The sequence below is a fragment of the Algoriphagus faecimaris genome, from assembly GCF_900101705.1.
GTDB lineage: Bacteria > Bacteroidota > Bacteroidia > Cytophagales > Cyclobacteriaceae > Algoriphagus > Algoriphagus faecimaris.
On the sequence record NZ_FNAC01000001.1, the window covers coordinates 1 to 115,343 of the forward strand.

General features: G+C 42.0%; 103 protein-coding genes (1 of these 103 running past the window's edge). 56 read left to right on the plus strand and 47 right to left on the minus strand.

Annotation, left to right across the window (positions count from 1 at the left end; all coding sequences use genetic code 11):
- Together BLQ57_RS00005 and BLQ57_RS00010 are read left to right on the plus strand one after the other, a co-directional pair.
- The coding region (locus tag BLQ57_RS00005) for a transposase (protein ID WP_139162624.1) at positions 1-141 on the plus strand (141 nt) is incomplete at its 5' end.
- 410 nt (positions 142-551) lie between these two features.
- Positions 552-992, plus strand: a complete 441-nt coding sequence (locus tag BLQ57_RS00010) for a hypothetical protein (RefSeq protein ID WP_139162625.1) — start codon at positions 552-554, stop codon at positions 990-992.
- Between the two features lie 57 nt (positions 993-1,049).
- Here the strand turns inward: BLQ57_RS00010 and BLQ57_RS00015 are convergent, their stop codons facing one another.
- Together BLQ57_RS00015 and BLQ57_RS00020 are read right to left on the minus strand one after the other, a co-directional pair.
- The gene (locus BLQ57_RS00015; protein ID WP_087941435.1) at positions 1,050-1,559 is read right to left on the minus strand and encodes a type II toxin-antitoxin system VapC family toxin; all 510 of its coding nucleotides are present in this window, start codon (positions 1,557-1,559) and stop codon (positions 1,050-1,052) included.
- Entirely contained in the window at positions 1,559-2,614 is a 1,056-nt protein-coding gene (locus tag BLQ57_RS00020; RefSeq protein ID WP_087941436.1) for a helix-turn-helix domain-containing protein, read from the minus strand. The genes BLQ57_RS00015 and BLQ57_RS00020 overlap by 1 nt, the downstream gene beginning before the upstream one ends.
- 167 nt (positions 2,615-2,781) lie before the next feature.
- Between BLQ57_RS00020 and BLQ57_RS00025 the strand changes: the two genes are divergently transcribed.
- From BLQ57_RS00025 to BLQ57_RS00035, 3 genes are all read left to right on the plus strand, one after another.
- Complete coding sequence (locus tag BLQ57_RS00025) at positions 2,782-3,138, plus strand: helix-turn-helix domain-containing protein (protein ID WP_087941437.1); 357 nt, start codon at positions 2,782-2,784, stop codon at positions 3,136-3,138.
- Entirely contained in the window at positions 3,119-3,853 is a 735-nt protein-coding gene (locus BLQ57_RS00030; RefSeq protein WP_087941438.1) for an ImmA/IrrE family metallo-endopeptidase, read from the plus strand. The genes BLQ57_RS00025 and BLQ57_RS00030 overlap by 20 nt, the downstream gene beginning before the upstream one ends.
- A 127-nt stretch (positions 3,854-3,980) precedes the next feature.
- Entirely contained in the window at positions 3,981-4,364 is a 384-nt protein-coding gene (locus tag BLQ57_RS00035; protein WP_087941439.1) for a hypothetical protein, read from the plus strand.
- Positions 4,365-4,400: 36 nt separating this feature from the next.
- Here BLQ57_RS00035 and BLQ57_RS00040 read toward each other — a convergent pair whose 3' ends face one another.
- From BLQ57_RS00040 to BLQ57_RS00085, 11 genes are all read right to left on the minus strand, one after another.
- Positions 4,401-4,685 carry a helix-turn-helix domain-containing protein gene (locus BLQ57_RS00040; RefSeq protein WP_169712814.1) on the minus strand — a complete coding sequence of 95 codons (285 nt, stop codon included), beginning with the start codon at positions 4,683-4,685 and terminating at the stop codon, positions 4,401-4,403.
- Between the two features lie 23 nt (positions 4,686-4,708).
- Positions 4,709-5,389 carry an RloB family protein gene (locus tag BLQ57_RS00045; protein WP_087941441.1) on the minus strand — a complete coding sequence of 227 codons (681 nt, stop codon included), beginning with the start codon at positions 5,387-5,389 and terminating at the stop codon, positions 4,709-4,711.
- A complete protein-coding gene (locus BLQ57_RS00050; protein ID WP_087941442.1) occupies positions 5,389-6,672 on the minus strand; it encodes an AAA family ATPase in 1,284 nt (427 codons plus the stop codon). The genes BLQ57_RS00045 and BLQ57_RS00050 overlap by 1 nt, the downstream gene beginning before the upstream one ends.
- Positions 6,673-6,812: 140 nt before the next feature.
- Positions 6,813-8,201 (minus strand): P-loop NTPase fold protein, encoded by a 1,389-nt coding sequence (locus tag BLQ57_RS00055; RefSeq protein WP_240507888.1) that lies wholly within the window; start codon positions 8,199-8,201, stop codon positions 6,813-6,815.
- Positions 8,202-8,539: 338 nt separating this feature from the next.
- Entirely contained in the window at positions 8,540-9,577 is a 1,038-nt protein-coding gene (locus BLQ57_RS00060) for a tetratricopeptide repeat protein (protein WP_169712786.1), read from the minus strand.
- 31 nt (positions 9,578-9,608) lie between these two features.
- On the minus strand, positions 9,609-10,982 hold the full coding sequence (locus tag BLQ57_RS00065) for a restriction endonuclease subunit S (RefSeq protein WP_087940772.1): 1,374 nt from the start codon (positions 10,980-10,982) through the stop codon (positions 9,609-9,611).
- Positions 10,979-12,442 (minus strand): class I SAM-dependent DNA methyltransferase, encoded by a 1,464-nt coding sequence (locus tag BLQ57_RS00070; protein WP_087940773.1) that lies wholly within the window; start codon positions 12,440-12,442, stop codon positions 10,979-10,981. Before BLQ57_RS00070 ends, BLQ57_RS00065 begins: the two co-directional genes overlap by 4 nt.
- Positions 12,443-12,448: 6 nt before the next feature.
- Complete coding sequence (gene hsdR / locus BLQ57_RS00075) at positions 12,449-15,682, minus strand: type I restriction-modification system endonuclease (protein WP_087940774.1); 3,234 nt, start codon at positions 15,680-15,682, stop codon at positions 12,449-12,451.
- A 285-nt stretch (positions 15,683-15,967) separates the two neighbouring features.
- Entirely contained in the window at positions 15,968-16,165 is a 198-nt protein-coding gene (locus BLQ57_RS21625; protein WP_394331253.1) for a hypothetical protein, read from the minus strand.
- Between the two features lie 14 nt (positions 16,166-16,179).
- On the minus strand, positions 16,180-16,701 hold the full coding sequence (locus tag BLQ57_RS00080) for an N-formylglutamate amidohydrolase (protein WP_087940775.1): 522 nt from the start codon (positions 16,699-16,701) through the stop codon (positions 16,180-16,182).
- A gap of 148 nt (positions 16,702-16,849) precedes the next feature.
- A complete protein-coding gene (locus tag BLQ57_RS00085; protein WP_139162626.1) occupies positions 16,850-17,965 on the minus strand; it encodes a hypothetical protein in 1,116 nt (371 codons plus the stop codon).
- Between the two features lie 231 nt (positions 17,966-18,196).
- Here BLQ57_RS00085 and BLQ57_RS00090 point away from each other — a divergent pair, with 231 nt between their 5' ends.
- The 4 genes from BLQ57_RS00090 (at position 18,197) to BLQ57_RS00105 (ending at position 20,186) form a co-directional block, all read left to right on the plus strand.
- On the plus strand, positions 18,197-18,598 hold the full coding sequence (locus BLQ57_RS00090; protein ID WP_087940777.1) for a hypothetical protein: 402 nt from the start codon (positions 18,197-18,199) through the stop codon (positions 18,596-18,598).
- A complete protein-coding gene (locus BLQ57_RS00095) occupies positions 18,595-18,795 on the plus strand; it encodes a helix-turn-helix transcriptional regulator (RefSeq protein WP_087940778.1) in 201 nt (66 codons plus the stop codon). The genes BLQ57_RS00090 and BLQ57_RS00095 overlap by 4 nt, the downstream gene beginning before the upstream one ends.
- Before the next feature lie 254 nt (positions 18,796-19,049).
- A complete protein-coding gene (locus BLQ57_RS00100) occupies positions 19,050-19,742 on the plus strand; it encodes a DUF5995 family protein (RefSeq protein WP_087940779.1) in 693 nt (230 codons plus the stop codon).
- A gap of 27 nt (positions 19,743-19,769) precedes the next feature.
- The gene (locus BLQ57_RS00105; protein WP_087940780.1) at positions 19,770-20,186 is read left to right on the plus strand and encodes a DUF6933 domain-containing protein; all 417 of its coding nucleotides are present in this window, start codon (positions 19,770-19,772) and stop codon (positions 20,184-20,186) included.
- Between the two features lie 176 nt (positions 20,187-20,362).
- Here the strand turns inward: BLQ57_RS00105 and BLQ57_RS00110 are convergent, their stop codons facing one another.
- Complete coding sequence (locus BLQ57_RS00110) at positions 20,363-20,755, minus strand: hypothetical protein (protein ID WP_087940781.1); 393 nt, start codon at positions 20,753-20,755, stop codon at positions 20,363-20,365.
- 203 nt (positions 20,756-20,958) lie between these two features.
- On the opposite strand from BLQ57_RS00110, the gene BLQ57_RS00115 reads away from it, so the two are divergent.
- The 4 genes from BLQ57_RS00115 to BLQ57_RS00135 all read left to right on the plus strand — a co-directional run bounded on the left by BLQ57_RS00115 (position 20,959) and on the right by BLQ57_RS00135 (position 27,014).
- Positions 20,959-21,447 (plus strand): DoxX family protein, encoded by a 489-nt coding sequence (locus BLQ57_RS00115; RefSeq protein ID WP_087940782.1) that lies wholly within the window; start codon positions 20,959-20,961, stop codon positions 21,445-21,447.
- A gap of 3 nt (positions 21,448-21,450) precedes the next feature.
- Positions 21,451-23,073 carry a Gfo/Idh/MocA family protein gene (locus tag BLQ57_RS00120; RefSeq protein WP_087940783.1) on the plus strand — a complete coding sequence of 541 codons (1,623 nt, stop codon included), beginning with the start codon at positions 21,451-21,453 and terminating at the stop codon, positions 23,071-23,073.
- A 705-nt stretch (positions 23,074-23,778) separates the two neighbouring features.
- Positions 23,779-26,049, plus strand: coding sequence for a catalase/peroxidase HPI (gene katG, locus BLQ57_RS00130; protein WP_087940804.1), 2,271 nt, complete (start codon positions 23,779-23,781; stop codon positions 26,047-26,049).
- A 149-nt stretch (positions 26,050-26,198) separates the two neighbouring features.
- Complete coding sequence (locus BLQ57_RS00135) at positions 26,199-27,014, plus strand: hypothetical protein (protein ID WP_087940785.1); 816 nt, start codon at positions 26,199-26,201, stop codon at positions 27,012-27,014.
- Between the two features lie 133 nt (positions 27,015-27,147).
- Here BLQ57_RS00135 and BLQ57_RS00140 read toward each other — a convergent pair whose 3' ends face one another.
- A complete protein-coding gene (locus BLQ57_RS00140; RefSeq protein WP_087940786.1) occupies positions 27,148-27,705 on the minus strand; it encodes a plasmid pRiA4b ORF-3 family protein in 558 nt (185 codons plus the stop codon).
- A gap of 255 nt (positions 27,706-27,960) precedes the next feature.
- Here BLQ57_RS00140 and BLQ57_RS00145 point away from each other — a divergent pair, with 255 nt between their 5' ends.
- Both BLQ57_RS00145 and BLQ57_RS00150 read left to right on the plus strand, forming a co-directional pair.
- On the plus strand, positions 27,961-28,818 hold the full coding sequence (locus BLQ57_RS00145) for an N-acetylmuramoyl-L-alanine amidase-like domain-containing protein (RefSeq protein ID WP_087940787.1): 858 nt from the start codon (positions 27,961-27,963) through the stop codon (positions 28,816-28,818).
- A gap of 87 nt (positions 28,819-28,905) precedes the next feature.
- Complete coding sequence (locus BLQ57_RS00150) at positions 28,906-29,790, plus strand: PIG-L deacetylase family protein (RefSeq protein WP_087940788.1); 885 nt, start codon at positions 28,906-28,908, stop codon at positions 29,788-29,790.
- Between the two features lie 14 nt (positions 29,791-29,804).
- Here BLQ57_RS00150 and BLQ57_RS00155 read toward each other — a convergent pair whose 3' ends face one another.
- The 4 genes from BLQ57_RS00155 to BLQ57_RS00170 form a co-directional block, all read right to left on the minus strand.
- Positions 29,805-30,638, minus strand: coding sequence for a cyclase family protein (locus BLQ57_RS00155; protein ID WP_087940789.1), 834 nt, complete (start codon positions 30,636-30,638; stop codon positions 29,805-29,807).
- A 90-nt stretch (positions 30,639-30,728) separates the two neighbouring features.
- Positions 30,729-32,360 carry a M1 family metallopeptidase gene (locus BLQ57_RS00160; protein ID WP_087940790.1) on the minus strand — a complete coding sequence of 544 codons (1,632 nt, stop codon included), beginning with the start codon at positions 32,358-32,360 and terminating at the stop codon, positions 30,729-30,731.
- A gap of 61 nt (positions 32,361-32,421) precedes the next feature.
- Positions 32,422-33,624: an ATP-binding protein gene (locus BLQ57_RS00165; protein WP_087940805.1), complete on the minus strand. Its 1,203-nt coding sequence runs from the start codon at positions 33,622-33,624 to the stop codon at positions 32,422-32,424.
- 262 nt (positions 33,625-33,886) lie between these two features.
- Positions 33,887-36,079 carry a S9 family peptidase gene (locus BLQ57_RS00170; RefSeq protein WP_087940791.1) on the minus strand — a complete coding sequence of 731 codons (2,193 nt, stop codon included), beginning with the start codon at positions 36,077-36,079 and terminating at the stop codon, positions 33,887-33,889.
- Positions 36,080-36,191: 112 nt separating this feature from the next.
- Between BLQ57_RS00170 and BLQ57_RS00175 the strand changes: the two genes are divergently transcribed.
- The 4 genes from BLQ57_RS00175 (at position 36,192) to BLQ57_RS00190 (ending at position 39,733) form a co-directional block, all read left to right on the plus strand.
- Positions 36,192-37,517: an aminotransferase class I/II-fold pyridoxal phosphate-dependent enzyme gene (locus BLQ57_RS00175; protein ID WP_087940792.1), complete on the plus strand. Its 1,326-nt coding sequence runs from the start codon at positions 36,192-36,194 to the stop codon at positions 37,515-37,517.
- Between the two features lie 3 nt (positions 37,518-37,520).
- Entirely contained in the window at positions 37,521-38,105 is a 585-nt protein-coding gene (locus BLQ57_RS00180) for a Crp/Fnr family transcriptional regulator (RefSeq protein WP_087940793.1), read from the plus strand.
- A gap of 85 nt (positions 38,106-38,190) precedes the next feature.
- Entirely contained in the window at positions 38,191-39,408 is a 1,218-nt protein-coding gene (locus BLQ57_RS00185; RefSeq protein ID WP_087940794.1) for an MFS transporter, read from the plus strand.
- Between the two features lie 88 nt (positions 39,409-39,496).
- The gene (locus BLQ57_RS00190; protein ID WP_240507856.1) at positions 39,497-39,733 is read left to right on the plus strand and encodes a hypothetical protein; all 237 of its coding nucleotides are present in this window, start codon (positions 39,497-39,499) and stop codon (positions 39,731-39,733) included.
- An 83-nt stretch (positions 39,734-39,816) separates the two neighbouring features.
- Here the strand turns inward: BLQ57_RS00190 and BLQ57_RS00195 are convergent, their stop codons facing one another.
- Complete coding sequence (locus tag BLQ57_RS00195) at positions 39,817-41,175, minus strand: transglutaminase-like domain-containing protein (RefSeq protein WP_087940795.1); 1,359 nt, start codon at positions 41,173-41,175, stop codon at positions 39,817-39,819.
- Between the two features lie 222 nt (positions 41,176-41,397).
- Here BLQ57_RS00195 and BLQ57_RS00200 point away from each other — a divergent pair, with 222 nt between their 5' ends.
- Positions 41,398-41,589, plus strand: a complete 192-nt coding sequence (locus tag BLQ57_RS00200) for a hypothetical protein (RefSeq protein WP_087940796.1) — start codon at positions 41,398-41,400, stop codon at positions 41,587-41,589.
- 31 nt (positions 41,590-41,620) lie between these two features.
- On the opposite strand, the gene BLQ57_RS00205 is transcribed toward BLQ57_RS00200, so the two are convergent.
- Together BLQ57_RS00205 and BLQ57_RS00210 are read right to left on the minus strand one after the other, a co-directional pair.
- Entirely contained in the window at positions 41,621-43,306 is a 1,686-nt protein-coding gene (locus tag BLQ57_RS00205) for a sulfatase family protein (protein ID WP_087940797.1), read from the minus strand.
- 36 nt (positions 43,307-43,342) lie between these two features.
- Positions 43,343-45,031, minus strand: coding sequence for a sulfatase family protein (locus tag BLQ57_RS00210; RefSeq protein ID WP_087940807.1), 1,689 nt, complete (start codon positions 45,029-45,031; stop codon positions 43,343-43,345).
- A 206-nt stretch (positions 45,032-45,237) separates the two neighbouring features.
- On the opposite strand from BLQ57_RS00210, the gene BLQ57_RS00215 reads away from it, so the two are divergent.
- Positions 45,238-46,398, plus strand: coding sequence for a sialidase family protein (locus BLQ57_RS00215; protein WP_087940798.1), 1,161 nt, complete (start codon positions 45,238-45,240; stop codon positions 46,396-46,398).
- A gap of 170 nt (positions 46,399-46,568) precedes the next feature.
- On the opposite strand, the gene BLQ57_RS00220 is transcribed toward BLQ57_RS00215, so the two are convergent.
- Complete coding sequence (locus tag BLQ57_RS00220; protein ID WP_087940799.1) at positions 46,569-48,704, minus strand: glycoside hydrolase family 97 protein; 2,136 nt, start codon at positions 48,702-48,704, stop codon at positions 46,569-46,571.
- A gap of 98 nt (positions 48,705-48,802) precedes the next feature.
- Here BLQ57_RS00220 and BLQ57_RS00225 point away from each other — a divergent pair, with 98 nt between their 5' ends.
- The 12 genes from BLQ57_RS00225 (at position 48,803) to BLQ57_RS00280 (ending at position 63,456) form a co-directional block, all read left to right on the plus strand.
- Positions 48,803-50,260 (plus strand): PhoPQ-activated protein PqaA family protein, encoded by a 1,458-nt coding sequence (locus tag BLQ57_RS00225; protein ID WP_087940800.1) that lies wholly within the window; start codon positions 48,803-48,805, stop codon positions 50,258-50,260.
- 76 nt (positions 50,261-50,336) lie between these two features.
- The gene (locus tag BLQ57_RS00230; RefSeq protein WP_087940801.1) at positions 50,337-51,803 is read left to right on the plus strand and encodes a Gfo/Idh/MocA family protein; all 1,467 of its coding nucleotides are present in this window, start codon (positions 50,337-50,339) and stop codon (positions 51,801-51,803) included.
- Between the two features lie 65 nt (positions 51,804-51,868).
- Positions 51,869-52,066, plus strand: a complete 198-nt coding sequence (locus BLQ57_RS00235; protein ID WP_087940802.1) for a hypothetical protein — start codon at positions 51,869-51,871, stop codon at positions 52,064-52,066.
- Positions 52,066-53,070: a Gfo/Idh/MocA family protein gene (locus tag BLQ57_RS00240; RefSeq protein ID WP_087940803.1), complete on the plus strand. Its 1,005-nt coding sequence runs from the start codon at positions 52,066-52,068 to the stop codon at positions 53,068-53,070. The genes BLQ57_RS00235 and BLQ57_RS00240 overlap by 1 nt, the downstream gene beginning before the upstream one ends.
- Positions 53,071-53,439: 369 nt before the next feature.
- Positions 53,440-54,828: a DUF6600 domain-containing protein gene (locus BLQ57_RS00245; protein WP_087937689.1), complete on the plus strand. Its 1,389-nt coding sequence runs from the start codon at positions 53,440-53,442 to the stop codon at positions 54,826-54,828.
- Positions 54,829-54,955: 127 nt separating this feature from the next.
- Positions 54,956-58,096, plus strand: a complete 3,141-nt coding sequence (locus tag BLQ57_RS00250; RefSeq protein WP_087937688.1) for a WD40/YVTN/BNR-like repeat-containing protein — start codon at positions 54,956-54,958, stop codon at positions 58,094-58,096.
- Between the two features lie 197 nt (positions 58,097-58,293).
- Positions 58,294-58,734, plus strand: a complete 441-nt coding sequence (locus BLQ57_RS00255; RefSeq protein ID WP_087937687.1) for a nucleoside deaminase — start codon at positions 58,294-58,296, stop codon at positions 58,732-58,734.
- A gap of 250 nt (positions 58,735-58,984) precedes the next feature.
- Positions 58,985-59,872: a sugar phosphate isomerase/epimerase family protein gene (locus tag BLQ57_RS00260; RefSeq protein ID WP_087937686.1), complete on the plus strand. Its 888-nt coding sequence runs from the start codon at positions 58,985-58,987 to the stop codon at positions 59,870-59,872.
- Entirely contained in the window at positions 59,869-61,032 is a 1,164-nt protein-coding gene (locus tag BLQ57_RS00265; protein ID WP_087937685.1) for a mandelate racemase/muconate lactonizing enzyme family protein, read from the plus strand. The genes BLQ57_RS00260 and BLQ57_RS00265 overlap by 4 nt, the downstream gene beginning before the upstream one ends.
- Before the next feature lie 5 nt (positions 61,033-61,037).
- Positions 61,038-61,529 (plus strand): VOC family protein, encoded by a 492-nt coding sequence (locus BLQ57_RS00270; RefSeq protein WP_087937684.1) that lies wholly within the window; start codon positions 61,038-61,040, stop codon positions 61,527-61,529.
- Positions 61,526-62,485, plus strand: coding sequence for a 2-hydroxyacid dehydrogenase (locus BLQ57_RS00275; protein ID WP_087937683.1), 960 nt, complete (start codon positions 61,526-61,528; stop codon positions 62,483-62,485). Before BLQ57_RS00270 ends, BLQ57_RS00275 begins: the two co-directional genes overlap by 4 nt.
- Positions 62,486-62,526: 41 nt before the next feature.
- Positions 62,527-63,456, plus strand: coding sequence for a tetratricopeptide repeat protein (locus BLQ57_RS00280; protein WP_087937682.1), 930 nt, complete (start codon positions 62,527-62,529; stop codon positions 63,454-63,456).
- Positions 63,457-63,485: 29 nt separating this feature from the next.
- Here the strand turns inward: BLQ57_RS00280 and BLQ57_RS00285 are convergent, their stop codons facing one another.
- Positions 63,486-64,568: a glycoside hydrolase family protein gene (locus BLQ57_RS00285; RefSeq protein ID WP_139162627.1), complete on the minus strand. Its 1,083-nt coding sequence runs from the start codon at positions 64,566-64,568 to the stop codon at positions 63,486-63,488.
- 521 nt (positions 64,569-65,089) lie between these two features.
- On the opposite strand from BLQ57_RS00285, the gene BLQ57_RS00290 reads away from it, so the two are divergent.
- The 3 genes from BLQ57_RS00290 to BLQ57_RS00300 all read left to right on the plus strand — a co-directional run bounded on the left by BLQ57_RS00290 (position 65,090) and on the right by BLQ57_RS00300 (position 68,726).
- Positions 65,090-65,998, plus strand: coding sequence for a glycosyltransferase family 61 protein (locus tag BLQ57_RS00290; protein ID WP_087937680.1), 909 nt, complete (start codon positions 65,090-65,092; stop codon positions 65,996-65,998).
- A complete protein-coding gene (locus tag BLQ57_RS00295; RefSeq protein WP_087937679.1) occupies positions 65,967-67,232 on the plus strand; it encodes an NDP-hexose 2,3-dehydratase family protein in 1,266 nt (421 codons plus the stop codon). Before BLQ57_RS00290 ends, BLQ57_RS00295 begins: the two co-directional genes overlap by 32 nt.
- Positions 67,233-67,322: 90 nt before the next feature.
- Entirely contained in the window at positions 67,323-68,726 is a 1,404-nt protein-coding gene (locus tag BLQ57_RS00300) for an MFS transporter (protein ID WP_087937678.1), read from the plus strand.
- A 171-nt stretch (positions 68,727-68,897) separates the two neighbouring features.
- Here BLQ57_RS00300 and BLQ57_RS00305 read toward each other — a convergent pair whose 3' ends face one another.
- The 8 genes from BLQ57_RS00305 to BLQ57_RS00340 form a co-directional block, all read right to left on the minus strand.
- Complete coding sequence (locus tag BLQ57_RS00305; protein WP_087937677.1) at positions 68,898-70,175, minus strand: serine hydrolase domain-containing protein; 1,278 nt, start codon at positions 70,173-70,175, stop codon at positions 68,898-68,900.
- A 79-nt stretch (positions 70,176-70,254) separates the two neighbouring features.
- Positions 70,255-71,367 (minus strand): lipid-A-disaccharide synthase, encoded by a 1,113-nt coding sequence (gene lpxB, locus BLQ57_RS00310; RefSeq protein ID WP_087937676.1) that lies wholly within the window; start codon positions 71,365-71,367, stop codon positions 70,255-70,257.
- Positions 71,368-71,862: 495 nt separating this feature from the next.
- On the minus strand, positions 71,863-72,282 hold the full coding sequence (locus tag BLQ57_RS00315; protein ID WP_087937675.1) for a 6-pyruvoyl trahydropterin synthase family protein: 420 nt from the start codon (positions 72,280-72,282) through the stop codon (positions 71,863-71,865).
- Positions 72,283-72,352: 70 nt separating this feature from the next.
- Positions 72,353-73,000 (minus strand): hypothetical protein, encoded by a 648-nt coding sequence (locus BLQ57_RS00320; protein WP_087937674.1) that lies wholly within the window; start codon positions 72,998-73,000, stop codon positions 72,353-72,355.
- Positions 73,001-73,063: 63 nt separating this feature from the next.
- Positions 73,064-73,609, minus strand: coding sequence for a DUF4843 domain-containing protein (locus BLQ57_RS00325; RefSeq protein ID WP_169712691.1), 546 nt, complete (start codon positions 73,607-73,609; stop codon positions 73,064-73,066).
- Positions 73,596-75,110 (minus strand): RagB/SusD family nutrient uptake outer membrane protein, encoded by a 1,515-nt coding sequence (locus tag BLQ57_RS00330; protein ID WP_087937672.1) that lies wholly within the window; start codon positions 75,108-75,110, stop codon positions 73,596-73,598. The genes BLQ57_RS00325 and BLQ57_RS00330 overlap by 14 nt, the downstream gene beginning before the upstream one ends.
- Positions 75,111-75,121: 11 nt before the next feature.
- The gene (locus tag BLQ57_RS00335) at positions 75,122-78,148 is read right to left on the minus strand and encodes a SusC/RagA family TonB-linked outer membrane protein (protein ID WP_087937671.1); all 3,027 of its coding nucleotides are present in this window, start codon (positions 78,146-78,148) and stop codon (positions 75,122-75,124) included.
- Positions 78,149-78,585: 437 nt separating this feature from the next.
- Complete coding sequence (locus BLQ57_RS00340; RefSeq protein ID WP_087937697.1) at positions 78,586-80,505, minus strand: OmpA family protein; 1,920 nt, start codon at positions 80,503-80,505, stop codon at positions 78,586-78,588.
- Between the two features lie 634 nt (positions 80,506-81,139).
- On the opposite strand from BLQ57_RS00340, the gene BLQ57_RS00345 reads away from it, so the two are divergent.
- The gene (locus tag BLQ57_RS00345; RefSeq protein ID WP_087937670.1) at positions 81,140-81,793 is read left to right on the plus strand and encodes a DUF6266 family protein; all 654 of its coding nucleotides are present in this window, start codon (positions 81,140-81,142) and stop codon (positions 81,791-81,793) included.
- Between the two features lie 245 nt (positions 81,794-82,038).
- On the opposite strand, the gene BLQ57_RS00350 is transcribed toward BLQ57_RS00345, so the two are convergent.
- The 3 genes from BLQ57_RS00350 to BLQ57_RS00360 all read right to left on the minus strand — a co-directional run bounded on the left by BLQ57_RS00350 (position 82,039) and on the right by BLQ57_RS00360 (position 85,063).
- A complete protein-coding gene (locus BLQ57_RS00350) occupies positions 82,039-82,689 on the minus strand; it encodes a 7-carboxy-7-deazaguanine synthase QueE (protein ID WP_087937669.1) in 651 nt (216 codons plus the stop codon).
- Between the two features lie 138 nt (positions 82,690-82,827).
- Positions 82,828-83,301, minus strand: a complete 474-nt coding sequence (locus BLQ57_RS00355) for a GNAT family N-acetyltransferase (RefSeq protein WP_087937668.1) — start codon at positions 83,299-83,301, stop codon at positions 82,828-82,830.
- 172 nt (positions 83,302-83,473) lie between these two features.
- Positions 83,474-85,063: a peptidase dimerization domain-containing protein gene (locus BLQ57_RS00360; RefSeq protein WP_087937667.1), complete on the minus strand. Its 1,590-nt coding sequence runs from the start codon at positions 85,061-85,063 to the stop codon at positions 83,474-83,476.
- A 172-nt stretch (positions 85,064-85,235) separates the two neighbouring features.
- Between BLQ57_RS00360 and leuS the strand changes: the two genes are divergently transcribed.
- The 3 genes from leuS (at position 85,236) to BLQ57_RS00375 (ending at position 89,947) form a co-directional block, all read left to right on the plus strand.
- The gene (gene leuS / locus BLQ57_RS00365; RefSeq protein ID WP_087937666.1) at positions 85,236-88,010 is read left to right on the plus strand and encodes a leucine--tRNA ligase; all 2,775 of its coding nucleotides are present in this window, start codon (positions 85,236-85,238) and stop codon (positions 88,008-88,010) included.
- A 46-nt stretch (positions 88,011-88,056) separates the two neighbouring features.
- Positions 88,057-89,103: a glycosyltransferase family 4 protein gene (locus tag BLQ57_RS00370; protein WP_087937665.1), complete on the plus strand. Its 1,047-nt coding sequence runs from the start codon at positions 88,057-88,059 to the stop codon at positions 89,101-89,103.
- Positions 89,104-89,248: 145 nt separating this feature from the next.
- On the plus strand, positions 89,249-89,947 hold the full coding sequence (locus tag BLQ57_RS00375; protein WP_240507725.1) for an FkbM family methyltransferase: 699 nt from the start codon (positions 89,249-89,251) through the stop codon (positions 89,945-89,947).
- A 1-nt stretch (position 89,948) separates the two neighbouring features.
- Here the strand turns inward: BLQ57_RS00375 and BLQ57_RS00380 are convergent, their stop codons facing one another.
- The gene (locus BLQ57_RS00380) at positions 89,949-92,780 is read right to left on the minus strand and encodes a T9SS type B sorting domain-containing protein (protein WP_169712690.1); all 2,832 of its coding nucleotides are present in this window, start codon (positions 92,778-92,780) and stop codon (positions 89,949-89,951) included.
- Positions 92,781-93,012: 232 nt separating this feature from the next.
- Positions 93,013-93,663, minus strand: a complete 651-nt coding sequence (locus tag BLQ57_RS00385; RefSeq protein WP_087937662.1) for a Crp/Fnr family transcriptional regulator — start codon at positions 93,661-93,663, stop codon at positions 93,013-93,015.
- A gap of 287 nt (positions 93,664-93,950) precedes the next feature.
- On the opposite strand from BLQ57_RS00385, the gene BLQ57_RS00395 reads away from it, so the two are divergent.
- The 5 genes from BLQ57_RS00395 (at position 93,951) to BLQ57_RS00415 (ending at position 98,572) form a co-directional block, all read left to right on the plus strand.
- Positions 93,951-95,342, plus strand: coding sequence for a cytochrome ubiquinol oxidase subunit I (locus BLQ57_RS00395; RefSeq protein ID WP_087937660.1), 1,392 nt, complete (start codon positions 93,951-93,953; stop codon positions 95,340-95,342).
- 2 nt (positions 95,343-95,344) lie between these two features.
- Positions 95,345-96,421: a cytochrome d ubiquinol oxidase subunit II gene (gene cydB, locus BLQ57_RS00400; protein WP_087937659.1), complete on the plus strand. Its 1,077-nt coding sequence runs from the start codon at positions 95,345-95,347 to the stop codon at positions 96,419-96,421.
- Between the two features lie 330 nt (positions 96,422-96,751).
- Entirely contained in the window at positions 96,752-97,366 is a 615-nt protein-coding gene (locus tag BLQ57_RS00405) for a DUF2202 domain-containing protein (protein WP_087937658.1), read from the plus strand.
- 3 nt (positions 97,367-97,369) lie between these two features.
- A complete protein-coding gene (locus tag BLQ57_RS00410; RefSeq protein ID WP_087937657.1) occupies positions 97,370-97,861 on the plus strand; it encodes a c-type cytochrome in 492 nt (163 codons plus the stop codon).
- A gap of 57 nt (positions 97,862-97,918) precedes the next feature.
- Complete coding sequence (locus BLQ57_RS00415) at positions 97,919-98,572, plus strand: peroxiredoxin (RefSeq protein WP_087937656.1); 654 nt, start codon at positions 97,919-97,921, stop codon at positions 98,570-98,572.
- A 448-nt stretch (positions 98,573-99,020) separates the two neighbouring features.
- Here the strand turns inward: BLQ57_RS00415 and BLQ57_RS00420 are convergent, their stop codons facing one another.
- Entirely contained in the window at positions 99,021-99,947 is a 927-nt protein-coding gene (locus BLQ57_RS00420) for an AraC family transcriptional regulator (protein ID WP_087937655.1), read from the minus strand.
- A gap of 173 nt (positions 99,948-100,120) precedes the next feature.
- On the opposite strand from BLQ57_RS00420, the gene BLQ57_RS00425 reads away from it, so the two are divergent.
- The 5 genes from BLQ57_RS00425 (at position 100,121) to BLQ57_RS00445 (ending at position 104,872) form a co-directional block, all read left to right on the plus strand.
- A complete protein-coding gene (locus tag BLQ57_RS00425; RefSeq protein WP_087937654.1) occupies positions 100,121-101,647 on the plus strand; it encodes an aldehyde dehydrogenase family protein in 1,527 nt (508 codons plus the stop codon).
- Between the two features lie 79 nt (positions 101,648-101,726).
- Complete coding sequence (locus BLQ57_RS00430; RefSeq protein ID WP_087937653.1) at positions 101,727-102,131, plus strand: DUF779 domain-containing protein; 405 nt, start codon at positions 101,727-101,729, stop codon at positions 102,129-102,131.
- Positions 102,132-102,213: 82 nt separating this feature from the next.
- Positions 102,214-103,377 (plus strand): dipeptidase, encoded by a 1,164-nt coding sequence (locus BLQ57_RS00435; protein ID WP_087937652.1) that lies wholly within the window; start codon positions 102,214-102,216, stop codon positions 103,375-103,377.
- A 1-nt stretch (position 103,378) separates the two neighbouring features.
- Positions 103,379-104,104 (plus strand): VIT1/CCC1 transporter family protein, encoded by a 726-nt coding sequence (locus BLQ57_RS00440; protein WP_087937651.1) that lies wholly within the window; start codon positions 103,379-103,381, stop codon positions 104,102-104,104.
- A 3-nt stretch (positions 104,105-104,107) separates the two neighbouring features.
- Positions 104,108-104,872 (plus strand): DUF5995 family protein, encoded by a 765-nt coding sequence (locus tag BLQ57_RS00445; protein ID WP_087937650.1) that lies wholly within the window; start codon positions 104,108-104,110, stop codon positions 104,870-104,872.
- A 12-nt stretch (positions 104,873-104,884) separates the two neighbouring features.
- Here BLQ57_RS00445 and BLQ57_RS00450 read toward each other — a convergent pair whose 3' ends face one another.
- The 3 genes from BLQ57_RS00450 to BLQ57_RS00460 are packed head-to-tail and all read right to left on the minus strand — an operon-like array spanning position 104,885 to position 106,736.
- The gene (locus tag BLQ57_RS00450; RefSeq protein WP_087937649.1) at positions 104,885-105,301 is read right to left on the minus strand and encodes a type II toxin-antitoxin system VapC family toxin; all 417 of its coding nucleotides are present in this window, start codon (positions 105,299-105,301) and stop codon (positions 104,885-104,887) included.
- Positions 105,298-105,555 (minus strand): DUF6364 family protein, encoded by a 258-nt coding sequence (locus BLQ57_RS00455; protein WP_087937648.1) that lies wholly within the window; start codon positions 105,553-105,555, stop codon positions 105,298-105,300. The genes BLQ57_RS00450 and BLQ57_RS00455 overlap by 4 nt, the downstream gene beginning before the upstream one ends.
- 50 nt (positions 105,556-105,605) lie before the next feature.
- Complete coding sequence (locus BLQ57_RS00460) at positions 105,606-106,736, minus strand: DUF4407 domain-containing protein (protein WP_087937647.1); 1,131 nt, start codon at positions 106,734-106,736, stop codon at positions 105,606-105,608.
- 228 nt (positions 106,737-106,964) lie between these two features.
- Here BLQ57_RS00460 and BLQ57_RS00465 point away from each other — a divergent pair, with 228 nt between their 5' ends.
- Entirely contained in the window at positions 106,965-107,618 is a 654-nt protein-coding gene (locus BLQ57_RS00465; RefSeq protein WP_087937646.1) for a GDSL-type esterase/lipase family protein, read from the plus strand.
- Here BLQ57_RS00465 and BLQ57_RS00470 read toward each other — a convergent pair whose 3' ends face one another.
- Positions 107,619-108,215 carry an outer membrane beta-barrel protein gene (locus tag BLQ57_RS00470; RefSeq protein ID WP_139162629.1) on the minus strand — a complete coding sequence of 199 codons (597 nt, stop codon included), beginning with the start codon at positions 108,213-108,215 and terminating at the stop codon, positions 107,619-107,621. It lies immediately after the preceding gene.
- A 211-nt stretch (positions 108,216-108,426) separates the two neighbouring features.
- On the opposite strand from BLQ57_RS00470, the gene msrA reads away from it, so the two are divergent.
- Both msrA and BLQ57_RS00480 read left to right on the plus strand, forming a co-directional pair.
- Positions 108,427-109,500: a peptide-methionine (S)-S-oxide reductase MsrA gene (msrA, locus tag BLQ57_RS00475; RefSeq protein WP_175444637.1), complete on the plus strand. Its 1,074-nt coding sequence runs from the start codon at positions 108,427-108,429 to the stop codon at positions 109,498-109,500.
- A 310-nt stretch (positions 109,501-109,810) separates the two neighbouring features.
- Complete coding sequence (locus BLQ57_RS00480; protein WP_087937643.1) at positions 109,811-110,203, plus strand: response regulator; 393 nt, start codon at positions 109,811-109,813, stop codon at positions 110,201-110,203.
- On the opposite strand, the gene BLQ57_RS00485 is transcribed toward BLQ57_RS00480, so the two are convergent.
- Positions 110,200-110,805, minus strand: a complete 606-nt coding sequence (locus BLQ57_RS00485) for an alpha-ketoglutarate-dependent dioxygenase AlkB family protein (protein WP_087937642.1) — start codon at positions 110,803-110,805, stop codon at positions 110,200-110,202. The two genes, BLQ57_RS00480 and BLQ57_RS00485, sit on opposite strands and share 4 nt — an antisense overlap.
- A gap of 101 nt (positions 110,806-110,906) precedes the next feature.
- Here BLQ57_RS00485 and BLQ57_RS00490 point away from each other — a divergent pair, with 101 nt between their 5' ends.
- The gene (locus tag BLQ57_RS00490; RefSeq protein WP_087937641.1) at positions 110,907-111,308 is read left to right on the plus strand and encodes a hypothetical protein; all 402 of its coding nucleotides are present in this window, start codon (positions 110,907-110,909) and stop codon (positions 111,306-111,308) included.
- 2 nt (positions 111,309-111,310) lie between these two features.
- Here BLQ57_RS00490 and BLQ57_RS00495 read toward each other — a convergent pair whose 3' ends face one another.
- Positions 111,311-111,736, minus strand: a complete 426-nt coding sequence (locus BLQ57_RS00495; RefSeq protein ID WP_087937640.1) for a Dabb family protein — start codon at positions 111,734-111,736, stop codon at positions 111,311-111,313.
- Between the two features lie 130 nt (positions 111,737-111,866).
- Here BLQ57_RS00495 and BLQ57_RS00500 point away from each other — a divergent pair, with 130 nt between their 5' ends.
- Together BLQ57_RS00500 and BLQ57_RS00505 are read left to right on the plus strand one after the other, a co-directional pair.
- On the plus strand, positions 111,867-113,051 hold the full coding sequence (locus BLQ57_RS00500; protein WP_087937639.1) for a hypothetical protein: 1,185 nt from the start codon (positions 111,867-111,869) through the stop codon (positions 113,049-113,051).
- A 4-nt stretch (positions 113,052-113,055) separates the two neighbouring features.
- A complete protein-coding gene (locus tag BLQ57_RS00505; RefSeq protein ID WP_087937638.1) occupies positions 113,056-114,045 on the plus strand; it encodes a 2-hydroxyacid dehydrogenase in 990 nt (329 codons plus the stop codon).
- A 61-nt stretch (positions 114,046-114,106) separates the two neighbouring features.
- Here BLQ57_RS00505 and BLQ57_RS00510 read toward each other — a convergent pair whose 3' ends face one another.
- The 3 genes in view from BLQ57_RS00510 to BLQ57_RS00520 are tightly spaced (at most 9 nt apart) and all read right to left on the minus strand, a layout consistent with a single transcriptional unit that may run on beyond the window.
- The gene (locus BLQ57_RS00510) at positions 114,107-114,301 is read right to left on the minus strand and encodes a cold-shock protein (protein ID WP_087937637.1); all 195 of its coding nucleotides are present in this window, start codon (positions 114,299-114,301) and stop codon (positions 114,107-114,109) included.
- Between the two features lie 5 nt (positions 114,302-114,306).
- Positions 114,307-114,555 carry a cold-shock protein gene (locus BLQ57_RS00515; RefSeq protein ID WP_087937636.1) on the minus strand — a complete coding sequence of 83 codons (249 nt, stop codon included), beginning with the start codon at positions 114,553-114,555 and terminating at the stop codon, positions 114,307-114,309.
- Positions 114,556-114,564: 9 nt separating this feature from the next.
- Positions 114,565-115,343 carry the 3' portion of a DEAD/DEAH box helicase gene (locus BLQ57_RS00520; RefSeq protein WP_087937635.1) on the minus strand. It continues 418 nt past the right edge of the window, so the window shows 779 of its 1,197 coding nt (coding positions 419-1,197); the start codon falls outside the window, past its right edge; it ends in the stop codon at positions 114,565-114,567.

Sequence of the window (115,343 nt, forward strand, 5' to 3'; positions counted from 1 at the left end):
GCAACAGATGTAGAACCTGTTTTCGGAAACCTCAAGTTCAACAAAGGCAGAGGCAGATTCATGCTCAGAGGTAAGGAAAAAGTAGCTATCGAAACTGGTCTGCTGGTCATCGCACACAACTTGGCCAAGATGGTCCGATGAGCCATTTTAAAGCCCGGTTTTTGTCCATTAAGCCGTGGAAATACTGCATAGTAACTCCTTTACCAAAAATCAACACCGAAACCCGAAGTTGAACAGAGGTCAAAAAAATAAAGGCCGAAAATCAGTAAATCGGCCTCTACGCTCTAAAAAAGGCTGCCTTAAACTTTTTAACCAGTTTTGAGACAGCCTCTTTGCATTTATACATTTCTGGGCGAGAAGCCTGTCCCGATGAATGAGCGAAGCGATTGATATCGGGAAGCCCAAGAGGGGGAGCGAAAGCCACTCAGAAATGGGTGGCTTTTTTTTTATTCTTATCCGATTAAATTTCTTTACCCGCTCCTTTCTTTTCCTACAAAAGCTTTACTTTTAATCATTCAGTCCGATTGGAAAATCCTGTAAATGTCTCAATTATGAAAATTGCTCTAGGTTGTATTTTTGCCTTTGCCTTCACCTTTCTTTCCTCTGAAATAAGTATAGCTCAGACTATCCTTGAAACAGAAACAATTTCCGATCTCAACAAAACACCAAATTACGTCTTCGGAGTCAAAGACGAGGATGGCCTCAAAAGCGCCTTGTCGGTATATGATACCTTCATAGAAAACGGAGTAAACATCGAAAATTTTGAAATTGTAGTGAAAGGACCTGTCGTCAGAACGATGGTAGAAGGCTCCGCGCTCGAAAAGTATTTTGATAAATACAATGGGAAAGTCCGGGTTAGCATCTGCAATATAGCCTTGAAAAGACTTGGCGTTTCCCAAGAGCAGCTTTTTTCGGGATTGGATGTAGTAGAGACCTATACGATTCGCATCCTTCAGCTTCAGGCTTTGGGTTATAATTCGATTTCGTATTGAGGGAAAAGCTTAAAAATAGATAGAACTTAACTTAGGGTCGTTTTGGCTGGTACTTTATCAGGAGTTTAATGATTTAACCCTTTTCTCGATTTCCTTTTTCATCAAAGTGCCTTGGTACATGGAGTTGATCTTAGGCATCATTTGTAAAATATCCAGTGCTTCAGGTTTTGGTATTAATCCTGCAGTAACCAATTGATCCCAAATCCAAAAAATACCATGATAAGGGAGGTTCAGTTTGCCTGCAAAGTCACGCACTAGCTTATCGCTGCTAATGACCATGACGCCTCCAAGTTTTTGGGCTAAATATAGAACGGAGCGGTCCTCTTGGGAAAGCCCTCGGGGAAAGGCAATCTTTCCCATTTCCTGAAAGTCATCCTCATGGAGATTGTGTATATGCAGTTTGCCGACGGATTCGCAGGCCTCCAGAATTTGCTGTTGTTCCGGGTAAAGTTCATTGATTACCGCCACAGTCGTATGCAGTTCGAGATCAAGCTGGAAAAATGAAGTGATCATGTCCAACTCTATCAGGTCGATGAAAATACAGGCATCCGTAACCGCTACTCGCATCAGACCACCATATTTTCCTTTCTAAATTCCGCCAGTTTCTGATTCTTCAGTGAGGCTGCTTTGCTCATGGAGATGAAGTCTTCTGCCAAAGCCCGGAAAAGCAATTGGGAAAAGCGATTGGAATGTTCTGCACCTTCATAAGCTACGGGCTCGTTTTTCCGATAACCCAATTGATTAAACATAGCATAAAACTGTCTGAAGTAATTGTCGGAGATCAAGCCAAGATCTTTTGCCCGATAAACCAAGGCCTGCATGGAAATTCCATACTGCTGCTTGATGGCGGCCAATTCATGGAAAGAAAGCCTGCTACGCTTGCCTCCCAACTCGATCCGAAGGCGCTCTTCGGGAATCAGCATCGCAGTGGCAAAGGCATGGCAAAACTTCTCCTTCTCTTTTTCAGGATGATGATTCACCTCCAAAATCAAATGCGCCAGCTCATGCAAAGCGGTAAACCGCTTACGATCAGGGGCATCATTCAGCTTGGCCTTGTTAAGGACGATCAAAGGAATATTTTTCCCATTCACCCAAGTACAAAAGCCATCAAATTCCTCGGTGGACTCTATCTCCAAAACCTTCACATGATGGTCTTCCAACAGCTCGATTACATTGGAAAGTGGACCAGTTCCCAGATCCCAAAATTCACGTAACTTTTCTGCTGCCTTATCAATATCTTCAAAAGACTGAATGAGAACACCACTAAGCGGATTGTCAAAACGAGTTTCAATCCCCAGAATCTGTTCCAATTCCAGATACCTCCCCAATTCGTCCTTGGCAATCTCCACGATTCGGTTTCGCTCCTTTGCAGTAAATAGGCTCAATTTGCCATTTTCCGGAATATCGATTTCCAAAACCTGATCGGAGAAAAAGTAATCCGGTCGTACTACCAAGGCTTCGGACAGAATTCCGATCATCTCGCTGTCGGGAATGACCTTTCCCAACTCGTACTTACTTAGGGACTGCTTGGTGATCCGATTATCGATTTTATCAGCCAAGCCCTGAAGGGAAAGTCCATTCATCAGGCGGGCTGATTTAAGCCGGGAGGCGAGGTAGTTCATGCGAGTTTGAGTTTGATTAGGTCAAATTTTGGTTGACAAAATTACATAATTATATAAAATGTGTCAACTTAATTCAAGGCTAACTTTAACTTAAATTTTGTTACATTTATTTTTATTATTTCTGTAACTCTGTAACTTTGTAACATCATTTTTTAACCAAAGCCATTATGAATCAGGATCAACTCATCGGAAAGAACCTTCAAGCCCTTCGCAAAAAGCTTGGCTTTACACAGGATCAAATTGCAGTGTACTTAGGAATATTGAGAGAAGAAGTCAGCTATTACGAAAATGGTAGCCGTACCATTCCATCCCCTTTGCTAAGTAAGCTGGCCAACCTGTATGGGGTGGATGAGTATGACTTTTTTGAAGAAGATTTGGAGGTGGCAAGTGTCAATCTCGCCTTGGCATTTCGGGCAGATAGTCTGAAGGCCTCCGATCTGGAGCAAATCGCCAAATTCAAAAAGATAGTCCGAAATTACCTAAAAATGAAAACCCTTCTCGCCGATGAGTCCGCTGGTTCTTGAGAAATATGCAGCTCAGTTCCGGGCTGAGAATGGATTCAGCAACAAGGAAAGCATCCATCTCAAAAGCCTGCTACACAAACTTGGAGTCCTCGCAGTATTCAGACCCTTGGAAATGGATGTTTCAGGGATGGCCATCAAGGTAGGTGAGAATAATCGCTTTATGCTGGTGAATACGGCCCGAACGCTTGGTCATCAGCACTTCACGGTTTGTCACGAACTCTATCACCTGTTTATTCAAAAGAATTTTTCATACCATGTCTGCCAGGTAGGCGCCTTTAACAAAAAGGATAAAGAGGAGTACAATGCCGATTCTTTTGCGTCCAAATTTCTTATACCGGAAGACGGAATCAGGGATTTGGCTCCTGATGAGGAATTGGAAAAATCAAAACTAAGCCTCGCAACTGTATTGAAAATCGAGCAATACTTTTCCTGTTCCCGAAGAGCTCTATTGAATAGGCTATATGAGCTGAAATTGATTGATAAATCACAGTCTGAGGAATACAGTCATGGGGTACGGGCCAGTGCCATGAATCACGGGTATTCACAGAAGCTGTATGAGAAAGACAATCAAAGTGAAGTAATCGGGGATTACGGAGACCTAGCGCGAAAACTCTACGAGCGGGACCGTATTTCCGAGTCTCACTATTATGAACTTTTGGAGGATTTAGGTTTGGATTTTTCTAACTTGGGAAGCAATAGGGACGAAAAAGAATGAGAGGCTTATCCTGATCGACGCAGATGTCCTTTCCCACTTTATCTCCGGTGGACAAATCACCCTGCTTCCACATATTTTCCCCTATCCCATCAAGATTCTCGATAAAGTATATGCCGAAATCTCACGCATGCCGGGCAGGAAAACCGAAGTGGACAATTTGCTTAACTTCAAACTGATTGAACAAATCCCTTTTCCGGAAGACCAGCCTGAAATCAAAAAAGAATATCTCCATATTAAAAAGCTTATGTTCAAAGGGGATGGAGAATCCGCCTGTTTGGCTGTAGTCAGGTATTCCAAAGACATCCTAGCCAGCAGCAACCTGAAAGATATTGCCAGCTACTGCAAAATGCATCATATCACTTACCTGACTACGATGGACTTTCTCTGCCAAGCAGTCAAGAACGGCCAACTGACCAAATCAGCTTGCGATAACTTTATTCAGCGGGTACTGAAAGCAGGAAGCAGGCTTCCTGTGAAGAAGTGGGAAGAGTATGAGTGTAGGGAAATTTGAAAAAGTTGGCTTTTTAGGGTAGAAGTATTGAAGAGTTTATTGACCTAAAGTCACCCTAAACTCTAATCCTAAGACTATAGACATCTTCGCCAAAACTTCCCAAGAAGGTTTTTGATCACCTCTGAAAAGCTGGGTTAAGTAGGATACAGAGGTACCAATTTGGTCAGCCAACTCTTTTTTCTTCATTCCTGTCTCCTTCATTTTTTCATCCACTAATCCTAAGAATTGCAGGGCCAAAACACTGGCTTTGATTTCGATGGAATCTTCTTCAGTCATATCCTGAAAGAGATTTCTATATTGGGTTTGAAGTGAGTTTTCCATATCTGTTTTTTTAAAATCCCCCATTACCTCCTCAAATTCCGATTAAGTTCCTCCACCAATCCAAACACTTTGGTAACCGGATTCTGCTGATGGTAAGGGAGGTCTGATCTTTCTTCAAAAAGTATTCGAGCTCGTTCTATGGCTTTCTCTTGTGAAGATTGCTCATGACTTTTCAAAATACCATAAACTTTCTTGCAAAAATCAAAGCGCTTTCCATCTTTCTCATAGTTCAAGTCGAGGCGCTTTCCTAGCTCTTGGTAATAGAAAGTCCGGTGATTTTCAGCATCAGTATACTCGAAATGGAGGTAAAACCACAACTCAAAGGCATCATTAGAATAAGCAACTCGGTATCCCAAACTATTTGCACGCTCAATTGCATTATCAAAATCACTGAATTCAGCTTCTCCTCTCCTGACATCCATATCGAATACGCACCAGACCTCATCTCGAGCTTCATCAGATTGGATCATTTCTGTTGTCTCCACCAATTTAAGTTTGGACTGACCACCTAGATTGACTGCATCGACTCTAACTCCGAGGACTTGAAAGGATTTAAAGTACAATTCCTCGGTTTGGCCTTCGCAGACGATCAGGATGGTCTTATTTATAGGAATTTCCTCCACTCTATAGGCGGTGGGACTGGATTTTCGATTCCATGCTTTATCCTGATCGGTAACCTTGATTGCTCTTGTTTTCTTTGGCATTATTCAAAGTCAGTTAGGGATGAAAAATCTCCCAAAAACGGGATCGCACCATATTTTCCTTGGATATAATTCTTTTCAAAGGATGCATCATTTCGGACACCTTTGATTTCCACTAAGGTATATAAATGGCTCGCGCCATATCGGTCCTTTTCCACAAAGTCGATTTGATCTCGCCTTAATAGATCCGCAGAAAGTAAATTGGTGTCATGTGTTGTGAAAATTAATTGAGCACCCTTGTTTGCGTCGGAATTAAAAAGCTCGATAATTTTCTGAGTCAATAATGGATGGAATCTGGCGTCAAATTCATCAATTACTAAAGTAGTCTTGTTTTTAAGAGCTCGGTAAATAAATGGACTTAACTCAAACATCTTTCTTGTTCCTTCTGACTCCTGAAACCCAAATGAGAAATCACTTTTTCCTCTAGGCATTAAATTTTCGTCAAATTGGGTCCTGCTTGAAATGATCATTTTCCCTTTTTTCAAATCCTCCTTCGACTTTTCATCAACTTCATCTGGAAAATCTTCTCCCTTCAAATCAATTGTAAAAATATCTTCGATACCCAGATCAGCATTTTTCAGGAATTCTAGAATAAACTTCTTTTTGACATTATCACTCAAAGAATCTCCTGCTACGCCATACATCCCACGATGACCTAAACCACTTATCACAGAAATTGAAGAAATCTCATCAATAATTCGTTTAGAAATCTTTCCAAAACCAAAGGAAGCCAGAGAGGATAGAAATAAGGAATTATCTCGGAAAATTTGGCCTTCTCCTCCAGAAAGTTCAATAGACATTTGTCCTTCCTGAAAATGTTTCTGATTGATCTCGATAATTTGATCGTTTTCTCTGATAAAAAGTAGCTGCTCTCTCAAATTTGGAGTTGAAAATAACCACTCACTCTTTACTGAATTTTCATCTGCCTCAAAACCATATCGATAGCGAATACCTTCAAATCTGAAAAGCATTTGAAAGAATGTAGGCTTATTTACCGTTTCTATAGAAAGCTGAAATGAATGGATCATTTCTAAAACCTCTTCATCTTTTACAGATTCTTTGATAATTCTGATAAAGGTGACCAAAGCCTTAATTACATTGCTTTTCCCACTGGCATTAGCCCCGTAAATGGCTTTAGACTTTAGTAAGCTAAGGTCTTTATCTACTGGAATCAGGTTTACGGTATCGAGACGTGGATTTTTAGACTTAATTTTAGCCGCAGTCATATTCAAGGTCTGCATATCCTTGAAAGACCAAAAGTTCCCAAAGCTGAATTCCTCGATCATATTGTAAAATATTTATTTGTGAATTTTTCACAAATATGCAAATAAGAATTGAAGTTGTGGTATTTTTACCAGTTTTATTTTGTGGGGATAAACACAAAAAGTAGACCTCAAGCGATTCAAAATTTCTATAACCGTCGGCTCTAGATTATTTCAAATTTTGTATTCAGAAGCGATTGGAAATCATTTCGCTCTAATAGTGCGGCCAACAATGAAAAGAAATTTATTTTTTCAAAGTCAACCGCTGTCCCATTTTCATAAGAGATAGTGCTGACTAGACAAGTAAATGTATCGCTTAAATTTTGGGGGTTAAATCCTCTTTCTATTTTATATTTTATGGTAAGCTTATTTAACTGTGTTTCAAACTCTAATTCCTGACCTGATTCTTTTGATTGCTTATTTATGTTTTTCGAAAGATCTTTATAGGTAGCGGCTTTTAATATTTGATTTATAAAAAATCTATTAGAAACCTCATCCAATATTTTCACATCTTTATCACCCAAAAACTTACATTTTTCAGTAAATAGCTCGTAATCTTGAAACAAGAACAATAAAAAATCTATTGCTTTAACGATTTCAATGTCATTATTGGTAAGAGAGTCATAGTAGCCCTTTCTCCAAATATTCCTTTCTTTTAAAACTTGACCTCCTAAAAAAATCCGCTTTAATACTCTAATAGAGACTAAGTTGTATTGAATAAAAGAGTGGAGTATTTGCTTGATTAATGCTCCTGCTACATCTTTTCTTACATCACCAAGGGAAGCCCTTTTATCTCCGAAATCAATTACTACTTTATGAAACAGCATTATCACACTCTTTACCATTTCTGGTGACAAGTCATAATAAAAAATCGACCTAGAGTAAAATTTATCTATGTATCCAGAAAAATCAACATCTGCTCCATAACGATTGGCAAAGATCTTTCGAATATTTTCTATATCGCAGACAAGGATGATTTTGTTGAAGTCAAACTTGTTTTGATCAGTGTCCTTTTTCAAATCAACATGAGCCGAAAGGATGTTCATTATCCTGAAAATATGCTCTGGATCAATACGGTCTAGGTCATCAACAATAAGCACTATTTCTTTCCCAGTTTCTTTGAGTTGGTTGACAAGGCTACAAATCAATTGGGTATAAAAATCTTCTTCATTGATCCCCTTTTTATCTTTAAATCCAGATAAGTATGAAATAATCTTGTCTTGCTCTGTGATGTTCGCCTCCTTAAATTCTTTCTCAAATTTTTTGTTAAGCTCGATCAACCCGTTGGCGATATCCTTTAGAGAGGCTCCAACTTTGGGAATTATCCCCAAAAGAAAAGGAATGATTTCTGTTGCGTGGTTATTCAGGAAAAATGGAAGAAAGGTTCCTTTTTCAATCTCTACTTTATCAAAGTTCAATCCTTTTTCCAGAAGCTTGAAAAAAATATCATACTTGATTAACTCAAATATATCCTCATTGGAAGCTACAGAGTAATTAACCGGATAGATATGGATTGCCTCGTATTTCGAGTGATCCTTGAAAAACTTATCCAAAAAATAAGTTTTACCAGTTCCGAATCCTCCTGAGAAAATGATTCTATGGTTATTGGTCAAGTCCAAATGGGCTGAAAACTGCTTTTTGGGAATCTCAAGTTCAAACTCCATATTTATTTTAAATATAATTTGATGCAACTATTTTATTTACCTAAAATAATTTCTTAATACTCATCTTTTTTTCTGAAACAACAATCCTACCCCACCTATTATAAAAGTTATAATAAATATAATTACAATAATCTTAGTTCGAAAATTTTCAAATCGAATATATGCTTCACAGCTTGTAAGTATTAAACTTAACAAAAGAAAGTATAATATATTTAAGAATTTATTTTTCATAAACAAAATTTATCTATAGCTTTTTTAATATCATTATATCCAAGATCAAGAGCTTTTCTAAAATCAACACAACTATCGTCATTTCTACCAATTGTTAACTTCACTTGTCCTCTCAACACATAGTATTCTGCAATTTCATCATTTAATTGAATTGCTCGATTTAGATCATCAATAGAATCTTGAAATTTGTTTAAGTCAAAATATGACAAAGCTCTATTGAAATAGGTTTTATGATCATTACTCTCAGCACTTATAGAATTTGTAAAGTAGGAAATCGCTTTAGAATGATTACCTTCTTTGGCAAATATAATTCCCAAGTGAAAATTGATATTATTATCTTTTGGAAATTGAGTAAAAGCATTTAGCAAAAATTCTTTTGCTTCCTTTAGTTTATCCTGGTTAAAATATAGCAACCCTAAGTTTTTATTTATATTGCCCCTCAAAGGGAGCTCACTTTCCAAAGTCAGCGCTTGTTTAAAGAGATCCTCTGCTAATTCAAACTTTCCATTTCGCAAGTAATAAACCCCCAAATTATTTAACGCGAATGGACTTTCGGGTTCTCGTTCAACTGCAAGTTGGAAGTAATACAATGCCTTTTTTTCGTCCTTACTTAAACTATAAAAATTTGCAAATTGAAATAAAATATTGATGTTATCAGGATCAAGCGAGTTAGCTTTTTCAATGAATGGTAATACCATATTAATTTCATTACGAGCCAAATAAACCTCAGAAAGCCTTAAATAAGGCTCATACCTACTACTGTCCAAAGAAATTGCCTTCTTTAAATTATTTTCGGCTGAATCCAATTTATTTAAATTTTTAAATGCTATTCCATAATAGTAAAAGTGTTTATATTCAATTTTATCCGGAAAGCCTTTTTTTAAAATGGTCATAGCTTCTTGATACTCAAAACTCTCTGTAGCTTGATTAAAATCCTTGATAACTCTATCAGGATCTTGATCACACGAAGAAATAAAGAGAATCAAAACTATAATCGAAATAATTTGGATCATATTTGAATTGATCATTCTCATACTTTTTGATTTCATTTAAATTCATTATATCCTAATTGGCCTTTCCCTCCTCCGCCACCATCCCCAACTCTCCTACCTCCCTCACATACTCCTTCACTTCCTGTCCGACCAACTCCCCACTAAACGCCTTCGCCAATACCGCCTGGGGCATTTGATCAATCTTCGCTTTTAGGCTTTGGTATTGGGTTTCGATTTTGTCGGCGAGGTCAAATAGTGCATCGACTCTTTTCACAATTTCTAGTTGTTCTTCAATTGGTGGTGAAAGAAATTCAAATGAAAGTATTTGCTTTCCACTTATATGGGGTATTTGTGTCCCAGTCTGTTCTCCGAAAAGATGATAAATGTAGGAATCTGAAGAAATTAAATAAAAAAGAAATTTGCTATCTAAATCTTTTGAAGGTCTGAATCTTGCGACACGCTGAACCAGAACACAAGGCAAATCCTCTTTCTTTGCTAGTGCAACTTTTAAACCTGAAGAAATGATTGGTCGATCCATCGCGAGGATTACCTCACCTTCCTTAATGTATAAATGATTGAATTTACTAAGTTTCGATTCAGGAAAATATACTGTATCATTCCATCTTAGACTACCTGGCTCAATGTTCTGACCTCTCAATAATCTAACCCCCTCAGATTCAAATTCAGCACTTTTAAAAGCTTGCCCAACATCAATGTCTGTCAACGATTTCAAAGTACTATTCTCCCACTCCCCAAAATCCTTCCCCTCTCTCCACTCCTTCGTCAAGTCCCCTTTTACAGCTTGGGTAAGCACCTGCTGACGGAAGTTTTTGAGTAATTCTGGAATCCGATCTAGCTTCTCCCTCAACACATCCAAATGCCCAAAAATCGCATCCAAACGGGCTACAATGCGCCGTTGTTCGGGGAAGGGAGCTAAAGGAATATCTATTTTAGAATATTCTTTGTATTTGAGGTTTCTTAGATTATTACTTCCTCCTTGGTATTTAACAACTTCACCGGAATGATAAAAGTATTGCAAATAATAATTGACATATGAGTTATCAACATTATCCACTATGCGAAGTAATCTCAAAAAATTTGTTCCTACTTTAGGCAGATTAGGGTGATGTGATAGTGCTTCTTCATCAATTCTAATAACTCTCCCAACTGGCTGGTCTGGTCCTCCACCACTAATTTCAATTAACAAATCACCTACAATTAGTTCTCGCTTTTCAAGACTACTTTCTTTAATCAGCCTAATTGAAGCTGTTTTCCCTTTTTCCTTACCCCAGTTTTTTATCTCACTTCCTCGAATACAGGCTACTTCCACAAAGTCTTCACCCCAAAACTTATCTGGATCTTTTCCCCAATCGCCGCCAATCACGAACTTGGAGATTTCATCTAAAGAAATCGTTTTCCAACCCTTCGGTAATTTCCCCTCACTCATCCCAATAGTCCGATTATTTGATCCAACTCTTTTTTAATCGCTTCCAATTCCTGCGCAGCCGCTTTGGCAATATCGATGGGGTCTCCCAAGTCCGCATTTTTGGAAATACTCTCATCCTCGATCAGCCCGATATCCAGGGAATCGTTTTTTGCTGCGATCTGCTCTCTAGTGAAAACTTGCCACCTCGGGTCTTGGATGGCTTTTCGCTTTTCCTCATTGATTTCTCCTTCATACGCGTCTTTTACCTGATCGAGTACTATCCCTCCGGTATAGGCCTTTACAAAGTCGGCAAAGGCTTCCCGTGTAAAGGGAGTTCGCTTCCCATAGCTAGGGGCATTGGTTCGCATGTCGTAAAACCATACCCGCTTCGTATTTTCAGTTTCCTTTTTCCCTCGTGTAAAGAAGAGCACATTGGTCTTCACTCCCGCTGCATAGAAGATTCCCGTAGGAAGTCGTAGGATGGTATGCAGGTCGCATTTATCCATCAAGTCCCGACGGATTTTTTGTCCGTCACCATCTTCGAAAAGAACATTATCCGGAAGCACCACTGCCGCCCGTGCCGTACCCGTATCCTTACGCAAGGATCGATAGATATGCATCAGGAAGTTCAGCTGCTTATTGGAAGTCTTGATGGTGAAATCATCCCGGGTCGGTCGCTCTCCACCCTGTTTGGTTCCAAAAGGTGGATTCGCCAGTACCCCATCGAAATTTTTGAAACTCTTTCCCAAGTCGGTTAGGGTATCTCCTATTGCAATTCTACTTTCCAAGCCATGGAGCTTTGCATTCATCAAGGCAAGTCTATGTGCATCCTGTACCAGTTCGCAACCGGAAAAAGCCTCATTGACCTGGAAAGCTCTTTCTTTACTGTCTAGGGCAAAATAATCTGTCGTCTTTCGCCTGAGATATTCGTCCGCTGCGATCATAAAGCCAAAGGTTCCTGCAGCAGGATCATTCCATCGCTCTCCAACTTTAGGTGCTAGAAGTTCCACCATTATATTAATCAGCGGTCGGGGCGTGAAATATTGGCCAGCGCCGCTTTTCTTCTCTCCAGCATTTTTCTCCAAGAGTTCCTCATAGATACTGGCTATTTTATCCTGCTCCTCGTCTTCAAACCAATCAATCTGGTCGATATTGGTAATTAAGGTTCGCAGATTGACCGGCTTGCGAAGCGTAGTTGAGGCATTGGTGTAGATTTCCGTGATGGACTCATTGGTAGACATCGTACCCAAATTTGCCAGCAAATCCCGGTAGGTATCAAAGAGCTCCTTGTTATCTTTGATTTCTTTGAGCTTGGTCCAGCGGTACTGCTCCGGGATATCCTGATCAAACTTTTTGATTTCGGATAATCTCAAGAATAAAATATAAGTTAACTCATTCAGGTACTGGTGATAGGTCACCCCATCATCTCGCAGGACATTACACAGTTCCCAAAGCTTCTTGGCTATTTGCTCGGCACTCATAATTTATTAGGCATATAGATTTTGGTTGAGTTGGTTGATTAGCTCCTCCAACTCGTCTTCAAATAATTTATTCAATCGCTCAAAACCACCATTCTCACTAAAAGGTGGCTGATCCAAATCTTCTTTTCTTAGGATGGTCTCTCTCAACAATTGCAATTCAAAGCGCTCTATCCATTTCAGTTGGATTTTATTCCAATCCTTGAGCTTACGGATGGAGTCCACCGCCCGCTTGATTCGTTCCTCATGACTGACCAAGGAACTTCCTAAGGAAAGCGTGCGGATAAAAGAAATAATGTCCGCGGCAATATCCTCGTTTTTGGTTTCTTTCCAGGCGGATTTCAGCATTGGGGCATTGAAACCTGCTTGATCCAAAGCCAAAAGCAATTCTTTCAGTGACTTTCGGTCCAGTTCCGCAGGACGGCTCGTCACAATCTTCAGTGCCTCGATGCGGTTTTGATTTTCTTGGATGAACTTGGCGAAGTTATCCAAATAATCTGCTGGTTTTTGACCTTTTCCATAGCCACGTTCTATTCCAAGAAGCCTGTCTTCATGTTCTGAAACCAAAGTGCCAACAGGCGAAGGTTTTAGCTCATCCAAAAATTTCCATAAAGTTGGAACGGATTTAACTTTTGCTACCGCATCGGAAGGTTTTTTTGATTTTAAATCTTCCAGAAAACTATCGGCACTTTCTCCTTTGGAATTGTAGAGAAAGGCATCCTCTTTGTCTTTTTCCAGGTATTTTCTTTTTCGCTGGAGTTTGGCAATCAAGGCCTCAATCTGACGTTTGGTCCGATCCTCCTTTTCGATTTGATCCAGTTCATCGACCAATTGCTGAAAACTGGCCTTGGGATTGGAGACCACGGGTTTCATTTGAGTGAAATCCTCCAAAGTCTCATAAATCTTCACCGCATCATAAATCTGAAAGACCTCCTTTCCGATTTCATCGCATCTGCGGGTAGCCCTACCAAGCATCTGTTCATAGAGAATTCTGGATTTGATTCTTCTCAGAAAAACGAGGTTACAAATAGCAGGTACATCAACCCCTGTTGTTAAAAGATCTACCGTGACGACGATATTGGGGTATTTCTCATTTTTGAATCGGGCCACCTGCTCTTCGGGATCATAGGATTTTCCGGTGATTTTCTGAATGGAATCGTCGGGCACATCTACTCCGATTGCCTCAAATTCCTCTTTGAGGTATTGCACCACCCGGTCTGCATGCTCGTCTGTGGCGGCAAAAATCAGCGTCTTATCATCTCCGTCAGGATCTAGCCTATTGACCAATTCCTTGATGACTGTCCGGTTAAAACTTTCTGTAATTACCTGCTTATTGAACCCGGCAATGTCAATCTTCAACTCATCCTCCAATTGCTCCAATTCCACAATGGAGTTGCTTTCCTTATCATAAACCTTGGGCTTTTCTCCCTTTTCCCACTTGATTCCTTCTTCCCCCAATTGAGTTTTGATCAAAATAGGCGGTTCATGGTCAATTAAAAATCCATCGATTACTGCCTCCCGATAGGAATAAGTATACACAGCATTCCCAAAGATTTCTGTAGTATGCAAGGCAGGAGTAGCAGTCAGTCCAATCGCATGAGCATCAAAATAATCCAGAACCATACGGTACTTGCTCACATAGTCCCGCTGATCCCGAAACTCCAAATCATCCTCATCCAGCTCTCTATCCAGAAGGTATCCTCGATGGGCTTCGTCTACGATAATGCAATCGTACTGATCGATCGCCGGAATATCCTCTCCCTCATTGTAAAAAAGTCTTTTGACCATGCCCTGCACCGTAGCAAAATGTAGACGTGTATCCAACTCAGGAGCCAAATGCTTTAATTCCTTGACATCGTAGATCTCTGCGAAAGTATTGAGTCCGACAATCTTATTATCCTTGAATGCATTGATAGCCTGTCGAGCCAATAACCTCCTATCCACCAAAAAGAGAATTCGTTGAAATCTATTGGATTGAATCAGGCGATAGGCAAGTCCGATGATCGTTCGGGTTTTCCCTGTCCCCGTTGCCATGGTGATGAGGGTTCTCCGATCTTCTGGTTTGGCGATCAACTTCTTTTCTACGGCCCGAATCGCTTCAATCTGATATTTCCGAAGGCCTAAGCCTGTTTCTGCTTCTAAAAAATCAATGGGCTCACTTTGAAGCTTGAGTTCAGACTCTTTTCGGTCCTTTTCGAATAATTTGACCAAACCTTCTGGGCTATACCAGCCTTGAAGGACTCTCGATCGATTAAAGGGATTGCGCACATCCAAAAACCATACCCCTGACTTGGTTTTGATTTGCTCGAGAAAGGGTCTCCCGTTGGTTGAAAAAAGAAAGGGTACATGATACTTTTCCCAGTTCCCCAGCAAGGCAGCCTCATGCTTAGCTTCTACCTTTTCAGCATAGATTTTTGATTGATGAAGGTCTGTGGAAATATCGGAAGCATAGCGTTTTGCTTCTACAATTCCGTATAAGTCAAACCCGATAAACAAGGCATAGTCTGCCCACTTTTCTCCACAAGGCCACTCGGCAATCGCTAGATTTCTGCCTCTTTGGGGAAGGGTTTTATATTTTTTGAAATTTAGAGTTTTGGTATCTACTTCCCATCCAGCCAGTTTGAGTTGTTCATCAATCAGCGTTCTCGTCTCAGCCTCAGACATCTCTATTTTGCTGGCAGCCTTTTCAGAACGAACCCGGATTTCTTCTTGCTTTTTAGCGGGTAGAGCTGATTTATCCCGCTCTTGGAGCAGCTTTTCAAACTGTTTTTGCAATTCAGCATGCTCCTTTTCCAATTCATTTAAGGCATGCCTTGCATCGAGTTTTGGAGGGAGCTGAAATTGAACAGTAGATAAGCTTTGATTCTCGTCAGAATAGGACTGATAAAACCATCGGGCTATTTTAAAGCTGGTAAAAAGCAATTCCTCTGCATCTTTCTGACTTGCCTTATTTTGATGCACAGCAATGTTGCCCTTGTGCTTGATGGAGTTCAAAAGGTCTTTGACCTGCGATGGAATTACCCCCTCCAGCTCTAGATTTTTTATCCGATTATGGAACGTGTTGTCATAAGGAAAGTCCAAATGATGCTCCTCAAAAAGGTATTCCGTCAGCCGTTCCCCAAACTGTCTGAGTTTAAAAAGACAGGTCACATGGTCTTGGTGAAGGTTAAATTCTGCCGCTTGCCCAATGTTAAAAAGGATTGGGAATTCTTTTTCTAAAAATGAAAAGTTGGAAAAGGTCATTTTATTCTGAATGAATCAGTATTGGCTTCAATTGAATTAATTCCTTAAATAATGCATAAAAATGGAAAATTAAAAGCTTTTTATAACTACCAAAGCCTGTAAGTAGGTTGAATTGCAAATATTATGTTTGGTTGCAACCTACAATCAGAATCCTATATAAAAAAGATCAAAATGTTGTGTTAAAAGGCTTTGCTTTTTTTGTGAATTCCCGAATCTATATGACTTGGTCTGTAGAGTTTAAAAATCTCGAATTCATTTTTAGTTGAAAAAAAATCAAGTCAAACCTCAATTTTCAACTTCCTCCTTCATTAAATCTAAGAAGCCAAACACCACATTTTTAATCTTGTCGAAGTCTTTATTCTTTTGCACTTTGTCCTCATGCATATACAAGCTTCGATTCACCTCCAGCATAATGGACTTTAGACGATCATCCTTTTTGTATAGATCAAGAGGGACGATGGATCCGCTGTAAGGAATATCAATCCCAACAGTATATCCTAATTGCTTGAAATAATACGAACCAAATTTTGAGGAGTGTGAAAGGAGTCTGTTCCGATATTAAAATCAGGACGAAAATCACCTTTGTAAAAGGAACAGTTAAATGGTTTCATTGGAAATGAATGACAATCTACAATTAGACATTTTCCTTCTTCAGCAAGCTTAGTTTTTGTGAAATCCAAAAGTTGGATATGATGCGGCCGGTAAAACTCTGATAAAATCTTTTCTCTCAACTCTGGGCTAATTTCTCTAAGCATCCCCCCTGAATCAGTGCGTTGGTATAACACCCCCATACCAAAGCTGGCCATTAATTCTTTATCATCATCTTCAAAACGCTCTACATCACAAAAAACCCTCGAAAAGGGCGTTATCAATTTAGGTTGCTTAGGTAAAGCAAAAAGCTCATCAGTAAACCAATCGGTTAATCTGAAAATCTCCTGTTCAATAGCTTGGCGATTGGTAATGAAACCATCAAAATAGGGTATATGGGTAGAGGAATGAGGGATATGTAAAAGCATCATTAAAAGATAAAGGTTTTTATTAAATAGTGTGAAATTCTGAGTCAAGATGCTTAGTAGAAATCTTCTTTCAGTTCCTCATTAAATACTGAAGTTCAACAATGTAAATCGAGTTATTAGTAGAGACTAGGCTTTAGGTTTGACCAAAGACCTACCTCTCCCCCAACCCAAAAGGAATTATTTCCCCTTGTTTTCTGGCTCTTTCTCGAACTTCTAAGTGGAATGAAAGCATTTGTACACTTGCCAGGGGATCGGGTACATCGGTAGTGTCTAAAAACTGAATGGTTTCAGACTCGGTTAAGGCATAGTACTTTTTGACAAGAGGCTTTTGCATTTTGAGTAACCAAGGGAAGGTCTCAGAAAAAATATCAGCATTTCCCCCTATCAACTTACTTTGATCACAATGGATTCGATAGCCCTCCTCTGCTTTTAGAACATGGTATACATAATGATGGCCATCTTCGTCAATGACTTTCTCGGCATCACATAGAACTTGGATCAATTCTTCTTCCGATAAATCCTCCTCACTCCGACTCAATTCTACCAAAGGTAGCTGAGACCATTTTTCGAATAAAGACAGGTAGCCATCGTATTCTTCAAATAGCTCAAAAAAAGGATACCAACTCAACAAGCGAAAGGAATCAACATTTAAATATTCAATAATAAAGTCAAAGGTTCGACGGTACTTATACGTCCATGTAATTAGTTCATCTATGTGAATGTACTCTCCGGTGGGCTTCATTTCCTCCAAGGCCTGCAGCGCAATTTGGATATGAATCTGTTCGTCAGGGCTCAGGTAAAAACTCTCCTTATCATCATCATAAATCTGTAAGATCAAATGATCACCGTACGCTTCTTCATTTCTTCCAAAATTGAAATAATAGCATTCAAAAATTTCCTTGATCAAGTAGGTCTTACCGTCATCTGAAACATCCAATGCGAACCTGAAATCCATATGATCCCGGGTATGATTGCCTATAAATCTATAAGCTGTACGATTGAGGTCAGGATTACAATCCAAATTGCAACAATGCCCTTTTTCCACAATAAGGAAAGCATCTCCTCTCTTTTTCATATACTCAAACCTCCACGCTAATTTGCTTACAAAAACCGGCATCAACATGTCCTGATAGGTCTGATTGGCATCTAAAAGCTCCTCGAGCAACTCGGAATCCATCTTAGAAAAAGCATGGAGCACTTGATTGAGATAAAAATCCATTCGATGGGCAGAATTGAGGTATTCAGATTGACAAAATGACTTTATCAAGGTATTATTTTTGAGATTTTGATCCAAGACCCAAAGCCTTTGAAAGGAATAAAAACCTCCTAATTATTAGATTACCAAATAGTTAATCCTGGTATTTTTCAAGCCCCTTTTCCAAGTAGCAAAAACTGCCAATCGCCTATTGAGTTCCATGGACTTTTTTTAAATGTAAATAAAACTTGACTTTTGTGAAATCTTATTTACATTTGTCAAGTAAACCTTACAAAACGAACTATGGAAACTATGAAACTGGAACGCAAAAAAAGAATCATCAAGCTAGCCGTCTGGACTTGGACTTGGGTAGCTACTATGGCTATTGCCACCTTTGGCCCTAGATTTATCTGGGATGATCACGTCTTCCTCACGGCATTTGCTATTATTGTCAATTTGGCGAATGGAGTTCTTATGATTTTAGCCAACCGGGATTTGTTTAACCACTTTGATGAGTTTGAGCGAAAAATCCACCTTGAGGCTATGGCACTAACCTTGGGTCTCAGTGTTGTTGTTGGATTGACTTACTCGCTTTTGGATACTACCAATTTGATTCCTATCGACGCCGAAATATCCTTTCTCGTGATGTTTATTGGCATTACTTACCTCATCAGTGTATTTATCAACTTAAGACGATTTCAATGAAAAACCGTATCCGAGAGCTTCGTGTGGAGCGGAAATTAACGCAAGAGGACCTGGCGGAAATCCTGGGCATTTCCCGACAATCGATCAACGCCATCGAAAAGGAAAAATTCGATCCCAGTTTGACAACCGCCTTCAAGATGGCCCAACTCTTCGAACGCCCGATCGAAGAACTTTTCATCTATCAATCGGAAGAATAAAACGGAGGCTGTCTCAAAAGTCCATTTGGTTACTATTCGATTTAAAAACACTCGTCTCGAAATCGAAATGTGTTCCAAATCGCCAGCATAGGCCTTCTATCCGGTAAAGTCGGTAGGACACTAAGGCTGACTGTACAAGGGACGGATTTTTAGGCAGCTTTTTTATGGAATACTAATTCCATCGCCCTTTACCATCAATCAAAATCCTATCTATTCCCCTGCGATTTTCAAGGCAAACCCCTATTTTTAGCCACATGAACCCCATCACTACCCTACTCCAGCGAATGAAGGAGGAATCCTGCCAATGGGAGACCGCCGGTGATCGCAGACATATTTTTTTGCAATGCTATACCCTGATGAGTCAGAATATGTACTCGGCTATCCGTGCAAATCACTTTAAGGACTGCATTTGGGTCAGCAGCCTTTTGGTCCGATTCTCCGAATACTACTTTGATGCTCTAGACCTCTATCAAGCCAATCATCCCCAAGTGCCCAGAGTATGGAAGCAGGCACATGACGCCACCAAAAACTCAGAAACTCACGTGCTTCAAAACCTCCTTTTGGGAATCAATGCACATATCAATTATGATCTCCCACTAGCCCTCTATGATTGCCTCGAAAATGAGTGGCCTACCTGTGACACCCCGCAGCGAATGCTCCGGAAAAATGATCACGAATTGGTCAATCGGATCATTTCCGCTTCGATCGATGAAGTGCAGGATACCATTATCAAACCAATAGCTCCTTCGTTGGCAATTATGGATAAAATGCTCGGTCCCATCGATGAATGGCTACTTTCCAAGATGATTAGTGCCTGGAGAAGCGATGTGTGGGAGGTGTCTGAGCTACTTCTTCATGCCGAATCCACTCATGATCGACAGGAAATCATCCGCAAGCAAGAGACTGAAGTCTTCGAGCGAGGGGAAAAATTGATCAGGATATTTTAATTAACCCACCTCTAGCCCGATAATTATATGACTAATACGCTGTCCCTTTACGCTTCCAAAAAATTAAGCCCATTCTTGGGAAAACCCTTTACTCAAGAGCTGCCTACAGTAGATCCCAATACAATTCATCCCCTGTACTGCTGGTATGCTGATGTGTATTACTACAAGCGGAAAAAATACTTGATCTTTTGCAATGAGATCTCTCGTTTTACATGGATGATGGGGCCATTTTCAGCGGACAAAAAGCAGGGTTTTATGGAAAATTTTCAAGGGCAACTTCGGATTAACCTCAAAGCCGTAATTCCCAATACCGAGCTGTATTTCGAACAATTGCAAAGCCTAGGTAAAATCTCACAAGTGCATCGGGGTGCAGTAGCACATCTCAATCAGATGAAAATTGGACTTGACTATCTCAAAGAATATCTCCCTGCTATGGAAAACTGAGAGCTCCTACTTCCCAATGAATTTTGGCAGGTGGCGGATGTAATCACATCTCGTGGAAAAGAAAAAGGCTACTTTAACCCAAAGGTTCGATTCAGAGAAATTTGGGAAAACAAGGAAGTGCTTTCCCGATATTAAAAGGCAATAAACACTTTCTTCAAAAAGACAAAAGCTTACCATTAATCCCGCCTTAGCGGACTATTGGCCAAATCCATTTCTTGCCTCTTCTTTCTCAATAAGTACTGAATTGGGCTATCCTCGCTTATATGCTCTGAATCCACATATTCATACCCCAGTCGATCAAAAAAGTTAAGTGCATCTACCATGGAATTGAAGAGTACCACATTCCCATTTTGATCAATAATTTGGGAATCATTTACCCTACCTCTTGACCTATCCTGACCAAAATCAACCTCTACTCGGACCGTATTGCTGAAGAGTCTCCCCCTTCCCGTAAGTTGAATATAAGTGGATTCGATCTCCTTTAGGGCAACGCCATCGATGGTTTGGGCCTGCAAAGAAAATACAACTGAAAAAAGAGAAGAAAAGACAAGTACCAGAATTTTTCGCATAGACTTTAAATAGAGGTTTAGAATCAAGATTATTTACGAAAGTCTAGATTTTTAGTTTTTCTACCTACGAAATTTATAACGCATTACCTTTCAATCAATCCACTCTAACGGAAAACAAAGCTCAGCTAATCAACTGATTTTCATCATGTTTTTCCTCTAAAAAAGATGCTAATATCGTAGGATTAACCAAACACAGCACAAGTATGTCCCCATCTACCCCGTTTTCCACCGCCCAAACGACCGCATTGGTACTCATGCGTCTGTTTGTGGGATGGCATTTCTTATACGAAGGTGTCATCAAATTTCACAGCCCTTCCTGGACTGCAAAAGGCTACCTCCTGAGCGCCACCTATTTCGAATCCTTCTTTGCTTGGCTAGCCGGAGAATCCATGATTTCTATCGTGGATACCTTAAATATCGCCGCACTTCTACTGGTAGGTATCGCATTGATTATGGGTTTCAAAACACGCCTGGCAAGTATCATAGGCATAGGTTTGCTCCTACTTTATTACTTTGCCCATCCTCCCTTTCCCGGCTACCCGCAGGGCATCACTGAGGGGAGCTATTGGATCATTAACAAAAACCTAATCGAAGCCGCCGCCCTACTAGTGATCTTTTTATTTCCAACTTCCAAAATCTTCGGATTGGAGAGACTTTTTGTAAAATCACCTGTACCCACCCAAACCCTCTAAATCATGGCAACTGACAAAAAATTATTCTCCGGATTTTCCCGCAGGGATGTACTCAAAAGCCTCGCCGGGATCCCCATCCTTGGGACAGTTTGGGCTGCAGGTCTAAACACCGTCAACCAAGCTCAACTTGAAAAGAAATACCTTCTCGAAAAACTCAACATCAAGGCCAGTCCTCCACCCGCTTCGGGCCCTATGAGTGGGGATCCCTTACGTGTGGGTTTAATCGGATTTGGCATTCGAGGGGAGCAACTGATGCGAGCCTTGGGTTTTGCCACGCCTGAATGGATCGAAGAAATGGCCAAGGCTAGCGAAAAAGATCCAAATGATACAAGATTAGCAGATTTTCAGGCTCAGGAAAACCTCAATGTAAAGCTTACCGCCATCTGCGACATTTTTGATGTGCGCGCGGAAAAAGCCGTAGAGGCATTCAACCGAAATGGAAACTCCTGCAAGCGCTATGAAACTCACCTGGATCTAATCAACAGCGGAGAAGTGGATGCAGTAATCATCGCCACCCCGGATCATTGGCATGCACCGATGTCCATCGCAGCGATCGAAGCTGGGGTCCATGCCTATGTGGAAAAACCCATGACACACAGCATAGCCGAAACTTACGCCCTTCGTGATGCGGTACAGCGAAATCCCAAATCTGTCTTTGCCGTAGGCCATCAGCACAGACAAACACTCAGCTTCCTGACTGCTCAGGATGCGATCGCAAAAAATACCCTCGGCCATGTTTCCTTGGTCGTCACCAATACCAATCGAAACGACGACAATGGCGCCTGGCAATATCCCATTCACCCGGATGCCTCTCCGGAAACCATAGACTGGAAGGCCTTTTTGGGAAATGCTCCCGAGGTAGATTTCAATCGCGAACATTTCTTCAGATGGAGAAAGTGGTGGGCTTATGGATCGGGATTATCGGGAGATTTGCTCACCCATGATTATGATCGGATCAACTGTGTGCTGAATATGGGCATCCCTAAATATGTAACCGCCTCGGGAGGGGTATATACACACAGGGATGGAAGAAATGTACCTGATGTGATGCAAGTCAATATGGATTTCCCTGATTTCAGTACAGGCTCCAGTCAGGAAAGCGGCAAAGAAAAAGGAATGAGTTTGGTCTACAGTGCCACTCTAGGCAATCAATTTGACCGGGGCACCGTCCTCATGGGACATGATGGGAGTATGGAACTGGGAAATGTCCTCACCATCCATGCAGACCCTCGCTCCACTCAGTACAAAGAGATGATAGCGGAGGGAAAAATCGATCCATCTGTCCCCATTTACCAATACGACCCTAGTGCGGATGGAGTGGATGCAGTCACTTCAGCCACAGCCAAATACTTTGCCAATAAAGGCTTGCTCTGGACCTACAGAGATGGAAAGCGGGTGGATTCCACTTTTCTTCACCTTCGGGAATGGCTCAGCTGTATCCGAAATGGAGGTACGCCAAGCTGCGGAATAGTAGAGGGTTTTGAAGAAGCCATCACCGCTCACATGGCAGGGCTCTCTTACAAAATCGGTCGCAGAATCGAATGGGATCCAAATACCGAAGAGATCCTTGCGCTTCCAGGCGAAGATCTCGATGCCATTTTACTGGATAACTCCATGGCCGTTTAAAAAGAAGTATCCCAAAAAAAGCAGATCCAAGCCTTTCGCGACTAAGAAGGGCTTGGATTTTTCATCTAAAACTGATTGATATGATGGGAATTTAAAACTGCTCGACTCACTCTTCCTTGTTTTTTGATTGAACTGACTTTTCTCAGGAAAAAAACAGGTTAGATACTGAAAAATTTGGAGCATCCTCACTATCAATATATTGCAATTAAGCTTTAAAAAATACAAATGACTCATAGAGACTATCGATTTCTTAAAGAATTTGATAGAGGTTATCTTTGTGTTAATGAAATCGAGCATGACGTAGCCGTCACACACGGGGATGACTATCAACCATGCGAGATTCCATAGCCTGCCCCGACTATTCGGGGTGGCCATCAAAGAAAAAAATTATATACACATGAAATCGAGCATGACGTACCCGTCACACACCGGGATGATTATAATTGCGAGATTCCATCCCGATACTCGGGACAAGTTATGACCGCTAAAAGACAATTATAAACACATGAAATCGAGCATGACGTACCCGTCACACACCGGGATGATTATAATTGCGAGATTCCATGTGACCGCTAAAAGACAATTATAGACACATGAAATCGAGCATGACGTAGCCGTCACACACTGGTATGACTATCAACCATGCGAGATTCCATGTGACCTTTAAAATTCAATTATAGACACATGAAAAAAATCACTCAAATGATGCATAAAAAAATACTAACCATCGCTTTGCTTTTTGGCACTGTGCTTTCCGCAGGTGCACAGGAAAAAAGCTATGAGGGAGCCGAGGTAGACGGCTACTCAGGCGCTACTAAAAAAAGTAGCTCAGCCATGAGAGCTACCAGTAATACGGAATGGTGGCCCAACCAATTGAATCTTCAGCTTCTTCGTCAGAATTCAGAGCTATCAAATCCTATGGGACCTGATTTCAACTATATCGAAGAATTCAAAAGCTTGGATTACCAAGCCCTTAAAAAAGACATTGAGGCTGTATTAACTGACTCTCAGGACTGGTGGCCGGCTGATTATGGCAACTATGGCGGGCTTTTCATCCGAATGGCTTGGCACAGTGCAGGTACATACCGATCCGGTGACGGAAGAGGAGGTTCTCGTTCGGGTCAACAGCGATTTGCACCACTCAATAGCTGGCCTGACAATGCCAACTTGGACAAGGCTAGAAGACTGCTTTGGCCGATCAAACAAAAGTATGGAGACAAAATCTCCTGGGCGGATTTGATGGTCTTGACAGGAAATGTAGCATTGGAGTCCATGGGATTTGAGACTTACGGATTTGCAGGAGGGCGTGAAGATGTCTACGAGCCTGAATTGGATGTGTACTGGGGAGCTGAAGGCAAATGGCTCGATGATTCTAAGCGCTACTCTGAAGGGAGAGAACTAGAAAATCCACTGGCAGCAGTTCAGATGGGATTGATCTATGTGAATCCAGAAGGACCAAACGGGAACCCAGACCCAGTCTTGGCAGCTCATGATATCCGAGAGACTTTCGGCAGAATGGGGATGAACGATGAAGAAACCGTTGCTTTGATCGCAGGTGGTCACACTCTTGGTAAAACACACGGAGCTGGTCCTGCCGAAAATGTAGGTCCAGAACCTGAAGCTGCCCCTATGGAGGAGCAAGGATTTGGATGGAAAAGCTCTTACAAATCAGGAAAAGGAGCAGATGCCATTACTTCTGGATTGGAGGTCATCTGGACAGCTACTCCAACAGAATGGAGTCAGGGGTATTTCAAGAGTTTGTTTGAAAACGAATGGGAACTCACCAAAAGTCCAGCAGGTGCTCATCAGTGGGTAGCAAAAGACCCCAAAATCCTTTACCCTGATGCTTTTGATGCAGATAAAAAGCATAAGCCTACCATGCTGACTACGGATTTGTCCATGATTTACGATCCGGTATATGAGAAGATTTCCAGAAGATTCTATGAAAATCCTGAGGAATTTAACAAAGCCTTCGCAAAAGCTTGGTTTAAACTAACTCATAGAGACATGGGTCCTACGACCACCTATTTGGGACCTGAAGCGCCTACCGAAGATTTGATCTGGCAAGATCCTATTCCTGCAGTAAACCACGAATTGGTCAATGCGACAGATATAGCAGGATTGAAAGCCGAAATTCTAAACTCTGGATTGAGCGTATCTGAATTGGTGACAACGGCATGGGCTTCTGCCTCCACCTACCGCCACTCTGACCGAAGAGGAGGAGCCAATGGTGCCCGAATCATGCTCGCTCCTCAGCGTAATTGGGAAGTGAATAACCCTGAGCAACTCAACAAGGTTTTGGCTGTATTGGAAGGCATTCAAAGCAAATTCAATGCAGGAGCCGGAAATAAGAAAATCTCCATGGCTGACTTGATCGTTTTGGCAGGAACCGCCGCAGTGGAGAAAGCAGCCATCAATGCAGGGTTTGAGGTAGAAGTACCTTTTACTGCCGGTAGAATGGATGCCTTGCAAGAGCAAACAGACGAAGAGTCGTTTGCCCTGCTTGAGCCGATGGCTGATGGATTTAGAAACTATTTGAAGACTCAGTACACGCTTTCTACCGAAGAGCTACTGGTAGACAAAGCTCAACTACTGAGATTGACTGCTCCTGAAATGACTGTATTAGTGGGTGGTATGCGTGCACTTCATGCCAATTATGACGGTTCCAAGCATGGGATTTTCACAGACAAAAAAGACCAATTGACCAATGACTTTTTTGTCAATCTTTTGGACATGAGTACGGAATGGAAAGCTGCTGATGAAAGCAAGGAGCTTTTCGAAGGTAGAGATCGAAAAACAGGAGCATTGAAATACACGGCCACCCGCGCAGACTTGGTCTTCGGCTCCAACTCAGAGCTTCGTGCCTTGGCTGAAGTCTATGGCACTCCTTCCAATAATGAAAAATTTGTCAAAGACTTTGTGTCGGCTTGGACAAAGGTGATGGAATTGGATCGATTTGACTTGATCTACAAGTAAAACGATTCATTCAACACTAAGAAAGCCACTTCCCAGTTTGAGAAGTGGCTTTTTTTATGGGTTAACTAATTGATCTTAACCAGACAAATAAATTCTATTGACAAAATACTAAATCTCTTAAGCTTCACGTTTGATGAAAAAATAATGACATGAAGCAAACCTTGATTACTCTTGCCACGGTATTTCAGCTATTTTCTTGTGATCTCCTTGCCCAGGTCAAGAACCATGCAGCCTACACGGAAAACCAATTAAGCGCTTTCGAAAAAAGAAAGCTTCGACAGGAATTAAGTCGCGAAAACGGCCCCTACATAGGAGTTCAAACCGGACTTCGTAGACATAAAACCACTCAAGGAAATAATATTTACCTCCCCATTTCTGGAGAAATGGATGGCATTATTCAAGCTATTTATGGCTATCGCTTGGGCCATGTATCGCTGGAATCCGGGCTGGGGTTTAGTTGGCACAATTCCGAAATCCCCCACCCAATAGGATCTTCAGAGCGGGTTTTAATCACACAGGCTAATCTCAATGCTTTATTTTTACCTGTTGGTATTCGATACGATATTCCTATTAATTTTAATTCCAAGAAAAACATTCGTGTAGGAGCCCATGCCTCAGGTAATCTGATCCTCCGAACCACTAATCGTCCAAGTGCAAGCGGAGATTTCCCCTATTATGGCTCCAATGACACGAATGGAGTGGACATTAACTTTCTATTAGAAGAGAAAAATTTTAAGAGTTTCTACAAAGTTGGCCTCCATGCCGAGCTCCAAGTTTTCAAATCTTCTTTCCTAATCATTCAGGCAGGCCATGTCTTATCCGCTCCCAATACCCTTCGAAAAATCACCTACAACTGGAACGATGGGACTCAATCCGGCAGCTTTTCCAATGCCATCAGAATGGAAGGATGGTTGGTAGAAATCGCCTATAAACTTCCATTAAGCATTCTTAAACTTGAAGATTAATTTATCGAATCAAGTCCAAAAGTCGATTAAAATAGGCCAAGAAAAGCAAAAATTGGGCACTCCTGCCTTAACATTTCCAAAGTTAGCCATCGGATAATTTCACGACTTTTTAATTCGATCTATATTCCATGCATCAGACAGCAGAGACAGCAGCCTGGGCAAAAGAGAGATCAAAGTCATTTTTATCCCATTTTTCACCACGCCTCATTCCCAGCCACTCTCTCATTTCTTTATATTGGGGATGCTTGGAATCATCAATTACGGACAGCAAATTTTCATACCCCCACACTCCTCCGCAGTCCTCGGGAGGACATTTGCCTTTTCCCTCTAGTAATTCGGCCCGAATAGCCTGCTGATCAATCACCTCTTCGACCAAAATCGAATGGCTCCAGTCATCTCCAAAGTCATAGATGTAATTGAATTTTTGTCCTTTTTGATTAAGATATTGCTTTATTTTCACATGCTCAGCATTTTCGAGCTCATCCTCAGCCCATTCGTCTTCAATGCCTATCTGAGGTTGAGAGCCATATCCACTCGGGGAAAATTGGAACAAGTGATAATCATACCAACCAAAAGCTTCCTGAATCACAGCATGAAGTCGCTGAAAGGTAAAATGATCCGGAACCAATACTCTCCTCCAGACCGGCGGTTTGGAGATTCCTTTAATTTGAATTTTGAGTTTCAGCAGCATATTTTTTCAATAATAGATGATCAATCCAAAGGATAATGAAATTTAAAATTAGTGACAAGAATGGACAAAAAGAAGCCAACCTACGATTCTAAAATTGATACTCTTTTATTTGCCAAAAAAGGTAAGTTTTTCCAATTTCAACGGCTGCTTTATCAAAGTCGATTTTTTTGATCTGGAAAAAGCTCTAAAATTTCTACCCCCAAATTCCCTATCTTCGCTTCCATCCCTTCACCCAAAACCGGAAATACTCAAATCATGAAGTTCCTGCTTTTTTTCTTTGCCTTTGCTCTCCACACCTTCACTTCACAAGCCCAAACGGTCTGCACCCCCGAATCTCGTGCTAGATTAGAGCAAGCCTTGACACTTCTGCCCAGTTTTGACCCTAGAACGCAAACCATAAATGAGCTCGTCGTCGAGATTGGTAAGAGCTTCATGGGCACTCCTTATGTGGAAAAAACCCTGGAACTCCCGGGGCCGGAACGGTTGGTCATTGACCTGCAGGGAGTGGATTGCACGACCTATCTCGAGACCGTGGTTACCCTAGCTCGAATGGCTCAGCGAGGTGAAAATGATTACGATATTTTCGAGAACGAACTGGAATACATCCGCTACCGAACGGGGCTTAATGAGGGCTATCCTTCACGATTGCATTACTTTTCGGATTGGATAGCCATAAATCAAAAGAAAGGTATCTTAAAAGATATTACGCAGGAAATCGGAGGCACTGCTTACGACAATAAGCCTACTTTTATGACTGAAAACCCACAGTTTTACCCTCAGCTCAGCAATCGGGAAAATGTGGAACAACTGCAAAACATCGAAGCGTCTATTCGAATCCGAGACTATTTTTTCATCCCAAAAGATCAAATCAGTGCCCATGAAAGTCAAATCCAATCAGGTGACTTGATCGCTATCACCACTTCAATTTCCAATTTGGATATGGTGCATGTGGGCTTTGCCGTAAGGCAAAATGGCCGTATTCATCTCATGCATGCCAGTTCGGCCAATAAAGAGGTGGAAATCTCCGAAAAACCCCTTCATGATTACTTGGCTGGCAATAAAAGTCAGTCGGGAATTATGGTGGCCAGGTTGGTACCGACTCAAGCCAATTAAACCACTTCGGATTTGCCATTGATACGATTTGGCTTGTTTCTTTTCATAGGCTAACTTAGGTTCATCCCTACAATCAACCCAAAACCTATGAAAACCCGATTCCTCACCCTAATTCTAAGCTGCTTTCTTTTCATACCAGGATTCACGCAAGAAAAACCACTTCGCATCCTGATGATCGGGGCGCATCCCGACGATTGCGATATCAAATCAGGAGGAACTGCGGCACTTTTCTCTCAACTCGGTCATGAGGTCAAGTTTCTCTCCATCACCAACGGAGACGCCGGGCACATGGATATGGGCGGGGGAATGCTGGCCGTTCGTAGAAATGCAGAAACTCAGGAAGTCGCCCGAAGACTAGGTGTCACCTACGAAGTGCTGGATAATCATGACGGGGAATTGATGCCCACCCTAGAAATCCGAAAAGATGTCATCCGAAAAATCCGAGAATGGGAAGCCGATGTAGTGATTTCCCACCGAACCAATGACTATCATCCCGATCATCGCTACACGGGAGTTCTGGTACAAGATGCTGCTTTTATGGTGGGTGTCCCCAATATTGCTGCAGATACTCCTCCTCTGAAGAAAAATCCCTTCTTTCTGTACTATCAAGACCATTTTCAGAAGCCCAATCCCTTTTCGCCGGATATCGCCATTGACATTTCCTCGGTGATCGATCAAAAAATCTATGCCCTAGATGCCCATGTTTCCCAGTTTTATGAGTGGTTGCCTTGGATAGCCAATGACCCGGATGAAATTCCCAAAGGGAAAGAGGAACGAATCCAATGGCTAAAATCCAAGCGGGCTTTGGCTCCAAGCCCAAGCGTCCGAGCTGGGTTGGAAAAATGGTATGGAAGCGAAGTCTCTGATAAAGCTCAATTTGCAGAAGCTTTTGAAATCTGCGAATACGGAAGTCAACCCGATGAAGCTGAAATCAAGCGATTATTTCCCATGTTGGGAAACTTGGAAAAGTAAAGATCATAAATTTACTACTCTAAAATGGTGGCGATCACCCGAAGCGGACCACCACTTCCGCCCTTAATATTCATGGGAAGCGCGACTACGTAAATGCCCTTAGCGGGCAGTTGATCCAAATGGGCGAGATTTTCAAATCCGGGAATCTGAGCCCCCATCAAAGCCTGATGCGCCGCAAAATCTTTGGATTGTCCATAGTCCAAACTTGGAGTATCCAAACCTACGGCTTTGATTTTTCTGTTTTGAACTAGCCAAACAGCCATCTCGGGAGCTATACCGGGAAAATGCAACTCGGAAATGCCTTCCTCTCCCATCTTATCTGTCCCAAAGTAAGCCTTCCGATCGGGATAAAATGCTCCATATCCTGTTCTGAAAAACACCATGGCATCATCAGGAATAAGTCCATATTCCTTTTCCCAATTCAAAATAGCAACCGTATCAATCAAATAATCTCGGTTTTCCAAAGCCTGCTCACTGACGTCTATCACCACGGCCTCACCAGTCAATTTGGAAAGCGGGAGCTCATCCACCGTCACTCCATTTTCATAAAAATGAATCGGGGCATCTAAGTGAGTACCTCCATGCTCGGGAGTCAAAAGTGTATAGGAGGAATAATAATAGCCCAAATCAGTTACCCCGGCAGCATCTTCTCTTAGCTGAAAGCCATCGGGATTATTGGGCCAATAGAGCGTAGTCGAGTCAAAGAGATAGCTTAAATCAATCCACTCAACTTCCGCTAAAGGGAATCCTTGAACCTCTTTTTTCACTTCATGAGTTTGACAAGAGATCAAAACTAGACCCGTCGCGATAAAAATATAATTCGAAAACTTCTTAGCTAAATTGCTCATTGATCTTGCTATTTTTTGATAAGGTAAAAAAGAGAAGCCTCAAAAACCAATTGGCTCGTCGCCTTCCCCTTTTTTAATGTCAATCGACTATCACCGCATCTTTAAAGTGGATACATAAAAATCAGGATCTACCTCCAAATCAGTGGCTTTTTTCACGTTCATTTCCTGCCACTCGGTGGCCGGTTGCAGTCTGACTTTTTCTTCTCCCAAGAGCACGTCTATAGGCATATCAAAAGCGGGAACGGTACCATTCCATCGAAAGTGTAAAGTATTATTTTCAGTAAAATAATACTCCAACACGGGAAGATTACTCTCCCTCAGGTACTGATCAAAAAAAGCCTTCAGATCCATCCCTGCCTGCTGTGCAATGTACTCCTCCACCTGCCGGGTATAGACTGTTTGATGGTAAAATTCCTCATTTAACCCTCGTAGAATATTCCTCCATTTTTCATCATCAGCAATCACTTCCCGGAGTGTATTAAGTAGATTTCCTCCCTTATAATACATATCTCCCGAGCCTCTTCGATTGACTCCGTAGATTCCGATAATCGGACTTTGATTGGCAATATTCATCCGAGTGCCACGCACATATTCCTGACCTGCTTCTTTGCCATAGAAATAATCCAGAAATAAGCTTTCCGAGTAATTGGTAAAGCTCTCATGAATCCACATATCCGCTACGTCCCGGTAAGTAATATTATTGGCAAACCATTCGTGTCCCGCCTCATGGATGATGATAAAGTCAAACTTCAAACCCCAACCCGTACCGCTGAGATCACGCCCTAAGTAGCCATTCTGATAACCATTGCCATAGGTCACCGCACTCTGATGCTCCATTCCCAAATAGGGCACTTCGATCAGTTTAAATCCGTCTTCATAAAAAGGATAGGGACCAAACCAATGCTCAAAGGCTTCCATCATGCGTGTGGCATCCCGAAACTGCGCTTTGGCTTTCTCCAAATTGTCCCGCAAGACATAATAATCCATTGTCAATGTGCCTTTTTCACCTTCAAACTCCTCCCCAAAATGCACATAATCCCCGATGCTGATATTGACTCCGTAATCATTGATGGGATTGGCGACAAACCAGTGATAGGTCTTTGTACGACCATTGTCATCCTCCTTGATGAGTCGGCCATTAGAGACATCCATGAGGTCCTTAGGCACGGTCACTGAGATCATCATGCTATCCACCTCGTCTGCAGGATGATCTTTTGTCGGCCACCAAATACTGGAACCGATCCCCTGATTGGCGTTGGCGATGAAATGATTCCCATTGGCATCCTTTTGCCAGGTGATTCCTCCATCCCAAGGTGGTCGAACCGCCACTTTGGGTTTTCCTTCGTAGAAAATCTCAAGCTCGTTAATAGCCCCCTTTTCCTGTTGCTTTTTTAATGAAATAAAATGAGCTGCTCCTTCCCGCTTAAAAGTAAGCTCCTCTCCATCTTGCTTGACTGCGGTGATTTCCAAGGGTTCTTGGAGATCAATTTGAAGGACTTCGGCGGGTTCTTCTACCCGGTAGCGTACCAAATTCTTTCCTTTGATGGACTGCGATTCTGGAAAAACCTCCACCGAAAGGTGATAATAATTCAAATCCCACCATTCCCGCTCTGGAGTGATACTTCCACGAAGGGTGTCGGCCCGGGTGGGGAGGTTTTGGGCTAAAACTGATTGTGACATTAGAGCCAAAATCATAATTAATACATTTTCTATCTTCCTCATTGCTAATCAAACTAAATTTTCACTACGAGATTTTGAGTTTATTAGATTTCCTGAAACAAAGTCAATACAGAAAGCCAAAAAGCCAAAGTGGAATTTTGTTTCCAAATCCAATTTCTAGGTCATCGATTGCCAAAAAGGCATTTTCAGCTTCTTTTATCTGAGAATAATCTTTGTTTCTTCCGCCCACTTCAATAATCATGCTCTCATCCACTTTAAAATCTCCCTTTTTACTTGACCCTACCAATTGTCCGGAATTACGAAGCTGATTGAGCATAAAAGTTTCTCGAATGGTACCTATTGAAGGACTATGCTGAAAGGCAAATAGAAAATTACTGTTCTCAAAATAAATTTTTGCTGGCTTTTGAAGTTGGCTGATTCCTTTAACTTTTTCAAAGAGCAGGTTAAGGATTTTGGCATCTTCCAGATTTTTTAAATAAATATTGATCGTATTTCTTCCTAGATGCATTTTTTCTGCCAATTTGGAAATATTAGGTTCAAAGGGAACAGACTCTGCAATCACTCCCAGCAGATTTTTGATTTTGGTTACATTGGCAGCACTATATCCTTCCACCATGGAAAGGTCGGATTCCAAAACTGTATTCAGGATTTGAATCAAGCGTTGCGGTATCCGGTCTTTTTTTAATTCATTCGAAAATGGAAAATACCCAGATGCTAAATAGCTTTTAAAAATGGGCAATATATGCTGTTCCAACTGATTGATAATTTCAGAAGAAATCTGCGTAGAATCCAGAGTAATAGTCTCCAGAGTCACTGGCTCGAAGTGCCCAAATCCATTTAAAGAAAGATACTCTCTAAAGGAAAGTCCATGTAAAACTTGGACATCGAGTCTTCTACTTAAATCCGCTTCTCCTTGATAGAGATCCAAGGCCGAGGAACTGGTAAAAATCACTTGTAAACCAGGAAAGCCATCGTAGATCAATTTTAGCTCTCGAGACCAATTCGGGTATTTGTGGATTTCATCAATCAACAGCAAGTTGCCGCCATAAGAAACCCACAAAGAAGCTAAATCAAAAAAACTATGCTGATAAAAATATGGGTGTTCAGCAGTCACAAAAAGCCCCTTATCACCTTTTTCCAATGCTTTGAGAAGGTATTGAAGCAAGAGCGTGGTTTTACCCACCCCTCTAAGTCCCTTGATTCCAAGAAGGCGTTCATCCGTATGTAAATCTTCAAAAAGATACCTCTTCCACTCTTTTTGGATATTCTGGAGAAGAATATTCTGATAATTGACAAGTTCTTCCACTGATTTTTGATCTGATGTCAGATCAAAATTAATCAATTTTGATTTGAGTTCAAATCAATAATTCTATTTTTTGATCTGATCTCAAAGCAATTTCAAGAACAATTGAATCTTAAACGTGTTTCTCCAAGTTACCTCCGTGGTTTAAATTTCAAGATTAGGATCTGAAAGTTTTGATCATGCCCTAAATAATATTCCTGAATACCTAGCTCTGTCTTATCTTTTGGTTCTTGGATCTAAACTCTACCTACTTCCTACTGAGCAATCATCTTCCTCCTGGAGGACAATGCTTCTTCAAAAAATCCGTGTACAATTTTTTCAGGTGAGCATTGGTTCCTTCTCCTTCAGAAATAGAATGAGAGCGATTGGGATAAGGCATAAATTGGAAGATTTTCCCATGCTTAATTAGCTCATTGACCAGCATATCCGCATTGGCATAGTGGACATTGTCATCAGCAGTGCCGTGGATGTAAAGTAGGTTTCCCTCCAGATTTTTAGCATGCGTAATCGGCGACCCTGCTACAAAGTCCTCCAAATTCTCCTGAGGCAAGCCCATATAACGTTCCTGATAGATATTGTCATAGGTCAGTTGGTTGGCGACAGCAGCAATAGAAATCCCCGTTTTGTAAATTTTAGGATATTGAAAGAGCAAATTCAGCGTGGCAGATCCTCCACCGGACCAGCCCCAGACGGCTACTCGCTCGGGATCGACATAGTCCCATTCCAAGATTTGCTTGGCGGCGGCTGCTTGATCGGAAATATTGAGTCGGCCGATTTTTCGATAGATACTTTTTCGCCAAGCTCTCCCTTTCGGTGCGGGAGTCCCTCGATTATCGATAGAAATGTAGATGTATCCATCTTCAGCCATATCCCCATCATACAAGCGATTTCGACCCACCCCGAAGGTATCCTTCACATTGGCTCCCCAAGGCTCGGTGTAGACATAAAAGACCACCGGATATTTCTTAGTCGGATCAAAATCATTCGGTTTGACCATCCAGCCATCCATTTCCGTCCCATCTTCCGTTTTGATTTTAAAAAACTCCGCTTCGTTTTCCACCTGATTCTTCGATAGATTAGCAGCAATACTTCGGGCCTCTTCTAAAGGCTTGTGACTGGGAAGGCTGACCCACTCCGCCATTGGGCGGGTATAGGTATTTTGGTATTGATGAAGGGCATATTTTCCGCTTGGGGAAATCGAATAGGAATGGGTGCCTTCTAGTTCCTCCGGAGTGATTTTTTCGGCTTTCCCCTTCCCATCCAATCGGGCAGTATACAGGTATTTTTGTGTGGCATTTTTTGGTGAAGCGTGGAAATAAATCCGATTATTGTTCTCATCTACCCGAAGCAAATTGATCACATCGTACGCTCCGGGAGTTATCGGTGTTTCTTTTCCATCCAATCCAATACGATAAAGCTGCCTCCAGCCTTCTTTTTCGCTAAACCAGAGAAACTCCTTTCGATCATTGATCCATTGAAACTCATGTCTGTAGGTCAGCGCGTACACATCTTCCCAGCTGGAGAGCACATCTATCCAAGCCTCATCCTCTTCTTCGAAAATCACTTTTGCTTCGTTTTTCAGGACATCCACAGCAAAGATTCTTGATTGATTTTGCTTTCGATTGAGCTGCTGAAGCAAAACTAAATCCGGGGAATTCCACTCCATCCTCGGCAGATAATGCTGAGCAGGATCTCCGGGAATATCCAGCCAGGTCAGTTCCTGACTTGACAATTCGATCACGCCGATTTTCGCCGGGGAAGGAGACTCTCCCACTTTGGGATATTCGACGGGAATGATTTGAGAATAGACCGAATCGGTATTATTGACCATATAAAAATCCCGGATCTGATTGGCGTTGAGCTGCCAAAATGCAATGCGCTTCCCATCCGGACTCCACTGAAATCCATCTCTCGAGGCAAACTCCTCCTCATAAGCCCAATCAAAAGTCCCGTTGATCAATTTACGGTTACCATCAAAAGTCAGTTGAGTAATTTCTCCCAGCCCAAGATCCTCTACATAGAGATTGAACTCACTGACAAAAGCCACTTTACTGGCATCGGGAGAAAACTTTGCAAAGCGAAGAGAAGACTCCGGCAGGCCCTTTCCGATTTGCTGTAGTTTTTTGCTCTCTAGGTCCAAAACCCAATAATCTCCTTGGGTATCGAGCCGCCAAACGCGCTTGGTATTGGTATAAATGAGAAGTTTTTGGCGATCCTCTGAAAAAGTAAAATCCCGAATATTCAGAACTGTATTATTTTCGGTTTTTAATTCTTCAGCACTGACGAAAACCTCCGAAGTCTGGCCTGGAAGCTGAATGCGAAAAATTTGATTGCCACGGATTTGAAAGTAAACATCTTCAAAATCATGCCATTTGATGGATTGGGCTTGAGTGGCCCCAAAAAAGGCTAAGATTAAAATGACTACCGATAGCAGGAATTTGGATAGAAGTTTTTGCATAGGGTAAGATAACTGAAAATGTTTTTGGGTTAAAATTTTCATTGCGTTGACTGCCACTTTTTAATCCCTTCCTAAGAATTTTGTTAATTTCAACAAATTAATCACCCACCCTATGTCAAAAACAAAGCTCCTCTCAAGAATCGGTCAGAAAGCTTCTCAAAATCCCATGAGAGTAGACCTAGAATTGTACTATGAAGCTGAAGAAAATCGATATCAGCCCAAAGAAAACCCTTCAGGAAAAATTGCGATGAACGTGGCAGAGAATCACCTTTGCTGGGAAATGCTTCGCGAAAGAATTCAAAAAATCACAAGAGAAAATGATATCCCCGAATGGGTAGCAAGCTATACTGACCCTGCAGGTGCACCCACTTTCAGAGAAGCTACCGCTGCATTTTTATCAAAATTCCTAACCAAAATCCATTTGCCTGCCGAAAGTTTAGCTTTCTCGGGAGGAGCGACTTCAGTGATCGAGATGACAGCATTTTTACTCGGAAATCCAGGGGATACGGCGGTCATTCCTGCTCCAGCCTATCCGGTTTACACGGGGGATATTGGTGCTTTGCCGGGATTAAAGCGCTTTGATCTACAAACCCACCAGGAGTTGGAGGAGCTCAACTCGGGCGTTTCGATCACTGCCGAACTGCTACAAAAGGCCAAAGAAGAAATTGAGGAGAGTGGAAGCACTTTCCGCATGCTGATTCTCACGAGTCCGGATAATCCTACGGGCATGATCTACAGCCAATCCCAACTGGAAATACTTGCAGACTGGTGCGAGCACAATGAAATCCACCTCATTGTCAATGAAATCTACGGGCTATCTCGAATCGATATTTCCCATCCCGATCTCCGACAGGATTATCCTCAGCCCATTGAATTCGTTTCTTTTGGGAAATTGATGGCTGAGCGAAAAAGCCCTTGGCTTCATCTTTGGTACTCTTTTTCTAAGGATTTAGGAATCTCCGGTTTTCGGATCGGGCTTCTTCACTCCTATCACGAAGCCTTGATTTCGGGCTATCGCAATGCAGGACTTGGGCATTCCATTTCTAACTATACCCAATGGGTCATGCAGGAGGTACTCAAAGATGAAGCATTTATGGAAAGCTTTATCCAGAAAACTCAAGAACGGTTGACTGAATCTTATCTCATAGTGGTGAACTCGCTGCGAGAAAACCATATCCCCTATCAAGCCTCCTATGGTAGCCTATTTGTATGGATGGATCTTTCTCTGTTTCTGACGGATGAAAGTGAAAAGGCAGAACAGGAACTATGGCTGGAAATCTATCAAGAAATCGGCGTGTTGTTGACACCTGCAAATGGTTTTGGACATCAGAAAAGAGGGCTATTTCGAATGGTCATTTCAGGCGTAGATCATCCAACCTTAAAAGAAGCTATGGGAAGGATTCAGAAGTTTTGCCAATCGAAAAAAGAAACAAGTTGAAAGATGGATAAACAGGATGATTTTCAGTCTCTTTTTGCCTATTTCAAGCTTGTACACCCAGCTAAACTGCCCTCATTGCAGGCGATTGAGGAAATCAGTTCGGTTATTTCTGTCAAAAAAAATCAAGACCTCCAGCCCATAGGGGCAACTTGCAAAACCATCTATTTTGTAAAAAACGGCTTGGCTCGGATCTACTACTACAAAGACGGGAATGAAGTTACCGAGTATTTTGCCTTTGAAAATGACATGATTATTCGAGCTGAGAGTCTATTCACCGGAAAACCGAGCCAAAAGGCAATTCAGGCTGTCGAAGACACGGAATTCATTGGGATTTCCTCAGATTTACTTTTTTCACTTTTTGATCAATTTCCGGATTTGGAACGGCTCTTTAGAAAAATAACCGAGGCGGCTTATGTCAATACGCTGAATCGAATTGAGGCCATTCAGTTTCATACTGCCGAGGAGCGCTATCAAAAATTACTGGAAGACAAACCGCAGTTTATTCACCGAATTCCGCTTAAACATATCGCTTCTTATTTGGGAATCACCCAGGTGAGTTTGAGTCGAATTCGGGGACAGAAAAGCTAAGGGGATAGATTGGCTTCCATGATTTTTTAACATTTGTAAAAGGAAAGGGCTGACGCAGGTAGGACCTTTGTAAAAAATAATTTACATGTCCACTGCCAAACTCGGTCTTCGTGAAAACCTAAATCAGTTTATCCTACTGGTCATTGTCAATGCTTTCGTGGGAGCGATGGTAGGACTAGAAAGGTCCATATTTCCGGAGTTCGCCAGAGAAATATTCGGAGTGACCTCCTCAGTCGCCGTCCTGTCTTTTATTACCGCTTTTGGTATCAGTAAGGCGCTGAGCAATTACATTTCAGGTAGGCTGGCCAATCACTGGGGAAGAAAAAACCTCTTGATTATCGGGTGGATCATTGCCCTACCCATTCCTTTGATTTTGCTCTACACTCAATCTTGGAACATGGTTATTTTTGCCAATGTGCTCTTGGGGGTAAGTCAAGGCTTAACTTGGAGCAGTACCGTCGTGATGAAAATCGACCTCGTGGGTGAGAAAAACCGAGGACTAGCGATGGGACTCAATGAATTTGCGGGGTATTTGGCAGTGGGGTTGATCGCTTTTGTCAGTGCTTACCTAGCCAGTCAATACGGTATTCGTCCATATCCCTTTTTGATGGGATTGGGGATCGCTGTGATTGGATTGATCCTTTCCGTTTTTTGGGTCAAAGACACACGTAAATTTGTTCATCAAGAAGCGACTTCCGCTCAGCAAGAGAAATTGAATGGCGTTTTTATACAGACGACCTTTCTCAACAAAACCCTCAGTTCCATCACTCAAGCCGGCTTGATCAATAACCTCAACGACGGAATGATTTGGGGATTGCTGCCCATACTTCTGATGAGTAAAGAAGTCGATCTGGAAATGGTCGGCATCATCACTGCCATCTACCCAGCCGTATGGGGATTAGGTCAATTATTCACCGGGAAAATGGCTGACCTCTATTCCAAAAAGAAGATGCTTTTCTTCGGTATGCTAGCCCAAGGACTTGCCATTTTACTGATTCCCTCACAAACTGGCAGCTTCGGATTTATGGCCATATCAGTTGTCTCGGGTCTCGGCACAGCCTTGGTTTATCCTACTTTCATGGCAGCTATTGCCGATGCCACTAGCCCCTTGCAGCGAGCAGAAAGTGTAGGAACCTTTCGGCTTTGGAGAGATTTGGGATACGCCGTAGGTGCTATTCTTTCTGGTATCATAGCTGATTCATTTGGGATCAACTGGGCTATATTTCTTATCGGAGGACTGACCCTCTTCTCCGCAGGCGTCATCCAATTCAGAATCCCAAAAAACTTAAAACCAAGCTATTAAAAACCCTTTAAAGCAATTGAAATTTCACTTGTTTTGGATGAGTAAAACAAATTCTATCTTTACACTCTAATTCAAAATACCATCAACCATGAAAAAACTAAAAACAATCTTTATGATGCTTGCTTTGGCAGGCTTTGTATTCGGAACAGGCCTTTCTTCTTGCGGAGGTAAAAAAGCTGATACCACTGAGGAGTCTTCTGAGCATCCAGCAGAAGAAGGCAGTGAGCATCCAGCAGAAGAAGGAAGCGAGCATCCCTCTGAAGGTGCTGAGCATCCTACAGAGGGTGATAGCAGTGAGCATCCCTCTGAGCATCCAAGCAACTAATCAAAAAAAGGCCGCAAATTTAATTTTGCGGCCTTTTTCTTTTTAAGACAAATCAATTTAAACATTGGATAAATAATCCAATTTTAACTACTGACTTTTCTCATAAAGGAAAATGTAGAATTTACTTTTACTTCTTCTCCGTCGATTTCCAAGTATGGATAAGCGATAAAATTAATAGGGCCTGATGCAGGTCCTGGGCTTACTTGAAGGTCTCTCCCCCTACTCAGTTCAATTCGGTTAGCCGGGTGTCTTCCAAAATAATAGGTTGCCAAAGCCGTGTATTTATTGGCTTCAGAGATGTCCACAGGCCACCATTTACCATCAGCATAAAACTCCGCCCAGCAGTGATAGCCGTCAATTCCTCCCTCATTTCGATCCGAAGGAATTGAAGCTCCAATGGAAAATTTGGCAGGTATTCCTACCGATCGCGCCAAGGAAATGAAGTAGCTGTGAAACTCGGTACAATTCCCCGTCTTTGAATCGCAGGCATAATTAGAATCTCCTTTTCCAAAATCTCCAAACTTCATGTAGCGCATATTATCGATAATGTAATCGTACAGCACACGCGCTTGGATCAGATGACTCTCCTTGATTTTTTCTCCTAAAGCCTCCTTAGCGATCTCTTCAAATCGTCCACCTTTTGGCATCAAAATATTGGAAGCTAAATATATATTTGGGTCAGGAGTATTGGCTTCGTAAGGCCCTTTTTCCTTTCGCTTGACAGAATAAACAATCTCCAGCTCTTTTCCGCTATCTTCCGGCCCCAACTCCATGTATAGTAGCGTATTGTCATAAATCTGCTCTTCCAAATTTTGTTGCTTTCCCGGAACAGATATTGACTCGATTTTTACCTCCTGAAATTCATCCGACTCCGCCAGAGGAACCCACATCTTGGCCGGACCGTCTAGGTTCGGGATAGACGCATTATAATAAAACTCGAAGAAGTCCTGCCCCTCAATAACTCCCAATAGACTGTTCGTTGATTCTTCTAATGCCACGCGATACCAAGTTTTATCTTCCTTATTTTGCTTCCAACTGTAAAAAGGCTTGCCATTGAGTTTATGTACCGTGGTATTGGTGACCGTCATCGCTCCGGGTTTTCCTTCCATGAAAAAATCCACGTCATAGACATCTCCGCTTTCATCCACCAAATCCACACAAGCAAAATGAGACTCCGGCCCTAGGTTAGAAAGGTATTCGGTATGAACTCTGACCAGCTTCATTCGCAGATCATGATTCTCGTCCTTGACAGGAAACACACCTTCATTCTCGACAGTTTTATCAGCGATAAACTGCTTGATTCCCTCCTCAATCTCTGCAATAGAGGTCTTTTTGACAGCTGTTTCAGCATTGGAAGAGGGTTCTTTCTCCTTTTCTACAGGGGCTTGACAGGAATAAAACCCGATCAAAGCTCCGAATAAAAGATACTTTCTAAATTTCATAAGAGATGCTTGAATTGAATGGACAAGTTAACAAATGTATTGCTTCACCTCATAAGGAATAGAATTCTCTTAGCTTCAAATTGTTTATCAAGCCATAAAGAATCGTTCATTTCCTGCGAAAAACTGTCTGATTTCGGACAGTTGGCCAAAACAAAAACGGCTATATATCACTAATATTCAATGTGTTAAGATTCTTGGCACATCGATTGACAAATCATAGCTATGATGACATTTCTCCTTTGGTTGATCTTGCTAATTCTATGTTGGCCGATAGCCATTTTAGCTTTGATCCTTTACCCTCTCATCTGGATCATATTGCTTCCCTTCCGCTTGCTCGGATTTGCAGTGGAGCTTTCTTTTGACCTGATTCGAAACATTTTCCTATTTCCTTTCCGGATTTTATCTCCTAAATAAAAACCTAGACTTTACAGAATGGGCTTTTGACTTATTCGATTGCAGCTCTTCTTTTTTCGATTTGGCTGACCTTTTTTTCATCCACTCCCCACACATTTCCATCCCTTGCATCCTCAAGCAGGCGATCAATGTATTTCTGACTGATGGAAGAATTATCCTGATACTTTGTTCGCAACTCCTCCAATCGAAGATGTAAATCTGCTCTGATTTCCGAATAGGCAGGATCATCATAGACGTTTTTGAGCTCCATAGGATCATTGATCCGATCGATCAGCTCCCAACTGTCCTCCACAAAGTAGTAATGAATGAGCTTGTACTCTTTGGTGATAATGGCATAGTGACGATTGACCATATGCTCAGCAGGGTACTCGTAATAATGGTAATAAACTGCATCGCGGGACCATTTTTCAGTATTGCCAGTCAGTAAAGGCACCAAACTCTCCCCTTGCATATCGGATGGACTTGGAATTCCTGCCGCATCGAGAAAAGTCTGCGCAAAATCCAGATTTTGAACCAATTCGTCGGATTGAGTTCCAGCAGCTACTTTACCTGGCCAAGCTACCAAAAGTGGGGTCTTGAAGCTTTCATCATAGACAAAGCGCTTATCATACCAGCCATGCTCCCCCAAATAAAAACCCTGATCAGAAGTGTACACGATGATGGTATTTTCCATCATATTGTTTTCTTCCAAATAATCCAGCACCCGCCCTACGTTTTCGTCCACCGAACGAATGGTACCCAGATAGTCTTGCATGTAGCGCTGATATTTCCAGCGCATCTGATCTTCTTCACTCATTTGAGCAAATTCTGCCTTGAATTTCTCATTGATCGGATCGTAATATTTTCGGAAATTCTCTGCTTGCTCGGGAGTAAAACGGTCTAAAAAGTTCTTATACCGAATCGTGTCATAGCCACCGACATCTTGCAATCCTAGTGCTTTGGTCACCTCAGGAGACAATTTATTATCCCCAGACCAACCCATATGCTCCAAAATATTCATTTCAGCCTCCTCGGCTGCAAAAGTTCTTCCTGAATAATCATCAAAAAGCGTAGCAGGTTCTCTGAAGGTCCGATTGGTAAACTCCTCCATATGTCTCTCGGCCATCAGCCATGCCCGATGCGGTGCCTTGTGCAGATAAAATAGCAAGAAAGGATCCTCTTCCTTACGCTCATTCTCCAGCCAATCCAAGGTCATGTCGGTGATAATATCCGTCACATAGCCTTCTACCTGAACATTACCCTCATTTTTAGTGATAAAATCCGGATTGTAATAAGAACCCTGACCCGGTAAGATTTTGAATTGATCAAAGCCTTTTGGATTATTTCCGAAGTGCAACTTTCCGAACATCGCCGTTTGATAACCCGCCTCCTGAAATAACTGAGGGAAGGTAACATTGGTCGTGTCGAAAGGAAAATGATTATCCACTTTCCCATTGAGATGGCTGTGTTTCCCAGTCAAAATTGTGGCCCTGCTTGGCGCACAGATCGAGTTAGTCACTGAGGCTTGGGTAAAAAGCATCCCCATTTTTGCAATGCGATCGATATTGGGCGTTTCGATCAGAGAATTATCGTAAGCGGAAATCGCCTGATAAGCATGATCATCGGACATAATAAAAATGATATTGGGTCGCTCTTCGGTTTTTTCCACCTGCGAACTGCAAGAAAAAAGCAAGCCCATTGATAGCGCAAAAAGGGAAGTATTTACAAGTTTCTTCATAGGTAATAGTATTGAGAAGACTAAAGGCTTGGAATCCTATTCGTCTTGTTTTTTACGATCTTCGAGGATTTTTCTAGTCACCTCCTTGTTAGCAGCACCAAACTGCTGCGTCTCCTCAAGTCGATCAAGATACCTATCCAAATACTGCTGAGAAATCTGAGCATTGTCTCCATATTTCTCACGAAGTCCTTCTAGCTTGGTGTGGAGTTCTTCCTTAATTTCAGCATAAGCAGGATCATCATAGACATTTTTGAGCTCCATCGGGTCATTAAGTCGATCAATTAGCTCCCACTCATCGACATCAAAATAATAATGGGTTAGCTTATATTCCTCGGTGACAATGGCATAATGACGCTTCACCATATGTACCGAAGGGTATTCATAATAATGATAGTACACGGCATCTCTTGTCCACTTTTCGGTGTTTCCAGTGAGAAGCGGAACCAGACTTTCCCCCTGCATCTGATCGGGAGCGGGAATGCCCGCTGCATCCAAAAAGGTCTGGGCAAAATCCAGGTTCTGAACCATCTCAGTAGATTTTGATCCAGCTTGCACTTTCCCTGGCCAAGCCACCAAAAGCGGGGTTTTGAAAGATTCATCGTACACAAATCGCTTATCAAACCACCCGTGCTCACCCAGATAAAACCCTTGGTCAGAGGTATAGACGATGATGGTGTTTTCCATCATATTATTTTCTTCAAGGTAATCCAAAACGCGACCTACATTTTCATCCACCGCCTGAATTGTCCCCAAGTAATCCTGCATGTAGCGCTGATAGCGCCATCGCATCAAATCTTCCTCAGACATATCCGCATAGTTTGCTTTGAATTCTTCATTCATCGGACCATAGACTGCATCCCAGTTGGCGCGCTGAGAGGCATTTAATCGCCCCACTTCCCGCTCAAACGCTCCTTTATCCCATCCCGAAGCATCAGGTATGCCCAATTCGTCCATGACTTCGGGATAAATTTTTGAATCTCCCGCCCAATTCATGTGCTTGAGTAGATTCATTTCGGCTTCTTTCGCAGCTCTTCCACGTCCTGAATAATCATCAAAAAGCGTGGGAGGCTCCACGAAAGTCCTATCGGTAAACTCGGCTATATGTCGCTCTGCAGGCAGCCACTCGCGATGGGGAGCTTTGTGCAGGTAAAAAAGTAAAAAGGGATCCTCTTCTTCCCGTTCATTTTCGAGCCAGTCCAAAGTCATATCCGTGATAATATCCGTCACATAGCCTTCGGCCTGAATATTCCCCTCATTTTTGGTGATAAAGTCCGGGTTATAATAGGCTCCTTGGCCCGGAAGTATTTTAAACTGATCAAAGCCTTTGGGATTATTTCCAAAATGCAACTTTCCAAACATGGCTGTCTGATATCCCGCATCTTGAAATAGCTGAGGAAAAGTCACATTGGTGGTGTCAAAAGGAAAATCATTGTCAATTTTGCCATTGAGATGGCTGTGTAAACCCGTTAGAATCGTAGCGCGACTGGGAGCACAAATAGAATTGGTCACGGTGGCATTGGTAAATAGCATACCCATCTCTGCGATCCGGTCGATATTGGGCGTCTCGATCAAATGATCACTGTAAGCTGAAATTGCCTGATAGGCATGATCGTCAGACATGATAAAAACGATATTCGGCCGCTCCTCTTTCGTGGCTTCTTGATTCTCACAGGAATAAAGAAAAACTGCAACCAAGCCGACTAGTAGTCTTTTCAAATTTCTCATTGGGATACCTTCATAGTGCAGTTCAAATTTGGAGAATATATCGATCAATCCCATAAAATTTTGATTATCGGTTTATTTACCCAAAAAAATTTGTCAAATTTCCCTTTATTAACCCATTTTTTAAATTTTCATCAAAAGAAAGCATTAATTCCAGTCCAAAACCCTTTATTTTTCATTTTCTAAAATCATAGAAACCTAGACCCAAAATGAAAAAAAACCTGATGCTCCTTGTTCTATTTTGCTTTTCTCAAATTCTTTTGGGACAGGAAACTTTGGTATTTGAGGCCGATAAAGAAGGACACGCCATTTACCGAATCCCCGCTATTATCAATTTAGCTAACGGAGATTTACTCGCTTTTGCAGAAGGCCGCGTAAATGGAAGCGATGATTTTGGGGACATCAACTTAGTCATGAAGCGAAGTAAAGATCAAGGTCTAAGTTGGTCTCAACTGGAAACCTTGGTTGACTACGATAGTCTTCAAGCCGGCAATCCCGCACCAGTCGTCGATCTTCAAAATCCCGAGTATCCTGATGGGGTCATTTTTTTGTTTTACAACACTGGAAATAATCATGAGTATGACATCCGGATGAACCGTGGAGTTCGAGAAACCTGGATGATCCAATCTTTTGATTTGGGAAAAAGCTGGACTGCCCCCAAAAATATCACCGCGCAGGTTCATCGCCCCAACAACCCTGATTTCAACCCTAATTATACTTTTCCGGAAGACTGGAGGCACTATGCCAATACTCCTGGACATGCTTTTCAATTTCAAAATGGCCCTCACAAAGGTAGAATCTACGTGGCCGCCAATCATTCGGCCGGTGATCCCATTTCCGATTGGTCTGATTATCAGGCTCATGGATTTTTCACAGATGATCATGGCAAGACTTTCGACATTTCTGAATCTGTGAATTTTGGAGGTTCCAATGAATCCATCGCCGCTGAATTATCCAATGGTCGGATGATCATGAGCAGTCGAAATCAAAAAGGAGATATTCGGAAGCGAATTCTATCGTATTCTTCTGACGGAGGTCAAACTTGGGATGAAAGTTACTTCGAGTCCCAACTCCCCGATCCAGTCTGTCAGGCTTCCATTTTGGATTTGGGAGAAAATGATGGAAAAACCATCCTCGCTCATTCCAATGCTGCAAGTGAAAACGAACGCAATTTTCTAACGATCAAAATCAGCTATGATGAGGGAAAAAGCTGGACCAAAGACATTCTTATTGACTCGAAGGAAAATGCTGAAAAAAACGCTTGGACGGCTTATTCTGATTTGGTAAATCTGGATGAGAACACTCTAGGCATTCTTTACGAGCAGGACAATTATCAGCAAATTGTATTTAAAACAGTGAAATGGAAATGAAGGCCATCCCCTCACCGTTGACGTGTTTGCCGTCCCGACCCATATAAATGGTGTTTCTTTCGAAGTGGGAGGTATCTCCACTTAGAGCAGGGCATTGTCTTAAAACCAATTTGGAATCTACCTTGAATTTAGCCGCAGTGGGCGGTGTCTCCACCGCCCACTTTTAGCACTCACTTTAGCTTTTTAACGCTCTTCAACTCCTCCTTACTCGCCTCCCGAATCCGAATAGCATAGCCCCCTCCCGGGGCAGAAAATTGCTTCAAGATGGATTTGCTGTCAACAGCAACTTTTCGAATTTCATAAGCCTGAGGATTGGTTTTATAATGGGCATCAGCCTGATCGGAATAGACTTCTGCAAGGTAAGTTTTGTCTGCATCCAGAAAATCAAATTTGACCTCCCCTGTTCTACCTTCGAATCCATTGACATTTCCGACAAACCATTCTCCGCTTTCTTTAGCTTTTCGGGCGATGGTCAAGTAATAACCCGGTTCAGCTTCCAGGTATATGCTCTTCTCCCAGTCCAAAGCCACATCTTTGATAAACTGAAAAGCATCTGGAAAACGCATGTAATTTTCAGGATAATCAGCCGCCATCTGAAGCGGAGAATACATCGTCACATAGAGCGCCAACTGATTGGCCAAGGTGCTATTGACGTGTGATCCGTTGAACACATCCATCTCAAAAATACCCGGCGTATAATCCATCGGGCCACCAATCTGTCGAGTAAATGGTAACACCGTGACATGATTAGCCTTATTTCCTCCAAAAGCCTGATATTCTGTACCCCGTGCGGATTCATTGGCAATCAGATTAGGCCAAGTTCGGGCAACCCCAGTTGGTCGGACCGCCTCGTGAGCATTGACCATGATTTGGAATTCAGCCGCTTTTTCCAAGGCATACTGATAGTGATTGACCAGCCATTGACTGTAATGATGCTCACCTCGGGGAAGCATATTTCCTACATAGCCACTTTTGACGGCAGGATAGCCGTAATCATTCATCAGCTGATAAGCCTCATCCATGTGTCTCTCATAATTGCGGACGGAAGAAGAAGTTTCATGATGCATGATCATTTGGACGCCTTTGCTTTTTGCATAAGCGGCTATCCCCTCCAAATCAAAATCTGGATAGGGTGTCAAAAAGTCAAATACATAATCTTTTGAGTTGCCAAACCAGTCTTCCCAACCTTCATTCCAGCCCTCTACCAATACGCCGTCAAATCCATGCTCTGCAGCAAAATCAATGTATTTTTTCACATTTTCTGTAGTAGCTCCATGCTTGCCGTTGGGCTTGACTTTAGAATAATCTGTTTCTCCCAGTTTTACTGCTTTTAGCTCATCCGTGTAAGCCCAAGAGCTTTGCCCGGTGATCATTTCCCACCAAACTCCCACATATTTCATAGGCTTAATCCAGGAGGTATTCTCGATTTTTGAGGGATCGTTGAGATTATACGTGATTCGAGAAGCTAAAATATCAGCTCCACTTTCGCCTACGATGATCGTTCGCCATGGCGAATGGGCAGGAGTGTACAAATACCCCTTTACCCCTTGAGCATCAGGAGTAAGATGACTTCTAAAAACCATTCGTTCATCATCCAGCTCTAGATGCATCGCTGCATAGTCGATCAAAGCTGCCTCATGAATATTAATGTATAGCCCCTCATCTGACTTCATCATCAAGGAGGTCTGAACGGCTGTTTTTGAGATTGGTGTTTGGGAAGCATTTGGCGTAATCGCTGAGACCATCAAGTCCCGAATCTCGGAAAGTTTAGATTCGGTGTAGTCATATTCCTGCGTATCATAATCACCCGGGATCCAATAAGCCGTATGATCTCCAGTCATGGCAAACTCCGTGAGTTCTTCTGCAATGGCAAAGTGTCCCATGGCTTCCTGCAGAGGAAACTCATAACGAAACCCCAATCCGCTGTCAAAAAGTCGAAACCGGATGGTCAGTTTCCGTTCTGTTGACACCTGCTCAAGCTTGACTAAGAGCTCTTCGTATTGATTTCTGATTTTGCTTTCCTCTCCCCAAACCGGATTCCAAGTTTCATCTTGAATAGTCGTCTCAGTCTCCAAAATCCGAAAACCCATGTGCAAGTCCACAGAATCATTGACCAAATCAAAGCCTAACCGACTTGACTCGATGATAGATTGATCTTTGAAATTGAGCCGATATGTGGGAGCACCACTGGCATCTAGGGAAAAACTCATGGAGAATTGCCCATCGGGAGATGTGATTTCCTGAGCGGAAAGCAGCGATACGGTAAATGAAAAGAGGCAGATAAATAGAAAATGAGATAAACGCATGTGATTGACAGTTTTGATCGGGAAAAAGCTTTTTTACTGAAACCTTGTAGTCAGTTTTTAAAATTAGTAGATTTTCAGTACAAATTCAGCTTCAAACTATGAATATCAATAATTTATCCAAAGCAATCTTTCCGCTGGTATTACCTTTACTTTTCGGAATTTTTTCCTGCGAATCAGCCAAAACGGAAAGAGAAAACGATACTCCAATTTCCCGGAAGGAGGAGATGCTCAAAAATTATGTTCAGGCAACTGATCCTAACTTCCGATTTGAACTGGTCCACTCTTCTCCTGGCGAAAAAGCGGATTTTCATGTCTTGAAAATGTATTCCCAACATTGGCTGACTGATAGCCTAGTCGATGAAACCGAATGGTGGCATTGGGTTTCGCTGATGGTTCCCAAGGAAACCGCATTTGAGACTGGCATGATGTGGATCGGAGGAGGAAGTAAAGATACTGCTATGCCTACAGCGCCGGATGCTTTAATCAGAGAGGCATCACTTCAGACCAACTCAGTAGTTGCTCAGATTCACAATGTACCATTTCAGCCGATCACCTTTACTGGGGATGAATTTGGCGAGCGCTACGAGGATGCGATTATTGCTTATGGTTGGCGCAAATTTCTGGAAGGCGGAGCCAAAGACGAGGATGCCATTTGGCTGGCAAGATTCCCGATGACTAAAGCCGTAAAATTGGCTATGGATGCAGTGACAGAAGTGGTGAAGGAAAATTATGAATTGGAGCTAAAGCATTTCTTCGTCGGAGGAGCATCCAAGCGGGGATGGACGACTTGGACTACAGCCGCTACCGATGACCGCGTGGTTGGGATTGCCCCAGTGGTTATTGACATGCTTAATCTAGAACCCTCATTTCAACATCATTGGAGAAATTATGGCTTCTGGGCTCCTGCGGTAAATGATTATGTGAGGGAAGGCATCATGGAATGGATGGGTACACCTGAGTTTGACCGAATGCTGGAGTTGACCGAACCCTATTCCTTTGTGGATGAATTGGATATTCCAAAATTGCTAATCAATGCGGCTGGGGACCAGTTTTTCCAACCCGACAGCTGGGAGTTTTATTGGAATGATTTAAAGGGAGAAAAACACATCCAATATGTACCCAACTTTGGTCATGATCTCCGTGAATCCGACGCCTTCCCCAATTTGATTTCCTTTTATACCTCAGTCCTGAATAACCAAGATCGACCCGAATACCATTGGGAAGTAAGCGAGGAAAAAATTATCATCGAAACGCCTCAAGATCAGCTTCCGATTTCAGTCAAACTTTGGTCGGCTTACAATCAATTTTCCAGAGATTTCAGAGTCGATGAATTCGGCCCCAACTGGGTGGCTGAAGAAATCAGCATGCCTGCTGAGGGGAAATTGGAAGTGCTCATGAAATCCCCCGATCAAGGATTTCGAGCCTATTTTGTAGAAATGACTTTTGCAGGAAAAGCACCGCTAAAAGTCACTTCGGGAATTGAGGTTTTACCAAGAGATTATCCTTTTGATTCCTTTGAACCTAGTAAACAGCTGACAGCTCAAGAAAACAATTAACCTTTGGTACCAAAAAAAGGCATTCGCTCAAAAGAATTAATAACTTGTCCAATGAACACAAACCCTTTTTAAACCTATGAAAAAACAAAACCCTGAATCCTCTGGCCAATCCAGAAGGGAATTTATCAAAAATGCCGCCATGGCATCCTCCTTCCTCATCGTGCCCAGACATGTATTGGGTGGAGTAGGATATACTGCTCCTTCGGATCAGCTGAATCTGGCTGCCATCGGTGCAGGAGGTAAAGGTGCAAGCGATATAGAATTGGCTTCAGTCGGAGGCAGAGAACGCGTAGTTGCTCTTTGCGACGTAGATTTTTCCGGCTCCGCCAAAAGCTCCGTAGAGCGCTTTCCAAAAGCCAAGCTCTATGCCGACTATCGGGAAATGCTCGATAAGGAAACTGATATCGATGCAGTAACAATTTCCACTCCCGATCATGTACATGGTCCTGCTGCAAAATACGCCATGGAACGTGGAAAGCACGTCTATGTGCAAAAGCCTATGACCCACAATATCAGAGAAGCTAGAATGCTCACTGAAATGGCCCGCTCCCAAAAAGTGGTTACTCAGATGGGAAATCAAGGCGGTTCCAATCCCCTACTCAAACTCGTACAGCAGTGGGTGGATGAAGACAGAATTGGGGCAGTTTCCAAAGTAGAAGTATGGACCAATCGTCCTGTATGGCCACAGGGTGGACCTTTCCCAAAGCCTGAGCCGGGCGCCAAACCTGATGCTTTGGATTGGGACTTGTGGTTGGGGCCAGCAGAGGATATTCCATTTACACCAAATCTCCACCCATTCAACTGGAGAGGATGGTGGGCTTATGGTACAGGAGCCTTGGGCGATGTAGGATGCCACTTAATTGATATCCCATTTAGAACGCTGGGATTGCATTATCCATTGGATGCGGAGTGCTCCGTAGGCTCTGTTTTTTCTCAGATGTGGACCCCGGATTATCATCCCGATGGCTGTCCAGCTTCTTCATTCATCACCCTGAATTTTTCGGCAACAGAAAAAAGCAAAAGCCCCATCAAAATGACTTGGATGGATGGTGGAATCAGACCTGCACATCCTGACATCATTCCAGCCAATGAAGATATCGGAGGAGCCAATTCGGCCAATGGTGTCTTGATCATCGGGGAAAAGGGAATTATTTCAACGAATATCAATGATTCTTCTCCTTTGATGCCAAAGCTTTATCTTAATGATGGAACCAAAGAAGAAGGGCCTCAAAATGAAGAAGGTTTGGAAAGAGAATATGGTCATCAGCGATTGTGGGTAGATGCTTGTAAGGCAGGGTTTGGCTCGACTGAGCATCAGGGACTTACTTCTTCTTTTGATTATGCAGGACCTATGACAGAAACTGTTCTTATGGGAAATCTAGCGATAAGAAGCTACATGCTCAGAAGAGAAAACGCCCAAGGCCGTCAGGAATTCTTCGCTCGCAAAAAGCTCCTTTGGGACGGGGAAAACATGCGGATCACCAATTTGGAAGAAGCTAATCAGTTTGTCGGAAGAGAATACCGCCCAGGTTTTGAAGTTTAAATTCTTCCTATCAATTCAACCAAAAGCCGTGTATTGCGGCTTTTGGTGTTTTAACCTAAAAAGAAATGAATAAAAAAATACGCTATTGGGTTCAGTCTGTAGGCGGCTTGCTTTTGACTGGTACGGGCTTATCCATGTCTATTGATGCTGGGCTCAACAAACTTTCCGGAGATCCTTGGTTTTGGTATGGAACGGCAGGGCTAATTGTGTTTCAGGCAGGATTAAGCTTGGTAATTGACGGCCTTCGGTTTAAAGGGAAATAATGAAGAAATTTCAAGACTCGGAAGTTCGATGGGGTATCATCGGCGTAGGAAATGTCTGCGAAGTTAAGTCCGCTCCGGCGATGAACTTGGTTTCAAATTCTCGTTTGGTTGCCGTTATGCGCCGGGATGAAGCCAAAGTCAAGGATTACGCCCAGCGACATCAAGTGCCCAAGTGGTATATGGATGCAGAGGGTCTCATCAATGATCCAGAGGTGAATGCCATTTACATTGCTACTCCCCCACATAAGCATTTGCACTACACCAAACTGGCTGCTGCCGCAGGGAAGCCTGTCTACGTAGAAAAACCCATGGCGCGTACCTATGCCGAATGCCAGGAAATGATTGAGGCTTGTGAACAGGCTGGAGTCGCCCTCTATGTAGCCTATTATCGAAGAGCACTTCCTCACTTCGTCAAAATCAAGGAATTAATCGAACAGGGAGCAATCGGCAAAATTCGGACAGTGCATATTCAGATGCGACAGGAGGCAGAACCTGAAATCATCGCACAGTTGGAAAACAACTGGCGAGTGAATCCAGAAATCTCAGGAGGAGGATATTTTTACGATTTGGCCTCTCATCAAATGGATCTGATGGAGTTCTTTTTCGGAAAAATCGGCCATGCTTATGGCTACAAAACCAATCAAGCCGGACTTTATAAGGCAGAAGATCAGGTTGTCGGGGTTTTTGCTTTCAAAAACGGAATACTAGGCAGTGGCAATTGGTGTTTTACCTCTGCCAAAAGCACTCAACTTGATCTAGTGACGATAGAAGGAAGTGAGGGACAAATCAGTTTTGAGACTTTTGGGAAAGGAGAATTTACCCTGATCAAAGACTATGAGCAACCTATACATTTTCAATTCGAACTTCCAGTCCACATTCAGCAGCCTTTGATCAAGTCGATCGTCGAGGATATTCTAGGGCAAGGTAGCTCTCCCAGCACGGGAATCTCGGGCTCTGGAGCCAATTGGATTTTAGAAAAAATGACCCAAAAAGCCATAAACTGAAAATTCTTAAGAGAAAATTAAGAAAAAAGGAAAAACCTAAAAACAGGGATTTTACGTTAAGTTTTTGAAGAAACATAAGAATCCTTTATAGATATTTTTACTTTGATTAGAATTACTTAATTAATATTTTTATTTAAGTTAGTATTTTTTAGATCTTATTTTATTTATAGTATTTTTTTTAATCGAACCTTAATTAAATTTTTTACGATAAACTAACTGAAGTCGAATCAATTTTAAAGAAGATCGAAAAATTGGCTTGATTTTAGTTTTAGTATGCATGCATCCTTTATTCAGAAAAATGCATCTAATAAAGTAAGAGCAACCACTAAACCTGTCCTAGTTTATTTGTCCAACTAAACCAAAGAAACCATGAAAACTACACTTCTCCCCCGATGGATAGCAGCGCTCATGATGGGATTTATTTCCCTGGGCTTGCTTTCCCCAAAAGATGCGACTGCTGATAATTTTAGGGGCGTATCTTTTCAGGTATTTTATGACGAGCTCATGCCTTACGGTGATTGGGTCAGAGATGCCAACCATGGCTATATCTGGCTTCCTGCTGTCAATGGGGATTTTCATCCTTATGGCACCAATGGGCACTGGGTCATGACTGAATTTGGTAACACCTGGGTCTCTTATTACGATTGGGGCTGGGCACCATTTCATTATGGTCGATGGTATTTTGATAATTACTATCAGAGTTGGGCTTGGATTCCCGGATATGACTGGGGGCCGGCATGGGTGAGTTGGAGAACAGGTGGTGGATATTACGGTTGGGCACCTTTGGGTCCTGGAGTGAGTATTTCCCTGAGAGTGAATATTCCAAGCAGGCATTGGGTATTTCTGCCTCATCGCAGGATGTATGATCCCTATGGCTGGAGGTATTATGCACCGCACCGCACTCGGGTCAGAATTATTAATCGAACCACCATCATCAACAATACCGTGGTATACAATAACAACACCTATACCGCTGGTCCTAGCAGACGCGAGGTTGAGCAACTCACCAGAAGACGCGTAAATGTCTACAATGTCAGACAAAGTGAGCGTCCCGGCAGAGCAAACCTAAGCAGAAACACCGTCGACCTTTACAGACCTGATCTCAATCAAAGAAGTAGAACTGCTGAAGCCAGACCTTCTAGGACCTTGGATGCTAATCAAGCCAGAAATAGAAGAGCGCCTGAAGCGGTGACACCAAGTCGAAGCAGAACTATGGATCGAGCTCCAGCCAATCAATCAGCTAATCCATCAGTGAGAAATAACACGGGAACCAACAGGACCACTTCGGGTGCATCTAGATCAGGAACTTTAGAAAACAGAAATAGCAATCCTAGAAATACAGATGTCAAAACCTTTGAAAGCAGGCCCTATGAAGCTCCAAGACAAAATGGAAGATCAATGCAAACTAGGACTACCCCTAGTCAGCGAGAAACCGTCAATAGGCCAAGCACTACTTCCCGTCAACCAGCTGTAAAATCCAGTCCATCAAGAAGTAGTCAGTCCACCTCGGTGAGAGTTCAGCAGCCTACTCGAAGCAGTACCGTCAAGAGAGCACCCGCTCCCACAAGACAGCAGCAGGTAAAATCAAGCCCTAGCTCACAGCGAAAAGTACAGTCTGCACCCTCTCGGAGCAACTCTAGGGTGAGCACCCCTGCCAAAAGCAATAGCAGAGTAAGTTCCCCCGCTAGAAGCTCCTCCACCAAAAAAGCTCCTGCTCGATCATCGGGAAGCGCTAGAGGAAACGGAAGAAACAACTAATCAATCAATATAAATGAAAAGCCATCTCAAAATTTGAGATGGCTTTTTTGATTTCTATTCCTTGTCTTTCTTTGATTTGCCCAAAATTCAGCTCAATTCCCTAACTTAAAGCCAAAACCACCTAATTATGAAGAAAAGCATCTTTGTGGTCTTTGCCTTTATCATCTTTGAGGCAATGGGCCAAATCAACTTTGACCAAAATCTCCCTATCAAATACCGCAATATCGGTCCCTTTCGAGGTGGCCGTTCTGTAACTGCCACGGGGGTAGTCAATGATCCTTTGACCTACTACTTCGGCACCACAGGAGGAGGCATCTGGAAAACCTCCGATGCAGGTCAGCATTGGGAGAATATTTCGGATGGATTTTTTACCACAGGTTCGGTAGGAGCCGTAGCGGTAGCCGAAAGCAACCCCAATATCGTCTATGTAGGCATGGGTGAGCACGCTCCAAGAGGCGTTATGACCTCCTACGGTGACGGAGTTTATAAATCCACCGATGCCGGCGAAACTTGGAAAAAACTCGGCTTGGAAAAAACAGAACATATTTCCAGGATTCAGATTCACCCAAGTAATCCAGACGTGGTTTATGTGGCCGCTCAGGGTGCTCTGAATGCCCCCAATCCAGATCGAGGAGTCTATAAATCCGTGGACGGTGGCGAGACTTGGGAGAAAATTCTTTTTGTGGATGAAAAAACCGGAGCAGTTGAGCTCAGCATGGATATGAATACACCTGAGGTCCTCTATGCCGCCATGTGGGAGCATCAGCGATTACCCTGGCAGGTAAAGTCCGGTGGTCCGGGCTCAGGAATGTATAAATCTACCGACTCAGGCCAAACTTGGAAGAAAATCGAAAATGGATTACCCCGAGAAAAAGGCAAAATGGCTATTTCCGTTTCTCGCGCAAATCCCAATAAAGTTTATGCTTTGGTGGAAAGCGACACTTACAAGGATCTGGGCGGACTCTTCGTGTCCAACGACGCAGGCGAAAGCTGGACCTTAGTTAATAAAGATAATCGCCTAACCCAAAGGGCTTGGTATTACATCGAGGTCTTTGCCGACCCCAATGATGAAAATACGGTTTGGGTACAGAGTGCTCCCATGCTGAAGTCCTTTGATGGAGGAAAAACTTTTGAAGCTATAGACGGAGCACATGGAGACTATCACGATTTATGGATCAATCCGAAAAACTCCAAAAACATGATTTTGGCGGACGATGGTGGTGGCTCCATCACTTTTAATGGGGGCAAAACTTGGTCCACTCAGAACAACATGCCTACTGCGCAATTTTATCGGATCAATACCGACAATCAATTTCCCTACCGTATCTATGCCGGACAGCAGGACAATACTTCACTGGTGATTTCCAGTATGGCCCTGGGAAGAGGTACGATTACCCAAGAGCATTGGAATTATTCCGCGGGTGGTGAAAGTGCCTTCTTGGCTTTTGATCCGGATGACCCGAGATATGTACTGGGAGGAAGCTATCAAGGAACGATCGAAGTACTAGACATGCAAACCAAAGGCTCTACTAGCATCATGTCGGCCCCCATTCAATACCTAGGCATGAGTGCTGAGGATATGAAATACCGCTTCAATTGGAATGCGCCAATCATCTGGTCTCAGCATGAACCAAATACCTTTTACCATGCTGCCCAAGTACTACTCAAAACTCAGGATATGGGCCAAACCTGGACGGAAGTATCTCCGGATTTGACCCGAAATGAAAAAGAAAAACAAGGAACTCCCGGCGTGCCATTTACCAATGAAGCTGTAGGGGCAGAAAATTATGGCACCATTGCTTATGTGATGGAGTCTCCTCATGAGGCTGGAGTGATCTGGACAGGAAGTGATGATGGCTTGGTTCACCTGACCCGAGACAATGGAAAAACTTGGGCCAATGTCACGCCAAAAGGCATGCAGGAAACGCTTGTCAATGCCATTGAGGTTTCTCCACATGATCCCGCTACAGCCTATATCGCCACGACACGTTACAAATTCAACGATTATACGCCTGCCCTTTACAAAACTACCGATTATGGAAAGTCCTGGACCAAGATTTCGGAGGGAATTCCTTACGGCGCATTCACCCGCGTGGTTAGGGAAGACACAAAGAAGAAAGACCTGCTTTTCGCTGGTACCGAGCAGGGGATGTACCTTTCACGAGATGGAGGATCCAACTGGGAGTCTTTCCAGCTTAATCTTCCGATCACTCCAATTACGGATCTGAAAGTTGCTCATGATGACTTGATCGTGGCAACATCAGGCCGATCCTTTTGGATCTTGGACGAACTGAATGTAGTACGTGAATTACAAAATGAAGTCAATCAAATAACCCTCTACACACCAGAAGATGCACTTTTGGGCAATTGGTACTCTTCGATGAATGGAGGAAACTTGGACGACTTTACCGGCATGCATCCCACCGAGGGCTTAAACCCTGCTAATGGCATGGTGATCCATTATGATTTGCCGGAGAATTTTAATGATAGTACAGAATTGACTTTAGAAATCTTGGACTCCCAAGGCAAGCTGATTCGTAAAATCAGCTCCAAAAGAGACCCGAATGCCAGAACTTGGGCCGGCGGACCTCCTTTGGAACCTACTATTTCTACGCGAAAAGGACTGAACCGCTTTGTTTGGGACTTGCGCTATCCTACTATGCCCGGTATTCCGGGTGCTTACATCGAATCAAGCTACCGAGGGCATAAAGCCATACCGGGAACTTATACCATCCGACTAAGTGGAGAAGGAATGACAGCCGAATCCAAAGCCCAAATCAAGGATATCCCTGCTTACAATTTGAGCCAAGCGGACTATCAGGCCTATCATGAATGGATGAGTCAATTGGAAGCTGATGTAACTAGCATGCATACCCTAGTGAATACCGCCAAGGACTACCAAGACCAACTCGCCACACTCCTGAAAAAGCTGGAAGGCAAAAAAGAATATTCTTCTCTGAAAAAGGAGGGCGAAAAACTTCTCGAAGAACTGAAAGCCTGGGATGAGGAGATGATTCAGCGCCGATCTACGGCCTATGACGATGTGGAGAATTTTCCCAATAAGTTTACCGCCAACTTCCTCTTCATGCTCAATCATGGAGAGAGTAGCATTCCCAAAATCAACGAAGGCACCAAAAGCGAATACGCCCGTTTGATGGAAGAGTGGAAACCACTGAAAACCGAGGGAGAGCGATTGATTCAGACAGCCATTCCAGCATTTAATAAGCTGGCGACAGATAAGGGGGTTGGGGTGTTGTTTGTGGAGTGATTTTAATATACTAGGTGAATTAGACTTAGAGCCAGACCAGTTTCATGGCCGCTACATATTAGCGGATCAAAAGGGAATCTGGATTTCTACGGACCATCCCGAAATCCAAGAGGACTTCTTACGTTTTCAGTTGATCGGAGTAGTCAAATAAACTATATTATATCCTCATTAAGTAAAAACTACCAGAAAAATAGACCATGGATCAATATCTCGAAGCAGCAATCAATGAAGCTAAAACCGGACTACATGAAGGAGGAATTCCCATCGGATCGGTTTTGGTACATCAGGGAAAAATTCTTGGAAAAGGGCATAACAAGCGGGTTCAACAAAAAAGCGTGACCCTCCACGGAGAAATGGATGCCTTAGAAAATGCCGGAAGACAGCCCGCTTCAGTTTATCAGGAATCGGTACTCTACACCACGCTATCGCCCTGTCCCATGTGCACGGGAGCGATCTTACTTTATGGTATCCCCAAAGTGGTGATTGGAGAGAATCGCACCTTCATGGGATCCGAAAAATTATTAAGAGAAAACGGCGTGGAAGTAGTCGTAGTCGATGATCCTACCTGCGTAAAAATGATGGAGGAGTTCATTTCCAAAAACCCCAGCCTATGGAACGAGGATATTGGTGAGCCTTAATCAAAACCTTCGAAGTCCAAGTTTTCAAAGAGTAGCCCAATGGTAAAAGAAGGTAAAGTCAAGACCTGATAAATCGCTATTTAATTCGTTTTTATCAGGTCTTTTTTATTTGCCTAGTTCTAAGCTCCTTTCACCGACTATCAAAAAATTTTAAAGATTAATCCTAAAAAGACTCAATTCAGAAGCCAGTTCAGCCTTTTTCAAAATTTTCGACTAACTTAAAGCGGAACAAATCAAACCCTGTTTTTTTATGCAAATAGCCATTCATAACTGGATGCGGGCCGAAACACTGGAAAGCACCCTACAACGGATTTCTGGCCTCGGATATACCCATATTGAAATTCAAGGCGCTCCGGAAAGCTATGATAGCAGTCAGGTTAAGGAGCTATTGGAAAAATACCAAATCCAATGTTGGGGCTCAGTTACCCTGATGCTCGAGGAACGAAATCTCTTAGCCAAAAATCCCGACCAAAGAAAGAGATCTATCCAATACGTGCTTGATCTTGCCCAATTGGTTGCTGACCTAGGCGGAAGTGTGATATCATTAGTACCAGGTACCGTGGGCAAAATCATCCCCGATGCTCGCCCGGAAGAGGAATGGGAATGGGCCGTAGAAGGAGTCAAAGAGATCTATCAATTTACCGAAGCCAATGGCCTCAAAATCGGCATCGAACCTATCAACCGATTCGAAACCTATTTTATCAACAGAGGCGCCCAAGCCCTAGCTCTGGCGGAAGCAGTAGGTCCAAATTGCGGTGTTTGTTTGGACACTTTTCACATGAATATTGAAGAGTTGGATATGTTTGCCACGATGAGGGAAGTAGGTTCACGTCTGGTAAACTTCCATGTTGCCGACAACAATCGAATGGCTCCTGGCATGGGCAAACTGGATTGGAAACGGATCATGAGCACTTTAAAGGAAATTGGATACGATGATGTCCTTTCTGTGGAGTTCTGTCCACCCATTGATCGTACACCTGCAAATCCCTACCCTAACTCCATTGATGAAGCGCCGGAGGGCTTGAGCAAAGAGCAGCTGAAATTCCTTCAAGATCATGGAAGTACTGCCGTGACGGATGAATTTTATACGATGCTAACCCAGCGTTCGATCGATCAGCTCAAACCTTACCTTAAATGAAAATAGCTAATATTGAAGCCTTTTGGCTTCGCTGTCCCATTCCCAAAGAAAAACAACACCGCTCTGATTATGGGCTTCTGACCAATTTTGACATGACTTTAGTTGTAGTCACCACCGATACGGGCCTGCAGGGTTTTGGTGAAGCTAAAGCGGCAGTAGGTTCATCCGGTTCCTGCGCCAGCATTGTCAGCTGTGTGGAAAACGAACTAAAACCTGCCCTCATCGGTCAGGAAGTAGGACAGATTAACAGGATTTGGGAAATCGTATACAATGGAACTCGTGATCATTATTCCCTCTCGAGAGGGAGGAAATTTCCTATTTTAGGAAGAAGAGGCCTGACCATTTCAGCCCTCAGTGGAATCGATACTGCCCTTTGGGATATCAAAGGTAAGACCCTGGGTGTTCCTGTTGTAGATCTTTTGGGAGGTAGCTGTCGAGATCAAATGCCCGCTTATGCTAGTGGCGGCTGGGCTGGCGCGGACAAGATTGGAGAGCAGTTGAAAGGTTATACTGAAAAAGGGTTCTCAGGAGTAAAAATGCGAGTCGGTGTGATGGACGGTTCGGTCGCAGAAAGCATCAAGCGAGTTCGCGCAGCAAGGGAAGCTCTTCCCGATCACATCAAGCTAATGACTGACGCGCATGGTACCTTCAGTGTGCCCGAAGCCAAGCAGTTTTGTCGGGGAGTGGAAGATTGTAACCTGTATTGGTTTGAGGAGCCTATCAGCCCAGATAATCGAATAGGTACCGCTGAAGTGAGATCAAGCACCTTCATTCCTATCGCCGCAGGAGAAAGTGAATACACCGCTTTTGATGTTAGAGATATGATAGCAGAAAAGGCACTGGATATTATTCAACCTGACTGTGCCATCATCGGAGGAATCACAGAGGCCATGCGGGTGGCCCAATTAGCACATACCTATCAGCTCGAATTGGCTCCGCATTGCTGGGGATCTGCATTTTCTTTTATGGCAGGATTATCAGTAGCATTTGCTTCTCCTTCGGCCAATGTCATCGAATTTTCACTTGGAGGCAATCCAATGATGTACGATCTGGTCGAGGAAAAAATCGCAGTGGATGAGCAGGGAATGTTGCCTCAGCCAACCCGACCCGGTTTGGGCTTGACACCGAATTGGGATTTTGTAAACGAATTCAAACAATAGCAACCATGGCAAAAGCAATCAATATCAATCACGTCGCCTTAGTAGTCAGTAACTTGGAGGAAGCCTGTGAATTTTATGAGAAAGAATTGGGTATGGAAGCCATCCCGGCCTTCCTGTTTGACTATCCTACGGCTTTTTTTAAGATCAATGAAGATCAACAACTGCACTTGACCGAGTGGGAGGACACATATTCCTTTAGAGGTCATCTTTGTCTGCAAGTCGATGACATCAACACCATCTATTGGCGAATGAAAGAACTTGGGGTCATTGATGTCAAGCCTTGGGGACATGTGAGGCAGTTACCGGATGGCCCGATTCAGATGTTTGTCCGTGATCCTTCGGGAAATCTCATTGAACTTTCTTCCGCTCCGGATGCCAAAATTGACCCTAAAATATTTGAGGATGAGCTCTTCAAACCGGGAATATACGTTTCTGGACGCAATGATTTCCGAGGGTATAAGACCAAGGATGCCACGCTTTATCACAAAAACAAATGAGTGCTACAATCCTTCTTTTGGAAACCTTGGCTGATGAGGCGATGGAAATACTGGAGTCCGCGGAAGATGTGGAAGTAATCATGGGATTGGACGATGCAAGCCTTCAGACTGCATTAAAATCCCATGATATTTCAGCGATTATCACTCGCGGCAAAGGACAAATTCGGGCCTCCCTGATGGACCAAGTTCCTAACTTAAAAATCATTGCCCGAGCTGGAGTGGGACTGGACAATATCAACGTGGATGAAGCGAGTAAGCGAGGAATCAAGGTAGTCAATGCCCCAAACAGCAATGCCAATACCATCGCTGAACATACTATAAGTCTAATGCTCAATCTTCAGCGTAATCTATTTTCTGCATTTACTATGGTTAAAGAAGGTCGCTGGAAAGAAAGAGGAAATTATATAGGAGATGAACTGCATGGAAAGACTCTCGGGATTTTAGGAATGGGAAACATCGGTAAAAAAGTAGCTCGGATTGCCGAAGCTTTAGGGATGAAAGTATACTATTGGAGTGCTGTCAAAGAACCGGTCCCCTACCCCATGCTATCCCTCCAAGAGGTGCTGAAAAGCTCAGATGTGGTCAGCTTGCATCTGCCTTTGACCGTTGAGACAGAAAATCTGATCAACGGTGAAGCTCTAAATCAAATGAAAACTGGAGCTCTACTAATCAATACGGCTAGAGGAAAAATCATTGATCAGAAAGCTTTATTTAAGGCTCTTGAATCAGGAAAACTAGGAGGGTTTGCCTCAGATGTCCTAGCAGTAGAGCCACCTGAGACAGATGAGCCTTTGATCAAGCATCCCAATACCCTGATTACAGCCCATGTAGGAAGTCTGACCAAAACCACCTATACTCAAATGTGTATTATGACGGTACAAAATACACTTGCGATTTTAAGAGGTCAAGAACCCATGGAAAATTGTATATTTAATAAAAGAAACTTGATCAATTAGAAGTTTCCAGAGTTGCATTAGCCCACCATAATACTCCATGTATGAGAGCACCTTCCTTTGTACTATTCATCTTCCTCTTGTATTCCTGCGGTCCAAAAACTGAGGATTCTAATTCGAAGGAACCATTGAATGAAAACAGCTTTACCACTCCTTTGGGAAAGACTTTCACTGTACCTACACCACCGGAGAAACTGTTGATTCAATTTGAGGAAGCTAAATCTAATTATGAAGCAAACCCAGAAGATATCGAAGGGTTGATTTGGTACGGAAGAAGAGCAGCCTACATTGGAAAGTATCAAGAGGCAATCGATATTTATTCAAAAGGAATCGAAAAATCCCCAAACGAAGCCAAGCTGTACCGCCATAGAGGGCATCGCTATATTTCTCTCCGAGAATACGATAAGGCCATTTCCGATTTGGAAAAAGCCGCCGAATTGATCCAAGGAACTGAAAACGAAATCGAGCCGGACGGCATGCCCAATGCCATGAATATTCCTGTAAGTTCCTTGCATGGAAATATCTATTATCATTTAGGTTTGGCTTATTATTTAATCCACGATTATGAAAAAGCCTATGAGGCCTACCTCCGCTGTCGAGAAAGTGGATCGCATTACGATAATATAGTCTCAAGCACCCATTGGCTTTATATGATTCAACAGCGATTGGAAAACCCCGCAAAAGCCGATTCACTTTTGGCCCCAATTCATGCGGATTCTACTGTCATCGAAAACCAAAGTTATGCTGATCTCTGCGAGCTCTATAAGGGTTGGCTGCCAGTCGACTCCCTGATTCAAGAAGGCCCGGGAAGTCCGTCCAATGATGCCGTTCGCTACGGAGTTGCCAATTGGTATTTGTATCATGGAGACACGGTTAAGGCCCGACAAATGATGGAAAATCTCATTGATGAAAAAGCCTTTACTTCCTTTGGGTACTTGGCTGCTGAAAGTGATTTGATCTATTATTTTAAGTGAGCTAAAAAGTTGAAACTTATAATTTGCATTCAACGAGGGCGCTCTTCCCCATAGAGTTCCTTCATCACTTGCAGCTTTTCTTTGTTCTCAAGAAGTGATTGGTCAGAAAACATCATAATCCCTGTAGAAGGCCATTGAGCCCCTTGGATCATCACTTCTCTAAACTCCTCCGCACTTACAATACCCGGATTATCGTGTGACTGAACGATTGGCCAAATTTTCGGGGAATCATTCCTCTCAAGATCAAGTACTCCACCTATCCAATTAAGGTACTCCCCCACCCATTTGGTAGGCCTTCCCTTCATGTGATGAAAAAGCATCGGCGCCATCACATCTACTCGTTTGGCTAGAGCAATGGGGTCCAAGCCCATAGTTCGGTACAAAGCAGAATCGTAATCCGTAGGATACCAAGCGCAGTGAAAAACACCTAAGATGGCTTCAGGCTGCGCTTGACGAAGGATTTCACCCAAATCTTCTACCCATTCATTGAGTACATCTACTCTCCATTTTCTCCATTGGGCATCTACATTTTCTAGGATCCATTTGGCACGATCGGGAACGTTTTGTCCTGGAATTAGCGTGTCAATGCGCTCACCAAATGCCGTGGTACACCGATCACAGAAACAGGTTTCTGGCAAAATCGGCTCGGTAGTTTCAAATTGCGCATGCCAATGCACATAATCTAAAAACAGTCCATCCACTTCAAACTGACCTAGTATCTCGTTTAATTGATCCGAACGAAATTGCTTAAAACCAGGATGGGTGGGACAGATTCCCATAAACCAATCTGCAGGTGGGGACTGCTCCCCTTTTTCATCGATAGGCCAAGCATCAGGATGGTCAACCAAGTAATCTTTGCCATTTAAGGTGGCAAATTCCACAAAAACTTTCATCCCTTGCTTTTTTGACTTTTCATAAAAGTCCTGATTCAAAGATCCACTTCTCACAAAAACCGCATTCATACCCAAAGAATCAAAGGTATACCCTTCGCGAAGCAAAGTCCCCGGGTTACCATAAACTCCCTTGATGAATTCATCAGAAATTTCTTTCGAAACAGGAGCATTACAGGAAAGCAAAGCAAGAATAAATATAAAAACTAGAGTGCTTTTCATAGGTTGAGCGAATTTGAGAAGAAGGATCAACTTACCAAAAGAAACCATTTTTAAATCAAATCAATCGATTACTCCTGTATATTAACTGATAAAACTTTCAGATTTCAGGGAATACTTGCTCTATGGGAATTGGATTTAATTACACCTATACCTTTCTGAATTCTTTAATTCATTTGATTCAAAAATCTTTCAATGCCCGATAGAAGCTTAATCAATTTTCCTAAAATGATCCAAAGGCGAAAAAACGGAATAAACATTTAAAAAATTGATTTCTGTTTTAGTGCCTTCTCAAAAGGTATTTTGAACTATTAAAATTAAAAAAGAGGTCCCTGAATGCTAATGAAGCTGACCAAACCATAAAATCATTATTATTTGAAAAAAAGTATTGATACTTTTAATTTGAGATACCATAAGGTGTTACCTGCTTTTTTTACGAAGAATTGAAATCGACAAATACTAAATTTCTTATTTTCCAAGCGGACCCAAGACGCGGGGGTGATTTAGGAAACTATTGGCATTACATGCTGGGTTTCTTTTTACCCGCAGTGCTGTGGATCCGCCAAAATCCACAAAATTGGTCAGATACCATTCTTCAAATTGATGCCTGTAATCCGCTTTCAGACAAACTCTTGAAAGAATATTTAGACCATGTTAAAATACCACATGAATTTGTAGAATTAACCGATAAAAGTACCAAGGGACCCCAAAGGGAATGGAAATCCTACCGAGCAAAAATAAAAAGAAGATTACTTAGGTTTGAATACGCGTTAAGAGGAGATCATACCTCCATTTTCGCTTATCATCTTTTTAGAAAAAGAAAGAATAAAATCGTCCTTCCTAGGTGGGACCATTACCTTGAGTTTTATGGTAAATTTCCATTGATTTTCAGGGAAAATTTTCATCCTCTCAGACAGCACCTCCTGTCTTGGGCAGGAGCTGAGCATATGAATGAAAAACCTTTAATCTGTATCATTGAAAGGGCAGATCCACCCTCTATTGTCAACTCCGAGCAGGGTAAAAAAGCGAGGTGGTTTAAAGGATACGGATCTACTAGGAGACGCTTACTTGGAATTGAAGAGTGTCACCGCAGACTTCTCGCTACGGGACACTATTCTAAAGTAGTGAACCCTGGAGAAATGTCATTAAAAGAGCAAATTCATGCTTTTTCGAACTGTAGTTATTTGGTCGGTATCAGAGGCGCAGAGTTTTTAAATATGATTTGGATGAAACCTGAGTCTAGCGTCATTTTGCAGGGCAGTGCCGATTTCAAAAATGAAGCGATACAAAAGAAACTTGCGGCAGCCTGCAGATTGAATTATTTAGAATTAGCACACGAGGGAGAAGTTTCTCCTAAATTAGAATTTGAAAAACTAAAATACTTACTTCCAAAACTTAACCATGACCACATCCCCAAGCCTGCGGAAAGCTGAAAATGCACAAGGGTTAATCGATTTTCTTTCAGAAACCAAAAAAGAGTCTCAATACGAGCTCCAAGAAATCAAATTTGCTGATCAATCCGCATGGAGTCTACGGGATGGTATCATCAGCCATCAATCCAATGGATTTTTTCAGGTGATTGGTCTTGAAAATCAAGATGATCCAACCGATCAAAAACTGATGCTTTATCAACCTCAAAGTGCCTTGACGGGGTTGATCTTCTGCAAAACAGGAAACACAATTTTTGTATTGCTACAAGCTAGAGTAGAGCCGGGAAATACCGGTGTGATCCAATATGGACCTACTATACAAAGTACGCCCGCCAATTACCTAAAACTACATGGAGGAAAGGCTACCGCCTATGTGGAATATTTTACCTCCTATATTCCAGGATGTCATCTGATTACACACAGTATGCAACATGATTTGGGAGGTAAGTATTACCAAAAAAGTAAAACCCATCATTACTTAGAAGTCAAAGAGTTAATCGAGACCCAAGAAAATATGATTTGGGCTTCAATACCAGCAATCAAAAACCTGCTTCAAGAGGATAATATTTTAAATGCAGACCTTCGATCACTTTTGGCTGTATTTGATTGGGATAATTATTGGTGGCAAAGCAAAAAATACATCGCTATCTATACTCTTCCTGCCGCAGACCACTACCCGCTAAGCACCTACAAAATGACTCCATTGGATAAGCTGAAAGATTGGGAGATTACAGATAAAGGCATTGAATCAAAAAATGGTCAATCCACCGGTTTGGGGTTTTATAAATTCTCCGCTACAAATCGAGAGGTAAGTTCCTGGACACAGCCCCTATTTCAGGTAGCAGGCCAAGGTATTGTTCAATTGATCTATAAAAAGGTAGATGACCTGATTTTCTTTTTAGTTAGTTTAGATTGGGAAGTGGGCATCTCTACACAGCAGGTACTTTATCCTAGCTATTATTTTAGTCCAGAGAACTCTTCACTATCAAGCCCCCATCAAGACGGTCAACTTATTGCTGAGATTATACAATGTGATGAGGGAGGAAGGTTTTACCAAAACGAAACCGTTTACCAGCTGATCGAAAACAGCAATATTTTACCAAATGAAAACCAATTTTGGTTGATAAGTGACAACCTTTCTTATTGTTTAAATCAATCCAATATCTGTTCTTTCCAACTCAGGTGTGCATCCTCGATTGCGCTTCCCCTGATCCACCCTATATCATTTATGGAGTGAAATGTGAAACCGGAAAGAGAAACCTGATTTGCTACGAACCCTACACGGCTACCTAGTGTTCAGTCACCATGCTCTTCAACAGAAAGGTTCATGTCTAGCATAATTGCTGATCAGAAAATCAAAAAAATTCTTCCGCTGATTTTGGCTACGGCCATTTTTATGATGATGCTGGATTCGATGATTCTCAATACTTCGCTTCCCGCCATAGCGGCAGACCTGAATGAGTCTCCACTCAATATGCAAAATGCCATCATCAGCTATGTGCTGACGGTAGCCTTGCTGATGCCCATCAGTGGGTTTATGGCAGATCGATTCGGTACCAAAAAGGTCTTTATTGCGGCTTTGATACTTTTTGCCATAGGTTCCTTGTTTTGCTCGATTTCCCAAAGTTTGACTCAGTTGGTAATTTCTAGAGTAGTTCAAGGCGTTGGAGGCAGCATGATGACTCCCGTAGGGAGACTCACTTTGATCAAAACTTTCCCTAGGAATGAAGTGGTCAATGCGATGAATTATGCCATTGTCCCTGCTTTAATCGGCCCCATATTGGGGCCCTTGGTTGGGGGCTACTTGGTAGACTATTTGTCTTGGCATTGGATATTTTTAATCAATCTACCCATTGCATTCATTGGAGTTATTTTGAGTCTTATTTACATGCCTGACTACCACTCTGAGTCCTCTGGCTTTGATATCAAGGGTTTTCTGATTTTTGCTGCGGGGACGTTTATTTTATCCATTTCCTTGGAGCTTTTGGGCAATTCGGTACAAACGACTCCTTTACTTTTTGGGCTATTTTTGGGCTTTTTGCTGTTGTACTTCTATTACAGGCATGCCAAAAAGAGGGAAGAGCCGATTTTCCCATTGAATTTATTTCAAGTGCGGACTTTTCGGATCGGTATTCTTGGCAATCTTGCCACAAGGCTGGGAATAAGCGCTATTCCCCTGCTTCTACCTCTGATGATACAAATAGGATATGGCAGGTCAGCAGTAACTTCAGGCTGGATCGTAGCCCCAATGGCCATTACAGCCATGCTGGGAAAATCGGTGGTAATGAAAATTCTAAATCAAATTGGTTATAGAAAAACATTGATTACAAACACCTTGATCATCGGCCTTTTGATTTGTTCATTGGCAATCCCGAGTATTGAAAGCTCAATTTATTGGCACATCCCAATCATTGGAGTCTTGGGCTTTTTTAACTCCATCCAATTCACCTCCATGAATTCCATTGCTATTGCAGACCTTCGCCCCTACCATACAAGCAGTGGCAATTCTCTGCTATCTGTTAATCAGCAAATGGCAGTAGGTTTTGGGGTCGCCTTCGGATTGGTAGTTCTCAAAATCTTTGAAGGAGACGTAAGCTTGATCCAAAATGAAATTCACAATGCTTTTCGCTATACATTTTTGGTTATTGGGGGCCTGACAATGCTATCAGCCATGGTTTTCAGAAGGCTACATATTCGCGATGGGAATAATTTAAAGTCTCAGAAAACCTGAAATGCATTTGGGCAAAAGAGGTTATGTTTACCATACATCTCATAAAAAGGCAATCTCAACTGCTAATTTCTAAGGATCTCTTCAATAAGAAATTTTCGGCAAGAACGACAGATTGATCATTTTCTCTAACGTTTTGTCTTTTCTCTAATTGCTACCCCTGTCCAAAACCCTCTAATCTATCAGTGTAAATACCATTTGCCTAAATTTCCAACCTGTCTGATCTCCATTACCAGCGCCGGAGGTTTGTTTGAAGATCAAGCCTATGATATTTTCCTCCGGATCGGCGAAATATTGCGTGTTGAAATACCCTCCCCAATCAAAGGTGCCTAAACTCCCCATTCCACCTAATTGTACTCCCTTGTCATCAACCAAGCCAAATACCAACCCATAATCTTTACCATTATTACCTAATAAATCACCCACCTGATTACTCATGATCGTTTGGATAGTATGTGGGCTTAAAATCTGATTTCTGTTATAAATCCCTCCATTGAGGTACATCTGAAGAAATTTGGCGTAATCTTCTGTGGTGCTCGATAGTCCTGCTCCACCTGAGAAAAACTTCTTTGCTCCACTTTTTGGATAATCCGGATCATAAAAAGTTACCGGGTAAGCTTTCCACTGATTTTCTTGATAGGTATGTACTTTCACCAATCTATCTCCTTGCTTCTCGTCCAGATAAAAACGGGTGTCATTCATTTTTAAGGGGTCAAAAATGCGTTCTTTCAAAAATTCATCAAAAGGTTTTCCACTAATAACTTCCACCAAATAACCTAATACATCCAAACCCTCACTATAAGTAAATTTCGCACCCGGTTCATGATGCAAAGGGAGTTTTGCCAGACGCTTGACACTCTCCTCGATGTTGATGTTCTCAGTAGTAAAGAGATCTGTCACCCCAGCCTTATGATAAATCATCTTCATCCGTTCATCGCCATCTATCACGCCATAACCTAAGCCTGATGTATGCGTCAGCAAATGCCGAATGGTAATCTGCCTACTACTGGGAACCGTGGTGTAAGTGGTATCCCCAAACCGAAACGTATTGAGAATTTGCGGATTATTGAATTCTGGAATGAATTTAGAAATCGGATCATCCAACCGAAACTTTCCCTCCTCCCATAAAATCATGACCGCAGTAGCAGTGATTGCTTTGGTCTGCGAGGCAATTCGAAAAATCGAGTTTATTTCCATATTTCTTCGATTTGCTACATCAGAATAGCCTTTGGCTTGGTGATAAATCACCCTTCCATCTTTGACAATCATAGCCACAAGTCCAGGAACCTGCTCCGTCTTAATAGCTTCATCGAGCATGGCATCAATTCGAGAGATTCTATCTTCAGAAATTCCCGAGATCACTTGATTACTTTGCTGGGTTAAAGTTTGTGACTGTGCGCCAGAGAAGAACATTAGCGCAGATAGAAAAATAAGAAAAGGATGGGTTTTCATAGGAATTTTGGGTTTGGTATAGCTAAAATAGCCTTAAACCAACCAAGTCCTACCCTATACCAAAAAAAGATTACTGAATCTACTTTGTATTTAACGAATTCAAAATTAATTCGGCAGCCGTCTTTGAGGCGGATTGAGTCCCTATTCGCTCTTTCACCAGATCATAGCCCTGAAGCATTTGACCCTTATATACCATATCAGAAACCATTTTCACCAATTCTGATTCCAGATTTCCAATTGAAAAATCATTTTGAATTAATTCTTTGACTACCATTTGATCAGCTATCAGATTGACTAAGGATATGAAAGGAACTTTGATCAATCCTTTGGCTATTTGGTAGGATATGGTACTTGTCTCATACACCACCACCTGCGGCACTCGAAATAAAGCGGTTTCCAACGTGGCCGTACCGGAAGTAACCACAGCAGCAATTGCATGAGAGAGTAAATCATAGGTTTGATTAAAAACCACCTTTATACCGGCCTTCTGAGCGGGAGAATAGAGCTTCTGATCTAATGAATCCACACCTGCTATGACAAATTGTGCATTGGGAAAGCGCGGTACCAAGGCTATCATTTTGCTAAGCATAGCTTCAATTTCCTGTTTACGACTTCCTGGTAGTAGTGCAATAATTGGTGAGTAACTCAATTCATTTTTTTGGAAGAAAAACTCATGTGGTTCAAACTTTCTAATCTCATCCAAAAGAGGGTTCCCTACATAATTCACCTCCATATCAAACCTTCTGAAAAAATCTGATTCAAAAGGTAAAATACTATAAATATGGTCAGTAAAAGCTTTCAGTTTTAAAGCTCTTTTTTGGTTCCAAGCCCAGACCTTTGGAGGAATGTAATAATGAACAGGGATATGATTAGCTTTTGCAAATTGGGCTATTTTCATATTAAAGCCCCCATAGTCAACTAAAATAAGCGCATCAGGCTGATAACGAATAAGATCCTTTTTAACCAGATTGAGGTATTTAAGAACTTTGCGAAAGCCTAGGACCACTTCCAAAAAACCCATAAGTGCCACTTCCGAATAATCAACAGCTAAGTCCACTCCTGCCTTTTGAGAGTAACTGCCACCCATTCCTCTGAATTCCAAAGAGGGGTTTTGCTCCTTCAACGCCAAAACCAAGTTAGAAGCGTGAAGATCACCTGAGCGTTCGCCGGAAATGATATAGAATCTCTTCAAATTTCGTAAAAGATAAATTTTTATTGGAAAGTATTAGTCAGAAAACATTACCTATGATTAAAACAAAGATGATCAATGTTAGGAATCTGGGCTTTCAATTTGTTGTTAATTAATTCTCATTTATTACAAATTTTCTTGACTTCCCCATCAGAAACCAATTCATAGTCAAAGGCTTCTTCCATCCAATGCCTAGTCTTATATTACTTTGAATTGCTGTCTATCAAATTGAAATAAGGCGATTGACATTAGCTCTGATTCTGTAAAATTCAGCAACTTCTCAACTACAGAACTAAATCCTATTTAAATTTTATCTAGGATAAGCATTCACTTTCTCTTTGAGAAACCATGTTGTCAAGTTATTGAGTAAGCTTATGAACTCCAAAGTTCAAAGAACAATTCAGAAAAAGATTTGATAAATAGTTAAAACAACCCTGCTCATTAAAGTATTACAGGAAAATTCATCCTTTATGCCCTTTGTGATAGAAAAATCATAAATCATTCACCGAAATACTCCACAAAGTTCCTCGGAGTCTCGTAAAGTGTCAATTTATACAGACCTCCATTAGGAGTAATTTCTTTGACCGCGGGCTCCAAGATTTTCCAAAATTCCATAATCAGAATTTCGCAAGAAGCCATTTTATCTTTCATGAAATCCACGTCCATGTTCAGATTTTTATGGTCTACTTTATCAATTACAAGACGGCGAATTAAGGTGCTTAGCTGCTTTAGATCTACCACAAACCCAGTCTCTGGATCAGGCATTCCTTTTACCGTTACAATCAACTCAAAATTATGCCCATGCCAATTGACATTGGCACAGGGGCCAAAAACCTCAAAGTTCTTTTCCTCAGACCAATTGGGGTTCCAAAGTTTATGTGCGGCATTAAAATGCTCTTTCCTACAAACGTAAATCATCAGCGCTTCAAATTCGGCGCAATTTAGTCAAAAGTAATCTTCAAATAAAATTTTATCCGTTCAGCTAAGATCACTTGATCAAGCGATCCATCAATCGAAGCCAATCTTCTTCTTTTTTAAGCTTTAATTTTTCTGCCTTGATCACAGCTAATGCCTCAGAAAGTAAAGGTTCGGAAAGCACATCACCCAATTGCTTTTCATTTTTAACAATTTTACAGGTGCCTTGGCTGCAGAGGTACAATTCTTCTGAAGGTAAAAATGCTTTGCCTCTATCAGAACCATAAGAAGAAGAAGTGGGATCATTTCCTACGGAAACAGAGTACAACTTAGCTAGAATCAAATCATCCTTACCTTTTAACTCTTCATAAAAAACGGTCTTCCCTTTAATGAGTGCATCCGACTTTTTAAATACTCTTTCTCTATTATTCTCAAAAATCACAAAGTAGGAAATCTCCTTGGGTTCAAAATAAAAACGCTCTCCCTGATACATATACTCTACTCTGTTTTCATATCCATTTAGAGCTAATTTACCTTCGTAAAATTCCCTTTCGTTGAAGAAAATTTTACCATCTGTAAAGTCCCCTACAAGAGGACTGCCTGAGATACCTGGATACTTTGCCATTAAAGGAGCACCATTGCCGATATCTTGAAGATTGGTTAGCTGGGCAAAGCCACTAAATGAGAGTAGAAAGAAAAAGGAAGCAAATAATACTTTCATAGTTATAGTAGTTAAATAAAAAAGGGAAAGGCGAATGCCCTTCCCTTATTTGGTTGGTTATTTTTACTGTTGTGCGATAGAGATACCTAAACGCTTGAAGTTTTCACTTGCAGCGATATCTGAACCGTTTCCATTAAGTTCCAATACCAAAGTAACAGGCGAAGTGCCATTGTCACCTTCAAGCAGTTCTACGGTAACTTCACCGAAGCTGCTATTGGCAGGAATTACAAAAGAACCGGAGGTGTTGTAATGAACACCTTCTACAGCAGTAGTTTTATCAGCAACAACGGAGTAAGTGATCGTTTCATCATTTGGTCTCTGTGCACTTACAAAGTTAACTCTGAAAGTGATCGTACCTGAACTTTCAGTGATGAAAGGTCTAGATGTATTGAGCGCAAATCCGTAGGCAGGGAGTCTGTTCACAATTGGAAAATCCTCTCCTGGTGCAGGTCCATTGAGAACCGTAGCATCAAACTCTACTACGGAACCGTCATATATTTCGTAGGCGAAGTCCTGCTCGATGCAAGAACCCAAACTAAATGCTACTAGTGCAAATAGAAATACCCTATAAATTGATTTCATCTGATTTCTTAATTTAATATCCTTCATTTTGAACAAGATTTGGGTTACCATCTACTTCTCTTTGAGGGATAGAAGCAAGGATTCTAACGTCAGTAAACGGTACATCTCCTTGAGGCTTAATGATATCTCTACCCAAACGCTTCAAGTCAAAGAATCTGTGACCTTCGAATGCAAACTCAAGCTTTCTCTGAAGAAGAACTTCTTCGAAGATCTCAGCGGCATCAGAAGACTCAAAAGGAGCCAAACCTCTAGCCGTTCTCAAAGCATTCAAGTTTTCCAAGGCACCATTGACGTCCAAAGTAGAAGCATAAGTCTTAGCCTCAGCCAAAATCAAAAGCATTTCACTTTTTCTGATTACAGGGACATTGTCAATGTATGGAACACCGATTTTACCAAGAAACTTGGTACACTCTAGTTTTGGACCAGATCCTCTACCGTTACCTACATTGTACAATTGCGCTCTCACATCATCGCCACGAGTAACTTCATAAGCTCTAGGGTCGTTTCCAGATCCTGAAGCAGATACTTGAAGTTCGCTAAGCAATTGAGCATTTGGAACGAAGTCACCCCATCCACCTTGATTTTGTGGATTGCTCAAGTCAATGATAGAGGTAAATGAAGCCTGAAGTGATGCATTTACACCACCTGTACCTTCACTTGCATTGAAGAAACGAACTTCGAACATAGACTCAGGATGAGCATCTGATCTCCATCCGGACACATAATCGTCTCCTTGAAGTACAGTCCCAACAGAGCTTGCCAAAGCTGCTTCCGCATTAGTGATAGCGGTAGGATAGTCTTTGGTATACAACGCCACTCGAGCTAGAAGCGCATGTGCAGCTCCTTTAGATGCGAAGTTTCTGTTGTTAGAATCAGCCAAAAGGGAAATAGCATCATTCAAATCAGAAACCATTTGAGCATAAGCATCTCCAATAGCACCTCTTCCAGGAAGTCTGTTCAAAGCTCCTTCTGAAGTAATTACACCTTCTGTAACTACAGGTACACCACCTCTATCATTTGCTTGTACCACTGCTCCGGGGATGTAAGCATACACCTTAGCCAAATCAAAGTAGTAAAGTGCTCTTAAGAACTTCAATTCACCTTCCCAGCCTGCTGCCTCTTCTGGAGAGACTGGAGGAGTATCGTTGAGTTGAGGGATAGCCTCTAAGATCAAGTTGATCTCATTGATCGCATAGTAGTTGTTTTGCCATGTGTCCAAGTGAGTACCAAACTGATTTCTTGCTTGGTTTATTTGTCTACCGGAATTTCCAGTAGCTACACCGATATCAGCAAGTGCATCGGCATCTGCCAATAGGGCTCTTCCGTAATTATCGCCAGATCTTAATCGGGCATATACAGAGTTGATTGCTGCCTCTACACCACCACGGGTTTGAAGGGCAATAGTCGCATCGATTGATTGTCTTGGATTAGTTTCCAATAGACTCTCGCAGCTTGTCGCGGTCAGAATCATTCCTCCCACCATTGCGGCCAAGCCTAATCTTTTAAATATGTTTGTTCTAATTTTCATTGTTTAATTCTTTAGAAACCTACCTGAATACCAACTGTATAATTTCTGGTCTGCGGAATGATACCAGTTGCAGCACCCAAGAATTCTGGATCATAACCTGGATAATCAGGAGCATATGTCCAAAGGTTAACACCTTGTGCATATACTTTTGCACGAGTCAAACCGATTTTAGACAATAAGGATGGGCTCAAATTGTAAGAAAGAGAAACCTGCTTCAATCGGATATAATCCGCATTAAACAAAGATGCACCTCCTGTATTCATACCTGAAGCTCTTACTTCTGTACCACCGCTGTATACCCTTGGCTGATAAGTCATTTGACCTGGCTCTGTCCATCTCGCATCGTAAGTTTGCTTCAATGCATTCAATGTCAAACGAGAAGCATTTTCACGCATGAAACCAACCTGACCATCTGGAACTAGTCTTCCGTACTCGTACTGGAAGAATACCGTCAATTCCAATCCTTTGTATGAGAAGGTGTTGTTCATACCTCCATACCAGCTTGGAAGAGAATTACCTAAGATTTTTCTGTCTCCAGCCTGTACCTGATACTTCAAGTTACCGTCGATATCATACCACATTGGACGACCTGTAGCTGGGTTTACACCCGCATACTCATAAGAGAAGTAAGAACCTAAAGATTCCCCTACTCGGATAGCAGGGTTTGAAGGTAATTCTTCTAGACCGTCATATAGAGAAGTGATTTCGTTCTCGATTCTCGTGATGTTGAAGTCAGTATCCCATCTGAAGTTATTAGTATTCACATTGACTGTTCTGATTTCAAATTCGATACCTCTGTTGACCAAAGAACCTACGTTTCTTGTAACTGAACCGAAACCATTGGTCCAAAGGATAGGCTGAGGGAAAAGTAGATCCTTAGAATTTCTGTTGAAGACATCTAATGCACCACTTACTCTGTTGTCGAATAATCCGAAGTCAACCCCAATGTTGATGGTTTCGTTTTTCTCCCAAGACAATTGCTCATTAGCAAGTCCTGAAGGACGAATACCTCCACCACCGTTATACGTACCAGTACCGATGTAAAGACCTCTTGAATCAAAGTTACCGATCTGATCGTTACCTGTCACACCCCAAGATGCTCTAAGCTTCAATTCAGATATTGTAGTACTCTCTTTCAAGAAACCTTCTTCTTTCAAATACCATCCCGCTCTTACAGAAGGGAAGAAACCGTAAAGGTTGTCAGCACCAAATCTAGAAGAACCGTCATATCGACCAGTCAAGGTCAACAAGTATTTCTTATTGTAGTCATAGTTAGCCTGCAAGAAAGTACCGAATCTCTTAAATCCAGTCCAGAAGGAAGTAATATTTTCTGGAATCGCAGCAGACTGTACTGTTCTGAATTGGAAGGTAGGGAAACCTGTACCCGAACCAGAAATACCTTGGTTGGTCTCAGATCTGTATTCCACACCATAAACCCCTGAAATGTTGTGAACAGAGTTGATAGTTTTGTTGTAATTCAAAGTTTGGGTTGTGATGAAGTTCACATTCCAGTTGGACTGAACCTGACCACGACCATTAACACCTCTACCGTCTGGAGTACGAGGGTCTGTATAATCTTCAGCTTGTACCAAACGATAATCTACACCAAACAATGATCTGAAGATCAAATTGTCAGCCAATTGATATGTAGCTGCAATATTACCCACCACTTGATTGGTTCTCTGAATACCACTGTTATAAGTATTTACAGCAATTACGTTTTGGTTCAAGATACCTCTGATGTTCTCATTGAAAGAACCGTCTTCGTTATAGATTGGGTTATGAGGAAGAACTGTAGCTGCAGAGAAAGCAGGGTTACCCAAAAATGCACCCGAAGTAGCAAAAGGAGTATTCTGTCCAAATGTACTCAAGTTCAAGTTAGTCTCAATATTCAATCTGTTAGTAGCCTTATGACCTAATTTCACTGCGAAAGTTCCTCTTTCGAAGTTTACAGGAGATACTGTGGCTTCCTGAGAGTTGTAAGATCCAGAGATGAAGAAAGTAGTCTTCTCATCACCCCCTGAAGCAGAAAGCTCATAGTTCTGAATTTTACCGGTGATCAAAGCTTCACGCTGCCAGTCGTAGAAAGGTAAATCTGCACCTATTTGATCTAACTCTTCCACAGATAAAGACTGCCAGTTGGAAGGTAAAACACCAAGATCATTTAACCCTCTAGCTTGAGGAATGTTAATTCCAGCATTGATGTAAGCTTCTTTTCTCAATTGATACACCTCAGTAGCATTGGTCACATCAAGCGTCTTAAGAGGCTCAGTGGTACCACCGTAAGCGTTGAATGTAAATTGAGCCTTACCAGCTTTACCTTTTTTGGTAGTAATAATTACAACACCATTTGCTGCTTGAGCTCCGTAGATCGCTGCAGTTGCCGCATCTTTCAAAATTTCCATAGACTCGATGTCGTTAGGGTTCAAGAAAGCAAGCGGGTTAGACTGAGTAAAACCTGCATCATCTCTTGAATTCAACTGCACACCATCTACGATGTAAAGAGGCTCATTACCTGCGTTAACAGAACCTACCCCTCTAATACGGATATTTACCGCACCACCTGGAATACCGTTAGCAGAAGCTACCTGAACACCAGCTGCACGACCTTGCAATGCTCTATCGAAAGACTGCATCGGCAAGTTTTCGATGACATCACCTCTTACTTGGGATACTGCACCAGTGACCTCTCTTTTGGTCTGTACACTGTACCCCGTAATCACTACTTCTCCTAGTAATTTAGTATCGGGGTCTAGAATCACGTCAAGCTCAGATCGATTTCCGATTGAGATTTCTTTGCTGGTGGAACCCACAAAACTAACTACTAATACATCAGATCCAGATGGAACTGAAATAGAGAATCGACCATCCAAATCGGTAGCTGTACCGATGGTGGTTCCTTTAACAAGAACGGTAGCTCCCGGAATAGGCAAATTGTCTTCCGAAGAGATTACCGTACCAGTAACCACGCGACTTTGGGCAAATGCTACTGCACTCCCCAATATCAGCATGAGTCCTAGAAGTAAAACTTTCCTCATATTTGGTTTGATTATGGTTTAAATTAGACTCAATGATATCCGTTTCCTTTGAATATCCCAAGTCTAAGACATAGAAAATTCATAAATGTTTTGGTTGTGGGACATGATAATTTCTTCGCAATTACCCCTGAAATCAATATAAAATTCCGATTAAGCTCTAATACATCTACTAATTCAAAAAATTATTCTCATTAAGGGAATGTTAACGGAAGTTAATTTTTAATACATATGCAGGTATTTTTTCTAAAAAACAGGAAAAAAAATTGATATCCATTTTTTATTCCTTAAAAGGTCTTTTTCTCAAAATAATCTTGATATGTTTTGATATAATGAATATTAAAAAGGAAATAATACAGACTAATTGAGAATTTTATATAATCTTATAGATATAAAAACAATGTTTTTTGTCCTATATCAAATAGAATAAACCTTAAAAATCACAGAACCCTGATCGTAATTCTTCTGTTTAAGGCTTGATTCTGCGGGCTATCGTTTGGTACCATGGGTTGCGAATCTCCCATACCTTCTGTGGCCACTCTTGCAGGATGAATTTCATGGGAAACCAAGTACGCTTGAACGGACTTTGCCCTTTGTAAACTCAAGGCTTCATTATAAGTGGCAGAACCTACATTATCTGTATGTCCGGAAATCATGATGTTAACATTAGGGTTTTCCTCCAAAAATTTAACTAAGCGACGTAAGGACGTCATAGACTCCTGCTTCAGCTCAAATTTATCGAAATCAAAAAATACATTTTCAAAGACAAACTCCTCTCCTGACGCCACGGGGGTAAGTTCGACTTGCAAGTCTTTGACATTTTGAATGGAATCTCTTTCTACATTATAGATTTTGGGCAAGAAGCCCTTCTTCTCCACATAAAGACCTGATACGGATTTCTCTGGATACAGCATCATAAACTCTCCCGTCTTTCCGTCAGCTTTAAATTCGTAAAGCGTGCTATCATTGCTTAGTGAAACCAAAGACAAGGTAGCGTCTACGGGCTCGCCAGTTTTTGAGTTGAGCACCTGTCCTCCCGTCACGATTAGATTATCTCCCAGGTAGATTTCTTCTGGAAATGGAAACCGGTACAGCAAAGATTTGTCCCCTTCCGGTGAGGTGGCCATTTCTGAATAATAGGCATAGTCTTTTTGGGCGGTAATAAACAAAGCCACTTGATCCAAGTGGTCATTGATCGGCAAGCCCAAGTTTTCAGGCTCCTGAAATTCCCCATCCACCACTCGAGAAAGGAAAATGTCCATCCCTCCAAAGCCCTGATGTCCATTAGAAGCAAAGAATAGAATCTCATTATTGAAAAACATAAAAGGAGAAATCTCATCCTTATCCGTATTGACTACATTGCCGAGATTTTTGGCTTCAGTCCAAGTGCCATCTGCCATACGCACAGTGTACCATATATCATTTCCCCCGTATCCTCCACGACGGTTGGATGAAAAAAACAATACCCTTCCATCTGCAGATAAGGAAGGCTGAGAATCCCAAAAGCGGGAATTTACCTTTTTCCCCATATTCTTGGGTCGCTGCCATCGACCATTGACGCGGTAGGAAATATACAAGTCGCAACTTCCCTCCGAATCAGGTGCGTCACAGGAGGTATAAATTAAGATATTCCCATCAGCAGTGACGGTACAGGTTCCTTCATTGTAAGGTGAGTTAATCGTCTGCGCAATACTTTCAGGAGGGGACCATCCTCCTGAAGTAGTGATATAAGAGGTGAAAATATCTTCTTTGTCAAAATTCCCCGTACCATCTCTTTTGGTAAATAAAATCTGAACGCCATCTGCAGTAAGCACTGGGAAATACTGAAGTTGAAATTGATTTAAAGGCTCCGCCAAGAGTTCCCTTTCTATATCTTTCACTTGGTTAAGATGGGTTTTCAAAAAATCCATGCGGGATTTCACATCCTTATAATAGATGTTATTCCGGAAGTTCGTTTCAAATAGTGGATCAATCTCCTCAAATTGACTGAGCGCCTGATCAAATTCTCCTTGCTGCAAATAAATATTGGTGAACAACCATCCTATTTCAACCACATGTTTTTGAGTCGCATTTTTACCGGAAAGCCTTCTTTTCCCGGCAGCAGCCACAGCTTCTGCTTCCTCTAGCTCTCCTTTGGTGATTAAGAGTTGAGAAAGTTTGACGTATGCCTCCAGAAATGAACCTTCTCTATTGATTGCTGCTCTAAATTTTTCCTCAGCTTCGTCATATCTACGCTCCCTTATTAATTCTTCCCCTTCGGTAAAAAATCGAATAGCCCGCCCATCAATAATCGAATAACTCTGACTATAAGCATTATAGCCGATCATTAAGAAGCAAATCAGGAGATATACAGGGCGCATGGGCTCAAGGAATGTCCCTAAATTTATGAGTTTGTAGCGATATTTTCCAAAATGAAGCTTTTTTAACGCAATCACAGTCCTCTTTTAAAGGTGTATCAATTGGTGGAGATATGAACCGAAACAAATAAAACACCAGAAAAAAATCGTGATTTAGCGGCTTCTTTTTCAGCCACGAATGCACGAATTGGAAACTTCGCCATGGTCTGTGTCTTACAGACTACTTTTCCTTTCTGTCCACGTGAGCCCCTGCCTAGACGGCAAATACAGGTCTCCACTCACATAAGCTCTCCTTTGCCGAAGTAAGTGTCCTCACTCACTTCTACCTTTAACTCTATTTATTCCGGTTTATAGAGACGCAATCCAAGGCTGGGAAAAGCAAGAAAAAATCCGAGAATTCGTAGCAAACAAACTAACTTCGTCGAAGGAATAATCCAATTCTGATTTTTGAGATTTAGTAGGTTTATTTAGGGTATCTATAGGGTAAGTATAGTTCTTTTATAGGGTCTTTTTAGTTACTGTAGTTATATTTACCCTATAGTTTTTTTATACTTTTTCATTAAAAACACTTATTTTCATTGACTTAAATTCATGTATTTCCTAAATTAAGCTTAGTTAATACCAGAGCAGATCACTTATGGGAAATCTACCCCCAAAAAACATCTTCTTTCCACAGGGGAAAATCGGCAACCTGGTCTTCTATTCGATGAACGGAAAGACCGTCGTTCGTACTCGCCCTAGTGGTACCCACCGAAACAAAACCCATCCATCCTCACTCCAACTCCTGCAGAGGGAGAAGCTCAAGACCATCAACCGATTTCTCAAACCCCTAAAGCGGGTGCTGGATTTCGGCTATCAGGAATTTCTCACCCAGAGCAAAAAAGGAATCCATCTGGCCTATGCCGAACTCAACCACAAGGGCTATCATCACGAACGAGAACCCAAAATCGACCCGGCCTTTCTGAAGATCAGCAAGGGGAATCTACTTGAACCCCAAAATCCAAGTTTGGAGAAAACAGGCTCGGGAATTCGCATCAGTTGGGATTCTGGTACAGAAGAAGGCAAGTCCAAGCCAAATGACGAGACTTTTATTGTCCTTTATCAACCCGAGCAGGAAAAATACATCTGGGTCGAGCAGAAATTCAGAAGATCGGAGGGGCTGGCAGAAGTTGATCTTAGTGAAGCCAATAAGGACTCTCTCTGGCATGTCTATTTTGCCTTTAGTCAATATAATATCTGGAGGAAGTCATATATCCTTAGCAATTCGGAATATTTGGGGAAGGTGGAGTGATTTAGAGACCGGAGAAGGTGGTAGGATTCTAAATAGTCTAATTGGAGACCATTCGTGAATTAGCAGCTACTTCTTGAGCAACGAATGCACGAATTGTGTTTTTTGAATGGAAATGGAACTTTAGCCAATTCTTCAAAAAGACTTGGTATTACATATGAGCTTTAGCTCAAACTTCTTTCTATCAAATTATTCCGGTTCGTGTCTTCAAGAACCGAGGGCGGGATATGGCAAGAAAAAATCAGGACTTAGGGAATATCCATAAACTTATGCGTTTGTAAGGAAATCTTCCAACTAGGATGACTTTTCACATAGTCAATGAGCTTAGGAGTGAATATATCTGCTTTACTCCATTCAGGCTGAAGTCGTAGTTCGCAGGATGACCTAACAGATTGCGCATGTTCCTCCGCAAACTTGAAATCACTATCATGAAAAATCACCACCTTCAATTCATCGGCCTGATCGTAAATGGAGGGATGGGGTTTCTTAAATTTCTTGGGTGAAAAACAAACCCAGTCAAAATCACCCGAAAAGGGATGTGCTCCGGAAGTTTCAATATTGGTAGTAAAGCCCTTTTCTTTCAAAAGCTTGGTCAAAGGATTCAGATTATACATCAAAGGCTCACCTCCTGTGATGACCACTAGTCGTCCAGGATGAGAACAAGCATCATCTACAATTTTCTCAATGGAAACAATAGGCCATTTACCCGCTTCCCAAGATTCTTTGACATCGCACCAGACGCAACCCACATCGCAACCTCCTAGCCGAATAAAATAAGCGGGATGTCCAGTAAATTTGCCTTCACCTTGGATTGTATAAAAAGCTTCCATCAATGGAAGCTGAAGCCCTGCGGCTACGAGTTCTTGGGTAGTCGAAGCTACCTGATCGAGTGTGTCCATGAATTTTTGTTAAAGCGGGTGATTCGACCGCTAAATGAATAAGGAAACAAAGGTAAGGTTAAGGATTGGAATAAAGAAAAATAACCATGAGCTATTAGTAGCTATCTTTTACTTTACTCACAGCACATATTTCTAATCTTAGTTTTCAATCTTTTCACTCAATTCCTTCCACATGACGATCCGATAATCATCCAGACCTCCTTTTCGGATGACTTTAACGATTTTAAACCCTCGACTTAGACCAAAATTAATCATCGGAGGTAATCGATTTCGTGTCTTGAAAAATACAGACTTGAATCCCTTTTCTGTCGCCCAATCCTCTTGGAATTCCGCTAAAGCTTCGGCTATTCCTCTTTTTCGAAATTCAGGCCTCACTCCTCCCATCCAAGAATAAAAGGTCTCAGGCTCATCGGATTCATAGCCTACTTTAAATCCAAGCAATTCACCCTGCTTTTCGGCAACCAAAGCTAAGTGAAGCCTATTCTTTAATCGATCAACATAAAAATCAAGCCCCACCTCATTACCGGAAAACTCAGGAATACGCTCATGAACCCATAGCAATTCGGCAGGAGAAGCTTCTCTTACTGTAAATTTAAGATGGATTTTTGTCATGATATTTTTGATTTACAAAAATGGATTTAAAAGACGAAGCCTCGTTACCGACCTCCATTTAACCTTAATAATCATCAGGGACAAAAAGACCTTCGAGGTTTCAAAAGCCTCGAAAGGTCGCTTTGGAATGTCTTCAATCCGAAATAAAAATTCGTATTTCAGCTAAACTGATTTAATCTTTTTTTACCGTCGGATAGGTCACTCCCAACTGCTCCAAATAGCTGTCATATTTCGTCTCATCGTAGTAGAATTTCTCCAAGGATGGACGGAATTGCTTCATAATCCCTTCATTCAAATAGATCGGAGGAGCATCATCGGCCGTAATCATGGGTTTATAAGTTTCCTCCTTGGTCTGTACATTTTTGAAATATTCCCAAGCTTGATCCACCAATTCGGGCTGAAGCAAGAAATCCAAAATGGTCATCGCTTCTACCTTCGCCCCCTGAGTCACCCCCTTATGGGCAATCGGGGTAGCCATCGCGATGGCATTGCTCCAATGATGCCCTGGCAATCCCGGTATATTGGATGGGAATCGCAAAGTCACTGTGGGTACCACCCAAGACACATCCCCAATATCGTCAGAACCTCCACTTCTGATTTCCTCAGAAGGAACGCCTAAATCAATCAGTTCGGTAGCCAAGCCTTTTTCTTCAGAACCCATTTCTTTTTGAACTGCCTTGGCTAAGGTTTGATCCTTTTCGTCCCATTCCGGCAACCCAACTTTCTGAATGTTGGCAAACATGGCTTCTGCAATGGTCTTATTGAAATGCCTAGGCCATGCTGTACCCAAAACTTTATAATCCATGGTAGTTTCGGTCATCAAGGCCGCCCCTTTGGCAATATTATTTGCCTGCTCATACATTTCCATAATACCATCGTACTTCACGTCACGGAAGTAATACCAAATGGAGGCCTTAGAAGGAACTACATTAGGCTGATCTCCGCCATCGGTGATAATGGAATGGGATCGTTTCAGCGGATGTAAATGCTCTCTCTTGTAATTCCATCCAATATTCATCAACTCCACCGCATCTGCAGCACTTTTCCCTCTCCAGGGTGCCCCTGCAGAATGAGCTGCATCACCTGAGAAGGAATATTCCACCGAAATCAACCCGGTTCCGTTGGCTTGACCCCAGCTTACTCCCAAATTATTGGCCACATGGGTGAAAATACACATATCCACTCCTTCAAATAAGCCGTCTCGGGTGTACCAAGCTTTGGCTGCTACCAATTCCTCGGCGATTCCCGGCCAAAGAATCAGCGTGCCCCCGATATTTTCCCGTTCCATGATTTGCTTTACTGCCAATGCCGCCGTGATATTCAAAGGAATCCCTGCATTATGCCCCTCTCCATGCCCAGGCGCACCATCTACCATAGGCTTGTGATAGGCGACACCAGGATATTGGGAGGCTTTGGGGATATTATCCACATCCGAACCCAGTGCAATGACAGGTCCTTCTCCATTACTCCAAGTAGCCCACCAAGCCGTAGGAATACCCGAAATCCCCGTTTGGATTTCAAATCCATTTTGCTCCAAAACCCCGGTGAGGTATTTAGAAGATTCGATTTCTTGAAAGCCCAGTTCTGCAAAACTGAATATCTTATCCACCATCACTTGACTTTGCTTGTGATTATCCTGGACGATCTGAGCGACCTCACTTTTTAAGGCTTCGATTTGTTTGGGAGAAAATTTTTTCTGCCCAAAAGCAGCCCCACTCACTCCTAGAAGCAAGCCGAGGCCAACTAGTATGATTTTTCTCATTTTAATAGTTTAATTGATCCACTGGAATTTACCAAAAAGCCAGAAACCCTCATCACAAAATTGACTAGCGGAAAAATAAGAAGACGACAGGAATTAGAAATTTGACTATCAAAGCCGCCTGATTTTTCTATTTTTGCAGGCGTTTAGCTAAAAAATCAAGAAAATTTCAATTATGGCGGAGTACAATTTCAGAGGAATCGAACAAAAATGGCAGGGCTATTGGAAAGAAAAAGGCACTTTTCATGCTGAAGTTGATCCAAATCGACCCAAATTCTATTCCTTGGACATGTTTCCATATCCTTCTGGTGCAGGTCTCCATGTAGGACATCCGCTGGGTTACATTGCTTCGGATATTGTCAGTCGATTTAAAATGCTCAAGGGTTTCAATGTTCTACACCCCATGGGCTATGATTCCTTTGGCTTACCTGCTGAGCAATATGCCATCCAAACAGGACAGCATCCCGCCATCACTACCGAGCAAAACATAGCCCGATACACTGAGCAGCTGAAAAATATCGGCTTCGCTTTCGATTGGGATCGAGAAGTGCGGACCTCTGATCCATCCTACTACAAGTGGACGCAGTGGATTTTTATGCAGCTTTTTAATAGTTATTACGATTTGGATGCGGACAAAGCACTACCTATAGGCTCTCTGATTTCCCGATTTGAAAAGGAAGGCAATACCCAGGTCAAAGCTGTTTGCGATGAGGATACTCAAGCTTTTAGCGCAGAAGAATGGGCTGCCTTTTCTGAAAAGGCTAAGCAGGAAATGTTGCTTAAATACCGTTTGACTTTCTTAGCAGAAACCACCGTCAATTGGTGCCCAGCTTTGGGAACTGTTCTTTCCAACGACGAAGTGAAAGACGGCTTTTCTGAGAGAGGTGGCCACCCTGTGGAGCGAAAGAAAATGATGCAGTGGTCCATGCGGATCACAGCCTATGCAGATCGGCTTTTGAAAGGCTTGGAAAAAGTGGACTGGTCTGAGCCTATCAAAGAAATGCAGCGCAACTGGATCGGAAAATCCATTGGAGCTGAGATGGTATTTCAAGTCAAGAGCTCCGATAAAAAAATCAAAGTTTTTACCACCCGAGTAGATACCATTTACGGTGTGACTTATTTGGCTTTGGCACCGGAGTCAGATTTAGCCGCCGAACTCATCACTGACGATCAGCGGGAAACTGCCGAAGCCTATATCCAAGTAGCCAAGAACCGCTCCGAGCGCGAGCGGATGAGCGATGTCAAAACGATCTCCGGCGCCTTTACCGGATCCTATGCCATCAATCCATTTAATGGGGAAGAAATTCAGATTTGGGTTGCAGATTATGTATTGGCCGGATACGGTACTGGCGCCGTAATGGCTGTTCCAGCGCACGACGAACGCGATTATAACTTTGCGAAGCATTTCGGATTGGAAATCAGACAAGTGATCGAAGGCTCCATGGAAAACGGATCTTTCCCCGGCAAGGGCGGTTTGATCATTAATTCAGGATTCCTTTCCGGCTTGTATATGAAGGAAGCCATGGAAAAGGCAATCGAATTTTTGGAAGAAAAAGGCATCGGAAAAGGAAAAATCCAATTCCGAATGCGGGATGCTATTTTCACCCGTCAGCGCTATTGGGGGGAACCGCTTCCAGTTTATTTTAAAGATGGCTTGCCTTATTTAATTGATGAAAAAGACTTGCCTTTGGTGCTTCCTGAGGTAGACAAATATTTGCCTACCGAAGATGGAGAACCACCCCTAGGACGAGCTAAAGATTGGACCTACAAAACCGCCGAGGGCGAATATCCATTGGAACTCTCGACCATGCCGGGTTGGGCAGGATCGAGCTGGTACTTCTTCCGCTACATGGATCCTAAAAATGAGGAAGTTTTCGCAGAAAAAGCCAAAACCGATTACTGGGGTGCTGTGGATTTGTATATCGGTGGTTCCGAGCATGCGACGGGGCACTTGTTGTATTCCCGCTTTTGGACCAAGTTTTTATATGATTTAGGTGTAGTGAGCATCGACGAGCCATTCCAAAAAATGATCAACCAAGGAATGATTCAGGGACGATCAAATTTTGTGTATCGAGTCAAAGGAACCAACCAATTCGTAAGCTTAGGATTAAAAGACCAATACGATACTTCCGCCATGCACGTGGACGTGAATATTGTGCATAATGATCAATTGAATCTGGACAAGTTCAAATCTTGGAGACCGGACCTGACCGACGCGGAATTTATTTTGGAAGACGGAAAATACATCTGTGGTGCAGAAGTGGAGAAAATGTCCAAGTCCAAATACAACGTGGTCAATCCAGACGACATCATCGAACGCTACGGGGCCGATACCTTAAGATTGTATGAGATGTTCCTCGGGCCATTGGAGCAATTTAAGCCTTGGAATACCAATGGGATCGACGGAGTATTTAAGTTTTTGAGGAAACTTTGGAACCTGTACCATGACGGTAAAGGAGAATTTGCGGTTTCCGATGAAAAAGCAAGCAAGGAAGAACTGAAAGCCCTGCACAAAGCCATCAAAAAGCTGGAAGAGGACATGGCTAATTTCTCTTTTAATACCTCTGTGTCAAGCTTTATGATCTGCGTGAATGAGCTAACCGCCTTGAAATGTAACAAGCGGGAAGTGTTGGAGCCTTTGGCGATTTTGATTTCTCCGTACGCACCTCACATCGCAGAGGAACTTTGGTCATTATTGAGTCATTCGGGCTCGATTACCACTGCAAAATTCCCCGAATTCAGAGAAGAATACCTAGTTGAAAGCAATTTTGAATATCCTGTGATGATCAATGGAAAAATGCGGGCGAAGCTCAACTTGAGTCTTGAACTCAGCAAAGAGGATATCGAAAAAGCGGCTTTGGCAGATACTACCGTACAAAAATGGCTGGAGGGTAAATCTCCAAAAAAGGTCATTGTCGTACCAGGTAAGATTGTGAATCTGGTAGTGTAATTCATAAATTATAATCGGAAAGAAGTGACATACTAAGACCCCAATCATGAGAAAAAAGCTTTTGTATGTCACTCCTTCTTTCCAATCATTTGTTAAAGCTGACCTTCAGCTATTAAAAAATCATTTTCAAGTATGCATCAACCATTATCCGTGGGAATATAAACAGTACGCTCCTGTCTACTTTCTGAGACAATTTTTCGCTTTAATTCCTTTGGTCTTCCAAACTGACCTAGTAATAGTAAATTTTGGGGGCTATTGGGCGTTTTGGCCCACTTTGTTTGCTCGGCTTTTTGGCAAAAAATCTGTCATAATCATACACGGAACAGACAGTGCAGCCATTCCCGAAATCAATTATGGCAGCTTAAGAATTCCCATCCTCAAGAAAATCTGCGGAGCTGCTTATCTTATGACTGACAGGATTTTCCCCGTAAGTGAGTCTCTTCTCAAAACCCAACTCAACTTTGACCCGAAAATTTTAAATAAAAATCAGGGAATTGAAACAATCTTTCCTAAAATCTCTACCCCCACCGAGATCATTTACAATGGTTTGGATGAAGAATTCTGGGATTTTCCTGCTGAAATAGCAAAAGAAGAAAATAGCTTTTTGACGGTCATGTCCTACAGTCAATTTGATCTAAAAGGTGGAGACCTGATCCTCAAACTTGCCCTAGCATTACCAGAATGCCACTTCTATTTTGCAGGTGTAGATGCAAATGACCTATCCAAGAAGACTCCTGAAAATGTACATTTTTTAGGAAAGCTCAGTCCCGAAAAGCTCCGCGAGCGCTATCAAAAATCACAGTTTTATTTTCAACTGTCGAGCTTTGAAGGTTTTGGCTGTGCGCTTGCGGAAGCCATGCTTTGTGGGTGTATTCCTATAGGGGCAAAAACAAATCATATTCCCCAAATCATCGGTGAAGCCGGATTGATTCTAGCAAAAAAAGATCTTCAACTTGCCCTAGACCTTGTGCAAAAGGCCTTACTTTTACCAAATAAGAAAATCTGGTCAAAAAAGGCTCGAACACAAATTACCCAAAACTTCACCTTAAAGATGAGGGAAGAAAAATTGATCAAGGCCCTCAAGCTACTTTAATACGATGGAAAAATTGTTAAGCAGTCTATCTAGAAATTTTTACATCATTCCTGGTGGCTATTTTTTATCTAGATTCTTGCGGAGTTTGTTTTCGAGCAATTCGCAAACACCTAATTGGAGAGTCTTTAACTTCAGAGGCATTCGAATGAAAGTAGATATCTCTAAGCAAATGGGCAGAGCGATCTATTGGAGAGGAGCACATGATTGGGCGCCAATTTTCACCCTAGAAAGTCAACTCAACTCAGGAGATACCTTTATCGATGTGGGCGCCAATCAGGGAGAGTACAGTTTGTGGGCCGCTAGAAAGGTGGGTTCAGGAGGCAAAGTTTATTCTTATGAACCCATGTCGGCTTTATTTGCTCAGCTGAAGGAAAATATCCAATTGAACCCCAAACTGCAAGCAATCTTTAATCCCTTAGAACTTGGTCTAAGCAAGGAGCCGGGGGAATTGGAACTCTTCACCCAACCCGGTCAAAATGAAGGTACCAATACTATTTTCGGATCGGATCATTTTCATATTCCCTTAGGAAAAATCCAACTAGACACACTTGACAGGCAGGTAGAGGAATTAAATATCAAAGCAATCAACCTGATTAAAATTGATGTGGAAGGGGCCGAATTGCAGGTTTTACAAGGGGGCGAAAAAACCATTGCTTCTTTTCGACCCAAGCTCTTGCTTGAAATCAACCGAGAAGCCTGCCAATCAGGAGGCTATGAAGCAGAGGACATCTTGAAATTCCTCGACCAATACAAGTATAAATTTTACCAAATCGGCCTTCGAGGAAAACTAATCCCGGTTAAAGCACTCCCAGAATTCTGTAATGTATTGGCTCTTCCGAGCTAAATCATTTTAGTAAAAGAAAGGAACCTGACTGGAATTGATGCCCTTTCGTTTCGCTCCAATAGTTAATCCGATAAATGTAGGTGCCACTTGGTGCTTCTTCCCCTCTGATTGACCCATCCCATCCTGTATCTGTGAGCGAATCTGAAAAATATAGGGTTTCCCCCCATCGATTGAAAATCCAAAATTGGATCGAATCGATTTGCCTAAATACAGGGAAATAAAAATCATTTTTGCCATCACCATTTGGAGTAAATGCATTTGGCATCCTCAAGGCAGGTGCTCCCACTTCCAGTATCCTAGAAACTTCTTTGATACAACCTGTCTCATTCATGGAAGTCAACCGGATGGTGTATTTGCCTGCTTTTTCATAGCTGTGAATCGGAGACACCTCTGAACTTACCTCTCCATCTCCAAAATCCCAAGAATAAACAAGTGCCCCGTACCCCTCAGATAAATTGATAAAGTCTATCTCTTCGCCGGGATTCAGTGAGGTTCCTGCAGAAATAGACTCGCTTTCCAATTCAAATTCGGCCTTCAGGTAATTATATTCTTCTGTTTTAACTTCCAATTCTGCCTCTTGGAAACAGCCCTTTCCATCTACCAAGGTGACCTTATACATCCCGGGCAAGATATCTGGCAATTCAATTCGACCCTTTTCTACCTCTATCAGATTAAATAAGTAATCTGCTCCATCCACTGACTTTCCTTCTACGGTCAAAGTATAGTTCTCCTCTGATTCCGATTCTATCAAGACAAAATTCGCTAAGGAAGGGGAGTCCGGACAAGTAGTTTGAGCTTCATTTTTTTCTAAGGTTAAACTGAAACCGGCAGAAGGGCTAACTTCAAAATCTAGCGTTCGCTGACAACCATTCGCATCGGATACTACTACTTGGTGGCTTCCGAAAGCAAAACTTCTACTGGCTTGATTGACAGGACCCAAACCATCCAAATAGTCAAAGGTAAAAGGAGCTTTTCCTTCCACTACCTTGAAGCTGACCAAGGATTCAGACGAAGGTGCTCCACACGCTAAATCCTCTTGCTCAACTTCTACCTCAATATACCCTGCCTCTATACTAAATTCCTTTGGACAATTGAGGTTATTTGGAAAGACAGCAAAGTAGGATTGATTGGAGTCTAATGGCAACTCTGCAACATATTCAGTAGTGGAAGATAAAATGGGGAATTCATCATAGAATCGAGTCCCAGCTGGGAAAATAGTAGTCAGACTTAAAATCTGTACAAACTGATCGTTTACATCTTGACAAATGAAAAGCTTAGAATTTTCCGTGTCAAAACCACAATTTTCTTTGAGGTAATCCGCAGCATTGACGACAACTTCTAAAGGACCAAAAATAGGGGTGTCAAAACAGGTGCTTCCTTGAGAAACACCAATCTTTAGAGGAGAGGTGGGAATTGCGTTGCCGTTCACTCCATTGATCCCGTTAAGTTCGCCGTCCAAAACAAAGTTGGCACTACAGGTATTGATTAGCAAGGCACATTCCCCTGTAACTTTGACTTTGTAAGTAATTTCCGCAAACACCTCACCCTTAGTATTGGGTATGGGGACATCTCCTATATCCCAATACAATTGCCTTACCGTTGGGCTATCGTCAAATCCCGGTAATGAATTATCAGAGGCCGCGGAATAAAAAACAGTTTCGGCAGACACATACTCCAATCCTTGGGGCAAATTTAATGTAAGCAAAGCGTCTTCAACAGCCATTTCACTCGTATTTCTAATCTCTATCGTCAGCTCAATCTCATCCCCTGGCACCACCTCACTTGCTGGTGAATCTGAGAAGTAGTGAAACCCTTCCAATAAGGGCTGACTTGTTTCCACTGCAGTGACTAGCGAATAAATCACATAGGCATCCCCATCTGTGCCATAGCGAAACCGCGTGCTTGTCTGACCATTTTCCAGGATTTCATTGTCTGCATTTGGAATATCAAACACAGCGATATCCATTCCGGTATTATTTTTCAGATTGGGATTTCTTGGATTTCCCCCAGTAGCAATACTTGAATTGAAAAAATTATTCTCTGAGTTTTCTCCATGGGAAAGCCGCACAAAGTCATTGGAGCCTTGGCCCTTTTCGATCTCTAGGTAATCGCCTGTAGCGGCGACATCCCCCTCTCCTGCTGCTACGCCGAGCTTCATGCGCACAGGCCCTGAATCTACCGTGGCAAAACCAGAAATAGGTAAAGTATAATCTGCTACCACACTTCCCCTTACAAAAGCATATCCATCAAATACGGTCACACTTCTTTGTTTCATTTGTGGGTTCTCATACACCACCACCATAGACCAGCCACCATAATGGTAATTTGTGCCCTCCAAAGCTGCTAAATCAGCTACGGTATACTCTCCTACTCCATTATTCCTGACAAAATCGGTTACCTCCACATAGCCAACGAAAAGTCCCAGATCATTAGGCAAATCCAGACCATAAGTATAGCGGATATCACTGGGACTAGCCGTAAAGACTTGCTGATCTCCTGAAGGCCCTGAAAGTGTCACTTGCCTTCTATTCAGCTTTTTATCTGTAAAACCAGAAGAGTTAACAGTAAATTCATCCTGAATCGGCCCTCTCCCCGACCAATAAAGTCCGGCAAACAGCACTTGGGTACAGTTTGGATCTGCTCCATTTTCAGCTGAAAAAGTCAAACTCGCCGAAGAAGAGTTAATGGTGTTAGGATCTTGATCTACATCGACGTAAAGCAAGAGATTATCATTCATCAGGTTGTCGTCGTAATTGGCGAGGCTGAGATTCGTATTTCCTATCAATGCAAAATCCCCATTGATCTCGAAGGTTTTTCTACTAGGATTGTTCAAAGAGGACCGCTCTGTAAAAGGCACCCTTACCTGTGCTTTTAAATAGGGAATTGTCAAGAACAAGAAGCCAAAAAAAAGCATCACCCCTCTTGAGGAGAATTTCTTACTTGAAAAATACCGATTAATACTCACCTCAGAAGCTAATTAAAACTGAATTTCAATAGCAAAGATGATGAAATATTGGAAGATTTAGCTGGATTATTAGATAATTTAGTTTTAAGATTTTGGTTTTTTATTCGCTTAGTAATTCGATCTGATTTCGGTTGACCCGAACCATCCCTCTTTGCTCCAATTTTTTCAGCAATCGAGTAATCACTTCCCTGCTGGAGTTCAGCTCTTGGGCGATTTGCTGATGAGTTTTGTGTACCACTCTTCGCTGACTGGCTTCCGCGTTTTTTTCCAAGTATTCGATCAAGCGCTCATCCATACGATGAAAAGCAATTCCGTCCACTACCTTGAGTAATTCCTCAAAGCGATCTTGATAAGTATCCATGACAAAATAATACCAGGATTTGTATTTGAGCATCCACTCATCGAGCTTACTAATGGGGATTGAGATGACCGTGGTGAGTTCCTCCGGAATAGCCTTAATTTTAGAGTATCCTTCACGGGCTGAACAAATCATAGTGATCGCACAGGCTTCGCCAGCATGCAGGTAGTACATAAAAAGCTCATGATCATCTTCGTCTTCCCTAAATACCTTGACCGTACCGTCCACAATAAGGGGGATAATTTCCACTTTTTGCCCAATATCCATCATCAAAGCATCAGGTTGAAATTGGACAAGTTCACCACAGGAAATTATTTCTTGAACAAGTGGCTCTTCGAATGATGAAAATTGATCTTTGACAAATCCTGCTAACCTATTCGTATTTTCTGACATGGTCTGTATTTTTATTCATCGTGACAGGGGTCACGTCCTTCAAAATTGTGAAAGCTAATTTTGAATCACTTTGTTCCAAAAATGATAAAAATGGTAAATAATCGTGTAAAAATTCTTTTTCTAGCAGGCCTAGGCCTTATGTTATTTTATAGGATTTTGGATCGACTACCATTTATCCCTGAGACTATTTTCTCCTTTGACACCAGCAAAATCTTGAAAATAATAGCAGGACTCATTTTTATTTTCATTGCCTTTTGGACCTATAGAAAATCTAAAAAATCAAGCTTATGAATTGGGATGTAGAAACCCTCTCGCGAATCCAATTTGCATTTACCATCATGTTCCACTACATCTTCCCTCCTTTCAGCATAGGAGTGGGTTTGTTGCTGGTATTCTATGAATCACTCTACCTGATTACCAAGAAGAAAATTTATGAAAAAATTACCCGCTTCTGGATCAAGATCTTTGCGGCTAATTTCTCTGTAGGAGTTGCATCGGGCATTGTGATGGAATTCGAATTTGGCACCAATTGGTCTACCTATTCCCGGTTTGTGGGAGATATTTTTGGTTCTCCCCTAGCGGCAGAAGGTATATTTGCCTTCTTCTTGGAATCAGGCTTTTTGGCTATTTTACTTTTTGGGTGGAACAGGGTCAAGCCAGGCATGCATCTCTTTGCCACCATTATGGTAGCACTTGGAAGTATCCTTTCCGGCTTTTGGATCGTGGTAGCCAACAGCTGGCAACAAACCCCTGTGGCCTATGAGATTGTGGTCGATTATGGCATTCGACGAGCAGTGATCACAGATTTTTGGGAGATGGTATTCAATCCATCGGCAATGGTTCGATTTACTCATGTGATCCTTGGCGCTTGGATACAGGGGGCATTTTTGGTGATGAGCGTATCTGCTTACTACCTAATCAAAAAGAAGAATATTGAATTTGCTCAGAAGTCTTTTGCGATTGCATTGGGACTGGCAGCTATAGCTTCCTTAGCTCAGCCCTTTGTGGGGCATTCCCATGCCAAAATCGTCGCCGAATGGCAACCCACCAAGTTGGCGGCATTTGAAGGCTTATACGAAACCCAAACCAATGCTCCGCTATACCTCATTGGCTGGACGGATCCCGAAACCCGAGAAACAAGTGGGATAGCTATTCCAGGGATGCTGAGTTTCTTGGTACATGGAGATTTTGATGGGGAGGTAATAGGCTTGGAAGAGTTTCCAGAAGAAGACTGGCCTGCGGTAAATGGAGTGTTTCAAAGCTACCACCTGATGGTAGCTTTGGGGATGCTATTTATTGCTGTAACCCTTTTGAGTTTGTTTTTGCTTTGGCGAAAGCAACTTTTCACACCGAAATGGTCTTGGCTGATTAAATTTTATATTCCAGCTGTAGCCTTACCGGTAATGGCCAATCAACTGGGTTGGGTTTCAGCAGAACGAGGACGTCAGCCTTGGATCGTGCAGGGCTTACTAAGGACGAGCGAGGGTGTATCCAAGTCTATTTCTGCTCCAGAAGTAATGATTTCATTGACACTCTTTGTCATAGTCTACATTCTACTGTTTTTCATTTGGCTCTACGTTTTGGATAGAGAAATCAAACATGGTCCAGACCATATTGCCACTGCAGAAGCAGGATACAAAAAGAAATCAGAACGAATGGATGTCATTAAACCTCATTGATCATGGATTATAACGTAGTATGGTATATTCTCGTCGGTATTCTATTAATTGGTTATGCTATTTTGGATGGTTTTGACCTTGGCGTAGGGATCCTACATCTTCGCAGCAAAACCGATCATGACAGACGTATTCTGATGAATGCCATTGGCCCGGTTTGGGATGGTAACGAAGTATGGCTGATTACAGCAGGCGGGGCTTTGTTTGCGGCATTTCCCAATGTCTATGCGACGGCATTTTCTGGGTTTTATCTTCCTTTTATGCTTTTGCTGATCGCCTTGATCTTCAGGGCAGTCTCAATTGAATTTCGTAGCAAAGAAGAAAATCGACGATGGCGTTCATTTTGGGATTGGGGTTTTAGTATAGGGTCTATTTTGGCTGCCCTGCTTTTTGGGATTGCCATAGGCAATGTCGTATTGGGCTTCTCCATCGGTAGTGACATGGAGTATCAGGGCACTTTCTTTGATTTGCTCAATCCTTACTCGATTGCTTCAGGGCTATTTTCGCTGACCATGTTTTCTCTCCATGGAGGAATTTATCTCAATATGAAAACAGAAGGTGCACTTCAAAAACAAGTGCAAGGCTGGATTAAGGTTAATTTTCTAATTTTTATTTTCTTTTATCTGATATTTTCAGGATTGACACTCTACCTGAAGCCTGAGATGATTGCCAATTTTTCTTTTGGAAAGATTGATTTACCGGGTAGCAAACATGAGTTGGTAGAAAATCATGAAACCTTACTTTCTGTTTTTGCATGGACGGTAGTTTTGTTGAATGTTTTGGCCATTGCCAATATTCCAAGAATGCTCTCAAAAGGTCGGGAAGGTTGGGCCTTTATTTCCTCATCGAGTATGATTGCTGCGGTGGTCTTGCTATTTGCTTTGGGAATCTTTCCCAATATGATGGTATCCAATCTAGACCCTGCCTACAATTTGGATATTTATAACGCTGCCTCTTCCCAGTACACCCTGAAAACAATGGCTATACTTGCCTCTTTCGGATTGCCTTTTGTCGCAGCCTACACTACCATTATTTACTGGACCTATAGAGGAAAAGTAAAGTTGGATGAGAGTAGTTATTAAGTAATATGAATATACCGAATTCTGCCATTTGCAAAGTTTTCTAAATATCCACCTCGACTTGGTTCGGCTTCGCTCACTATCCGTCGCTCAGTGTCCGTTTGTTTCATTTTTGTAAATGGGGTAGGAAAATGCGGCTTCGAAGTATTTTCCTCCCTTTCTTATAAAACCTTAAATATGGAGGCCCGTCCTGATCCTGATAAATCGGGACGGGATGAGGCCATTTTTACTTAACAAAGAAGTGGATATCCATATTAAATAAATTTGCAAGTGAGTTTTATCACCTTGAAGTAGAGCTATTCACGGTAAATTTCTTCAGTAAAAGAAAGCACTATGAAAAAGCTAATCATCGTTTTCGCTGTCCTATTTGTAGGACTCTCGGCTTGTCAAGAAAGTGAGAGCCCCACACCTAGCCCCCAGCTTTCAGCAGCAGAGGTGGAGACCTTAATCTTCACTCGAGAAGAGGAAAAACTCGCCTTCGATGTGTACTCTTATGCTTTCGAGCAATATGGAATTACCGCTTTTCAAAATATTGCCAAAAGTGAGACACAGCATATTCAATCGGTTTTGAGACTGATGGCAAGTTATGGCATTTCGGATCCCTTAAATGGAGATCAGACACTTGGAAAGTTTACTGACCCTGCGCTGCAGCTTTTATTTAAGCAATTAAAGGAAAGAGTTGACCTCTCCGAGTCAGAAGCTGTTAAAGTTGGCCTACTGATCGAAGACATGGATATCTATGATCTGCAGATGGGAATACTAGAAACCGATAAAGCCCTAATTCAAGCATTGTATCAAAGCCTCATGTGTGGTTCTGAAAATCACATGCGCTCTTTCTACAACCTAGCAACACAAGCTGGAATTGACTACTCGCCCGAGTACATCAGCCTGAGCGAGTATAATCAAATCATCAACTCTTCACGTACCTCCTGCAATTCTAATTTCTAAACCATGCATCTCTCACTCTATTTGTGGATTGCCCTCCAATTTGTCTTTGGATCCATTTCTGATTCATACGAACAAAAACTGGAGTCTCCCGCACTCTCCTCCACTGCTCTCTTGAATGATGAAGGGCTAATTCTTTTGGAAAAGCACTGCTATGCCTGCCACAATCCAAGATCCACCTCACATGAGCAGATCATTGCCCCTCCGCTCTATGGAGTCAAAAAGCATTATCTGGAGAAATTTCCTGAGAAACGTGAATTTACAGAAGCGATGAAAAGCTTTATTACCAATCCTACAGAAGAAAAAGCCTTAATGAAAGGGCCCATCAAGCGATTTGGGCTAATGCCAAAACCGGTAGTCTCTGACGCAGACCTATCCAAGATCATTACTTATCTCTACGAATCAGAAATTGAAAATCCCGTATGGCACATAGAAAAAGACAATGAGGAAATGAAAGGAAAAAAGGGATCGGGTGTGACCAAGATCACGATTCACTAGAAAAGAAGTCGGTAGATTTGTTCTATCAATATTAAAAAACGATAATAAATCACTGATATGGAAGACCAACAAATAACTATGCCAAGAATAGGAGATTTAGCTCCTGACTTTGAAGCGATGACCACTACCGGGAAAATGAAATTTTCCGAATACATTAAGGATAGCTGGACCATTCTCTTTTCTCACCCTGCGGATTTCACACCCGTATGTACTACAGAAATGAGTGGTTTTGCCCTAGACCAAGGCTTCTTCGATGAGCATCAGACCAAACTGGTGGGATTGAGTATCGACTCTATTCACGCTCATATTGCTTGGGTCAATAATGTAAAAAAGAATACTGGAGTCCTTTTCGAATTCCCAATCATTGCCGACATCGACATGAGCGTTTCCAAGCGCTACGGGATGCTTCAGCCGGGAGAAAGTGAAACAGCAGCAGTGCGAGCGGTTTTCTTCATTGATCCGGCAGGTAAAATCCGATTGATCATGTACTACCCGCTTAACGTGGGAAGAAATATGGAGGAAATCAAACGTGCTTTGATCGCCCTTCAAACTGCAGATAAGCATAAAGTATCTCTACCGCTCAACTGGGTACCTGGAGAGAAAGCAATTGTTTCTCCACCCAAGACGGTCTCTGAAATGATTGAACGAGAAGAGAGTGACTATGAAATGGTAGATTTCTATTTAGCGAAAAAAGATCTACCTCAAGATTAAGATTTTTGGATTAAAGGGTTAATTAATGGGAAACCTTCTCGAAATTTTCGGGAAGGTTTTTTTTATTCAATGTTAAAAAACAAAATATTATTTACCTCAAAAATAATAATAAGACAAAACCAATATTGATAAATTTTACATAAAAATAACAAAATGGGGTTCTGTTTTAAACCAGTCTATAAGTATCTAACAAAAATTAAAACAAACTAGCTATAAAAAAAGAGAGCTTTTCCGAAGAAAAGCTCTCAATGCGGGTCTATTGTTAATGGATTAAAACCATATAAAATTTGGCAAACGAATGAGTTGACTATCAATTTTATCTACCAAAATTTATTAAACTTAATAAAATCTATTTTAAATCCATGATTTCGAAAATAAATTTTCCTGATTTTTTTCATAATGGATAGAAAACAGGATAAGTGGATCGTAAGCAAAGCGAATTCCTAACTTATCCCAAGGCCCCTGTCTGATACACCTTTGGCGTGGACCCAAATTCTTGCTTAAATGCTCTGATGAAATAACTGATATTTTTAAAACCCGCCATACAGGCAACCTCTTTCACTTGAAAATCTCCAATTTTTAGGTAATTTCTTGCCAATTTCAACCGCTCTTTCAACACAAACTCCATGGGCGTCAAGCCCAACTCTTGCTTAAAGCTTCTCACAAAATGCGCCTTACTCATACAAGCCTTAGACGCCAACTCTTCCAGGCTGATAGTTTCCCTGAGGTGCTTTTTGATGTATTCTACTGTGTAGGCTAGTCGGTTTCCCGATGCAAGCTGCTTATAGGTCTTCTCCAGCATATCTCGGGCTTGCGTTTGGCTCAACCGGATCAAAAGTTCTTTCAAAGCCAGTGAAGCAATCAAATCTTTTTCTCTGGAGCGCTCTTTGACCCCGATCTTAATGAATCGATTGATGATTTCGCTAAGCTCATTGGTATTAATCAAATGGAATGAAGTCAAGTCAAGCCCCCACTCCTGCGTCAAGACCCGATCTGAAAATCGCTCATTGAGCATATTAAAAGTATTTTCAATCATCTCCTTTGAAATAGACAAGGCAATGCACTGTGTGGGATTATCCCATTTAGCTTCGGGAAAATCTATTTTCATCACTTCATTGGGCGGCACTATCACTGATTCGCCCGGTAGATAATCAAATCCTGGTTTTTCAAAAAGGTGCATTACCTTTTTGCCCTTCAGCATCGTCGTCAATACCAGATCCCCAAAAACCAAATTGACGTTCTCCGCTTCTTGATGAGTTTCAAAAATATTTAACTCACAATTGTCCAGTGTGTAGGTCGTCCTGTTTTCCACCAGAGTTTTTAAATCCTTAGGATTTCTCCAAGGAACTCCTGCTATAAAGTTACTTTGGGCCATTTCGTAATTTACGACTTAGAGTTTGACTTTAAAAGAATCAGTAAGGTGAAGAATACTTAAAAAAAATTAAATCCACAGAAATCCCGCAATCTGGTAACATTTCCTGCGCATTCAGTGTCATTTTTTGACTTATTTATTTAAGAATTTTGAGAAAAACCAAAATAACTTAAAACATGAGTACACAAACCCTATCACAGGCCACTCCCGTAGAAAGGCCTCAAGTAAAAGAAAAATACGATCATTTTATTGGCGGAAAGTGGGTAGCTCCCAGCAATGGAGAGTATTTTGACAACATCTCTCCAGTGGATGGTTCAGTTTTTTCAAAAGCTGCCCGGGGAAATAAGGAAGACGTGGAAAAGGCATTGGATGCGGCACATGAGGCATTTAAATCCTGGTCCAAAACCTCAGCAGCAGAACGATCCAGAGTGCTGAATAAAATAGCAGACGTCATAGAGGAAAACCTAGAGATGCTTGCCCGTATCGAAACCATGGACAATGGCAAGGCCCTTCGGGAAACGAGAGCCGCGGATCTTCCCCTTTGCGTGGATCATTTCAGGTACTTTGCAGGAGTCATACGCGCAGACGAAAGCACAATTTCCGAACACGATGAGCATACTGTCAGTATCGCATTAAGTGAGCCACTTGGAGTAGTAGGTCAGATCATCCCTTGGAATTTCCCCTTGCTGATGGCAACTTGGAAAATCGCTCCTGCACTAGCAGCCGGTTGCTGTACCGTCGTAAAACCAGCCGAGCAGACACCTACGAGTATCATGGTGCTCATGGAGCTGATTGCTGATGTACTTCCTGCAGGAGTATTGAATGTAGTGACTGGTTTCGGGCCTGAAGCAGGAAAGCCTCTTGCCACTTCTCCCCGAGTAGCTAAGGTAGCCTTCACCGGGGAAACTACCACAGGACGTCTGATCATGCAGTATGCATCCGAAAACCTCATTCCTGTCACCATGGAGCTAGGAGGCAAGTCACCTAATATTTTCATGAAGTCTATTGCAGATGCTGATGATGATTTCTTTGACAAGTGCGTCGAAGGTGCTGTCATGTTTGCTTTGAATCAAGGGGAAGTATGTACTTGTCCTTCGAGGATTTTGGTTCATGAGGATATTTATGATGTGTTTATGGAGAAAGTGATCGCCCGAACCAAAGCCATTAAAATGGGTCATCCGCTAGCCGAAGATACCATGATGGGTGCTCAAGCTTCTAATGATCAATATGAAAAAATCCTATCTTACTTCGAAATCGGCAAAGAAGAAGGCGCAACTATTCTGACCGGTGGAGCCAAAGCAGGATTAAATTCCGGCTTGGAAAATGGTTTCTATATCCAACCTACCATTATGAAAGGGCATAATAAAATGCGGGTATTCCAAGAGGAAATCTTTGGTCCTGTGACCTGTGTGACTACTTTCAAAACGACTGAGGAAGCGATCGAAATCGCCAATGACACCATGTACGGATTAGGTGCTGGACTTTGGTCCAGGGATGCACACGAGCTCTATCAAGTTCCTAGAGCCATTCAAGCTGGCCGGGTTTGGGTCAACTGCTATCATGCTTATCCAGCACATGCTCCTTTTGGAGGTTACAAAAAATCCGGCTTTGGCCGTGAAAACCATGCGATGATGCTTAACCATTATCGTCAAACCAAAAACATGCTGATTTCATACAGCAAGCAGAAATTAGGATTCTTCTAGAATTGGTAATTTCTTTTGACCAAAGGCGGGAAAAATCATTTCTCGCCTTTATTTGCTTAACATACAAACCCAAAATACCATGACCCATACCCAACGAGTTTTGATCACCGAGTCCGCCAAAGAAACGATAGACACCTTAAGAAAGCGATTTGGAAGTGAACTAATGTTTCATCAAAGCGGTGGATGCTGTGATGGATCCTCTCCTATGTGTTTCGAAAAGGGAGACTTCAAAGTGGGTTCACAGGACATATGGATGGGAGAAGTATATGGCTGTGATTTTTTCATGTCCGCTGATCAGTTTGAGTACTGGAAGCATACCCAATTGACCCTGGACATTACCCCCGGAAGAGGAAGTAGTTTTTCGATCGAAATCCCAATGGGTATTCGTTTCATCATTCGGTCCCGGATGTTTACGATGGAAGAACTTCAAAATCTGGAACCCACCAAAACTGGAGAGGAAGTTTTGGCGGAAAAAATAGATTAAATACATACTACCCAATCGCCTCTTATCCTAGGCATATTGATTGTATCAACTTTTGTTTAACTTGATCAGGAAAAACCTACCTATGAAAAAAATCCTGATTTTCTTTCTTCTCCTTTTCTTAGTTTATCTGATAGGTATCAATACAGTGCCTTCCTATATCGAATCCGACCGAAATCCAGTCAAAAATCCAAGTCCTTACCCAGTCTCAAACGAAGCTTATGATCTATACAATAGGCTAGATTTCATCGCTGACCTACATTGTGATGCTCTACTCTGGGGTAGAGACCTAACAAAACGTGGGAATCGAGGTCATGTAGACTTCCCAAGAATGAGAGAAGTGAATGTTGCTTTGGAAATGTTCACAATTGTATCCAAGTCGCCTGCGGGGCAAAATATGGAGAAAAACAGTTCTGATGCATTTGACAATATCACACCGCTGACCATAGCAAAAGGTGAAAGTCCATTCAACTGGTTTAGTCTTATTAACAGAACACTCTCGCAAGCTCAAGCATTAGAAAAATTTGCTGCTAAGGAGGAGGGAAATATGATTGTTATCAAGACTAAGGAGGACCTGCTTCGATTAATTGAAATGCGGAAAAAAAACCCAAAAGTAATAGGGGGAATGATCGGGATAGAGGGAGCACATGCTTTGGAAGGCAAACTTGAAAATATTGACGCCGTCTATAATGCAGGAATCCGAATGATAGGTCCCACCCATTTTTTTGACAACGAATTAGGAGGGTCTGCCCATGGAGAGAGTGGAGAGGGCCTTTCTGCTTTTGGCAAGGAAGTGATTATGAAAATGAATGAACTGGGTATTTTTATCGATTTGGCACATTCCTCCCCAGCCATCATTGATGATGTCTTGGCATTGTCTTCGAATCCTGTAATAGTTTCTCACACAGGACTAAAGTCAGTTTTAAATTCCCAAAGAAATCTAAGCGACGAACAGATTCAACGGATTGCACGAAAAAAAGGTATTATTGGTATTGCATTTTTTGAAAAAGCAGTAGGCAACCCCGAACTCCCAAATATAATCGCATCTATAAAGCATATCCGAGATTTGGTTGGGATTGAATATGTTGCTTTGGGGTCTGATTATGATGGTTCTGTAGCAGTCCCTTTTGATATTACTGGACTCCCGCTAATCGTAGAGGGTCTACTAAAAGAAGGTTTTACCGAATCTGAAATACGTGCGGTCATGGGAGAAAATGTAAAGCGTTTTTTGCTCAAAAACCTCAAATGAAATGAACGAAAAAATTTTACATCAAGAGTCTGCCAAATTTGGCAAACTGCAAGAATACATGCGGGAGTTTGTCTATGGTGGCATCGATGGGGCTGTAACGACATTTGCGGTAGTAGCTGGTGGTTTTGGAGCCAATTTGGATACTGGCATTATTTTGATTTTGGGCTTTGCTAATCTCCTAGCGGATGGATTTTCCATGTCTGTCGGCGCTTACCTTTCAGCCAAAACAGATAAAGAGAACTTCAAAAAGCACGAGAAAATAGAATATTGGGAGGTAGAAAATATCCCTGAAAAAGAGGAAGAAGAAATCCGAGAAATCTATGCTTCCAAGGGTTTCAAGGGAGATTTATTAGAAAAAGTGGTCCAACAAATCTGCTCTGACAAAGACCTTTGGGTAGCAGAAATGATGAAAGACGAATTGGAAATGATGGAAGAGACCAAAAGCCCCTTTAAAATCGGCTTAGCTACACTTGTATCTTTTGTTTTGGTAGGCTTCATTCCCCTTTTGGTTTATTTGATTGATTTTTTTAGGCCTATTGATAATAATATTTTCCTTTTCACAAGCATCTTAACTGGCTTCGCTTTTATGCTAGTTGGGTGGATGAAAAGCTGGGTCAATCACACCTCTACTTTCAGAAGTATCACAGAGACGGTAGGATTAGGACTCTTAGCCGCCTTGGTGGCCTATTACGTGGGAGATATTTTAGAAGGCTTCTTTATCCAATAAGTCATGACGACAATCAATGAGGTACTTCTTCGCATGGATCAAATTGTTGCTGAATGTCATCAGCGGCAAAGCAGAATGGGCTATTTTGCGATTCTCTATAGGCAAGTGACTCGCAGGATCAGAGATGGGATTTTGGCGGGGGAATTCCTAGATAATCCCAGAATGGAATTATTGGATGTACTTTTTGCCCAGCGGTTTATTGAAGCTTACGATTTTTGGAATGCAAACCAAAGCGCAACTCAAAGCTGGCGATTAGCCTTTCAGGCAAGCTCTAACTCCAAGCACCTAGTGATTCAGCACCTGTTTCTAGGAATTAATGCCCATATCAATTTGGATCTAGGAATAGCCGCCTCTGAAACCATGCGCGGTAAAAACCTCTTAGACATCAAAGCTGACTTTGATAAAATCAATGAGATTCTGGCTGAATTGGTAGATGATGTAAAGGCTAATATCAGCAAAGTCTCTCCAATTTTTGGCTGGCTAATCCCTTTAGCAAAGGGTAAAGATGAAATGCTGCTAAATTTCTCGATTCAATTAGCACGAGATGGAGCTTGGAAGTATGCCAAGGAATATCATGCTGATCCCAACAAGGAATTTCAGATCAATGATCGTGATAATAACATCGCTGCCCTTGCTCAAAAGCTTATCAATCCTGGAAAACTCCTAAGCTTCCTGATCAGAATCATAGGTTTTGCCGAATGGAAAACCGTCAGCAAAACAATGGAGCAGTTGGATCAGGTAGCTCATAAAACTTTCCAAAAGTTTTGATTCCAAAGAGGTCTAAAATATCACCTCATCCAAAAACTTTCGACAGTCATAAACGGGGATCTCTGAAAAATAAAAGCCTTCCGAATCTTCGGTGATGATGGCTTGACAATCATGTAGCAAAGCGGAATAATACTCCAAGCCATCCTCGAAATCGACAACACTAGGATCAGAAACTGCTCGAGAAACCACTATCGAATCTACTGAAGCAATATGAAGCTTGGAAGAAAGGACTTCCATTTTTCGTTTAGCAAGACCTGCTCCACTTTTTTTCTCTGCAAAATAAAAAGCAATAGCTAAGCAAATGGGCGTGGTATAAAGTTGATAGCGAAGCTGATCAGCCAAACTTAAGATTCGCGCCGAATGCGGAAAAAGCGGATATTCCTTATTCAATACAGAAACCAGAACATTCGCATCAAGAAAAACTTTCATTTTTTACTGCCAAAAAATTCATCCTTCATTGCTTTTCGGCTCGATGAAGTACGCTTATATTCTACCTCACCCTGAGACACCATATTTACCCAATCAGCAATCGGAAGCTCCTCCAACGATTGGTAATTTTTGGAAGTCATCTGTGCATAGAGAAACTCCGTCAGTCTGGAAAGGCTGATGTTGTTTTGGTCGGCAAAACCCTTGGCTCGCTCTATGATGTCTTTATTAAAAGACAAAGTGATTTTAGTATCCATAGCACCATCAATTATTTTATACCGTAAAGAAAAAAATATTTACACGTATTTCAAAACAACTCTCTGATTTTCTTCAATTTCCACTCCCAATTTGCCAATTCCCGATCGGTTTCCGCACGGTTTTTTCGATTGGTTTTTTCCTTTTTCAAGTCAGTGGCGAAAAAATGGGTATCCTGAAAATAACCAACCCTAGCCTCTGATTCTCCTTTGGCAATGGTCCACTTTTCACCTTTGAATAGCTTGATGCGATCTTCATGCAATTCCAAAAGCTCATCATAAGGGCCACGAGGCGAAATTAATTTGACGAAAATCGGGGCCGTCTCAATCGCTATAAAAAGTAGCATGATAAAGGCATTGGCCATTGCCATTGCAGAGCTCTCGGTGGTCAAAACCGACAGCGCATCCATTCGAGCCGCCAGACCATCAAAGCCTTCGATTCCCGGTTGCTGCTTTTCAAACTCCGCTTGTCGCAAAGCCATAAATTCACGTATCTGGGACTCGAGGGTATCGATTCGCGCTTGATTTCTACTTCTCAGCTGCTCGAGAGTCGATTGTGCCGCGTCCAGCTGCTCTTCCTTCTTTTTGGCATTAGTCCCTAATCCGACTATTCCACTTGTACCTAAGGTTTTTTCTCCAAAACGCTCAGCATCGTATTCTCCCTGAAGCTGATCCCGAAAGGCTTCCGACTTTGAAACCTCTTCTTTTAGCGATTCAATTCTCCCTTCCAGTTCCAAAATCTCGGGAAAGCCTTTAGCCAAATTGGTTTTTGCTTCCGCAATAAATTCTGTTTTTTTCTCGTCTAGCTTTCGGTTGATTTCCCGCTCAAACATCTTCAACTCGAGTGGCTTCGAGATGACCAAAGCCAATAAAACCGCCAAGACCAGCCTTGGAATCGCCAGCTTCCATTCATCCCATGCATTTTCTTTTTTACGCATACTCGATACGATAAACCGATCCAGGTTGAAAATCATTAAGCCCCATAGCAAACCGAAGCCAATTGAAGGCACCAAGCTTTGGAAAACCGTAAACAAAGCATACCCAGCTGCCAAAGCTGCCAATACCCCAGTGAAAAACACCGTGGCTCCTATCCCCATATATTTGTTTGATTCGGTGGGAGTTCGCTTGAGAATAGAAAAATTAGCACCGCTACAAAACCAGAAAAAACGAGTAATAGACTTCATACTTAGAGGATTTTTAAGTAAAAACTATTTGCTAAAACTCTTCCAAATTGAATGATAAAAATAGCTAAGTTATAAAAGCAGCCCAAATCGGGATGAAAAAGGGCATTTGAGTGACAGAAATTGCAATCCACTTAAAATGAACACTTTCAATAGCTGTCCTTATTGTTCAGATTCGTGCATCGAATGAACGGTTTTGGTTCAGCCGATTTTTGAATTAAGTTTGTGACTATGAAAAAAATCCTCCTTTCCCTTTCCGCATTATTGATCTTAGCTTTTCAATTGATCAGCGCTCAAACTTTGCCCTATGAGCAGGAAGTGAAATCACTGAGTGCCAAAATAGACAGTGTAGGTTGGTCAGCAGGCGGCACTGTATTTACGGGTAGTTCGACGATCCGAATGTGGAAGGACTTAGGTGCTGATTTCCCTGAGCACCCCTTGATCAATACTGGATTTGGGGGTTCACAGGCCAAGGACTTGCAGCGGTTTTTGTATCCCTTGGTTCTCAGATTCGAACCTTCCCGAGTTTTCATTTACGAAGGAGACAATGACATCTGGGCTGATGTCTCCGCTCAGGAGATAATCCATACGTTTGAGGATATCCTCAGTCGTATTCATTTAGCCAACCCTCAGACAGAAATTTATTTGATCGGTGCTAAACCCAGCCCTAGCCGATGGGAGAAGGCGAGCAGCTACCAAGAGTTCAACAAGCAGCTTAAGGATCTATCAATTAGAAAAGAAAAAGTGACTTTCGTCGATACCTGGGCTGCTTTGACAGATGCCGAAGGACAGCCTAGGCCTGAGCTATACCTCAAAGACCAGTTACATTTAAATGATGAAGGATATCTAATCTGGAAAGATATTTTTAGGCCTTATTTTGATTAATCAAGGGCCAAAAACACGAAGAGAAACGGCCAACACAATTTGCTGAGATCGGAAGCTTTGATCTTGACCAAATACCCGATCAAATTTGAACTTCTGATCGTTAAACTCCCGCTCATAGCGTAAGTCCACTCCTACCGGCCCCAGAGAAACTCCCATCCCAAATTGATACCCCATACGGAGTCGGCTATTAAAATCACTTGAATTGTCAGGAAGAAAATTATCGTCTAGGGTGTAATGAAAAGATGGGCCCGCAAAAACATTGATGACTCTAAATAGGCGAATTCCAGCTAAAATGGGGGCATCTATTCGTCTAGCTTCGGCATCAATCAAACCGGTATTGAATCGGGTTTCGGTATAGACTAACTCCGGTCTCAAATAGATATCGTAAGAATTCATTGTATAAAAAACTCCGGCGTGATATCCTACTCCACCAAGTGGGTCTTTCCATACAGACTCTGCATCACGAAAATATTTACCTGAAGTATTGTAATTCATCCCTGCTTTCACTCCAAAACCGGAACCTTGCTGCGCAGTCGTCGCGAAAGCAAAAGAGAAAAGTAAACTTACTACGGCAAATCCAATTTTTGATAGTTTCATAAGCAATACGGTTTTTGGAATGAGTCTAAGCCAAGGCTCATTTAGTAACCAGAGTTGATCTCTTTTTTGATCATTTTCGTAAATCTTAAGAAATGACTCCAAACACAAGACGAACTTTGGTGTTTCCTTTCCAGTTTCAAATACAAGACCAAACTGTAGAAACTAATCTTTGATTAATAAATTTATGTACGATCACCTAAATACAAACCCTATGATACTATCACTCTTCCTAGCTCTTGTGATGGCTTGCTCTCCCGGAGAAAGGTCCGAGGAGCGAACTGATGTTGAGGCGAACAAGACGGAACAATTCTCTGGAAAAACCGAAAAAGCTACTTTTGCAGGTGGATGTTTTTGGTGTGTAGAGGCTCCTTTTGAGGAGGTGGATGGTGTTATTTCAGTACTTTCCGGCTATGCCGGAGGGAAAGAAAAAAACCCTACCTATGGAGAGGTTAGCGGGGGTAGAACTTCCCACAGGGAGTCAGTTCAGATCACCTTTGACCCAGAAGTTATCAGTTACTCTGAATTAGTGGATATTTTCTGGCAAACCTTTGACCCCACAGATGTCGGCGGATCCTTCTATGATAGAGGAAGCCAATACGAATCAGCCATATTTTACCATGACACTGAGCAAAAGAAAGTAGCCGAAGAGTCCAAAAAACGGTTGGATCAATCAGGTAAATTTGATAAGCCTGTCGCTACACCCATCATCAAATACACCAACTTCTACGAAGCGGAAGACTACCACCAAGATTATTACAAGAAGAATCCCGCAGACTACTATTCCTACAGAAGAGGAAGTGGCCGGGATGCCTTTATTAAGAAATACTGGCCCGAATTGTCCGCTGAGAAATACCCGGCGAAATCCAAAAAAGAGCTGAAAGAAACCCTGACTCCTCTACAATATGAGGTCACTATGGAAGACGAGACCGAATACGCATTCCAAAATGAGTATAATGGTAATAAAGAAGATGGAATCTACGTATGCATTGTGTCCGGGGCTCCTCTATTCAGCTCCAAAGACAAATACGAATCGGGCTCAGGATGGCCTAGTTTCACCAAACCGATAGATGCAAGAATCATAGACAAACCTGTTGATAAAAGCTTAGGAATGACCCGAGTGGAAGTCCGCAGTAAATTGGGAAACAGTCACGTGGGCCATGTTTTCTATGACGGTCCGGAGCCTACTCAGCTTCGCTACTGTATGAATTCTGCCGCGATGAAATTTATTCCTAAAAGTGAAATGGAGTCAGCTGGATATGGAGACTATATTTGGCTTGTTGATTGATTAGTCATAAGGATAACATGATCTAAACTATAATTTCAATAAGAATTTTTATTTATTCTAAGCCCATCCGGAACTGTCTGAAAGTATTAGACTGTTCCGGATTTTCTTTTGATCAGATAAAACTATATTATTATTTCATTCCCTTCAAAAGAATTTAGCATAGGCTTACTCAACTGATTTTTTACTGAATGAACAGATATTTAAAAAAAAAATAGGGTTACATCCGAAGATCTCGATGTCATTATCAAAGAAATTTCGGAAAAAACGTATATTTCTAACCTGTTTGATCACCTAAGCTCCCCAAATAGAAATGAGTAGTAACTTCGATATCATACTTGTAGATGATGACCCTGATTTCTTATTTCTCCACGAAATCCTTGTTAAAAAAGCGGGCCTTGACTCTAATCCAAAAAAATTTAGTGATGGCCAGAAACTGGTTGAATTTCTAAAAGCCACTCCTTTAGAAAAAGCAAGTCTACTCTTACTACTCGATATCTATATGCCAGGATTGGACGGATGGGCGATCTTGGACTATATTGAATCTCTTAAGCTTCCTGGTAATATAAAAGTGATGCTCTTAAGCTCTTCTGTAAATTTTGAGGATAAACGCAAAGCAATGGAGTATGCTTCTGTGATCGAGTACATAGAAAAACCGCTGATGCTGGAATACTTAGAGCGATTGAAGGAGCAAGCCATCTTTTAACTCAGTTTTCTAAAAGTCAAATTAACTCTAGGCCCCAAAACTTTTTTGGTTTTAGGCAACTGGTGTTCCCAGAAATGTTGGCTTTCTTCTGCCATAATCAGTAGACTTCCATGACCAAGCTCTAGATTCAATTTTGGGGCTTTATTTGCGTAGTGCCTAATCTGAAATGTCCGGCTTGCCCCCAAACTCACAGAGGCAATCGTAGGATTCTTACCCAAGCTCGCCTCATTGTCTCTATGCCAGCCCATGCTATCCTGCCCATCTCGATAGTAGTTGAGCAACACATGAGTGAATTCGGTTTCACAATAATCTTTCAACTTTTCTCTTATCAAGGCCAAGGGATCTACCCACTTCAAGGCTTCCATCTGAATACCCGAGTAGGAATAAGGCACCTCTGTATCTCCAAACAAGGCCGTAAGCCGAGGCTGCATTACCTTTTTGCCAAACATCCAAATAGGTTCTTGCCTCCACGGCACAGCCTCAATCAATTGGCTTAAGAAACGATCTGCCTCCTCTTTTTGTAAAAAGTCAGCATACAAAATTGTTTTCCCCTGAAAGGGTAGTAAATTTTCATTTTCTGAATTGAATAAGCTGCTTTGCATCCTTTTATAAACTCAGGCCCCATAGGGAAGGTTTATTTTATCCGACTACATAATCAATTAATGAAAAGGCTCCTTATATTTAATCCATCAATCAAAAGCCTATGAAAAAAGCAGCATGGATTACTGGTATCATCCTGATAGGGGTGTTAGCAGGAGTGTTTTGGTATAAGTTCTTTTTTGTGTTTGGTGAAGGGGTGAAAGCCGGATCCCTAAACTACTTTGTCAAGAAGGGAATACTTTTCAAAACTTATGAGGGAAGAGTAGTACAAGAAGGTTTTCAAAGCCCTACCGCCGGAGCCCTACAAAGTAATGAATTCCGATTCAGTGTCGCAGACGAAGAGGTAGCACAACGCTTGGAAAGAGCTTCTGGCAAGTTTGTTGAGCTTCGGTACAAGGAGTACAACGGTATGCTACCATGGAGAGGTGCAAGTAATTTTGTGGTCACTGAAGTATTGACCGTCAAGGAAGACGGCCAAACTTCAGGGGTACCCTATGACCAATAAGGTCACTCTCTTGTCCAATAATCGATCACCGTCACATCCTGAAGATGTGGGCCTAATAGCTCCCCAAACCGCTGATGCGCCGGATGTGGAAGATAAGCATCTCTATCCGCTTCGGAATGAAAGGTAAGAGTAAAAGCATGAGTAAGACCTTTATTGAGTCCTTCAGGGCTGGAATTGACCCCCCATTCAAAGGCTTTTATCCCCTCTATTTCATTCTGTAAATTTCGAAAAGCATCGATCACTCCCTGAATATCCTCAGGAGAGGAAGCTTCTTTGAAAGAAAAATAAACGACGTGTCGCAAAACTGAATCAGGCTGGTTCATAATTTTTTCTTCAATTTTAACCTCCTCGACGATTTCATTTTTTTCTTGACTGGTACCGCAGGCCATTATTAAAACAAAAGGAAGGAATAGTAAGTATTTTTGCATTTGGAATCACTTTAGGGCACTGATTTACAAAATTTCAGGATAATATCCTCTGTTTTTTTATGGGATTGGTTTGATTCTATAGTTTTTCTATTAATTTCAACGAATACTTAATAGAACAACTAATTTAATTATGAAAAACTATATAAATTTCTTCCTGCTCAAGCCTATTTTGGTGATCGTTTGGTTGGGTATATTTTCTTGCGGTTCAGGCTCTGAATCCAGCGATAAAAATACTTTTCCTACATATCAACTAAGCAAAATAGATTCTTTTGAGGTAAACAACCTGACTCGGGTGATTATAAGAGATTATTCTCCTGAGGAAAAACGCTACCTCGGCTATGCCATGGTAGAGGACGAATTACTCGAAATCAGCGAATCCGGAGAAATTGTTCATCGGGTCAAGAAAAAAGGAGAAGGACCTGGACTGTATGGCAATTGGAATCCAATAGGAATAGCTTTTGGCCCCAAAGGAGAAAGAGTGGCAGAGCTTCCATTTACCATTTTCACTTTTGATTCGGAGTTTGAACTGCTTAATCAACAGCGCATCCAATCTCCCCTTCCCATACGTGGTTTTGGCCCCATGGGTCGTACAGAATACTTCCAGCATCAAGACAGTACTTATTATCTCGTAGGGCCAAGCAATTACCTCTCCGCTCATTACCTGATTAGAGATGAAGAAGGAAGAGATACTCTCCAGAATTTCTATCAGATCAATATCCAATCCGGAGAGATGAAATCAGTAGTGCCTTACAGAGAAAACTCCCCTTATTTCTCTTCAGAAAATATCTACCAAGAACTGATGACCAAGTCCTTTTTGGTCAATCATCAGACCAACGAGCTTATACTCTTACATGCTATTGAAAATGAGATCGAGATCTATGAGTTACCTAGTCTTGCATTAAAAGGCACCATCCCAATTATTCATGAGGAATTTGTACAATACCCGCCTCTGCCCATGGATACTCCCGGTAACGATGAACGCTTGAATACGCTTCGTTTTATGGCAGGAAGAAATCAAAGCTTGATCCAGCTATCAGATGCTTTCTACCTGATCCAATATTTCAAAGGAATCTCAGAGGCAGAATATCAGGCACGAAAAGGAAATGATGCGCTCTATTCTCCCACTTTTGATGTAAATGAAAAAGCTATTATTTTAATCAAAGATCAAAAACAATTACCTTACGAACTCCCTGCTATTCAGGGGACTCTTTTATTTGGATTGGGCGAAAATAAATTTTTGGTTCAAGAACCTGAAAATCCCGAAATTGAGGAAGAAGTAACCCGCTTCAGCATTTATCAAATTCAAACGAAATAAAACTATGCGCGTAGCCTTTTTCAGTACCAAATCATACGACAAAATCAGTTTTGCCAGAAATGCAGACTCTTACACCCATGAATTCACCTTTTTCGAAGCAAAATTGGACAGACATTCAGCCGTACTAGCTGAGGGACATGATGCCGTATGTGCTTTTGTCAATGACCAATTGGACAAGCAAACACTCAAAAGTCTCAAGGAAGTAGGAGTAGAACTCATAGCTTTACGCTGTGCGGGTTATAATCAGGTCGACCTGGATTGTGCTAGAAATCTAGGCATATCCATCGTACGAGTGCCAGCCTATAGTCCTGAGGCGGTAGCCGAGCATGCTTTTGCTTTGATTCTTACATTAAGCCGCAAGACCCATAAGGCTTATAACCGAGTCCGAGAAAATAACTATTCTATAGAAGGTCTTACAGGAATCAATCTACATGGCAAAACAGTCGGAGTCATAGGAACGGGAGCCATAGGTAAAGCATTCTGTCGTATAGCGCTAGGCTTTGGCTGCAAAGTTTTAGCTTATGATATCTACGAAAATGAAGAATTAAAATCACTTGGAGTCAGCTATGTCACGCTGGATGAAATCATGCAGCAGTCTACTATTCTATCCCTTCACTGTCCACTTACCCCTGATACCAAACATCTGATTAATAAAAACACCTTGGAGAAAATGCAGGATGGCTGTATGCTGATCAATACCTCTAGAGGAGCTTTGATCGAAACCAAATCGGTCATTCGCTCTTTGAAAAACGGAAAAATAGGTTTCCTAGGGATTGATGTTTACGAGCAGGAGGAAGATCTATTTTTCCAAAACCGATCCGAAGAAATACTCCAAGATGAGCAGATCGCTCGATTAATGACCTTCCCAAATGTTTTGATTACAGGACACCAAGCCTTTTTGACCAAGGAAGCTTTGGATCAAATCGCCAAGACCACACTGGATAACCTTAGTGCTTTCGAACAGGGAAAGGTGCTCGAAAATGCAGTGAAATAAAAAAATCCCCGAAACCAATAAAGGAATCGGGGACTTCATTTTTTTTAAAAAGCGGTTGGAATTATCCTACTACTTTCACGTTAACTGCGTTAACACCTTTTTTACCTTGAACTACGTCAAATGTAACTTTGTCATTTTCACGGATCTCGTGAACCAAGCCAGAGTGGTGTACAAATACATCTTCACTTTGATCAGCTGGTGTAATAAAACCAAAACCTTTGGTTGTGTTAAAGAATTTTACTGTTCCTTCATTCATGATTACTAATTTTTACTTTGTTGTTTGTTATTTGAATATTGATTTCTAGAAATCGGTTGTTTTTTTGGTGGCTCCGGTTCCGGAGGAGTTTCGGATATATTTCCAAACTCATCGACATAGGCCAACATGTCTTCCAGGTCCCCGCTTTTAGGCTGTTCTTTGCGGGCTAGTTTCTTTTCTAATTTTTCTTTTTGTTTTCTTTTTTTAAGTTCTGCTTTTTGTTTTTTGATGAATGTGTTTTGATTTTTCGACATTGTAGCTTTTTAATTGACAAATGTGATGGCTCTGCCGGTTTTACCAGCTCGACCCGTACGGCCGATTCTGTGGATATAGCTATCCATAGACATGGGAAGCTGATAATTGATCACATGGGTCACATCAGCCACGTCTATACCTCTAGCTGCCACATCAGTGGCTACTAGTACTCGTGTTAATCCTTTTTTGAACTCCTCAATCGTACGATTTCGGAAATTCTGGGATTTATTTCCATGAATCAATCCGGAGTTTATTCCCGCCTGATTCAATTTTTTACTTAATCTATCTGCAAGTCTTTTGGTCTCGGTGAAGATGATTACCTTTTCCAGATCTGGATTTTGAAATAATCCTTCCAACACTAAAAACTTATCTTCTGTTGATTTCAACCGGATGATTTCCTGGTCTACATTTTCACTGGTAGTGACACCACTGTTAACTTTCACCTCTACTGGGTTATGAAGTAGAGAATCAATCATTGCCTTTTGATTAGGCTCTAGAGTTGCACTGAAAAGCATGGTCTGACTTCTCTTAGTCATTCCTCTTACGATCTTTTTGACATCATTGATGAAGCCCATATCCAGCATACGATCAAACTCATCCAATACCAGCGTATCAAATTTATTCAAGTGCAAAAGCTTGCGATCGGTGAGATCTAGCAACCTGCCCGGAGTACCTACGACTACGTGTAGCTTTCGGCTCAGAGTTTTGAAGTCAGAATTGATATTTGTGCCTCCGATAAAGGTGGCAGAATATAGATTCAATCCTTTGGCTAGGCTTTTAAATTCCT

What these genes read in the sequence shown, in the direction of transcription:
- hsdR (WP_087940774.1), bottom strand. Translation starts at nt 15,682, where the DNA reads ATGACCTTTTCCAACTTTTCATTTTTAGAAAAAGAATTCCCAATCCTT.
- BLQ57_RS00275 (WP_087937683.1), top strand. Translation starts at nt 61,526, where the DNA reads ATGAGTGCTACAATCCTTCTTTTGGAAACCTTGGCTGATGAGGCGATG.
- BLQ57_RS00095 (WP_087940778.1), top strand. Translation starts at nt 18,595, where the DNA reads ATGAAAAACCGTATCCGAGAGCTTCGTGTGGAGCGGAAATTAACGCAA.
- BLQ57_RS00185 (WP_087940794.1), top strand. Translation starts at nt 38,191, where the DNA reads ATGTCCACTGCCAAACTCGGTCTTCGTGAAAACCTAAATCAGTTTATC.
- BLQ57_RS00100 (WP_087940779.1), top strand. Translation starts at nt 19,050, where the DNA reads ATGAACCCCATCACTACCCTACTCCAGCGAATGAAGGAGGAATCCTGC.
- BLQ57_RS00140 (WP_087940786.1), bottom strand. Translation starts at nt 27,705, where the DNA reads ATGCTGCTGAAACTCAAAATTCAAATTAAAGGAATCTCCAAACCGCCG.
- BLQ57_RS00425 (WP_087937654.1), top strand. Translation starts at nt 100,121, where the DNA reads ATGAGTACACAAACCCTATCACAGGCCACTCCCGTAGAAAGGCCTCAA.
- BLQ57_RS00415 (WP_087937656.1), top strand. Translation starts at nt 97,919, where the DNA reads ATGGAAGACCAACAAATAACTATGCCAAGAATAGGAGATTTAGCTCCT.
- BLQ57_RS00135 (WP_087940785.1), top strand. Translation starts at nt 26,199, where the DNA reads ATGAAGCAAACCTTGATTACTCTTGCCACGGTATTTCAGCTATTTTCT.
- BLQ57_RS00270 (WP_087937684.1), top strand. Translation starts at nt 61,038, where the DNA reads ATGGCAAAAGCAATCAATATCAATCACGTCGCCTTAGTAGTCAGTAAC.
- BLQ57_RS00215 (WP_087940798.1), top strand. Translation starts at nt 45,238, where the DNA reads ATGAAAAAAAACCTGATGCTCCTTGTTCTATTTTGCTTTTCTCAAATT.
- BLQ57_RS00090 (WP_087940777.1), top strand. Translation starts at nt 18,197, where the DNA reads ATGGAAACTATGAAACTGGAACGCAAAAAAAGAATCATCAAGCTAGCC.
- BLQ57_RS00050 (WP_087941442.1), bottom strand. Translation starts at nt 6,672, where the DNA reads ATGATCGAGGAATTCAGCTTTGGGAACTTTTGGTCTTTCAAGGATATG.
- BLQ57_RS00465 (WP_087937646.1), top strand. Translation starts at nt 106,965, where the DNA reads ATGAAAAAAATCCTCCTTTCCCTTTCCGCATTATTGATCTTAGCTTTT.
- BLQ57_RS00240 (WP_087940803.1), top strand. Translation starts at nt 52,066, where the DNA reads ATGAAGAAATTTCAAGACTCGGAAGTTCGATGGGGTATCATCGGCGTA.
- BLQ57_RS00235 (WP_087940802.1), top strand. Translation starts at nt 51,869, where the DNA reads ATGAATAAAAAAATACGCTATTGGGTTCAGTCTGTAGGCGGCTTGCTT.
- BLQ57_RS00265 (WP_087937685.1), top strand. Translation starts at nt 59,869, where the DNA reads ATGAAAATAGCTAATATTGAAGCCTTTTGGCTTCGCTGTCCCATTCCC.
- BLQ57_RS00150 (WP_087940788.1), top strand. Translation starts at nt 28,906, where the DNA reads ATGAAAACCCGATTCCTCACCCTAATTCTAAGCTGCTTTCTTTTCATA.
- BLQ57_RS00045 (WP_087941441.1), bottom strand. Translation starts at nt 5,389, where the DNA reads ATGCCAAAGAAAACAAGAGCAATCAAGGTTACCGATCAGGATAAAGCA.
- BLQ57_RS00470 (WP_139162629.1), bottom strand. Translation starts at nt 108,215, where the DNA reads ATGAAACTATCAAAAATTGGATTTGCCGTAGTAAGTTTACTTTTCTCT.
- BLQ57_RS00420 (WP_087937655.1), bottom strand. Translation starts at nt 99,947, where the DNA reads ATGGCCCAAAGTAACTTTATAGCAGGAGTTCCTTGGAGAAATCCTAAG.
- BLQ57_RS00025 (WP_087941437.1), top strand. Translation starts at nt 2,782, where the DNA reads ATGAATCAGGATCAACTCATCGGAAAGAACCTTCAAGCCCTTCGCAAA.
- BLQ57_RS00430 (WP_087937653.1), top strand. Translation starts at nt 101,727, where the DNA reads ATGACCCATACCCAACGAGTTTTGATCACCGAGTCCGCCAAAGAAACG.
- BLQ57_RS00305 (WP_087937677.1), bottom strand. Translation starts at nt 70,175, where the DNA reads ATGAAAACCCATCCTTTTCTTATTTTTCTATCTGCGCTAATGTTCTTC.
- BLQ57_RS00115 (WP_087940782.1), top strand. Translation starts at nt 20,959, where the DNA reads ATGTCCCCATCTACCCCGTTTTCCACCGCCCAAACGACCGCATTGGTA.
- BLQ57_RS00320 (WP_087937674.1), bottom strand. Translation starts at nt 73,000, where the DNA reads ATGAAAGTATTATTTGCTTCCTTTTTCTTTCTACTCTCATTTAGTGGC.
- BLQ57_RS00505 (WP_087937638.1), top strand. Translation starts at nt 113,056, where the DNA reads ATGCGCGTAGCCTTTTTCAGTACCAAATCATACGACAAAATCAGTTTT.
- BLQ57_RS00205 (WP_087940797.1), bottom strand. Translation starts at nt 43,306, where the DNA reads ATGAAGAAACTTGTAAATACTTCCCTTTTTGCGCTATCAATGGGCTTG.
- BLQ57_RS00290 (WP_087937680.1), top strand. Translation starts at nt 65,090, where the DNA reads ATGCTGGGTTTCTTTTTACCCGCAGTGCTGTGGATCCGCCAAAATCCA.
- BLQ57_RS00490 (WP_087937641.1), top strand. Translation starts at nt 110,907, where the DNA reads ATGAAAAAAGCAGCATGGATTACTGGTATCATCCTGATAGGGGTGTTA.
- BLQ57_RS00230 (WP_087940801.1), top strand. Translation starts at nt 50,337, where the DNA reads ATGAAAAAACAAAACCCTGAATCCTCTGGCCAATCCAGAAGGGAATTT.
- BLQ57_RS00450 (WP_087937649.1), bottom strand. Translation starts at nt 105,301, where the DNA reads ATGAAAGTTTTTCTTGATGCGAATGTTCTGGTTTCTGTATTGAATAAG.
- BLQ57_RS00300 (WP_087937678.1), top strand. Translation starts at nt 67,323, where the DNA reads ATGTCTAGCATAATTGCTGATCAGAAAATCAAAAAAATTCTTCCGCTG.
- BLQ57_RS00245 (WP_087937689.1), top strand. Translation starts at nt 53,440, where the DNA reads ATGAAAACTACACTTCTCCCCCGATGGATAGCAGCGCTCATGATGGGA.
- BLQ57_RS00335 (WP_087937671.1), bottom strand. Translation starts at nt 78,148, where the DNA reads ATGAGGAAAGTTTTACTTCTAGGACTCATGCTGATATTGGGGAGTGCA.
- BLQ57_RS00030 (WP_087941438.1), top strand. Translation starts at nt 3,119, where the DNA reads ATGAGTCCGCTGGTTCTTGAGAAATATGCAGCTCAGTTCCGGGCTGAG.
- BLQ57_RS00460 (WP_087937647.1), bottom strand. Translation starts at nt 106,736, where the DNA reads ATGAAGTCTATTACTCGTTTTTTCTGGTTTTGTAGCGGTGCTAATTTT.
- BLQ57_RS00455 (WP_087937648.1), bottom strand. Translation starts at nt 105,555, where the DNA reads ATGGATACTAAAATCACTTTGTCTTTTAATAAAGACATCATAGAGCGA.
- BLQ57_RS00190 (WP_240507856.1), top strand. Translation starts at nt 39,497, where the DNA reads ATGAAAAAACTAAAAACAATCTTTATGATGCTTGCTTTGGCAGGCTTT.
- BLQ57_RS00255 (WP_087937687.1), top strand. Translation starts at nt 58,294, where the DNA reads ATGGATCAATATCTCGAAGCAGCAATCAATGAAGCTAAAACCGGACTA.
- BLQ57_RS00385 (WP_087937662.1), bottom strand. Translation starts at nt 93,663, where the DNA reads ATGTCAGAAAATACGAATAGGTTAGCAGGATTTGTCAAAGATCAATTT.
- BLQ57_RS00105 (WP_087940780.1), top strand. Translation starts at nt 19,770, where the DNA reads ATGACTAATACGCTGTCCCTTTACGCTTCCAAAAAATTAAGCCCATTC.
- BLQ57_RS00210 (WP_087940807.1), bottom strand. Translation starts at nt 45,031, where the DNA reads ATGAGAAATTTGAAAAGACTACTAGTCGGCTTGGTTGCAGTTTTTCTT.
- BLQ57_RS00315 (WP_087937675.1), bottom strand. Translation starts at nt 72,282, where the DNA reads ATGATTTACGTTTGTAGGAAAGAGCATTTTAATGCCGCACATAAACTT.
- BLQ57_RS00500 (WP_087937639.1), top strand. Translation starts at nt 111,867, where the DNA reads ATGAAAAACTATATAAATTTCTTCCTGCTCAAGCCTATTTTGGTGATC.
- BLQ57_RS00515 (WP_087937636.1), bottom strand. Translation starts at nt 114,555, where the DNA reads ATGTCGAAAAATCAAAACACATTCATCAAAAAACAAAAAGCAGAACTT.
- BLQ57_RS00160 (WP_087940790.1), bottom strand. Translation starts at nt 32,360, where the DNA reads ATGAGGAAGATAGAAAATGTATTAATTATGATTTTGGCTCTAATGTCA.
- BLQ57_RS00170 (WP_087940791.1), bottom strand. Translation starts at nt 36,079, where the DNA reads ATGCAAAAACTTCTATCCAAATTCCTGCTATCGGTAGTCATTTTAATC.
- BLQ57_RS00145 (WP_087940787.1), top strand. Translation starts at nt 27,961, where the DNA reads ATGAAGTTCCTGCTTTTTTTCTTTGCCTTTGCTCTCCACACCTTCACT.
- BLQ57_RS00120 (WP_087940783.1), top strand. Translation starts at nt 21,451, where the DNA reads ATGGCAACTGACAAAAAATTATTCTCCGGATTTTCCCGCAGGGATGTA.
- BLQ57_RS00220 (WP_087940799.1), bottom strand. Translation starts at nt 48,704, where the DNA reads ATGCGTTTATCTCATTTTCTATTTATCTGCCTCTTTTCATTTACCGTA.
- BLQ57_RS00345 (WP_087937670.1), top strand. Translation starts at nt 81,140, where the DNA reads ATGGGAAATCTACCCCCAAAAAACATCTTCTTTCCACAGGGGAAAATC.
- BLQ57_RS00480 (WP_087937643.1), top strand. Translation starts at nt 109,811, where the DNA reads ATGAGTAGTAACTTCGATATCATACTTGTAGATGATGACCCTGATTTC.
- BLQ57_RS00200 (WP_087940796.1), top strand. Translation starts at nt 41,398, where the DNA reads ATGATGACATTTCTCCTTTGGTTGATCTTGCTAATTCTATGTTGGCCG.
- BLQ57_RS00370 (WP_087937665.1), top strand. Translation starts at nt 88,057, where the DNA reads ATGAGAAAAAAGCTTTTGTATGTCACTCCTTCTTTCCAATCATTTGTT.
- BLQ57_RS00510 (WP_087937637.1), bottom strand. Translation starts at nt 114,301, where the DNA reads ATGAATGAAGGAACAGTAAAATTCTTTAACACAACCAAAGGTTTTGGT.
- BLQ57_RS00020 (WP_087941436.1), bottom strand. Translation starts at nt 2,614, where the DNA reads ATGAACTACCTCGCCTCCCGGCTTAAATCAGCCCGCCTGATGAATGGA.
- BLQ57_RS00435 (WP_087937652.1), top strand. Translation starts at nt 102,214, where the DNA reads ATGAAAAAAATCCTGATTTTCTTTCTTCTCCTTTTCTTAGTTTATCTG.
- BLQ57_RS00080 (WP_087940775.1), bottom strand. Translation starts at nt 16,701, where the DNA reads ATGATGCTTTTACATATCCCTCATTCCTCTACCCATATACCCTATTTT.
- BLQ57_RS00065 (WP_087940772.1), bottom strand. Translation starts at nt 10,982, where the DNA reads ATGAGTGAGGGGAAATTACCGAAGGGTTGGAAAACGATTTCTTTAGAT.
- BLQ57_RS00295 (WP_087937679.1), top strand. Translation starts at nt 65,967, where the DNA reads ATGACCACATCCCCAAGCCTGCGGAAAGCTGAAAATGCACAAGGGTTA.
- BLQ57_RS00015 (WP_087941435.1), bottom strand. Translation starts at nt 1,559, where the DNA reads ATGCGAGTAGCGGTTACGGATGCCTGTATTTTCATCGACCTGATAGAG.
- BLQ57_RS00445 (WP_087937650.1), top strand. Translation starts at nt 104,108, where the DNA reads ATGACGACAATCAATGAGGTACTTCTTCGCATGGATCAAATTGTTGCT.
- BLQ57_RS00260 (WP_087937686.1), top strand. Translation starts at nt 58,985, where the DNA reads ATGCAAATAGCCATTCATAACTGGATGCGGGCCGAAACACTGGAAAGC.
- BLQ57_RS00360 (WP_087937667.1), bottom strand. Translation starts at nt 85,063, where the DNA reads ATGAGAAAAATCATACTAGTTGGCCTCGGCTTGCTTCTAGGAGTGAGT.
- BLQ57_RS00060 (WP_169712786.1), bottom strand. Translation starts at nt 9,577, where the DNA reads ATGAGAATGATCAATTCAAATATGATCCAAATTATTTCGATTATAGTT.
- BLQ57_RS00350 (WP_087937669.1), bottom strand. Translation starts at nt 82,689, where the DNA reads ATGGACACACTCGATCAGGTAGCTTCGACTACCCAAGAACTCGTAGCC.
- BLQ57_RS00340 (WP_087937697.1), bottom strand. Translation starts at nt 80,505, where the DNA reads ATGCGCCCTGTATATCTCCTGATTTGCTTCTTAATGATCGGCTATAAT.
- BLQ57_RS00010 (WP_139162625.1), top strand. Translation starts at nt 552, where the DNA reads ATGAAAATTGCTCTAGGTTGTATTTTTGCCTTTGCCTTCACCTTTCTT.
- cydB (WP_087937659.1), top strand. Translation starts at nt 95,345, where the DNA reads ATGGATTATAACGTAGTATGGTATATTCTCGTCGGTATTCTATTAATT.
- BLQ57_RS00325 (WP_169712691.1), bottom strand. Translation starts at nt 73,609, where the DNA reads ATGAAGGATATTAAATTAAGAAATCAGATGAAATCAATTTATAGGGTA.
- BLQ57_RS00195 (WP_087940795.1), bottom strand. Translation starts at nt 41,175, where the DNA reads ATGAAATTTAGAAAGTATCTTTTATTCGGAGCTTTGATCGGGTTTTAT.
- leuS (WP_087937666.1), top strand. Translation starts at nt 85,236, where the DNA reads ATGGCGGAGTACAATTTCAGAGGAATCGAACAAAAATGGCAGGGCTAT.
- BLQ57_RS00155 (WP_087940789.1), bottom strand. Translation starts at nt 30,638, where the DNA reads ATGAGCAATTTAGCTAAGAAGTTTTCGAATTATATTTTTATCGCGACG.
- msrA (WP_175444637.1), top strand. Translation starts at nt 108,427, where the DNA reads ATGATACTATCACTCTTCCTAGCTCTTGTGATGGCTTGCTCTCCCGGA.
- BLQ57_RS00375 (WP_240507725.1), top strand. Translation starts at nt 89,249, where the DNA reads ATGAAAGTAGATATCTCTAAGCAAATGGGCAGAGCGATCTATTGGAGA.
- BLQ57_RS00495 (WP_087937640.1), bottom strand. Translation starts at nt 111,736, where the DNA reads ATGCAAAAATACTTACTATTCCTTCCTTTTGTTTTAATAATGGCCTGC.
- BLQ57_RS00180 (WP_087940793.1), top strand. Translation starts at nt 37,521, where the DNA reads ATGGATAAACAGGATGATTTTCAGTCTCTTTTTGCCTATTTCAAGCTT.
- BLQ57_RS00040 (WP_169712814.1), bottom strand. Translation starts at nt 4,685, where the DNA reads ATGGAAAACTCACTTCAAACCCAATATAGAAATCTCTTTCAGGATATG.
- BLQ57_RS00035 (WP_087941439.1), top strand. Translation starts at nt 3,981, where the DNA reads ATGCCGGGCAGGAAAACCGAAGTGGACAATTTGCTTAACTTCAAACTG.
- BLQ57_RS00485 (WP_087937642.1), bottom strand. Translation starts at nt 110,805, where the DNA reads ATGCAAAGCAGCTTATTCAATTCAGAAAATGAAAATTTACTACCCTTT.
- BLQ57_RS00280 (WP_087937682.1), top strand. Translation starts at nt 62,527, where the DNA reads ATGAGAGCACCTTCCTTTGTACTATTCATCTTCCTCTTGTATTCCTGC.
- katG (WP_087940804.1), top strand. Translation starts at nt 23,779, where the DNA reads ATGCATAAAAAAATACTAACCATCGCTTTGCTTTTTGGCACTGTGCTT.
- BLQ57_RS00285 (WP_139162627.1), bottom strand. Translation starts at nt 64,568, where the DNA reads ATGAAAAGCACTCTAGTTTTTATATTTATTCTTGCTTTGCTTTCCTGT.
- BLQ57_RS00355 (WP_087937668.1), bottom strand. Translation starts at nt 83,301, where the DNA reads ATGACAAAAATCCATCTTAAATTTACAGTAAGAGAAGCTTCTCCTGCC.
- BLQ57_RS00395 (WP_087937660.1), top strand. Translation starts at nt 93,951, where the DNA reads ATGAATTGGGATGTAGAAACCCTCTCGCGAATCCAATTTGCATTTACC.
- BLQ57_RS00440 (WP_087937651.1), top strand. Translation starts at nt 103,379, where the DNA reads ATGAACGAAAAAATTTTACATCAAGAGTCTGCCAAATTTGGCAAACTG.
- BLQ57_RS00175 (WP_087940792.1), top strand. Translation starts at nt 36,192, where the DNA reads ATGTCAAAAACAAAGCTCCTCTCAAGAATCGGTCAGAAAGCTTCTCAA.
- BLQ57_RS00410 (WP_087937657.1), top strand. Translation starts at nt 97,370, where the DNA reads ATGCATCTCTCACTCTATTTGTGGATTGCCCTCCAATTTGTCTTTGGA.
- BLQ57_RS00330 (WP_087937672.1), bottom strand. Translation starts at nt 75,110, where the DNA reads ATGAAAATTAGAACAAACATATTTAAAAGATTAGGCTTGGCCGCAATG.
- BLQ57_RS00405 (WP_087937658.1), top strand. Translation starts at nt 96,752, where the DNA reads ATGAAAAAGCTAATCATCGTTTTCGCTGTCCTATTTGTAGGACTCTCG.
- BLQ57_RS00070 (WP_087940773.1), bottom strand. Translation starts at nt 12,442, where the DNA reads ATGAGTGCCGAGCAAATAGCCAAGAAGCTTTGGGAACTGTGTAATGTC.
- BLQ57_RS00225 (WP_087940800.1), top strand. Translation starts at nt 48,803, where the DNA reads ATGAATATCAATAATTTATCCAAAGCAATCTTTCCGCTGGTATTACCT.
- BLQ57_RS00110 (WP_087940781.1), bottom strand. Translation starts at nt 20,755, where the DNA reads ATGCGAAAAATTCTGGTACTTGTCTTTTCTTCTCTTTTTTCAGTTGTA.
- BLQ57_RS00250 (WP_087937688.1), top strand. Translation starts at nt 54,956, where the DNA reads ATGAAGAAAAGCATCTTTGTGGTCTTTGCCTTTATCATCTTTGAGGCA.